Origin of the sequence: Amycolatopsis sp. NPDC051371, assembly GCF_040682155.1 — a bacterium.
GTDB lineage: Bacteria > Actinomycetota > Actinomycetes > Mycobacteriales > Pseudonocardiaceae > Amycolatopsis.
In genome coordinates this window covers 1-92,921 of the sequence record NZ_JBFBAG010000012.1, presented here as the reverse complement: position 1 = coordinate 92,921, position 92,921 = coordinate 1, and the positions used below count along the sequence as shown (strand labels likewise).

The 92,921-nt window shown below is 71.9% G+C and carries 73 protein-coding genes and 1 pseudogene; 52 read left to right on the top strand and 22 right to left on the bottom strand.

What is annotated here, in order from left to right:
• Positions 1-128: 128 nt before the first annotated feature.
• The 11 genes from AB0M59_RS17260 to AB0M59_RS17210 all read left to right on the top strand — a co-directional run bounded on the left by AB0M59_RS17260 (position 129) and on the right by AB0M59_RS17210 (position 16,162).
• Positions 129-1,631, top strand: a complete 1,503-nt coding sequence (locus AB0M59_RS17260; protein ID WP_364615964.1) for a sugar ABC transporter ATP-binding protein — start codon at positions 129-131, stop codon at positions 1,629-1,631.
• Positions 1,628-2,674 (top strand): ABC transporter permease, encoded by a 1,047-nt coding sequence (locus AB0M59_RS17255; protein WP_364615706.1) that lies wholly within the window; start codon positions 1,628-1,630, stop codon positions 2,672-2,674. Before AB0M59_RS17260 ends, AB0M59_RS17255 begins: the two co-directional genes overlap by 4 nt.
• Positions 2,671-3,654 (top strand): galactofuranose ABC transporter, permease protein YjfF, encoded by a 984-nt coding sequence (gene yjfF / locus AB0M59_RS17250; protein ID WP_364615703.1) that lies wholly within the window; start codon positions 2,671-2,673, stop codon positions 3,652-3,654. The genes AB0M59_RS17255 and yjfF overlap by 4 nt, the downstream gene beginning before the upstream one ends.
• A gap of 29 nt (positions 3,655-3,683) precedes the next feature.
• On the top strand, positions 3,684-7,493 hold the full coding sequence (locus AB0M59_RS17245) for a LamG-like jellyroll fold domain-containing protein (protein WP_364615700.1): 3,810 nt from the start codon (positions 3,684-3,686) through the stop codon (positions 7,491-7,493).
• Positions 7,494-7,565: 72 nt separating this feature from the next.
• Positions 7,566-9,194 (top strand): ribulokinase, encoded by a 1,629-nt coding sequence (gene araB, locus AB0M59_RS17240; RefSeq protein ID WP_364615697.1) that lies wholly within the window; start codon positions 7,566-7,568, stop codon positions 9,192-9,194.
• Complete coding sequence (locus AB0M59_RS17235) at positions 9,194-9,955, top strand: L-ribulose-5-phosphate 4-epimerase (RefSeq protein WP_364615694.1); 762 nt, start codon at positions 9,194-9,196, stop codon at positions 9,953-9,955. Before araB ends, AB0M59_RS17235 begins: the two co-directional genes overlap by 1 nt.
• Complete coding sequence (gene araA, locus AB0M59_RS17230) at positions 9,952-11,460, top strand: L-arabinose isomerase (protein WP_364615691.1); 1,509 nt, start codon at positions 9,952-9,954, stop codon at positions 11,458-11,460. The genes AB0M59_RS17235 and araA overlap by 4 nt, the downstream gene beginning before the upstream one ends.
• Positions 11,461-11,491: 31 nt before the next feature.
• Positions 11,492-12,601, top strand: coding sequence for a multiple monosaccharide ABC transporter substrate-binding protein (gene chvE / locus AB0M59_RS17225; RefSeq protein ID WP_364615689.1), 1,110 nt, complete (start codon positions 11,492-11,494; stop codon positions 12,599-12,601).
• The gene (gene mmsA / locus AB0M59_RS17220) at positions 12,598-14,118 is read left to right on the top strand and encodes a multiple monosaccharide ABC transporter ATP-binding protein (RefSeq protein WP_364615687.1); all 1,521 of its coding nucleotides are present in this window, start codon (positions 12,598-12,600) and stop codon (positions 14,116-14,118) included. The genes chvE and mmsA overlap by 4 nt, the downstream gene beginning before the upstream one ends.
• Positions 14,115-15,335: a multiple monosaccharide ABC transporter permease gene (gene mmsB / locus AB0M59_RS17215; RefSeq protein WP_364615684.1), complete on the top strand. Its 1,221-nt coding sequence runs from the start codon at positions 14,115-14,117 to the stop codon at positions 15,333-15,335. Before mmsA ends, mmsB begins: the two co-directional genes overlap by 4 nt.
• A 134-nt stretch (positions 15,336-15,469) precedes the next feature.
• Complete coding sequence (locus AB0M59_RS17210; protein ID WP_364615681.1) at positions 15,470-16,162, top strand: hypothetical protein; 693 nt, start codon at positions 15,470-15,472, stop codon at positions 16,160-16,162.
• 4 nt (positions 16,163-16,166) lie between these two features.
• Here the strand turns inward: AB0M59_RS17210 and AB0M59_RS17205 are convergent, their stop codons facing one another.
• A complete protein-coding gene (locus AB0M59_RS17205; RefSeq protein WP_364615678.1) occupies positions 16,167-17,606 on the bottom strand; it encodes a DUF1996 domain-containing protein in 1,440 nt (479 codons plus the stop codon).
• A gap of 253 nt (positions 17,607-17,859) precedes the next feature.
• Here AB0M59_RS17205 and AB0M59_RS17200 point away from each other — a divergent pair, with 253 nt between their 5' ends.
• Both AB0M59_RS17200 and AB0M59_RS17195 read left to right on the top strand, forming a co-directional pair.
• Positions 17,860-18,675, top strand: a complete 816-nt coding sequence (locus AB0M59_RS17200) for a substrate-binding domain-containing protein (RefSeq protein WP_364615675.1) — start codon at positions 17,860-17,862, stop codon at positions 18,673-18,675.
• A gap of 371 nt (positions 18,676-19,046) precedes the next feature.
• Positions 19,047-20,171: an acyl-CoA dehydrogenase family protein gene (locus tag AB0M59_RS17195; protein ID WP_364615672.1), complete on the top strand. Its 1,125-nt coding sequence runs from the start codon at positions 19,047-19,049 to the stop codon at positions 20,169-20,171.
• Here AB0M59_RS17195 and glpK (AB0M59_RS17190) read toward each other — a convergent pair.
• Both glpK (AB0M59_RS17190) and AB0M59_RS17185 read right to left on the bottom strand, forming a co-directional pair.
• A complete protein-coding gene (glpK, locus tag AB0M59_RS17190) occupies positions 20,168-22,117 on the bottom strand; it encodes a glycerol kinase GlpK (protein WP_364615669.1) in 1,950 nt (649 codons plus the stop codon). The two genes, AB0M59_RS17195 and glpK (AB0M59_RS17190), sit on opposite strands and share 4 nt — an antisense overlap.
• 10 nt (positions 22,118-22,127) lie before the next feature.
• The gene (locus AB0M59_RS17185; RefSeq protein ID WP_364615666.1) at positions 22,128-22,895 is read right to left on the bottom strand and encodes an IclR family transcriptional regulator; all 768 of its coding nucleotides are present in this window, start codon (positions 22,893-22,895) and stop codon (positions 22,128-22,130) included.
• Between the two features lie 154 nt (positions 22,896-23,049).
• Between AB0M59_RS17185 and AB0M59_RS17180 the strand changes: the two genes are divergently transcribed.
• From AB0M59_RS17180 to glpD, 3 genes are read left to right on the top strand one after another with little or no spacing between them, the layout of a single operon-like run.
• Positions 23,050-23,871: an MIP/aquaporin family protein gene (locus AB0M59_RS17180; RefSeq protein ID WP_364615663.1), complete on the top strand. Its 822-nt coding sequence runs from the start codon at positions 23,050-23,052 to the stop codon at positions 23,869-23,871.
• A 14-nt stretch (positions 23,872-23,885) separates the two neighbouring features.
• Entirely contained in the window at positions 23,886-25,403 is a 1,518-nt protein-coding gene (glpK, locus tag AB0M59_RS17175; RefSeq protein WP_364615660.1) for a glycerol kinase GlpK, read from the top strand.
• Between the two features lie 24 nt (positions 25,404-25,427).
• A complete protein-coding gene (glpD, locus tag AB0M59_RS17170) occupies positions 25,428-27,134 on the top strand; it encodes a glycerol-3-phosphate dehydrogenase (RefSeq protein WP_364615657.1) in 1,707 nt (568 codons plus the stop codon).
• Between the two features lie 10 nt (positions 27,135-27,144).
• Here the strand turns inward: glpD and AB0M59_RS17165 are convergent, their stop codons facing one another.
• Positions 27,145-28,023: an aminoglycoside phosphotransferase family protein gene (locus AB0M59_RS17165; RefSeq protein ID WP_364615654.1), complete on the bottom strand. Its 879-nt coding sequence runs from the start codon at positions 28,021-28,023 to the stop codon at positions 27,145-27,147.
• 91 nt (positions 28,024-28,114) lie between these two features.
• On the opposite strand from AB0M59_RS17165, the gene argG reads away from it, so the two are divergent.
• On the top strand, positions 28,115-29,563 hold the full coding sequence (gene argG, locus AB0M59_RS17160; RefSeq protein WP_364615651.1) for an argininosuccinate synthase: 1,449 nt from the start codon (positions 28,115-28,117) through the stop codon (positions 29,561-29,563).
• A 49-nt stretch (positions 29,564-29,612) separates the two neighbouring features.
• Here argG and AB0M59_RS17155 read toward each other — a convergent pair whose 3' ends face one another.
• A complete protein-coding gene (locus AB0M59_RS17155; protein ID WP_364615648.1) occupies positions 29,613-30,623 on the bottom strand; it encodes a medium chain dehydrogenase/reductase family protein in 1,011 nt (336 codons plus the stop codon).
• A 75-nt stretch (positions 30,624-30,698) separates the two neighbouring features.
• Positions 30,699-31,268, bottom strand: a complete 570-nt coding sequence (locus AB0M59_RS17150) for a TetR/AcrR family transcriptional regulator (protein WP_364615645.1) — start codon at positions 31,266-31,268, stop codon at positions 30,699-30,701.
• A gap of 141 nt (positions 31,269-31,409) precedes the next feature.
• Here AB0M59_RS17150 and AB0M59_RS17145 point away from each other — a divergent pair, with 141 nt between their 5' ends.
• Both AB0M59_RS17145 and AB0M59_RS17140 read left to right on the top strand, forming a co-directional pair.
• Positions 31,410-31,571: a hypothetical protein gene (locus tag AB0M59_RS17145; RefSeq protein ID WP_364615642.1), complete on the top strand. Its 162-nt coding sequence runs from the start codon at positions 31,410-31,412 to the stop codon at positions 31,569-31,571.
• Positions 31,568-31,948 (top strand): hypothetical protein, encoded by a 381-nt coding sequence (locus AB0M59_RS17140; RefSeq protein ID WP_364615639.1) that lies wholly within the window; start codon positions 31,568-31,570, stop codon positions 31,946-31,948. The genes AB0M59_RS17145 and AB0M59_RS17140 overlap by 4 nt, the downstream gene beginning before the upstream one ends.
• Before the next feature lie 45 nt (positions 31,949-31,993).
• Here the strand turns inward: AB0M59_RS17140 and AB0M59_RS17135 are convergent, their stop codons facing one another.
• The gene (locus AB0M59_RS17135) at positions 31,994-32,695 is read right to left on the bottom strand and encodes a trypsin-like serine protease (protein WP_364615636.1); all 702 of its coding nucleotides are present in this window, start codon (positions 32,693-32,695) and stop codon (positions 31,994-31,996) included.
• A 272-nt stretch (positions 32,696-32,967) separates the two neighbouring features.
• Here AB0M59_RS17135 and AB0M59_RS17130 point away from each other — a divergent pair, with 272 nt between their 5' ends.
• The gene (locus AB0M59_RS17130) at positions 32,968-35,721 is read left to right on the top strand and encodes a BTAD domain-containing putative transcriptional regulator (RefSeq protein WP_364615633.1); all 2,754 of its coding nucleotides are present in this window, start codon (positions 32,968-32,970) and stop codon (positions 35,719-35,721) included.
• Positions 35,722-35,902: 181 nt separating this feature from the next.
• On the opposite strand, the gene AB0M59_RS17125 is transcribed toward AB0M59_RS17130, so the two are convergent.
• A complete protein-coding gene (locus tag AB0M59_RS17125) occupies positions 35,903-36,409 on the bottom strand; it encodes a hypothetical protein (RefSeq protein WP_364615630.1) in 507 nt (168 codons plus the stop codon).
• Positions 36,410-36,579: 170 nt separating this feature from the next.
• Here AB0M59_RS17125 and AB0M59_RS17120 point away from each other — a divergent pair, with 170 nt between their 5' ends.
• The 5 genes from AB0M59_RS17120 to AB0M59_RS17100 all read left to right on the top strand — a co-directional run bounded on the left by AB0M59_RS17120 (position 36,580) and on the right by AB0M59_RS17100 (position 40,645).
• Entirely contained in the window at positions 36,580-36,702 is a 123-nt protein-coding gene (locus AB0M59_RS17120) for a hypothetical protein (RefSeq protein WP_364615627.1), read from the top strand.
• 199 nt (positions 36,703-36,901) lie between these two features.
• A complete protein-coding gene (locus tag AB0M59_RS17115; RefSeq protein WP_364615624.1) occupies positions 36,902-37,489 on the top strand; it encodes a papain-like cysteine protease family protein in 588 nt (195 codons plus the stop codon).
• Positions 37,486-38,253, top strand: coding sequence for a hypothetical protein (locus AB0M59_RS17110; protein ID WP_364615621.1), 768 nt, complete (start codon positions 37,486-37,488; stop codon positions 38,251-38,253). Before AB0M59_RS17115 ends, AB0M59_RS17110 begins: the two co-directional genes overlap by 4 nt.
• A gap of 67 nt (positions 38,254-38,320) precedes the next feature.
• Complete coding sequence (locus tag AB0M59_RS17105) at positions 38,321-39,352, top strand: Lrp/AsnC family transcriptional regulator (protein WP_364615618.1); 1,032 nt, start codon at positions 38,321-38,323, stop codon at positions 39,350-39,352.
• Between the two features lie 57 nt (positions 39,353-39,409).
• Positions 39,410-40,645 (top strand): FAD-binding protein, encoded by a 1,236-nt coding sequence (locus AB0M59_RS17100; protein WP_364615615.1) that lies wholly within the window; start codon positions 39,410-39,412, stop codon positions 40,643-40,645.
• Positions 40,646-40,788: 143 nt separating this feature from the next.
• Here AB0M59_RS17100 and AB0M59_RS17095 read toward each other — a convergent pair whose 3' ends face one another.
• Positions 40,789-41,766, bottom strand: coding sequence for a LacI family DNA-binding transcriptional regulator (locus AB0M59_RS17095; RefSeq protein ID WP_364615612.1), 978 nt, complete (start codon positions 41,764-41,766; stop codon positions 40,789-40,791).
• Between the two features lie 229 nt (positions 41,767-41,995).
• Between AB0M59_RS17095 and AB0M59_RS17090 the strand changes: the two genes are divergently transcribed.
• The 15 genes from AB0M59_RS17090 to AB0M59_RS17020 all read left to right on the top strand — a co-directional run bounded on the left by AB0M59_RS17090 (position 41,996) and on the right by AB0M59_RS17020 (position 59,641).
• Positions 41,996-42,964 carry a pectate lyase gene (locus AB0M59_RS17090; RefSeq protein WP_364615609.1) on the top strand — a complete coding sequence of 323 codons (969 nt, stop codon included), beginning with the start codon at positions 41,996-41,998 and terminating at the stop codon, positions 42,962-42,964.
• Positions 42,965-43,177: 213 nt separating this feature from the next.
• Positions 43,178-44,365 carry a Gfo/Idh/MocA family oxidoreductase gene (locus AB0M59_RS17085; protein WP_364615606.1) on the top strand — a complete coding sequence of 396 codons (1,188 nt, stop codon included), beginning with the start codon at positions 43,178-43,180 and terminating at the stop codon, positions 44,363-44,365.
• Between the two features lie 211 nt (positions 44,366-44,576).
• Positions 44,577-45,866 (top strand): extracellular solute-binding protein, encoded by a 1,290-nt coding sequence (locus AB0M59_RS17080; protein WP_364615603.1) that lies wholly within the window; start codon positions 44,577-44,579, stop codon positions 45,864-45,866.
• Between the two features lie 3 nt (positions 45,867-45,869).
• Complete coding sequence (locus tag AB0M59_RS17075; RefSeq protein ID WP_364615600.1) at positions 45,870-46,844, top strand: sugar ABC transporter permease; 975 nt, start codon at positions 45,870-45,872, stop codon at positions 46,842-46,844.
• Positions 46,841-47,686 (top strand): carbohydrate ABC transporter permease, encoded by an 846-nt coding sequence (locus tag AB0M59_RS17070; protein WP_364615597.1) that lies wholly within the window; start codon positions 46,841-46,843, stop codon positions 47,684-47,686. The genes AB0M59_RS17075 and AB0M59_RS17070 overlap by 4 nt, the downstream gene beginning before the upstream one ends.
• A 5-nt stretch (positions 47,687-47,691) precedes the next feature.
• Positions 47,692-48,252, top strand: coding sequence for a DUF624 domain-containing protein (locus tag AB0M59_RS17065; RefSeq protein WP_364615595.1), 561 nt, complete (start codon positions 47,692-47,694; stop codon positions 48,250-48,252).
• On the top strand, positions 48,249-49,358 hold the full coding sequence (locus tag AB0M59_RS17060; RefSeq protein WP_364615592.1) for a Gfo/Idh/MocA family oxidoreductase: 1,110 nt from the start codon (positions 48,249-48,251) through the stop codon (positions 49,356-49,358). The genes AB0M59_RS17065 and AB0M59_RS17060 overlap by 4 nt, the downstream gene beginning before the upstream one ends.
• Complete coding sequence (locus AB0M59_RS17055) at positions 49,358-50,575, top strand: Gfo/Idh/MocA family oxidoreductase (protein WP_364615589.1); 1,218 nt, start codon at positions 49,358-49,360, stop codon at positions 50,573-50,575. Before AB0M59_RS17060 ends, AB0M59_RS17055 begins: the two co-directional genes overlap by 1 nt.
• Positions 50,572-51,492: a PmoA family protein gene (locus AB0M59_RS17050; protein WP_364615586.1), complete on the top strand. Its 921-nt coding sequence runs from the start codon at positions 50,572-50,574 to the stop codon at positions 51,490-51,492. Before AB0M59_RS17055 ends, AB0M59_RS17050 begins: the two co-directional genes overlap by 4 nt.
• 10 nt (positions 51,493-51,502) lie before the next feature.
• A complete protein-coding gene (locus AB0M59_RS17045; protein WP_364615583.1) occupies positions 51,503-52,780 on the top strand; it encodes a pectate lyase in 1,278 nt (425 codons plus the stop codon).
• A gap of 183 nt (positions 52,781-52,963) precedes the next feature.
• Positions 52,964-53,734: a pectate lyase gene (locus AB0M59_RS17040; protein WP_364615962.1), complete on the top strand. Its 771-nt coding sequence runs from the start codon at positions 52,964-52,966 to the stop codon at positions 53,732-53,734.
• Between the two features lie 55 nt (positions 53,735-53,789).
• The gene (locus AB0M59_RS17035; protein ID WP_364615580.1) at positions 53,790-54,797 is read left to right on the top strand and encodes a pectinesterase family protein; all 1,008 of its coding nucleotides are present in this window, start codon (positions 53,790-53,792) and stop codon (positions 54,795-54,797) included.
• Positions 54,798-54,946: 149 nt separating this feature from the next.
• Entirely contained in the window at positions 54,947-55,933 is a 987-nt protein-coding gene (locus AB0M59_RS17030; protein WP_364615577.1) for an arabinan endo-1,5-alpha-L-arabinosidase, read from the top strand.
• 17 nt (positions 55,934-55,950) lie between these two features.
• Positions 55,951-56,751 (top strand): family 16 glycosylhydrolase, encoded by an 801-nt coding sequence (locus AB0M59_RS17025; protein ID WP_364615575.1) that lies wholly within the window; start codon positions 55,951-55,953, stop codon positions 56,749-56,751.
• 10 nt (positions 56,752-56,761) lie between these two features.
• A complete protein-coding gene (locus tag AB0M59_RS17020; protein WP_364615572.1) occupies positions 56,762-59,641 on the top strand; it encodes a beta-galactosidase in 2,880 nt (959 codons plus the stop codon).
• Between the two features lie 58 nt (positions 59,642-59,699).
• Here AB0M59_RS17020 and AB0M59_RS17015 read toward each other — a convergent pair whose 3' ends face one another.
• The 3 genes from AB0M59_RS17015 to AB0M59_RS17005 all read right to left on the bottom strand — a co-directional run bounded on the left by AB0M59_RS17015 (position 59,700) and on the right by AB0M59_RS17005 (position 63,677).
• Entirely contained in the window at positions 59,700-60,566 is an 867-nt protein-coding gene (locus AB0M59_RS17015; protein ID WP_364615569.1) for a manganese catalase family protein, read from the bottom strand.
• A gap of 236 nt (positions 60,567-60,802) precedes the next feature.
• The gene (locus AB0M59_RS17010) at positions 60,803-62,890 is read right to left on the bottom strand and encodes an AfsR/SARP family transcriptional regulator (RefSeq protein WP_364615566.1); all 2,088 of its coding nucleotides are present in this window, start codon (positions 62,888-62,890) and stop codon (positions 60,803-60,805) included.
• A gap of 244 nt (positions 62,891-63,134) precedes the next feature.
• Positions 63,135-63,677 (bottom strand): TetR family transcriptional regulator, encoded by a 543-nt coding sequence (locus AB0M59_RS17005; RefSeq protein ID WP_364615563.1) that lies wholly within the window; start codon positions 63,675-63,677, stop codon positions 63,135-63,137.
• Positions 63,678-63,746: 69 nt separating this feature from the next.
• On the opposite strand from AB0M59_RS17005, the gene AB0M59_RS17000 reads away from it, so the two are divergent.
• On the top strand, positions 63,747-64,250 hold the full coding sequence (locus AB0M59_RS17000; protein WP_364615560.1) for a DUF2231 domain-containing protein: 504 nt from the start codon (positions 63,747-63,749) through the stop codon (positions 64,248-64,250).
• 3 nt (positions 64,251-64,253) lie between these two features.
• On the opposite strand, the gene AB0M59_RS16995 is transcribed toward AB0M59_RS17000, so the two are convergent.
• Both AB0M59_RS16995 and AB0M59_RS16990 read right to left on the bottom strand, forming a co-directional pair.
• Positions 64,254-64,658, bottom strand: a complete 405-nt coding sequence (locus AB0M59_RS16995) for a hypothetical protein (RefSeq protein WP_364615557.1) — start codon at positions 64,656-64,658, stop codon at positions 64,254-64,256.
• A gap of 58 nt (positions 64,659-64,716) precedes the next feature.
• Positions 64,717-65,580: a universal stress protein gene (locus AB0M59_RS16990; RefSeq protein ID WP_364615554.1), complete on the bottom strand. Its 864-nt coding sequence runs from the start codon at positions 65,578-65,580 to the stop codon at positions 64,717-64,719.
• 99 nt (positions 65,581-65,679) lie between these two features.
• Between AB0M59_RS16990 and AB0M59_RS16985 the strand changes: the two genes are divergently transcribed.
• On the top strand, positions 65,680-66,648 hold the full coding sequence (locus AB0M59_RS16985) for a DUF1731 domain-containing protein (protein WP_364615551.1): 969 nt from the start codon (positions 65,680-65,682) through the stop codon (positions 66,646-66,648).
• Positions 66,649-66,775: 127 nt separating this feature from the next.
• On the opposite strand, the gene AB0M59_RS16980 is transcribed toward AB0M59_RS16985, so the two are convergent.
• Positions 66,776-67,798, bottom strand: a complete 1,023-nt coding sequence (locus AB0M59_RS16980; protein WP_364615548.1) for a helix-turn-helix domain-containing protein — start codon at positions 67,796-67,798, stop codon at positions 66,776-66,778.
• A 104-nt stretch (positions 67,799-67,902) separates the two neighbouring features.
• Between AB0M59_RS16980 and AB0M59_RS16975 the strand changes: the two genes are divergently transcribed.
• Positions 67,903-68,853, top strand: a complete 951-nt coding sequence (locus tag AB0M59_RS16975; protein WP_364615545.1) for an alpha/beta hydrolase — start codon at positions 67,903-67,905, stop codon at positions 68,851-68,853.
• Positions 68,854-69,020: 167 nt separating this feature from the next.
• Here AB0M59_RS16975 and AB0M59_RS16970 read toward each other — a convergent pair whose 3' ends face one another.
• Together AB0M59_RS16970 and AB0M59_RS16965 are read right to left on the bottom strand one after the other, a co-directional pair.
• Positions 69,021-70,823 (bottom strand): serine/threonine-protein kinase, encoded by a 1,803-nt coding sequence (locus tag AB0M59_RS16970; protein WP_364615542.1) that lies wholly within the window; start codon positions 70,821-70,823, stop codon positions 69,021-69,023.
• Complete coding sequence (locus AB0M59_RS16965; protein ID WP_364615539.1) at positions 70,820-72,685, bottom strand: serine/threonine-protein kinase; 1,866 nt, start codon at positions 72,683-72,685, stop codon at positions 70,820-70,822. Before AB0M59_RS16965 ends, AB0M59_RS16970 begins: the two co-directional genes overlap by 4 nt.
• A 315-nt stretch (positions 72,686-73,000) precedes the next feature.
• Between AB0M59_RS16965 and AB0M59_RS16960 the strand changes: the two genes are divergently transcribed.
• Positions 73,001-73,825 (top strand): DUF1932 domain-containing protein, encoded by an 825-nt coding sequence (locus AB0M59_RS16960; protein WP_364615536.1) that lies wholly within the window; start codon positions 73,001-73,003, stop codon positions 73,823-73,825.
• Here the strand turns inward: AB0M59_RS16960 and AB0M59_RS16955 are convergent.
• A complete protein-coding gene (locus AB0M59_RS16955; RefSeq protein WP_364615533.1) occupies positions 73,809-74,846 on the bottom strand; it encodes an NADPH:quinone reductase in 1,038 nt (345 codons plus the stop codon). The two genes, AB0M59_RS16960 and AB0M59_RS16955, sit on opposite strands and share 17 nt — an antisense overlap.
• 169 nt (positions 74,847-75,015) lie before the next feature.
• On the opposite strand from AB0M59_RS16955, the gene AB0M59_RS16950 reads away from it, so the two are divergent.
• Both AB0M59_RS16950 and AB0M59_RS16945 read left to right on the top strand, forming a co-directional pair.
• The gene (locus tag AB0M59_RS16950; protein WP_364615530.1) at positions 75,016-75,165 is read left to right on the top strand and encodes a hypothetical protein; all 150 of its coding nucleotides are present in this window, start codon (positions 75,016-75,018) and stop codon (positions 75,163-75,165) included.
• 186 nt (positions 75,166-75,351) lie between these two features.
• Positions 75,352-75,483 carry a hypothetical protein gene (locus AB0M59_RS16945; protein ID WP_364615527.1) on the top strand — a complete coding sequence of 44 codons (132 nt, stop codon included), beginning with the start codon at positions 75,352-75,354 and terminating at the stop codon, positions 75,481-75,483.
• Positions 75,484-75,499: 16 nt separating this feature from the next.
• On the opposite strand, the gene glgC is transcribed toward AB0M59_RS16945, so the two are convergent.
• The 3 genes from glgC to AB0M59_RS16930 all read right to left on the bottom strand — a co-directional run bounded on the left by glgC (position 75,500) and on the right by AB0M59_RS16930 (position 79,497).
• The gene (gene glgC / locus AB0M59_RS16940; protein ID WP_364615524.1) at positions 75,500-76,717 is read right to left on the bottom strand and encodes a glucose-1-phosphate adenylyltransferase; all 1,218 of its coding nucleotides are present in this window, start codon (positions 76,715-76,717) and stop codon (positions 75,500-75,502) included.
• Positions 76,714-77,868, bottom strand: a complete 1,155-nt coding sequence (gene glgA, locus AB0M59_RS16935; protein ID WP_364615521.1) for a glycogen synthase — start codon at positions 77,866-77,868, stop codon at positions 76,714-76,716. The genes glgC and glgA overlap by 4 nt, the downstream gene beginning before the upstream one ends.
• 93 nt (positions 77,869-77,961) lie before the next feature.
• Positions 77,962-79,497, bottom strand: a complete 1,536-nt coding sequence (locus AB0M59_RS16930; protein ID WP_364615518.1) for a hypothetical protein — start codon at positions 79,495-79,497, stop codon at positions 77,962-77,964.
• Between the two features lie 752 nt (positions 79,498-80,249).
• Between AB0M59_RS16930 and AB0M59_RS16925 the strand changes: the two genes are divergently transcribed.
• A complete protein-coding gene (locus tag AB0M59_RS16925; protein WP_364615515.1) occupies positions 80,250-81,119 on the top strand; it encodes a MerR family transcriptional regulator in 870 nt (289 codons plus the stop codon).
• Positions 81,120-81,158: 39 nt separating this feature from the next.
• Here AB0M59_RS16925 and AB0M59_RS16920 read toward each other — a convergent pair whose 3' ends face one another.
• The gene (locus AB0M59_RS16920) at positions 81,159-81,593 is read right to left on the bottom strand and encodes an SRPBCC family protein (protein ID WP_364615512.1); all 435 of its coding nucleotides are present in this window, start codon (positions 81,591-81,593) and stop codon (positions 81,159-81,161) included.
• A 230-nt stretch (positions 81,594-81,823) separates the two neighbouring features.
• On the opposite strand from AB0M59_RS16920, the gene AB0M59_RS16915 reads away from it, so the two are divergent.
• The 5 genes and pseudogenes from AB0M59_RS16915 to fusA all read left to right on the top strand — a co-directional run.
• Positions 81,824-85,432, top strand: a complete 3,609-nt coding sequence (locus tag AB0M59_RS16915; protein WP_364615509.1) for a discoidin domain-containing protein — start codon at positions 81,824-81,826, stop codon at positions 85,430-85,432.
• Between the two features lie 218 nt (positions 85,433-85,650).
• Positions 85,651-87,189, top strand: coding sequence for a hypothetical protein (locus tag AB0M59_RS16910; RefSeq protein ID WP_364615506.1), 1,539 nt, complete (start codon positions 85,651-85,653; stop codon positions 87,187-87,189).
• A gap of 52 nt (positions 87,190-87,241) precedes the next feature.
• Positions 87,242-88,882: a helix-turn-helix domain-containing protein gene (locus AB0M59_RS16905; RefSeq protein ID WP_364615503.1), complete on the top strand. Its 1,641-nt coding sequence runs from the start codon at positions 87,242-87,244 to the stop codon at positions 88,880-88,882.
• 304 nt (positions 88,883-89,186) lie between these two features.
• A complete protein-coding gene (locus AB0M59_RS16900) occupies positions 89,187-90,626 on the top strand; it encodes a M4 family metallopeptidase (protein WP_364615500.1) in 1,440 nt (479 codons plus the stop codon).
• A 284-nt stretch (positions 90,627-90,910) separates the two neighbouring features.
• Positions 90,911-92,826: pseudogene (fusA, locus tag AB0M59_RS16895) on the top strand (elongation factor G); the annotation flags it as partial.
• Positions 92,827-92,921: the final 95 nt, after the last annotated feature.

Below are 92,921 nucleotides of genomic sequence, written 5' to 3'. Positions count from 1 at the left end.
GGCACGTGAACCTTCTTCGGCCCCACGATGTCCGTGAGGGCGAACGCCCGGTTGCCCTTTTCCTTGTACTCCTCTCACTCACGACCCCCGCGTCCACCCCGGAGCACGCAATGCCTGAACCGCAGCCCATGGTGCGGATGAGTGGTATCCGCAAGGAGTTCCCCGGCGTCCTCGCCCTCGACGACGTCGCCTTCCGGATGTTCCCCGGCGAGGTCCACGCCCTGATGGGCGAGAACGGCGCCGGGAAGTCCACCCTCATCAAGGTGCTGACCGGCGTGTACGGGGTGGACGCGGGCACGATCGAGCTGAACGGCGAACCTGTCGCCTTCAGCGGGCCCGGCGAGGCCCAGCGGGCCGGCGTCAGCACGGTCTACCAGGAGGTCAACCTCTGCCCGAACCTGTCCGTGGCGGAGAACGTCTGCCTCGGGCGGGAACCCCGCCGCTTCGGCCGCATCCAGTGGGGCCCGATGCGGCGGCGGGCCGAGGAGCTCCTCGCCCGGCTGGACGTCCACGTGGACGTCTCGGCCGAGCTGAGCACCTGCTCGATCGCCGTCCAGCAGCTGGTCGCGATCGCCCGCGCCCTCGACGTCGAGGCGCGGGTCCTCGTGCTCGACGAACCGACGTCCAGTTTGGACGCCGGCGAGGTCGAGCAGCTGCTGAAGGTCGTCCGGTCCCTGCGCGAGCAGGGGCTGGCGATCTTGTTCGTCTCCCACTTCATCGACCAGGTCTTCGCGGTCGCCGACCGGATGACCGTGCTGCGCAACGGAAAGCTGATCGGCGAGTACCGCACGGCGGACATCACGCCCGTCGAGCTGGTCACGAAGATGATCGGCAAGGAGCTCCAGGTCCTCGAGGACCTGGAGGACTCCGGGCCGAGCCGGGCCGAGGTCGCCGGCGCGCCGGTGCTGCTGTCCGCCGAGGACCTCGGCCGCAAGGGCGGTGTCGAACCGTTCAGCCTCGACATCCACGCCGGCGAGGTCGTCGGGCTGGCCGGGCTGCTCGGCTCCGGGCGCACCGAGCTCGCCCGGCTGCTCTTCGGCGCCGACCACGCCGACAGCGGGTCCGTCCGCGTCGACGGGGAGGCCACGAACCTGCGCACCCCACGCGCCGGGCTCGACCACCGGATCGCGTTCCTCTCGGAGAACCGCAAGTCCGAGGGTCTCGTCGAGGAACTGACCGTCCGGGAGAACATCGTCCTCGCGCTCCAGGCCTCCCGCGGCTGGGCGCGGCCGCTGTCGCGCCGCCGTCAGGACGAGATCGCGCAGAAGTACATCAAGACGCTCGACATCCGCCCCGCCGACCCGGAAGCACTGGTCGGCAACCTCTCCGGCGGCAACCAGCAGAAGGTGCTGCTGGCCCGCTGGCTCATCACCGAACCGCGGCTGCTCATCCTCGACGAGCCGACCCGCGGCATCGACATCGGCGCCAAGACCGAGATCCAGCGGCTGGTCACCCAGCTCTCGGCCGACGGGATGGCCGTCGTGTACATCTCCGCCGAGCTGGAGGAAGTGCTCCGGCTGAGCCACCGCGTCGTCGTGCTGCGCGACCGGAAAGTGGTGGCCAAGCGCGAGAACCAGGGACTCACCGCGGACGACGTCATGGCCACGATGGCCGAAGGGGTGCAGGCATGACCGGCTTGACGAAACAGCGGCTCTTCTGGCCCGTGGTGGCGTTGCTGGTGCTGCTGCTGGGCGACCTCATCGCGAGCCCGTCGTTCTTCAAGATCGAACTGCGCGACGGTCACCTCTACGGGAACCTCGTCGACATCCTGAAGAACGGCGCCCCGCTGATCCTCATCGCGATCGGCATGACGCTCGTCATCGCCACCCGCGGCATCGACCTCTCGGTGGGCGCGGTCGTCGCGATCAGCGGTTCGCTCGCCTGCCTGTGGATCGCCGACCACCCCGACGGCGTGGGCGCCACGCTCGTCGCGGTCGGGCTGGCGCTGGGCCTGTCGCTGGTGCTCGGGGTGTGGAACGGCTGGCTCGTCGCCGCACTGGGCATCCAGCCGATCATCGCCACGCTCATCCTCATGGTCGCCGGCCGCGGGATCGCGCAGCTGATCTCCGGCGGCCAGATCATCACGATCAACTCCGCCCCGTACGAATGGATCGGCAGCGGCTTCGTGCTGACGCTGCCGAGCGCGATCCTCATCGCCCTGGCTGTGTTCGTGCTCGCGTCGCTGCTGGTTCGCCGCTCCGCGCTCGGCCTGCTCGTCGAGGCCGTCGGCGGCAACCCGGAGGCCAGCCGGCTGGCCGGCCTCCGTTCGGCCCGGCTGACCTGGCTCGTCTACGTCTTCTGCGCGCTGTGCGCGGGCATCGCCGGGCTGATGATCAGCGCGAACGTGCACAGCGCCGACGCCAACCACGCCGGGCTGTTCATCGAGCTCGACGCGATCCTCGCCGTCGTCGTCGGCGGCACGCAGCTGACGGGCGGCCGGTTCTCCGTGGGCGGCGCGGTGATCGGCGCGCTGCTCATCCAGACGCTGACCACCACCGTCTACGCCCTCGGCATCCCGCCCGAGGCGATCATGCTGTTCAAGGCCGTGGTCGTGCTGGCCGTGTGCCTGCTGCAGTCGCCCGCGTTCCGCCGCAAGCTCCGCCGCCGCCGGACGCCCCGGCCCGGGCAGCCGGCGCCCGCACCCGCTCCGGAGAAGGTGGAGGTCACGGCATGACCACGCTCACCCGCATCAAGGGCTACCGGCCCCAGCAGCGGCACCTCCCGATCCTCGCGACGATGGCGCTGCTCATCGGGGCGTACATCTTCGGCGCGTCCAGCTACGACGCGTTCGGGTCCGGGCAGGTCGTGCTGGACCTGTTCATCAACAACGCCTTCCTGCTCGTGGTCGCGGTCGGGATGACGTTCGTGATCCTCACCGGCGGCATCGATCTGTCCGTCGGATCGGTGGTCGCACTGTCCACGGTGATTTCCGGCGACCTGCTGCAGAAGCACGGCTGGCCCGCGTACGCGGCGATCGCGGTGGTGCTGGTGGTCGGGGCGCTGCTCGGCGCCGGGATGGGCGCGCTCATCCACTTCTTCGAGATCCAGCCGTTCATCGCGACGCTGATCGGGATGTTCTTCGCCCGCGGGCTCTGCTACACGATCAGCACCGAGGCGTACTCGATCGACAACGCGACGATCGCCACGCTCGCCCAGACGCAGATCCCGCTCGGCGGGGAGCTGCACATCTCGATCAGCGTGGTCGCCGCTCTGGTCGTCGTCGCCATCGCGGTGTACGTGCTGGCCTTCACGCGATTCGGGCGCACGGTCTACTCGATCGGCGGCAACGCGCAGTCGGCGATGCTGATGGGCCTCAAGACCGGCCGCACGAAGATCGCGGTGTACACGATCAGCGGGTTCTGCTCGGCCCTCGGTGGACTGCTCCTGGTGCTGTACAAGTCTTCCGGCGACCCGCTCAACGGCGTCGGTCTCGAGCTGACCGCGATCGCCGCGGTGGTCATCGGCGGCACGATCCTCACCGGCGGTTCCGGCTACGTGCTGGGCACCGTGCTCGGGATCATGGTGCTGGGCATCATCCAGACCTTGATCACCTTCGACGGCACCCTCAACTCCTGGTGGACGTCGATCATCACCGGGGCCCTGCTGTTCGTCTTCATCGTCCTGCAACGCCTCGTGACCCGACGGACACGATGACTGTGAGCGCTCACACTCGAAGGAGAGTCATGCTCCGCAGATTCCGGCGCCCCCTCGCCGTCCTCGCGGCTCTCACGCTGTTCTCCGCCATGCCTGTCACGGCCGCCTCGGCCGACCCCGACCCGGGACTGGCCGGGCACTGGACGTTCGACGAAGGCAGCGGCACGACCGCCGCCGACAGCGCGGGCAGCCATCCCGCGACCCTGAACACGGGCGCGGGCTGGGGCCCGGGGATCCGTGGTGGCGCCCTGACCACCGACGGTTCCGGGGGTTTCGCCGACGCCGGCGCGCCTGTGTTGGACACCACCAAGAGCTTCTCCGTCAGCAGCTGGGTCAAGCTCGACAAGACCTCCGGCTTCCAGACGTTCGTGAGCATCGACGGCACCCAGGTCAGCAACTTCTTCCTGCAGTTCCGCGACGACTCCCGCCGGTTCGCCTTCACCCGCCTCGCCGGTGACGCGCCGGCCGACGGCGTCGTCGCGTCGGCGAACTTCGACCCGGTCGTCGGCCAGTGGTACCAGCTCACCGGCGTGTTCGACGCGGCCGCGTCGACGCTGGCCCTCTACGTCGACGGGACCCGCCAGGCCACGGTCGCCGCGCCCGCGGGCTGGGCGGGCACCGGCCACCTGGTGATCGGCCGCGGCAAGTACGGCGGCAACCCGGTGGACTACGTCGACGGCACGATCGACGACGTCCGCGCCTACTCGGGCGCGTTGACCGCGGCCGACGCCGCCCGCCTGGCCATCGCCGGGCACTGGACCCTCGACGAGGGCACCGGCACCACCGCGGCCGACGACTCGCAGGACGCCCGCATCGCGACCCTGACCGGCGGCGCCACCTGGGGTGACGGCGTCGTCGGCCCGCACGGCGTCACGCTCGACGGCACCGACGCCGCGGTCGACGTCCCGGCCCCGGTCGTCGACACCGCGCAGAGCTTCTCGGTGTCCGCGTGGGTCAAGCCGACCGCGGCCACCGGCTTCCGGACCGCGGTCAGCATCGACGGCTCGACGATCAGCGGCTTCTACCTCCAGCGCGCCGCCGACGGCCGGTTCGCCTTCACCCGCCGGGCCGCCGACGGCGACTCGGCGTCGTCCGCGGCCGTCTCGACGCTGCCCGCGCAAGCCGACCAATGGCAGCACGTCGTCGGCGTCTACAACCGCGCGGCCGGCACGCTTTCCCTGTACGTCAACGGAACCCTGCAGCAGAGCGTCCCGTTCACCACGCCGTGGACCGCGGGCGGGCACCTCGTCATCGGGCGCGGCAAGTGGGCCGGCAGCCCGGCCGACTGGTTCGCCGGGGGAGTGGACGACGTCCGCGCGTACCCGACCCCGCTGACCGCGTCGGCCGTCGCCGCGCTGGCCGCGAGCGGGTCGTGGCACTTCGACGAGGGCACCGGGACCGTCGCGCGCGACTCTTCCGCCAACGCCGCCGACGGCACCCTGCGCGGAGCGACGTGGACCGCGGGCGCGGCGGGCAAGGCCGTCCAGCTCGACGGCAAGTCCACTGTGGACATGGGTACCTCGCCCGCGTTCGACACCGGCACCGGCTCGCTCTCCCTGGCCGCCTGGTTCCGCACGACGGCGGACGGCACGCTCGTGGACCACGGCGACGGCTACGCCCTGGGCGTGACCGGCGGCAAGCTCACCGCCCGCGTCGGCACGATCCGGGTGACCACCACCGGGGGCGGGCTCGCCGACGGCAACTGGCACCACGCCGCCGTCGTCCTCGACCGTGCTTCGCAGCGGCTCACCGTCTACGCCGACGGTGACGCGGCCGCGGTCACCAGCACTTGCGGCACGCCGACGGGCACCACGCTGGACGTCTCCGGCTGCCCGGCCTCGGGCACCGCCGCGGCGCCGTTCACCGTCGGCGCCGGGTTCACCGGCGCGGTCGACGAGGTCGAGCTGCGCCGCTTCCCGCTGTCCGCCGCCCAGATCGGCACCCTCGCCGGGGCCAACCAGCTGGCCGTGGACGCCAACGTCGTGCGCGCCAACACCCGGCCGACCACCTACGGCTCGATCCTCGAAGACATCAGCCACTCCGTCGAAGGCGGGCTCTACGCGGAACTCGTCCGCAACCGCACCTTCAAGGAGGCCTACCAGCGCGGCAGCGGCGCGGGCGACACCCCGGTCCCGTACTGGTCGCTGCTCACCTCGGCGGGCGCGACCGGCACGTACGCGATCGACACCGCCACTCCGCTGAACACGGCCCTCGACCGGTCGCTGAAGCTCCACGCCGACGCGGTCCCGGCCGGTGGGCGCGTGGCCGCCGCCAACGTCGGCTACTACGGCATCGCCGCGAAACCGGCCACGAAGTACACCGGCAGCTTCTTCGCCCGCGGAACCTGGACCGGCGCGATCCGCGTCAGCCTGGAGAAGCCGGACGGCACGGTCCTGGCGAGCAAGGACGTCCAGCCCGTCGGCGCGAGCTGGGCGCAGCAGACGTTCAGCTTCACCACGCCATCGACGATCACCGCGTCCACCGACAACCGGATCGTCGTCTCGCTGGTGAACAAGGGGAAGAAGGCCCTCGCCGGGGACGCCTGGTTCCAGCAGGTGTCGCTGTTCCCGCCGACCTTCAAGAACCACGGCGTCCGCCTGGACCTCGGGCAGAAGCTCGCCGCGATGAAGCTCGGCCTGTTCCGCGTCCCGGGCGGCAACTACCTCGAAGGCAACACCCTCGACACGCGCTTCGCGTGGAAGAACACCATCGGCCCCCTCGAACAACGGCCCGGCCACCAGAACACCGCGTGGGGCTACTGGTCCACCGACGGCTTCGGCATCCTCGACTACCTCAAGCTGTCCGAGGACATCGGTGCCCAGCCGCTGCTCGCGCTGTTCGCCGGCTACACGCTCAACGGCCAGCACGTCGACCAGGCCGACTACCCGCAGTACGTCCAGGAGGCCCTCGACGAAATCGAGTACGCCATCGGCGACGCCTCCACGACGTGGGGCGCGAAGCGGGTCGCCGACGGGCACCCGGCGGCGTTCGACCTGCACTACGTCGAGGTCGGCAACGAGGACTGGTTCGACACCTCCGGCAGCTACGCCTGGCGCTTCACCGACATGTACAACGCCATCAAGGCGAAGTACCCGCAGCTGACCGTCATCGCCACGACCGGCGGCCTGCAGGGCGGCGCCGCGTCGAGCACGTCGACCGGGGTGCGCCCGGACGCCGCGGACGACCACTACTACCAGTCGCCGCAGTGGTTCACCGACAACTCGACCCGCTACGACACCGCGGACCGGTCCGGCCCGGAGATCCTCGTCGGCGAGTACGGCGCCCAGGACGGCCGGCCCACCGGCACCCTGGCCGCCGCCATCGGCGAGGCCGCGTTCCTCACCGGGCTCGAACGCAACAGCGACATCGTCATCGGCTCGATGTACGCGCCGGTGCTGGTGCACGAGGGCCAGGCGAACTGGCCGGTCAACCTGATCGGCCTCGACGCCGGGAGCAGCTACGGCTCGCCGTCGTACTGGGTGCAGCAGATGTTCTCCAGCACGCTCGGCAAGCAGATCGTGACCAGCCGCCTCAACCAGGGCAGCCCGCTGCGGCAGGTCGTCAACGTGACCACCAAGGGCGGGAAGAAGACGTTCACGGTCAAGCTCGTCAACCCGACCGGCCAGGTGCAGACCGCGCGGCTGGCGCTCACCGGCGTCACCGCGGTCGACGGCACCGGGACGCTCACCACGCTCACCGGCGACCCGGCGGGACGCAACAGCCTCGCCGCGCCGACCGCCATCGTGCCGCAGACCAGGGAGATCACCGGGCTGGCGGCGACGTCGAAGCTGACGTTGCCCGCGAACTCCGTGACGACGTTGGTCATCACCGGCCGCTAGAACCCCGGGGCGCGGCGCGTCCACCGCCGCCCGCGCCGCGCCCCGGTCACCAACCAGGAGGGAGAGGACACCGTGGCAGAACCACTCACCGTCGGCGTCGACTTCGGCACGCTGTCGGGCCGCGCGGTGGTCGTGCGGGTCCGTGACGGAGCCGAACTCGGCTCCGCTGTTTTCGAGTACCCGCACGGGGTGCTCGACGAGACGCTGCCCGTCACCGGCCGCGCACTGCCGCCCGAATGGGCGCTGCAGGTGCCCGCGGACTACGTCGGAGTCCTTCGCAACGCCGTACCGGCGGCGCTGCGGGACGCGGGCGCCGACCCGGCCGACGTCGTCGGCATCGGCACCGACTTCACCGCGTGCACCATGGTCCCGACGACCGCCGACGGGACGCCGCTGTGCGAGCTGCCCGAGTTCGAAGGCAACCCGCACGCCTACGTCAAGCTGTGGAAGCACCACGCGGCCCAGCCGCAGGCCGTCCGGATCAACGACCTGGCCCGCGCCCGCGGCGAGAAGTGGCTGCCGCGCTACGGCGGGCTGATCTCGTCGGAGTGGGAGTTCGCCAAGGCACTCGAGGTCTTCGAAGAGGCCCCCGACGTCTACGCGGCGATGCGGCACTGGGTCGAGGCGGCCGACTGGATCGTCTGGCAGCTGGCCGGGGTGTACGTCCGCAACGCGTGCACGGCCGGGTACAAGGGCATCCTCCAGGACGGCGAGTACCCGAGCCGCGACTTCCTCCACGAGCTCTCCCCGGGCTTCGAGTCCTTCGTGGCCGACAAGCTGGAACACCCCTTGGGGCAGCTGGGTGCCCGCGCCGGTTCGCTGTCCGCCGAAGCCGCCGCGTGGACCGGGCTGCCCGAGGGCATCGCGGTCGCCGTCGGCAACGTCGACGCGCACGTCACCGCGCCCGCCGCCCAGGCCGTCGAACCCGGCCAGATGGTCGCGATCATGGGCACCTCGACGTGCCACGTCATGAACGGCGCCGAACTGCGCGAGGTCCCCGGCATGTGCGGGGTCGTCGACGGCGGGATCGTGACCGGGCTGTGGGGCTACGAAGCCGGGCAGAGCGGCGTCGGCGACATCTTCGGCTGGTTCGCCGAACACTTCGCCCACGAGGGGCACGACCAGCTGACCCGGCTCGCCGCGCAGCAGGAGATCGGCGAACACGGCCTGGTCGCGCTGGACTGGCACAGCGGCAACCGGTCGGTGCTCGTCGACCACGAGTTGTCCGGCGTCATCGTCGGCCAGACCCTGGCGACCCGCGCCGAGGACGTCTACCGCGCGTTGCTGGAGGCCACGGCGTTCGGGACCCGCAAGATCGTCGAGACGTTCGGCGAGGCCGGGGTCCCGGTCACCGAGCTGATCATCGCGGGCGGCCTGGTCAAGAACGCGCTGCTCATGCAGATCTACGCCGACGTCACGAACCTGCCGCTGTCGGTCATCGGCTCCGACCAAGGGCCCGCGCTCGGCTCGGCCATCCACGCGGCCGTCGCCGCCGGGGCCCACCCGGACATCCGCGTGGCCGCCGCCGCGATGGGCTCGGTCCAGCGCGCGGTCTACCAGCCGGTGCCCGCGCACGTCACCGCCTACGACGAGCTGTACGCCGAGTACACGACGTTGCACGACTACTTCGGCCGTGGCGCCAACGATGTCATGCACCGCCTCGCGGCCCGTCGCCGTGAAGTCGCGAAGGGACGGTCCTGATGTCGCTGACCGGCGAAGTCCTCGACACCGTCGCCGAACTGCGGGAGACCGTGGCGAACCTCCACGGTGAGCTGACCCGCAACGCCCTGGTCATCTGGACCGCGGGCAACGTCTCGGCCCGGGTACCCGGGCGCGAGCTGATGGTCATCAAGCCCTCGGGCGTGTCCTACGACGACCTGTCCGCCGACACCATGGTGATCACCGACCTGCACGGGGAGCTGGTACACGGCGAACTCGCGCCGTCGTCGGACACCGCCGCGCATGCCTACGTCTACCGGCACCTGCCGGAGATCGGCGGCGTCGTCCACACGCACTCGACGTACGCCACGGCGTGGGCCGCGCGCGGCGAGCCGATCCCGTGCGTGCTGACGATGATGGCCGACGAGTTCGGCGGGCCGGTCCCGGTCGGGCCGTTCGCCCTGATCGGCGACGACTCCATCGGCCGGGGCATCGTCGAAACGCTGCGCACCAGCCGCTCCAAGGCCGTGCTGATGCGCAACCACGGCCCGTTCACCGTCGGCCGCACCGCGCGCGACGCGGTCAAGGCCGCGGTGATGGTCGAGGACGTCGCCCGCACCGTGCACAAGGCCTTCGAGCTGGGCACGCCCGAACCCCTCCCACCCGAGGACGTCGACCGGCTCTACGCCCGGTACCAGAACGTCTACGGCCAGCCCACCGTCTTTCGGGGGCCCCGGGTGGCGGAGCCCCCGGCCCGGGGCGGAGACCCGGATGTCACTGAAACGCTTCTAGGAGAACGATGACCCGCGCGTCGAAACCCCAGCTCTGGTTCCTCACCGGCAGCCAGGCCCTCTACGGCGAGGAGACCCTCGAGCAGGTCGCCGGCCAGTCCCTGCGGATCCAGCAGCTCCTGGCCGCCTCCGGCGGGCTGCCGGCCGAGATCGTCGGCAAGCCGGTGCTGACCGAAGCTTCGTCGATCCGGCGGGTCCTGCAGGAGGCCAACGCCGACGCCGCCTGCGTCGGCGTGATCGCGTGGATGCACACCTTCTCGCCCGCGAAGATGTGGATCACCGGGCTGGACGCGCTGCGCAAGCCGCTGCTGCACCTGCACACCCAGCTCAACGAAGCCCTGCCGTGGTCGACCATCGACATGGACTTCATGAACCTCAACCAGGCCGCCCACGGCGACCGCGAGTTCGGGTTCATCCAGACGCGCCTCGGCGTGCCGCGCAAGACCGTCGCCGGGCACGTGTCCGACCCGGTCGTCGTCGGGCGGATCGACGCGTGGGCGCGGGCCGCGATCGGCGCCGACCACCTGCGCAACCTCCGGCTGGCCCGGTTCGGCGACAACATGCGCGACGTCGCCGTCACCGAGGGGGACAAGGTCGAGGCCGAGCTGCGGTTCGGCGTCTCGGTCAACACCTACGGAGTCAACGACCTGGTCGAACTGGTCGATGGGGTGTCCGAAAAGGACACAGTGGACTCCCTGGTGGCGCAATATGCCGAGGATTACGACGTTGTCGCGGAACTGGCCGCCGGGGGAGCGCAGCACGAGTCGCTGCGCTACGCGGCGAAGATCGAAGCCGGGCTGCGGAAGTTCCTGACCGACGGCGGGTTCGGCGCGTTCACCACGAACTTCGAGGACCTCGGCGGCCTGCGTCAGCTGCCCGGCCTCGCCGTGCAGCGGTTGATGGCCGACGGCTACGGCTTCGGCGGCGAGGGCGACTGGAAGACGTCCGCGCTGCTGGCCGCGGTCAAGGCGATGGGCGTCGGGCTGGACCGCGGCACGTCGTTCATGGAGGACTACACCTACCACTTCGGACCGGGCACGCCGAAGATCCTCGGCGCGCACATGCTGGAGGTCTGCCCCAGCATCGCGGCCGCGAAGCCGTCCTGCGAGATCCACCCGCTGGGCATCGGCGGCCGCGAGGACCCGGTCCGGCTGGTGTTCGACGCCGCGCCCGGACCCGGTGTCACGCTCGGCCTGGTCGACCTCGGCGACCGGTTCCGCCTGGTGGCCAACGAGATCGAGGTCGTCGCGCCGGACGAGCCGCTGCCCAACCTGCCCGTGGCGCGGGCGGTGTGGGAGCCGGCGCCGTCGCTGTCGACGTCCGCCGAGTCGTGGATCACCGCGGGCGGCCCGCACCACACCGTGCTCACCCAGGCCGTGGGCACCGAAACCCTTCGCGACTTCGCGAACCTGCTCGGCGTCGAGCTGCTGGTGATCGACAAGGACACCACGCCGCACGGCTTCGCCGACCGCATCCGCTGGAACCAGGCGTACCACCGCCTCGCCCAGGGCTTCTGAGACAGGGCTTCTGAGAAAGGAAGAAAGAACAATGAAGTTCACCAGAACACTCGCGGGGATCGCCGCCGCGGGACTCGTGCTCACGCTGTCGGCGTGCGGTTCGAGCCAGAAGACCGCCGACCAGGCGGCCGCAGCACCCAGCGCCGGCGGCGCGGCCGGCGGACTGGTCGGCGTCACCATGCCGACCAAGTCGTCGGAACGCTGGATCCACGACGGCGACAACATCAAGTCGGCGCTGGAGAAGCTCGGGTACAAGGTCGACCTGCAGTACGCCGAGAACGACATCCCCACCCAGGTGAACCAGATCGAGAACCAGATCACCAAGGGCGCCAAGCTCCTGGTCATCGCCTCGATCGACGGCACCGCCATCACCACCCAGCTGCAGGAGGCCGCGGACAAGAAGATCCCGGTCATCGCCTACGACCGGCTGATCCGCAATTCACCGAACGTCGACTACTACGCCACCTTCGACAACTTCAAGGTCGGCGTCGAGCAGGCGAACTCGCTGGTCAAGGGCCTGGGTGACGGGCCGGGGCCGTTCAACATCGAGCTGTTCGCCGGCTCGCCGGACGACAACAACGCCACCTTCTTCTTCAACGGCGCGATGTCCGTGCTCAAGCCGCTGATGGACAGCGGCAAGCTGGTGGTCAAGAGCGGGCAGACCGACTTCGCCCGCGCGGCCATCCTGCGCTGGGACCCGGCCACCGCGCAGCGGCGCATGGAGGACCTGCTCACCAAGACCTACACCGGTGGCGCCAAGGTCCAGGGCGTGCTTTCGCCGTACGACGGCCTGTCGATCGGCATCCTCTCGGCGCTGAAGAGCAACGGCTACGGCACCGCCGGCCAGCCGTACGCGATCGTCACCGGGCAGGACGCCGAGGTCGCCTCGGTCAAGTCCATCATCGCCGGTGAGCAGTACTCGACGATCTTCAAGGACACCCGCATCCTCGCCGACACCACGGTGAAGATGGCCGACGCGGTGCTCAAGGGCGGCAAGCCCGAGGTCAACAACACCAAGGACTACGACAACGGCAAGAAGGTCGTCCCCTCGTTCCTGCTGCAGCCGGTCACCGTGGACAAGGCCAACTACCAGAAGGAGCTCGTCGACTCCGGCTACTACACGGCAGGTCAGCTGAAATGACCGAACTGCTCGGCATGCGCGGGATCACCAAGACCTTTCCCGGGGTGAAGGCGCTGTCGGACGTCACGCTGTCGGTGAACAGCGGCGAGATCCACGCGATCTGCGGCGAGAACGGCGCCGGGAAGTCCACCTTGATGAAGGTGCTTTCCGGCGTCTACCCGCACGGGACGTACGACGGCGAAATCCACTTCGACGGGCAGCGGTGCGAGTTCGGTTCGGTGCGCGACAGCGAGCGGCGCGGAATCGTGATCATCCACCAGGAGCTCGCGCTGTGCGGGCAGCTCTCGATCGCCGAGAACATCTTTCTCGGCAACGAACGCGACAAGCGGGGCTGGATCGACTGGAACCGGACCAACCACGAGGCCGGCGCGCTGCTGCAGCGCGTCGGCCTCGCCGAAAACCCGACCAGGGCGGTGCAGGAGATCGGGGTCGGCAAGCAGCAGCTCGTCGAGATCGCGAAGGCGTTGTCCAAGGACGTCAAGCTGCTCATCCTCGACGAGCCGACCGCGGCGCTCAACGACGACGACTCGGCGCACCTGCTCGACCTGCTGCGCGGGCTGCGTGACGACGGCGTCACGTGCGTGATCATCTCGCACAAGCTCGGCGAGGTGACCGCGATCGCCGACACCGTCACGATCCTGCGCGACGGCAAGACGATCGAAACGCTCGACGCCGAAGGCCTGACGGAGGAGCGGATCATCACCGGCATGGTGGGGCGCGACCTCGAGCACCGGTTCCCGCCCCGGGAGCCGGACATCGGCGAGGAGGTGCTGCGGATCGAGGACTGGACGGTCTACAGCCCCAACCAGGCCGACTGGCTCGTCGTCGACCGCGCCAACCTCACCCTGCGGCGCGGCGAGATCGTCGGGCTCGCGGGTCTGATGGGCGCGGGCCGCACCGAGCTCGCGATGAGCGTGTTCGGGCGCTCCTACGGCAAGAACATCTCCGGCCGGATCCTCAAGCACGGCAAGGAGATCGACGTCCGGTCGGTGCGCGACGCCGTCCGCCACGGCATCGCGTACGCCACCGAAGACCGCAAGCGCTACGGGCTCAACCTGATCGAGGACATCCAGCGCAACGTGTCCGCGGCCGGGCTGGACAAGCTCGCCAAGCGCGGCTGGGTCGACGAGCACGCCGAGCACGACACCGCGGCCCGGTACCGCCGCGACCTGCGGATCAAGGCGCCGACCGTGCGCAGCGTGACCGGGAAGCTCTCCGGCGGCAACCAGCAGAAGGTCGTGCTGGCCAAGTGGATCTTCACCGACCCCGACGTGCTGATCCTCGACGAGCCGACCCGCGGCATCGACGTCGGCGCGAAGTTCGAGATCTACACGATCATCAACGAGCTGGCCGCGCAGGGGAAGGCCGTGCTGGTCATCTCCTCCGAGCTGCCGGAGCTGCTCGGGCTCTGCGACCGGATCTACGCGCTCTCGGCGGGCCGGATCACCGGCGAGGCGACCCGCGAACAAGCCACCCAGGAACTGCTCATGCAGTACATGACCAAGGAACGGCAATGACCACGACCGAAGCGCGGCCCGCCGCGCCCCCGGCCGAGCGCTCCGCCCGGCGGATCTCGATCAACCCGCGCCAGAGCGGCATCTACGTCGCGTTCGCGCTGATCGTGGTCCTGTTCGAGGTGCTCACCGGCGGCGCGCTGCTGGAACCGCAGAACATCTCCAACATCATCGTGCAGAACAGCTACGTGCTGATCCTCGCGATCGGGATGATCCTGGTGATCATCTCCGGGCACATCGACCTGTCGGCAGGGTCGGTCGTCGCGATGACCGGCGCGGTGTCGGCGGTGCTGATGGTGAACTGGCACCTGCCGTGGTTCTGGGCGGTGCTGGTCACCCTCGTCGTCGGCGCCGTGATCGGCGCGTGGCAGGGCTACTGGGTCGCCTACTTCGGCATCCCGGCGTTCATCGTGACGCTGGCGGGGATGCTGGCGTTCCGGGCGCTGACCCTGACGGTGCTGGGCAACCAGGGCATCGGGCCGTTCCCGGACGCCATCCGCACGCTGTCCAACGGCTTCACCGACGGCTACCTGGGCAACATCGGCCTCGGCCCGCTCGGCGGCGCCGACCTGGTGTCGCTGCTTGCCGGCGTCGTCGCGGTGGCCGGGATCGCGTTCACCCAGTGGCGCAAGCGCTCGGCCCGCCTGGGCTACGGCCAGGACGTCGACCCGATCGGGATCTTCGTGCTGAAGATCGTCGGCGTGGCGGTCGTGGTGCTCGCGCTGGTCGTGCAGCTGGCGCGGTTCAAGAACCTGCCGTGGGTGCTCATCCTGCTGACGGTGCTGGTGCTCGGCTACTCGCTGGTGGCGGGCAAGTCGGTGTTCGGCCGGCACATCTACGCCGTGGGCGGCAACCTGCAGGCCGCGACGCTTTCGGGCGTCAAGGTCAAGTCGGTGACGTTCTGGATCTTCGTCAACATGGGCGTGCTGGCGGCCCTGGCCGGGATCATCTTCGCGGGCCGGCTCAACCAGGCGGGCCCGACGGCCGGCGTGAACTTCGAGCTGGACGCGATCGCGGCGGCGTTCATCGGCGGCGCGGCGGTCCAGGGCGGTGTCGGCAAGGTGGTCGGCGCGATCACCGGCGGCCTGATCATGGCCGTGATCAACAACGGGATGTCGTTGATCGGCGCGCCGAGCGAGCGGGTGATGCTGGTCAAGGGCGTCGTCCTGCTGGCGGCGGTGGCGTACGACATCTGGACGAAACGCCGCGCGGCTTCCTGAGTTCGGTGTCGAAAGGGGCTTTCCCGTTCGACGGGAAAGCCCCTTTCTTTTTCGAAGTTCTCGAATTGCTTGACCGGGCGGTAACGGGACGTTCATAGTGCTGGTGAATCCCTTACCGACGGAGGACCTCGCCCATGCGCAAAGTCGTGCGTTCCCTGGTGGTTTCCCTTGCTGTGGCGGCTTCGGTGGCCACCTCGGCGGGTGTCGCGTCGGCGGCGACGTGGTCGTCTTCGGACAAGTGGGCGACCTGGTCCAACGGCGGCTACACCGTCCGCAACGACGTCTGGGGCGGTGGCGCGGGCCCGCAGACCATCTGGGCGAATTCGTACTCGAATTGGGGCGTCTGGTCGGATCAGCCGAACACGGGCGGCGTGAAGTCGTACCCGCATTCGGCGAAGAACGTCGGCAAGAAGCTGAGTGCGCTCGGGAAGGTCTCGAGCAGCTTCACCGTCACCCGCCCCGGCAGCGGCGCCTACGAGACCGCCTACGACATCTGGGCGGACAACAACGCCTACGAAACCATGCTGTGGATGAACAAGCAGGGCGCGGTGGGCCCGCTCGGGAGCAAGCAGGCCACCGCGACGGTCGGCGGGCACACCTGGGACGTCTACAAGGGATCGAACGGCTCGAACGCGGTGTTCTCGTTCGTGCGCACCTCGAACACGAACGCGGGCACGGTCGACGTGCTGGCGGTGCTGAACTGGATCCGCGCCCGCGGCTGGTTCGGCGACGTGACGCTCGGCGAAGTCCAGTTCGGCTTCGAGATCACCTCGTCCGCCGGTGGACTGGACTTCGCCGCGAACAGCTATTCGGTCACCGCGTCCTGAGCCGTCACTGCTTGCAGTTCCGTCCGGTGTTGATGCAGTTGACCACCTGGTTCATCAACCGCTGGCCCATGACGTTCGCGAAGTCGTCGTGGTCCGAGCGGGGGTTGTGCTTCTCCTGGGGGAAGGCGTCCACTTTGTACTGGCCCTTGACCTGGATGTCGTGCGGGATGTCGTAGACCAGCTTCATCACCAGCTGCGGCACGTTCTTGAACCCCTGCGGGCACTTGCCCTGCTGATCGGCGAAGACGATGTGCGTCCGGTGGTTGGCGCTGTCGATGTTCTTGCCGTCCCAGCAGTTCGGGAAGGCGTGGATGCGCTCGACCTTGCTGTTCGCCGGGCAGATCGGGTAGTGGTCGGTCAGCCGGTCCTCGAACCCGGTGCACGTCCAGCTCGGCCGGGCGTTGGCCGGGCCGTTGGTGCTCTGCTTGGCGTCGCCGTAGAGGATGCGGAGGAACTGCGGCATCGCGACGACCTTGTTCGCGCCGCCGCTGGTGAACGTGATGGTCGCCGAGCGGACGCGCTGGATCTCGCCGTCGTTGTCCGCGACCTCGTTCTGGTCGTTGACGCCGGGCAGTTCGGCGGGCTGGCCGGTGCTGTTCTGACCGCCGTTGTCGAGCCCGCCCTTTCCGTTCTGCTTGAGGACGCAGGGCGCGAGCCCGCCCAGGTTCGTCGGCTTCGCCGCCCGGCGGCCGATGGCGATGGCGATCCGGTCGATCGTCGCGGCGCGCTTGTCCTTCAGCGGGCCGACGACGGCGTTCTGGATGTCCTGCGGGGTCTTCAGGTCGCCGTTCGCGATGCGGGCGTTCGCCTCGTCGATCTGCTTGTCGAGCAGGTCGAGGTTGCGGTTCACCTCGTCCATGGCCTGGTCGGGGACGTCGGGGAGCTTGCTCGCGACGTCCGGGCAGTCGACCTGGCTGCCGGCGTTGTCGGCCGCGCTGCCGGCGCGGTCGGGCTGGGTGGCGGGCGGGTTCTTGTCCTCGTCACCGGTGTCGATCCGGACGACGGGCCAGAAGTAGGCGGACTTGTCGCCGTTCTTGCACGTCGTCCCGGCCTTCGCGAGACTCTTGTTGTTCGAGTCGGCGTTCGTCGAGAGGTTGCCGACGTAGTCGTGCAGGTGCTGGGCACCGTTCTTGATGCCCGGCTGGGCGATGAAGTTGTCGGGGTTGAAGTGCTGGTTCTCGTTGCGCCCGCAGTCCACCGTGAACGTGCCGCGCGCGCCCTTCTGCTGCAGCGCTTTGTTCACGTTAACACCGGAGGGCACCTTCGCGATGTCGAGGAAGAACGACGCGTCGGCGGGATCGGCGCTGGCCTCGCCGGTGCGCCCGGCCGTGGTCGCGACGACGATGCCGCCGACCGCGAGCGCGAGGGCGAGACCGCCGGTCGCGATCTTGGTGCGGCGGGTGATGCGATGTCTGCCCGTGACGGGGGATGTTTTCCGGGGCATGGTCACCTTCTTCGGTTTTCCGGGCACGACGGAATCAATCTGCGTGCCCGGTGGGAGACGCGCGGAACCCGGGGGAGTGCCACCGCGGGGCGCGGAAATCGGGGAACCGCGCCTGGTTTCACTGGTTCCGGCACTGGCTGAAACGGCCGTGGTGCGAGGCCGGTTCAAAGCACCCCTCGCGCGTTACCGTTTCGTTATTTATGGAAGGTGAAGGAAGTTCACGTCCATCGGTGTGATCGTTAACATCGGCTGCATGCCCGTGGACGACGCAGGTCCCCTCCGCACACCGGCTGGGCGGGGCACACTCGGCGTGATCGCCGCGGGAACCGCCGCGTCGGGACCGGTCCTGAACGGCCTGCGCGCGGCCGCGCGGGAGCACGGGTACACCCTCGTCGTCTTCAGCGTGCCGCGGGACGGCGACTCCGCGGTGCCGGCCGCGGTGGCCGGCCTGCGGCTGCAGGGCGTGGCGGGGATTGTCCTGCTCGACCCGCACCTGTCCGCCGAGCTGCCGCCCGTCACCGGCGTCCCGCTCGTCCCGGCCGCGTCCGCCGACCAGTACGAAGGCGCGCGAAGAGCGACCGAACACCTCCTGGAGATCGGCCACTCGACCGTCTGGCACGTCGGCGGCCCCGAGGACGGGCCGATCGCCCGCGCCCGCGAGCGCGGCTGGCGCGAAACCCTCGAACGCAACGGCGCCGACGTGCCCCCGGTGGTCCGCGGCGACTGGTCGGCCCGCTCCGGCTACCGGGCCGGGCAGTCGCTCGCCGTCGAAGCCGGGATGTGCGCGGTGTTCACGGCCAACGACCACATGGCGCTGGGCCTCCTGGCGGCATTCACGGAAGCGGGGATGCGGGTCCCGCGCGACGCCCACGTGGTCGGCTTCGACGACGTCCCCGAGGCGGCGTACTTCGCGCCCCCGCTGACGACGGTCCGCCAGGACTTCGTCGCGGCGGGCCGCCAGACGGTGGCGGTGCTCACCGCCCGGATCGACGGTCTCGCGGCCCCGGGCGGCGGCGCGGTGTTGGCCGAGCTGGTGGTGCGGGAGAGCAGCCGTCCGACCCGGCCGTGAGTGAGAGGTGCGAGGTCGCGCGCGGATCCGTGCCGGAGATCGTCGTGAACGACTCGTCCACCACGCCGGTCGCCGGGGTCTCGGCAAAGTCGTCACGGCTCGGGTGCCCGTGGGTCGCCAAAGGTCTTGAATGAGTCATTCAGGACCTCCCAAGACCTGAATGACTCATTCAGGACGCCACCGCGTCCGCCGATGCCGCCGGATGACCGCCGAGCCAGACCCGGCCACCGACTTTGCCGGCCCCTGACGCCGGTCGCGATGAACGAGTGTTCACCACCTGAAACCCGCGCCGCGCCCACCGCGCGCCACCGCCGGAAGATGACGGTTCACCAGAACACCGTTTCCTGCTCGCAACCCCCTACCCTGGAGACATGGCGCGCACCTGGGGGACCTCGCCGGCTTTCGATGCGGCGCTGGCGGAGGTGGCGCGCCGGGCCGGGGAGTTCACCCGGCTGCGGCACGTGCCGCGGGATGTCGTCGGCAAGTTCCGGCTCGCCGGCTTCTACCGCGCGACCACCCCGAAGCGTTTCGGTGGTGACGCGCTGCCGCCCGCGGAGTTCCTCCGGATGGTCGAGCGGATGTCCGAAGTGGACGGATCCGCCGGGTGGGTCGCGAGCTTCGGCTCGTCGGGCGTCTACCTCGCCGCCTTGCCGCCCGAGACGCAGGCGCTGCTCTACGCCGACGGCCCGGACCTCGTCTTCGCCGGCGCGCTCTTCCCCGTGCAGCCGGCCGAAGAGGTGCCGGGCGGGTTCCGCGTCCGCGGGCGGTGGCGTCTGGCCAGCGGCTGCCTCGTCGCCGACTACCTCGGCGTCGGCATCGGGACGGGCGGCACCGGCCGGCCGCGCACCGCGGTGATGCCGGCGGCGCGCGCCGAGGTCGTCGACACCTGGGACGCGGTCGGCATGCGCGGCACCGGCAGCCACGACCTGCGGGTGGACGACGTCGTCGTGCCGGCGGAGTGGACGTTCGTCCGCGGCGGCGGCGCCACGATCGACGAGCCGCTCTACCGCTACCCGACACTGGCCTACGCCTCCCAGGTGCTCGCGGTGGTCAACCTCGGCATCGCCCGGGCGGCGCTGAACCACGTGACCGGGTTCGGCGCGGGCCGCGCCGGGCTCACCGGCGGTCCCGTGCTCGCCGACCGCGCGTACGCCCGGATCGCGCTCGCGAAGGCCGAGGCGGATCTCCGTTCGGTGCGCGCTTTCTTCTACGAGGCCACGGAAGAAGCCTGGGAAGCGGCGTTGGCGGGCACACCCGGGCCGGACCAGGTGAGCCTGCTCCGGCTGGCGGCGGCGCACGCGGCCCGCGTCGGCTTCGAGGTGGTGCGGGCGGCGTACACGCTGGGCGGCACGTCGGCGATCGAGGCGGACCACCCGCTGCAGCGCCACCTGCGCGACGCGGCGGTGGTGCCCCAGCACGCGTTCCTGACGGAGGGCATGTACGACGCCGCGGGTGCGGTCTTCCTGGGTGCGCAACCCTTTCCGGGGTACCTCTAGAGCGTCAGCCGGTCGCCGAGGTCGCGGATGTGGTCGGCGTTGCCGCAGTCGAGGTCCAGCTGACGGCGGCGCTCCGCCACGAACGCGCGGCCCAGTCCGGTTCGGTCCGATGTGGACATCGTGCGCCGCAGGTCGTTCAGCAGGCCGCGTTCCTCGCCGCGGACGTGGGCGTCCACGACGTTCTCCAAGCGCAGCAACGCCTTTTCGAAGTCGTCGGCTTCGAGGACCGCCAAGAGATCGTCGGCGAAGAACGAGCCCGGGGAGTCCGGCCGGACGATCCGCTCGGTCGCCGTCGCGTGGGCGACCAGCAGAGCCGCCAGCTCCGCGACCAGGGCTGGGCGGTCGGCCTCGGTGTTGCGCAGGTCCCGGAACAGCTGCTCGAACCGGCGGTGGTCGGCCAGCAGCACCTCGACCAGGTCGGACCCAGGCGGGACCGCGGCCGGGCCGGGACGCATCCAGCCGAACGTCAGCTCCACCGCTTGGCGCCAGTGGCCGTACTCGGTGTCCCGGCGGGCCGGGTCCATCGCCGGCAGCCACTGCCCGGCCCGGTGCCAGTTGCGCCGCAGCCCCTCCAGATCCGGCCAGTACCCGACGGACAGCCCCGCTGCGTACGCCGCGCCGAGCGACACCGTCTCGGCCACCATCGGACGGACCACCGGCACGTCGAGGACGTCCGCGACGAACTGCATCAGCAGGTTGTCGGCGGTCATCCCGCCGTCGACCTTGAGCGTCTTCAGGGCCAGGCCGGAGTCGGCGTTCATGGCGTCGACGACCTCGCGGGTCTGCCAGCCGGTCGCCTCGAGGACCGCCCGCGCCAGGTGGCCCTTGGTGATGTACGACGTCAGCCCGGCGATCACGCCGCGGGCCTCGCTGTGCCAGTGCGGTGCGAAGAGCCCGGAGAACGCGGGCACGATGTAGCAGCCGCCGTTGTCGTCGACCGTCCGGGCGAGCGTCTCGATCTCCGGGGCGCTGCCGATCAGCTCCAGGCCGTCGCGGAACCACTGCACCAGCGACCCGGTGACGGCGATCGACCCCTCGAGCGCGTACACCGCGGGTTCGTCGCCGATCTTGAAGCCGACCGTCGTGAGCATTCCGTGGGTCGACAGCACAGGCGTCGAACCGGTGTTGAGCAGCAGGAAGCTTCCGGTGCCGTACGTGCACTTCGCCTCACCGGGCGCGAAGCACGTCTGACCGAACAGCGCCGCCTGCTGGTCACCCAAAGCGGCGGCGATCCGGATCCCCGGGACCACGCGTGACGTCGTGCCGTAGACCTCCGTCGACGACCGGATCTCCGGCAGCATCGCGCGCGGGACGTCGAAGAAGTCGAGGAGCTCGTCGTCCCACGAAAGCGTGCGCAGGTTCATCAGCATGGTGCGCGAGGCGTTGGTGACGTCGGTGATGTGCACGCCGCCCTCGGCACCGCCGGTGAGGTTCCAGATCAGCCAGCTCTCGATGGTGCCGAAGAGGACGTCACCGCGTTCGGCGCGTTCGCGCAGGCCGGGCGTGCGTTCGAGCAGCCAGCGGACGCGCGGCGCGGAGAAGTACGTCGCCAGCGGGAGGCCGCACAGCTGCCGGACGCGGTCGGCGCCCGGCTCGCGGGCGAGCTGTTCGAGCATGGCGTCGGTGCGGGTGTCCTGCCAGACGATCGCGCGCCCGATCGGGTTGCCGGTGTGCCGGTCCCACAGGACGGTGGTCTCGCGCTGGTTGGCGATCCCGAGGCCGACTACCTGCTCGGCGGTGGCCCCGGCGTCGGCCAGGGCTTGGGGGACGATCCGGGAGACGTTCCGCCAGATCTCGGCGGCGTCGTGCTCGACCCAGCCGGGCCGCGGGAAGTGCTGCTGGTGCTCCCGCTGCACGACGGAGACGAGCCGGCCACGCGCGTCGAACAGGATGCACCGGGTGGAGGTGGTGCCCTGGTCGATGGACATCACGTACCGCTGGACCATGGTCCTCCCTTCACCATCGGGACGCGCCCAGGTCGCGGGAGACGGCGCGGGCCGCGTCGCGGACGTGGCCGAGCAGGCGAGGGCTCGGGCCGCCGTCCGGCTCGCAGATGCGCTCCACCGCGCCGAACACGCCGATCGCGCCGACCACGATGCCGCCGTGGCCGCGGATCGGCGCGGCGATCCCCGCCTCGCCGGAGATCATTTCGCCGTTCTCCACCGCCCAGCCGGCCTCGCGCACCTTCCCGCAGGCGCGCTTGATCGCGGTCTGGGTGACCAGGGTCCGGCGCGTGTAGGCCTCCGGCTCGCCGGTGCGCAACGATGCCACGAGAGTCGTGTCGTAGGCCAGCAGCACTTTGCCGAGCGCCGTCGCGTGCAGCGGCAGCAGGGTGCCGACGTCCAGGGTCTGCAGGCTGTCGTCCGGCCGGAACACGTGGTGCACCACCAGCACCCGGCCCTCCAGCGGCGCGCCGATGCGGACGGCCTCGCCGCTGCGCGAGGCCAGCGCGTCGGCCCAGTTGATGGCGCGGGAGCGCAGCTCGTTGACGTCGAGGTAGCTCGTGCCCAGGTGCAGCAGCGCCGCGCCGAGCTGGTACTTGCCCGAATCGCGGTCCTGCTCGACGAACCCGACGCCCTGCAGCGTGCGCAGGATCCCGTGCGCGGTGCCCTTGGCCAGTTCCAGCGAGTCGGCGATCTCCCCGACCCCCAGACGGCCCGAGCCGCGCGCCAGCAAGCGCAGGATCGCGGCGGCGCGCTCGATGGACTGGATCGGACCGGGCACGCCCGCGACCCTAGCCCGACCGGCCCTGATTCGACAATGTCGAACATCCACTCCGGCCGTTCGACAATGCCGACCGCTGTCCGTTGACCCTCCCGGCCAGCGAACTTAGCTTTCATCCACCAGGGGGAAGAACGGTCCTTTGTGGAGGAAAGCAATGGTGCGAAACCTCAAGGCCCGCGGGCTCGCCGGCGAGATGGCCGCCGAGTTCGTGGGGACGATGATCCTCATCCTGTTCGGGTGCGGGGTGGTGGCGCAGGTCGTCGCCGCGGGCATCGGGGACCACGACAGCATCGCCTGGGCCTGGGGCCTCGGCGTCACGCTCGGTGTCTACGTCGCTTCGCGGATCAGCGGCGCGCACCTGAACCCGGCCGTGACCGTCGCCCTCGCGGTGTTCAAGGGCTTCGAGTGGCGCAAGGTCGCCCCTTACGCCCTGGCCCAGACCGCCGGCGCGTTCCTCGCCGCGATGCTCGTGCGCTGGAACTACACCGAGGTGCTCAACGCCAAGGACCCCGGCCTCACGATCAAGACCCAGGGCGTGTTCTCCACCCTTCCGGGTAACGGCACGCTCCCGGTGGGTGACTGGGGCGCCTTCCGCGACCAGATCATCGGCACCGCGATCCTCGTCCTGGTGATCTTCGCCATCACCGATCTCCGCAACACCTCGCCGGGCGCGAACCTGGCCCCGCTCGTCATCGGGTTCCTCGTCGTCGCGATCGGCATGGCCTGGGGCACGAACGCCGGCTACGCGATCAACCCGGCCCGTGACTTCGGCCCGCGGCTGGCGTCCTGGCTGACCGGCTACGACACGGCGTGGTCCGACCAGTACGGCTTCCCCTACTGGTGGATCCCGATCGTGGCACCGGTGCTCGGCGCCGTCGTCGGCGGCGCGATCTACAAGTTCTTCATCGAGCGGTACCTGCCCGCCGGGGAACCGCTGGACGCCATGCCCGCCAAGGACTTCGAGACCGCCGCCTGAGAAGGAGCACCACCATGCCGGACTACGTCGGCGCCGTCGACCAGGGCACCACCAGCACCCGCTTCATGATCTTCGACCACGGCGGCAACGAGATCGCCCGTCACCAGCTCGAGCACGAGCAGATCCTGCCCAAGCCGGGCTGGGTCGAGCACGACGCCACCGAAATCTGGGAACGCACCCGCTCGGTCATCGCCACCGCGCTCAACAAGGCCAACCTGACCGCCGGTGACCTCGCCGCGCTCGGCATCACCAACCAGCGTGAGACCACCGTCGTGTGGAACCGCCGCACCGGACGTCCGTACCACAACGCGATCGTCTGGCAGGACACCCGCACCGACCGGATCGCCTCCGCCCTGGAGCGCGAGGGCAAGGGTGACATCATCCGCCGCAAGGCCGGTCTGCCGCCCGCGACGTACTTCTCCGGCGGCAAGCTGCAGTGGATCCTCGAAAACGTCGACGGCGTGCGCGAGGACGCCGAGAAGGGCGACGCGCTCTTCGGCACCACCGACTCGTGGCTCATCTGGAACCTCACCGGCGGGATCGACGGCGGCGTCCACGTCACCGACCCGACCAACGCGTCCCGCACCATGCTGATGGACCTCGAAACGCTCGACTGGGACGACGAGCTGCTGTCGTTCTTCAACGTTCCGAGGCAGATGCTGCCCGCGATCCGGCCGTCGTCGAACCCCGGCTTCTTCGGGACCACCCGCGCCGACGGCCCGCTCGGCGGCGAGGTCGCGCTCACCGGCGTCCTCGGCGACCAGCAGGCGGCGACCGTCGGGCAAGTCTGCTTCCGGCCCGGCGAAGCCAAGAACACCTACGGCACCGGCAACTTCCTGCTGCTCAACACCGGCCACGAGCTGGTCCGCTCGAAGCACGGCCTGCTGACGACGCTGTGCTACCAGTTCGGCGACGAGAAGCCCGTCTACGCGCTCGAAGGCTCGATCGCCGTCACCGGGTCGGCCGTGCAGTGGCTGCGCGACCAGCTCGGCATCATCAGCGGCGCGTCGCAGAGCGAAAGCCTCGCCCGCCAGGTCGAGGACAACGGCGGCATCTACTTCGTCCCCGCGTTCTCCGGCCTCTTCGCGCCGTACTGGCGTTCGGACGCCCGCGGCGCGATCGTCGGGCTCACCCGCGCCACGACCAACGCTCATCTCGCGCGGGCGACCCTGGAAGCGATCTGCTACCAGACCCGCGACGTCGTCGAGGCCATGCAGAACGACTCCGGCGTGACCCTCGACGTGTTGCGCGTGGACGGTGGCGTCACCGCCAACGAGCTGTGCATGCAGCTGCAGGCGGACATCCTCGGCGTCCCGGTGTCGAAGCCGGTCGTCGCGGAGACCACCGCGCTCGGGGCCGCCTACGCGGCCGGCCTGGCCGTCGGCTTCTGGAAGTCGACCGACGAGCTCGAGCAGAACTGGAACGAGGACAAGCGCTGGCAGCCGTCGGCGACGGAAGAGCAGCGCGCCGAGGGCTACGCGGGCTGGCAGAAGGCCGTCGGCCGCACGCTCGACTGGGTCGACGTGCAGTGAGGCCGTGAGATGACGGGCCCGGAGATGACGAGGAGGAACACCGTGACAGCACTTTCGCCGCAGTACCGTGCGGAGACACTGCGGAAGCTGGTGCGCGAAGAGGTCGACGTCCTGGTCGTCGGCGGGGGAGTGACCGGCGCCGGCGTCGCGCTCGACGCGGCGTCGCGCGGGTTGTCCGTCGCGCTGGTCGAGGCCCGCGACTTCGCCGCCGGCACGTCCAGCCGGTCGTCCAAGCTGATCCACGGTGGCTTGCGCTACCTGGAGCAGCTGGACTTCAAGCTGGTGCGCGAAGCGCTCAGGGAACGCGGGCTGCTGCTGCAGAAGCTGGCCCCGCACCTGGTGCGGCCGGTCAAGTTCCTGGTGCCGCTGAAGCACCGGGTGTGGGAGCGCGGCTACATCGGCGCCGGCGTCACGTTGTACGACACGCTCGGCGGTGCCCGGGCGCTGCCGCGGCACCGGCACCTGTCCAAGCGCGGCGCCGCCAAGGTGGCGCCCGGCCTGGCCGACGACGCGCTGATCGGCGCGATCCAGTACTACGACGCCCAGGTCGACGACGCCCGCCACACGATGACGATCGCGCGGACGGCCGCCGAACAGGGCGCTTCGGTGCTGACGCGGGCTCGGGTGACGTCGCTGCTTCGCGACGGTGAGCGGGTGGTCGGCGCGAAGGTCGTCGACCGCGAGAGCGGCGCCGAGATCGAGGTGCGGGCTCGCATCGTGGTCGCGGCGACGGGTGTGTGGAGCGACGACATGGCGGAGGCGGCCGGGATCCCGGCGCCGTTCACCGTGCGCGCGTCGAAGGGCATTCACCTCGTGGTGCCGCGGGAGAAGATCGACCTCGACACCGGGCTGATCCTGCGCACCGAGAAGAGCGTGCTCTTCGTGATCCCGTGGGGCCGGCACTGGATCGTCGGCACCACCGACACCGAGTGGGACCTCGACCGCGAGCACCCGGCGGCGAGCCGCGCGGACGTCGACTACGTGCTGGAGCACCTCAACGCCGTCCTGCGCACCCCCGTGACGCACGACGACATCGAGGGCGTCTACGCGGGTCTGCGTCCGCTGCTCGCGGCGAAGGCGGCCGCGACGACGAAGCTGTCGCGGGAGCACGCGGTGGCACACCCGGTGCCGGGACTGGTGATCGTGGCCGGCGGCAAGTACACGACGTACCGGGTGATGGCCGCGGACGCGGTCGACGTCGTGGTCGAGGAGCTCGGCCGCCCCGCCCCGCCGTCGTGGACCGACGGGCTGCCGATCGTCGGCGCCGAGGGGTACCACGAGCTGTGGGCCGACCGTTTTTCGGTGGCTGCGAAGACGGGGCTGCCCCTGCCGCGCGTCGAGCACCTGCTGCAGCGGTACGGCACGCGGATCTGGAACCTGGTCGAGCTGATCAAGGAGCAGCCCTCGCTCGGTGAACCGATCACGGAGACCTCGGAGTACCTCCGCGTGGAGGCGGTGTACGCGGTTTCGCACGAGGGCGCACTGCACCTGGAGGACGTCCTGACCCGGCGGACGCGGATCTCGATCGAGGAACGCGACCGCGGTGTGGCGGCGGCCCCGGTGGTCGCCGGGCTGATCGCCCCGCTGCTGGGCTGGGATGCGTACCGGACCGATCGCGAGGTGGCGAACTACCTCGCGCGGGTGGAAGCGGAGCGCTCGGCACAGGAAGCCCCGGACGACGCGGCGGCGAACGCCACCCGCCTCGCGGCCCCGGCGCTCCTGCCGAGCTGATCCGGCGTGCTCACGGAGCCGGGACGCACTCCAGCTCCGTGAGCACGTAACGGGCGTTGGCCGAGATGACCGGGTTCGTGTGCCGGTAGTACGGCAGCTGGATCACCGCCATCGACAGCGCACGGCCGCGGCCGCGCGCCCACGTCGCGTCGTCGGCACCGACGTGGTCGCGGAACACCTCTCGCGCGGTCCCGGACAGCAGGTTCCACGCGGGGATCAGGTCGCACGCCGGATCGCCGACTCCGGCGGTGGCCCAGTCGAGGACACCGCTCAGGCGGCCATCGCGCAGCAGGAGGTTGCTCGGCATCAGGTCCGCGTGCACCCAGCTCGGCGGCCCGGTCCATTGTGGAGCATCGAGCGCCACCGCCCAGCAGGCGAGGGCCGCCGCCGCGTCGAACGGCTCGTCGGTGCGGCTCAGCTCCTCGATCGCCCGGCGGGTGGCCGTGTCCATCGTGGACAGCGGCTGTCCGCGGAAGGCCGGCGGACCGTCCGCCGGGCGCGCCCGCAGTGCGCGCACGAACTCCGCCAGGTCGCGGGCCGGTGCGTCCCGGCCTTCGAGCGCCGGTTCGCCGTCGAGCCAGCCGTGCACCGCCCACGGCCACGGATACCCCTCGGCCGGTTCGCCCACGGCGACGACGGCCGGGACCGCCGCCGGCAGCCCGGCGAGCGAGGTGAGGGCCCGCGCTTCCTTCGTGATGTCACCGGCGCCGCCCGCGGTCAGCGGGAGCCGGACCGTCAGGTCGTCACCCAGGCGGTACACGGCGTTGACCGTGCCGCCGGAGGCCAGGGGAGTGACCGGCAGGCCGGCCCACGCCGGGAACTGCCCGCGCACCAGCCGCCCGACGAGGTCGGTGTCGATGGCGTGCTCGTCGGCGTGCATCCGGCCCATGTGATCACCGAACCACGCACGTCAACGCGTTTTCGTGAGCCCGGGCACCCCCGGATTGCACGACGATGCATGGGCGTGCATAATCATTCGCATGTCCAAGGTGCTCACTTCCCTGCCCGTCGGCGAGCGTGTCGGTATCGCCTTCTCCGGTGGCCTCGACACTTCCGTAGCGGTCGCGTGGATGCGCGACAAAGGCGCGGTCCCCTGCACCTACACCGCCGACATCGGCCAGTACGACGAACCCGACATCGAGTCGGTGCCCGGGCGGGCCGGGCAGTACGGCGCCGAGCTCGCGCGGCTGGTCGACTGCAAGGAAGCCCTTGTCGAGGAGGGGCTCGCGGCGCTGACCTGCGGGGCTTTCCACATCCGCACCGGCGGCCGCAGCTACTTCAACACCACCCCGCTCGGCCGCGCGGTCACCGGCACGCTGCTGGTGCGCGCCATGCTCGAGGACGACGTCCAGATCTGGGGCGACGGCTCCACCTACAAGGGCAACGACATCGAGCGGTTCTACCGCTACGGCCTGCTGGCCAACCCCTCCCTGCGCGTCTACAAGCCGTGGCTCGACGCGGACTTCGTCACCGAGCTCGGCGGCCGCAAGGAGATGTCGGAGTGGCTGCTGGCCCACGACCTGCCCTACCGCGACAGCACCGAGAAGGCCTACTCGACCGACGCCAACATCTGGGGCGCCACGCACGAGGCGAAGTCCTTGGAGCACCTGGACACCGGCATCGAGATCGTCAAGCCCATCATGGGCGTGGCGTTCTGGGACGCTGACGTGGAGATCGCCCCCGAGGACGTCACGATCGGCTTCGAGCAGGGCCGGCCGGTGACGATCAACGGCAAGGAGTTCGCCTCCGCCGTCGACCTGGTGCTGGAGGCCAACGCCATCGGCGGCCGCCACGGCCTGGGCATGTCCGACCAGATCGAGAACCGGATCATCGAGGCCAAGAGCCGCGGCATCTACGAGGCGCCCGGCATGGCCCTGCTGCACGCGGCCTACGAACGGCTCGTCAACGCCATCCACAACGAGGACACCCTCGCCAGCTACCACAACCACGGGCGGCAGCTCGGCAGGCTGATGTACGAAGGCCGCTGGCTGGACCCGCAGGCGATGATGCTGCGCGAGTCGCTGCAGCGCTGGGTCGGCACCGCGATCACCGGCGAGGTCACGCTGCGGCTGCGCCGCGGCGAGGACTACTCCATCATGGACACGACCGGGCCGGCGTTCAGCTACCACCCGGACAAGCTGTCGATGGAGCGGACCGAGGACTCGGCGTTCGGCCCGGTCGACCGGATCGGCCAGCTGACCATGCGCAACCTCGACATCGCGGACTCGCGGGCCAAACTCGAGCAGTACGCGAGCATCGGCATGGTCGGCGGCAACTCGCACCCGAAGCTGATCGGCGCGGCCCAGGCGGCGTCGACCGGCCTCATCGGCGCGATGCCCGAGGGCGGCGCCCAGGTGATCGCCTCGCGCGGCAAGACCGACGACGTCGAGCTGCTCGACAGCGCCGCGATGGAGTTCGGCACGGACTGACACCCACGCCCGAAGGCCACCACGTTCGCCGTGGTGGCCTTCGGTGCGTTCAGGGGACGAGCACGACCTTGCCGGTGACGGTCCCGGATTCGGCCAGCGTCAAGGCTTTCGCGGCTTCGGTCAGCGGGATCCGCGCCGCCACCTGCGCCTTGAGCTGTCCCTTCGCCGCCAGGTCGAAGACGGCCGTCAGGTCCTCGGCGAGGCGCGCGCGGAACCGGGTGAGGTTCCGCTTGCCGCCCCAGACGTTGTAGAAGTGCGTGCGGCGCCGGTTGGGCAGCGCGTTCCACCACAGCAGCCGGGCGACCAGCTTCAGCACGGCGGGCTTCGGGTTGCCGCCGGTGTCCTTCGTGGACGCGCTGCCGTAGGCGACCAGCGTCCCGCCGGGCGCGAGCAGCCGGAACGAGTCGACGATGCCGGGGCCGCCGACGTGGTCGAAGACGGCGTCGACCCCGCCGGGTGCCAGCGCCCGGACCTGGGCCGGCACGTCGCCGCGGTAGTCGAGGGCGGTCGCGCCGAGCGCGGTGACGGCGTCCAGGTTCCGCGCCGAGGCGGTCCCGATCACCTTGATCCCGGCGGCCAGGGCGAGCTGCACGAGCGTGGTGCCGACGCCGCCGCTCGCGCCGTGGACGAGGATCGTGCCGCCGGCCTTGACGCGCGCTTTCCGGTGCAGCATCTGGTACGCCGTGATGCCGTTGACCACGAACGTCTCGGCGTCGGCCGCGTCCAGCGCGTCGGGTACCGGGACGAGGTCGGCGGCGGGGACGACGAGGTGGCTGCTCCAGCCGCCGATCTTGGTCATGGCGGCCACGCGACGCCCGACCAGGGTGGGGTCCGCGGCTTCGAGGACCGTGCCGACGATGTCGTAGCCGGGCACGAAGGGGAACGGCGGCTGGTCGTAGTACTTCCCGCGGCGCATCTGCTGCTCGGCGAACGAGATCCCGCTCGCCTCGACGCGGACCAGTGCTTCGCCGGCGCCGGGTCGGGGCAGCTCGCGGTGCTCGACGCGCAGGCCGTCCGGCTCGACGAGACCGGGCAGGACGATTTCGGTGGTGGTGGTCATGGTGCGTTCCTTCCAGAGTGTGAGTGACTGGTCAATCACTCGACGGGCATCAAAAAGAGACTTCGGGGGGCGGGTTCAGTTCTTGCCGGGGTGGCGGATGCCGGCGGTGAGCACGGCGGCCCAGTCGCCGGCGTCCTCGTCGAGGTCGAGGGTGGCGATGAGGTGGCAGAGCTGGCCGTAGGCGATGAAGCGCTGGACCTGCTCGCCGCCGGCGCCGGACCGCTCGAGGGCGAGTTCAGTGACTTTCGCCAGGCCGCGCCGCACGGCGTCGGCGATCTCGGGGGTGTCGGCGGCCGACTGGGCGTGCACCTGCAGCATGAGCAGGTTCCGGTCGGCGATGAGCTCGGCGTACGCGCCGCCCATCTCGTCGAGGATCTTCTCCGGGTCGGTGCTTTCGGTGCGGGCAGCCCCGTTCGACAGCGCGTGCGCGACGAGTTCGAAGCACCGGTCGAGCGCGGCGACGAAGAGGGAAACCTTGCCGGGGAACAACTTGAAGACGTAGGCGGGGGAGATGTCGGCCTTCGCGGCCACGGCACTGATCGGCGTGCTGTGGTACCCGCCCCGGGCGAACTCGGCGATGGCGGCGTCGACGACGACGTCCCGCCGGGCGTCGGAGGTGGAGAGGGTGGCACCGCGTTTCGTCATGTGAGTGACTGTACACTCACTCGTCGGGCGATGTCCAGCACCGGGCGCTGTCCGGCACCGGACAGAACCGCCCGCGGGACACCGTGGCTCGGTATACCTGCCGCGTGGGCACCAGGCTCACGTCGGCTCGGGAGGGTACCGATGAAGTTCTCGAAGAGACTCATGGCCGGATTCTTCGCCTTGACGGCAGCGGCGGGGATCGTGCTCGCCGGGGCGCCGGCGGCGTCGGCCGCGAAGCCGTTCTGCGACGTCGACCTGGCCGGCGGCGCGGAACGTGCTTCGCCACCGCGCACGGGCTCATGAGCTACGAAGCCGCGGCGGCGCTCGCTCCGGTGGTCACCGTGTTCAAGAGTGTCAGCTACTTGGGAGATCAGGGGTTCCGGAACTACACCAATGTCTACGGCCGCACCACGTGTACCGCCGCGGACAGTCCGCACGAAGCCTCCGACGGTGACCTGCGGGACGCCTTCTACCAGAACAACGGCGCGTTGATGGACCGGACGATCAGCTCGATCTACATCCGCCCGGGCTCGGGCTGCCGCGTGCGGGTGTTCGACGGCATCGGCTTCACCGGCTCGTCGAAGCTCGTCACCGACAACGCGGTCCACGGCTGTGACGACATTCGGTACTGCTTCCCCGAGGACTGGGACGGCCGCATCCGCTCGTTCTGGGTCAGCTGAACGTCCGCCCCCGCCGCTCCGGCGCGGCGGGGGCGGCCGGAAGGCTCAGACGCCCGCGGTGGCGGAGATCCAGTCGCGGTACTTGGTGATGTTGATGTAGGCCGTGTAGGACTGGCGGTCGCTCGTCGAGGCCACGCCGACCTGCTTGCCGTTGGCGTACATCGGACCGCCGGAGTCGCCGCCCGCCGTGATGCCGTCGCCGCGGTTCGCGCACACCGAGACGCCGGCCGCGCCGTCCGGGCAGTCGATCGAGCTGACGCTGACCTTCGCGACCTTCAGCAGCTGCGACTGGCACTCGATCTCGGGCTTGTCGGTGCAGGTCGCGCCCCAGCCGTAGACCTCGGCCTGGTCGCCCACCTTGACGTCGCCTTCGCTGCCCAGCGGCGCGTACTCGGTCTGCACCTGCTGGTCGATCTGCACCAGCGAGAGGTCCGAGTCCGGCGCCTCGTGCACGGAGGTGGCGTTGACCGTGGTGCCCTTCGTCTGGTCCAGGTCGCCGACGTGGAAGCTGATCGGCTGGCCGTCGGCGCCCTGCGTGCAGTGGCGGGCGGTGAGGATCCAGTCGGGCGCGATGATCGTCGCCGAGCAGATCTCCTGGCCACCGGCGAACATCCGGGCCGCCGAGTGGAGCGAGCCGGCATTGCTGCCGTCGATGATGGCCGGCTGGGCGGCCAGGGACGGCGCCGCGGCCGCGAGTGCCGAGAGCAAAACACCGGAGACGACTACGCCGGTTCGCGCGATACGCACTTTACGATCAACCTCCCGCCGCGGACCGAAGTCTCGCGGTGACGTGTAGTGAAGGACGTGCCTACCGTCACTGCTGTGGGTGAATCTCCGTAACCCGCCGATAGTCGGTTGATCCAAAACGCGACTTTCGTCGTGGGCCGTCCGGCCCATCCGGTGACATGTTCTGGCGCCCTGTCTCGAATGTGCGCGATTCCGTCACGGGTCGCGGTGTCGTCCGGCTACAGTCCCGCTGCTTGTTCCGCCTGGGGGCGGTCGCGGGAACGGGGTGCTCGATGGGTCCTGAAGTGCGGTTCCACCTGCTCGGACCGCTGGTCGTGACGGCAGACGGCCGGCCGGTGCCGCTCGGCGGGGCGAAGCAGCGGGTCCTGCTGGCGCACCTGCTGCTCAACGCGAACCGGACGGTCACGCCCGGCCAGCTCGTCGACACGATCTGGCCCGGCGACCCGCCGACGTCCGCCGCCGCCAACCTGCAGACCTACGTGTGGCGGCTGCGCCGGCTGCTGCCGGAGGGGCCCGTCCTGCGCACGCACGGCCCGGGCTACTCGCTGGTCGTCGACACCGAAACGGTCGACGCGCGGCGGTTCACCCGGCTCGTCGCCGACGCGACGCGGGCGGGCGCGCCCGAATCGGCACTGGAGTTGCTCGCCGAGGCGGAGTCGCTGTGGCGCGGCGATCCCCTCGAGGACCTGCCGACCGCGCCGGCGTGGGACGCCGAGCTCGGGCGGCTCGTCGAGAACCGGCTGGCCGCCGTCGAGGAGCGGCTTTCGCTGCAGGTGCGGCTGGGAAGGCACGACGCGGCGATCGCCGAGCTCACCGTGCTGCTGGCCGAACACCCCTACCGGGAACGGCTCTGGCAGCAGTACCTGCTCGCGCTCACCGGCGCCGGCCGGCGGGCGGAAGCGCTGCAGGCGTACTCGACGGCGCGGGAGCGGCTGGTCACCGAGCTGGGCGTCGAACCCGGGCCGGAGCTGCGGGCGGTCCAGGCCGCGATCCTCGCGGGCGAACCGGTCGCGGCGCCGCCGGGGGTTCCGCCGCCGCTGCGCCAGCTTCCCGCGGACCTGCCCGACTTCACCGGCCGCTCGGAGTACGTCCGGGACCTGGAAAGGGCTTTGGGCCCGGCGGCGGTCGTGCTGACCGGGGCGCCCGGGACCGGCAAGACGGCGCTGGCCATGCACGTCGCCCACCGCGTCGCGGACCGGTTTCCCGACGGGCAGCTGTACGTCGACCTCGCCGGCACCGGCATTCCGCGCGACCCGGCCGAGGTGCTCGCCGACTTCCTGCACGCCCTGGGCGTCACCGGGAACACCGTCCCCGCGGGGCTCGGCCAGCGGGCCGCGCTGTTCCGCTCGCGGCTGGCCGGGCGGCGGGTGCTGCTGGTGCTCGACGACGCCGCGACCGCCGCGCAGGTCCGCCCGCTGCTGCCCGGGGACGCGGGGTGCGCGGTGCTGGTGACGACCCGCGGGCGGCTGCCGGAACTGGCGGGCGCGAAGCACGTCGAGCTGACGGTGTTCGGCGAAGACGAGGCTTCGCGGCTGCTGGCCGGGGTCGCGGGCGTCGACCGGGTCGTCGGCGAGCCGGCCGAGGCGGCGGCGATTGTCCGCTGCTGCGGCTACTTGCCGTTGGCCATCAGGATCGCGGGCGCGCGGCTTGCCGGGCGGCAGGCGTGGAGCCTGCGGACGCTGCACGACCGGCTCGCCGACGAGTCGAGCCGGCTGAGCGAACTGCGCGTCGGCGATCTCGGGGTCCGGCCGAGCTTCGAGCTGAGCCTGCGGCAGCTGCCGGCGGACGCGCGGACGGCGTTCTGCCGCTCGGCGGTGCTGGGCGCGCAGGACTTCCCGAGCTGGGTGGTCGACGCGCTGCTGGACCGCGACGGCGCGCACGAGGTGCTCGACGTGCTCGTCGACGCGAACCTCGTTTCCTTGGCCGGGCGGGATTCCGGCGGGAATCCTCGCTACCGGCTGCACGATCTGCTGCGGTGCTACGCGGCGGAGCTCCTGGCGGCGGATCCTTCGCAGCCCGAAACCCTCGCCCGGGTGCTCACGGTGTTGCTGGCCTTGGCGAAGACGGCCGCGGCGGGCCTGCCCCCGGCGTTCGGCGCGATGACCGGGCCGTCCGTCGGGGCGCCGGTGGCCACGGCCGGGCTGGTGCCCGACCCGCTGGGCTGGTTCACCGCGGAACGCAAGCTGCTGGCGGCCGCGGTCCAGCTGGCCGCGGACGCGGGCCTGCATGAGCTGGCCTGGCAGCTGACGGCGACGGCGGTCCCGTTCTACGACCTGCGCGGCGCGTACGACGACTGGCGCCGCAGCCACCTGACGGCCCTGGCGGCGGTCGAGGCGGCGGGAAACGGTGCGGGAGCGGCGGTCCTGTACCGAGGCCTCGGCCAAGTCCGTCTCTACCACGACGAGTACGCGGCGGCCGTGAGTGACATGGAGCGGTCGGCTTCGCTGTTCTCCTCGCTCGGGGACGTCCGCGGTGAGGCGCTCGCGGTGGCGGGACTCGGGACGGTGGCGCGGGTCCGCGACCGGCCCCGGGAGGCACTCGGGTTCTACCGCCGGGCCCTGGCGGGTCTGGAGCGAGCCGGGGATCGCCGAGGTGTCGCGCAGGTGCGGAATTCCTTGGGCACCACGTATGCGTCGATGGGTTCGTTCGCGGAGGCGGATTCCTGGCTGCGCCAGGCGCGTGAGCTGGCGCGCGAGATCGAGGATCCGCACCGCGAGGCGAAGGTCCTCACGGAGCTGGGCACGCTGCACCGGGACAAGGGAGCGTTGCCGGAGTCGTTGGCGTGCTTGCGGTTGGCGTTGAGCATCCTCGAGGAACTCGCCGACGAGCGGTGCAGCGCGTACGCGCTGCTGGGAATCGGACAAACGCTGCTTGCGGCGGGCGAGCGGACGCAGGCGCGCGGGGTGTGCGATCGCGCGTTGCGGGTTTTCCGGGAGACCGGGAACCGGCAGGGGGAAACGACGGGGCTGGAGTTGCTGGAGCAGGCGCAGCGAAGAAGGATTCCTTCGGCGGCCGCGCGAAATTGAATGACGTTCGCGTGATCGGAGCCGGGACTCGCGTGATCGAGGCCGGGACTTGCGTGATCGGAGCCGGAAGTCGCGTGATCGAGGCCGGAACTCGTGTGATCGAGCGCGGATCTCATTCCCTGGAACTGGGGGTGGCCGGCCGGGCGCACTGCCCGCCCCGGCCGGCCCACCCCACGCCGGATCAGTTGCTGTTGCCCGGCTTCCAGCCCAGGTAGCTGCCGAAGTAGCCCTGCCGCGCGTGGCCGATCGCGCCGTTCACGCTCGTCGCCCAGACGCCGCCGCTGCCGTCCGCGATGCCCACGTGGCCGTACGCCGAGATGTTCCAGAACACGAACGCGCCCCGCGGCGGGGTGCCCGTCGTGTGGCGGGCGCCGTCCGAGGACCGCCAGTGCTCGATCGCGCTCGCGTGGTGGGTCGTGCGGTTCCACGACAGGCGGGCCGCCTTCTCGCAGTAGCCCTGGTACGCCGTGCTGCCGTTGCGGCTCGAGTACCAGGCGATCGCCTGCGCCGCGGTGCGGGCGGCGGCCAGTTCGGCGGGCGAGTCGACGATCACCGCGCCCGGGTCGGCGATGTCGGCGGCCGTCACCTCCGCGTAGACGTCGGCGGGCGCGGGGGCGGCCGTGGCGACGGTCGCGCCGCCGAAGAGCAGGGCGGTCGCGATCGCCGCCGCCGGGTAGATGCTGCGCATGGGTGTCTCCCTCAGTGGACGGGTTCCGATGGGGGACGACCCTGCGCGCGGCCCCTACACAGCCACTACACCCGCGCTCTCGCGGTGCTGATGCGGATGAGTGCCCGCGAGCCGGAAATTGGCACGTCCGACTGTGCGCGTCACAAAAAAATGCCGTCACGCACCGGCGCGTGACAAATTCCGGGCCCAGGGAAAGCGCGACCACCCCCGTCGCCACGGACAGCAGCCTCGGCGAGTTCGACGTCGACCCGCCGGACCAGGACGCCACCCTCGGCACGGCGACGGTCGGCTGACCCACTCGCGCCCCGGCCCGCCGGAATCCGTCCGGCGGGCCGGAGCCGATGCCGGAATCCGGCACCCGGGAAATGCCGGGATCCGCCGAGAACCGTTTCCTCCCAACGTGATCCTCCCTTAGTAGGTACCGGGCCGACGGTGGTGCGCGGAGTATTCCGTGCCACCACGTCGAATCGTCACCGGCTGGAGGACAATTTCGTGAAAACCACTTCAGGAGTCCTACGTGGACTCGCGGCGGTTTCGGCCGCCGCGGCCGCCGTCGTCGCGCTGCAGGCGCCCGCCGCCGCGGCCGCCGCGCGGAGCGACCTCGGCATCAGCATGCAGGCCCAGCAGAAGGACCAGTGGTGCTGGGACGCGAGCGGCAACACGATCGCCGACTTCTGGGGATACTCGCTTTCCCAGACGCGGTTCTGCCAGATCGCCCACAACGAATCCGGCAGCGACTGCGCGAACAACCAGGGCTACCTGTCCGACCAGCAGCGGGTGTTCCGGTGGCTCGGCTTCTCGAACGTCGGGTCCTACAACTCGAACGGGCAGGTCCTTTCCTTCACCACCATCGAGAACCAGATCGACGCGGGCCGGCCGATCGGCACCCGCATCGGCTGGCGTTCGGGCGGCGGCCACATGCACGTCCTCTACGGCTACGACAACTCGAGCGGCGCGACCCGCGTGGAATACGGCGATCCGTGGCCGGACAACAGCCGCTACAACTCGATGAACTACGACACCTACCGCTCGAACAACCAGTTCCAGTGGACGCACACGCTGTACGGGATCGAGGGATGAGCGTGCTGAAGAAGGCGATGGGCGCGGCCGTGCTGGCCGGCGCCGCGATGCTCGCCACCACCGGCGCCGCGGGCGCGGCCACCGGGCCCGCCGGCACCCCGACCGCGGCCGACACCGCCGCGATCGGCCAGGTCACCGGCGGCCGGGCCACCCTCGACCGGCTCGCGGCGACGAAGTTCCCGGGTGCCCACGCGGCGGCCGCGGCGCAGACGGCGAACGCCGACCCGCGCACCCAGGTCGCGGTCTACGAGCCGACGGCGGGATTCGTCGCCGGGACTTCGGACGTCCCGGCCGCGCTCGCCTACGTCGCGGTGCCGGCGCGGACCGGCGACGGCACCACGGCGACGGTCTGGGCCGAGCGGCAGGGCGCGGCCTGGACCGTCGTCAACGTCGCGTCCGGTGACTACGAGCGGAAGTACGCCGAGGCCGCGGCCGGCGGTTACCTCCTGCACGAACCGCAGGTCAACGCGTGGTACGCCGTGCACGGCGACGACGTGACCGTGCTGGACGGCTCGGTCACCGGCCTGGCCGCGGGCACGAAGCTGAGCGTGCGCGACTACCGCGCGGCGCTGCACCAGCGGTACGCGGACAAGCTGCCGGGCTCGGCCTACGACCGCGACGGCGCGGGCGGCGGCTACGGCGGCCGCGAGCGCGCCGTTCCCGCCGCGGACCCCGGCGACGTCCCGGTAGTGCCGTTCGTGCTCGGCGGCGCTCTCGTGCTGATGGCCGGCGCGGTCGTGGCACCGCGGCTGCGGCGGCGGTGAACGGCCGGGGCCGCCGGCGCGCCCGGCGGCCCCTTGGCAGGTGATCATGATCAGGTCAGAATGCGCCATGCCCGTTTCCCCGGCGGCCTCGCCGGAACCGGCGCGGCCGAGCGGCCCGGACCTCGCGCTGGTCGAGGCGCTGCAGCGCGACCCGCGGGCGCCGTGGACGCGGATCGCGACGGCCGTCGGCACCGACGCGACGACGGCCGCGCGCCGCTGGGACCGCCTGCAGGCGGCCGGGCTGGCCTGGCTGACCGCGTACGCCACGGCCCCGACGACCACGGTCGGCTACGTCGACCTGGCCTGCCGCCCGGACGCGCTGACCGACCTGACCCGGGAGCTGTGCGGCTGGCCGTCGGTGTTCAGCGTCGAGCGGACGACCAGCCGGTTCTCCCTGTTCCTGTCGCTGGCCGCCCGGGATCTCGACGCGCTGGACGCGCTGGTCACCGGCCGCCTCGGCGCCCTGCCCGGGGTGCGCGAAGTCCGGTTCGCCGTGGCCACGCGCGTCTACCGCGAAGGCAGCGGCTGGCTGGTGAACGCGCTGGCCCCGGAGCAGCGCGCGGCGCTCGACGAGACCGCCGTGCAGGCCCGGCTGGTCGTCCCGCAGCAGTGGGACGACCGGGACCTGCGCGCGCTGGTCGAGTCCCTCGGCGAGGACGGCCGGCGCAGCTACGCCGAGCTGGCCCGCGACTGCCGGATGAGCGAGTCGGCGGTGCGCCGCACACTCGCGCGCATGCTGCGCAACCACGAGCTCGACTTCCGCTGCGACCTCGCGCACGTCCCGGCGGGCTGGCCGGTGATCGCGGGCTACCGCCTCGCCATTGCCGCCGGCGACCTGGACCGCGCGGGCACGGCGATCGCGCAGCTGCCGGAGACGCGGCTCTCGGCCGCGGTGGTGGGGGAGGGCAACCTGGTGGTGTCGGGGTGGCTGCGGGAACCGGCCGGCTGCACGGGCTACGAGACGCGGCTGGCGGCCGCGGCGCCGGGTGCCCGCGTCCTCGACCGCGCGATCACGCTGCGGATGCCGAAGCGGATGGGCCGGCTGCTCAGCCCGCACGGCCTCGGGGGCGCCCACCAGGCGATCATCCCGGCCCGCTGACCGGCGCCGGGCCCGCGTAGGGTCGGAGGCGGGGATTCCGGCATTGTGGAGGGGACGTTGGGCGAGTCGAACTGGGCCGGGAACCACGCCTACAGCGCGGACTCGGTGGTGACTCCGCACACGGTCGACGAGGTGCGAGAGACCGTCGCGGCCGCGACGCGGGTCAAGGCCCTGGGCAGCCGCCACTGCTTCAACGACATCGCGGACGCACCCGGCGGCGTCCTGCTGGACCTGCGCGCGCTCGACGTTCCGGTGGAGATCGGCGACGGCACGGTGACCGTCGGCGGGTCCGCCCGCTACGGCGACTTCGCCGCGCAGCTGCACGCCGCGGGGTTCGCGCTGCCGAACCTCGCGTCGCTCCCGCACATCACGGTGGCCGGCAGCGTCGCGACCGGCACCCACGGCTCCGGACGACGGCAGCCGGGACTCGCCTCGGCCGTGTCGGCGATCGAGCTGGTCACCGCGAACGGTGAGCTGCGGACGTTCACCCGCGCCCACGCCGAGTTCCCCGGACTGGTCGTCGGCCTCGGCGCGACCGGCGTCGTCACGCGGATCACCCTGGACGTCGAGCCCGCGTTCGACGTCCGCCAAGACGTCTTCGACGGCCTGCCGTGGGAGGCCGCGTACCGGCACTTCGACGAGATCGAAGACGCCGGCTACAGCGTCAGCCTGTTCACGAACTGGGCGAACGACACGATCGACCAGGTGTGGGTCAAGAGCCGGGTGGACGCGTTCACCCCGCGGACGGACCTGTTCGGCGCGGTCCCGGCCGACGGGCCCCGCCACCCGGCGCACGCGGCGGGCATCCCGGCCGACAACTGCACGCCGCAGCAGGGCGTCGGAGGCCCGTGGCACGAGCGGCTGCCGCACTTCGCGCTCGCGTTCACCCCGAGTGTGGGGGACGAGCTGCAGTCCGAGTACTTCGTGCCTTATCGCGACGCGGTGGCCGCGATGCGGGCGGTCCGGGAGATCGGCGACCTGCTGGCGCCGGTGCTGCTGGTGTCGGAGATCCGCGCGATCGCCGGGGACGAGTTGTGGCTGAGCCCGTGTCACGGGGGTGATCGGGTCGCGTTGCACTTCACGTGGCAGCCGCGCCAGCCCGAGGTCGAGGCGGTGCTCCCGGTGCTGGAGGAGCGGCTGGCGCCCTTCCGCGCGCGGCCGCACTGGGGAAAGCTGTTCCACACCGCCGGGGCGTATCCGCGAATCGACGATTTCCGGACCCTGGCGGCGGAACTCGACCCGGCCGGCAAGTTCCGCAACCCCTTCCTGGAACGCCACGTGCTGGGCGGCTAGCTCACCGCCGGAATCGGTGAACGACTCGTTCCTGGCGTAGGACGGCAGGGTCCCCGGCGGGACTTTGCCGGAGCACTGGCGCCGGATGTCATGAACGACTCGTTCATGACATCAGGACCCGGACCCCGGACCCGGCGCGGCGGCTAGCTCGCCGGTGGGGCCGTGGTGGCGCGGACGATCAAGTACGTGTCGAGCACCTGAGTCGTCTGCTCGTCGGCGGCACCGTCGAGCAGGTCCAGCATGATCGTCACCGCCGCCCGGCCCGCCGCCTCCGTCGGCATCGCGATCGTCGTCAACGGCGGTGCCGAGATCGCCGCGAAGACCAGGTCGTCGAAGCCGACCAGGCTGATCTCGTCCGGCACCGGCACGCCGCGGGCGTTGAGCCGCGCCAGCGCTCCGAACGCCACGAGGTCGTTGTACGCCACGATCGCCGTCACGTCCGCGGCCAGTGCCAGGTCCGCGCCCTGCAGTCCGCCTTCGAAGACCGGCGGGAACGGGCCGAACTCGACGACCTCCGTGCCGTGCCGCTCGGCCGCCTCCGCCAGACCCTGCCGGCGGGCGCGGTTCGCCCACGACATGCGAGGGCCGCCGAGGTAGGCGCAGCGGCGGTGGCCGAGCGCGGCCAGGTGCTCGATCGCCTGCCGCATCCCGTCGGCCGCGTTCATCACGATCGACGGGATCCCTGGCACCTCGCGGTTGAGCAGCACCAGCGTCGTCTGCGTGGCGAGCGCGCGCAGCTGGTCGTCGGTCATGCTCGGGCTGCCCAGCACCACGCCGTCGACCTGCCGGGCCATCCGGCGGACCAGGTTCTGCTCGGTGGCCGGGTCCTGGTCGCTGCTCGCGAACAACACGGCGACGTCGTCCTGGCGCGCGCGAGCCTGGACGCCGTCGAGCACGCCGGTGAAGAACGGGTTGCCGAGGTCCGACACCACGATGCCGATGTGCCCGGTGCGGGCGGTGGACTGCGGGGCGCCGACCGCGTGGTAGCCGAGTTCGCTCGCCGCCGCCAGCACCCGGCTGCGGGTCTGGTGCCGGACCAGGTCGGGCGAGGTGAACGCGCGCGACACGGTCGAGATCGACACGTTGGCCCGGCGGGCGACGTCGTGAATGGTCACGCTCACGGCTACTCCTCGGCAGGCTCTGAGCAACATCATGGAAACGCCCGGCAGCGTTGTCAACAACGGATCGCCTTGCGGCAGCGGGAATCCGGCCGCCGCAGGGCCATTCGGCTGGGCTTCGGATGAAAACCCTGCAAATCGTTGACCGGGTTTTGCTGCAAATCGTAGAACGGAGTCTCCGCCGTGTTCCCCGTTCCCGGGGCGCGGGTCCCCACCCCCTTCGAGGTGCCTGATGACCAGGAAAGCCCAGTTCTGCCTGCGCGTTTTCGCGACGGCCGCGTTCGCCGCGGCGATGGTCCCCACCGGAGTCGCGCACGCCGCCTACGAAAGTTCCCCCGTCGGTTTCGGCGCCGGCACGACCGGCGGCGCGGGCGGCGAGACCGTCACCGTGACGACGGCGTCGGCGTTCACCAGCGCGGTGGCGGACGCCACCGCCCGGACGGTCCGGGTGAGCGGCAAGATCACCCTGGCGAACAAGACGCTGGTGAAGATCGGGTCGAACAAGACGGTCCTCGGCGTCGGGTCCGGCTCCGGCTTCACCGGCGGCGGCCTCGCCGTGGACAAGTCGTCGAACGTGATCATCCGCAACCTGGCCATCTCCAAGGCGGTCGGCACCGACGCGATCCAGATCCAGCGCGGCGCCACCCGCGTGTGGGTCGACCACAACGACCTGTCCTCCGACCTCGACCACGGCAAGGACTACTACGACGGCCTGCTCGACATCAGCCACGCCGCCGACGGGATCACCGTCTCCTGGAACAAGTTCCACGACCACTACAAGGTCTCCCTCGTCGGGCACAGCGACAACAACGCTTCCGAGGACACCGGCAAGCTGCACGTCACCTACAGCCACAACTGGTTCGAGAACGTCAACTCGCGGCTGCCCAGCCTGCGGTTCGGCACCGGGCACGCCTACGACAACTATTTCCACGCGGTCGCCGATTCCGCCGTGCATTCGCGGATGAACGCGCAGTTCCTCGCCCAGAACAACGTCTTCGAATCCACGAAGGTGTGTCTCGAAACCACCGGAGACAGCGACGTCGACGGCTACCTCAACGAGTCGGGCAACTCCTTCGGCGGCTGCACGAACAAGATCACCCGCACCGGGAGCATGTCGAAGGCGCCGTATTCCTTCACGCTGGAACCGGTTTCGACGGTCAAGGCCACCGTGACCGCGGGGGCCGGAGTCGGCCGGATCTGATCGGCGGCGGAGCGCACGGCCGGTTCGAGTAAGCGCTATCTCGAACCGGCCACCGCCGTTCGGAGTATCCCGTCTTCGATGAATTCGAAGACGGGACGGCGGATATTGACACGCTTGTCGCGAACGCCCTACCGTGACCACCGGAAGTTTCTCCCGAACTGCCCATTCGTCAGTTCCCGCGCGGCCGCACCCGGTCGCGCCGATCGGAGACCCATGTCGGGGAGCAGGCGCCGCACCGTCGCGGACCCGCCGCGGCTGGCCGTGGTCGGCACGTCCGGCTACGCGTTCAGCTACCTGCACCGCGCCCGCATCCTGCACGACGAAGGCCTGGTGCGGTTCGCCGGCATGGCCGACGTCCGGGTCCCGTCGGCCGCCGCGATCGCGCTGCTGCCCGAGGGCGGCACCGCGCACGTCGGGGTCGACGACCTGCTCCGCCGCTGCCGTCCCGACCTCACCGTGGTCGCGACCCCGCCGCACGCGCACGTCCGGGTCGGCGGCGCGGTGCTGCGAGCGGGCGGCGACCTGCTGCTGGAAACCCCGCCGGTGCTCGACCTCGCGGGGTTCCGGACGCTGTCCCGGCTGGCCGCGGAGAACGGCTCGGCGTGCCAGACCGGCTTCCAGAGCTTCGGCTCCCCGGCGCTGCCGGTGCTGCGGGCGGCGATCGCGGCCGGGAAGCTCGGCGAGGTGGTGGGCGTCGGCGCGGCCGGTGCGTGGATCCGCACCGACGCCTACTACCGCCGCAACCCCTGGGCGGGCCGCCGGTGGCTGGATGGCGAGGCCGTCGTCGACGGCGCCCTGACCAACCCGTTCTCCCACGCGGTGGCCACCGCGCTGCTCGTGGGCGGGGTCGGCGGGCGCGATCCGGCGGCGATCGCCCTGGAGCTGTACGGCACGCGCGACATCGAAGCCGACGACACGGCGTGCCTGCGCATCCGCTTCGAGCGCGGTCCCGAGATCGTCGTCGCCGCGTCGCTGTGCGCCGAGCAGGACCACGAGCCGTACGTGGTGGTGCACGGCTCGAAGGGGCGCGCGAAGTTCTGGTACAAGAGCCACCGGCTGGAGCTCGACGACGAACGCGTCCACCTCGGCGAACCGGTGGACCTGCTGCGGAACCTGGTCGCCCACCACCTCGACCCGGCGGGAGTCCCGCTGCTCGCGCCGTTGCCGGCCACCCGCGCGTTCGCGTCGGTGGTCGAGGCGGTGCGGGACGCGCCGTCGCCGGCCCGCATCCCGGCGGGCTGGATCCGCACGGCCGGCGAAGGGGCGAGCCGGCACCCCGTGGTCCGGGGGATCGGCGAGGAGGTGGCCGTGGCCGCGGACCGGCTGGCGCTGTTCTCCGAGATCGGTGTCCCGTGGGCGAGTGCCCGCCGGAGCGGCCCGGCCGCGGAACGCACCGGGTAGCGCGTCTCCCGGTGCCCCTCGCGCTGACAGCCCGCCTCGATCCGGGTGCGCTGTAAGCGCTTTCTCAAGCTGCCTATCTTTCGGTCAACCCGTTGCTGCACAATGGGTATTGCCTCGATGAGCCCGTTGACACGAGTCCAGCGCACTGCCTACCGTGAACGCGCTGACAGCGTTTTCAGAAAGTGCTGACCGGCTGAGAACGGAGAGCTCGATGCGTCGGACAAGAGAGCGGCGAACGCTCGTCGCGCTGGCCGCGGTGGTCCCGCTGCTGCTGACCGGGGTCGCCGCGTGCGGCTCGGACCCGGGCGGCGAGGGCGGGGAGGTGACCATCACGTTCGTCTGGTGGGGCAGCGACGGCCGGGCGAACCTGACCAAGAAGGCCGTCGAGCTGTTCCAGCAGAAGAACCCGAAGATCAAGGTCCAGACGTCGTTCTCGGCGTACGCGGCCTACTGGGAGAAGCTGGCGACGCAGACGGCGGGCGGGAAGCCGCCGGACGTGCTCAACGTCGACACGCGCTACCTGGCCGAGTACGGCGGCCGGGGCGTCCTGGCCGACCTGAACCAGAGCACGGGCAAGGCGATCTCGCTGACCGACATCAACCCCGAGCTGGCGGCGACCGGCGTGTACCAGGGCAAGCGCTACGCCGTGCCGTGGGCGCAGAACACGCCGGCGATGCTCTACGACCCGGCCGCGTTCACCGCGGCGGGCGCGGACCCGGCGAAGGGCCTGACCTGGGACCAGTACGCCGACGCGACCCGGAAGGTCAGCGCGGCGAGCGGGTTCGCCGCGCGTGGGGCGACCGACTTCGGGATTCTCGACACGACGCTGGAGATCTGGCTGCGCCAGCAGGACAAGCAGTTCTACACGCCGGAGGGCAAGCTCGGCTTCACCGCCGACGACCTGCGCCGGTACTGGCAGCTCGCGGGCCGGTTCCGGGACGCGAAGGGCGCGTCCCCGGCCGACGTCACGGCGTCCTACAACACCTCGCCCGAGCAGTCGCCGCTCGGCAAGAAGCTGACCAGCTCCGAGTTCGCCTACGACAACCTCCTGCCCGCGTACCAGAAGGCGAACGGCAAGCCGCTCAACGTGGCGCCGTACCCGACGGACGGAGGTGGGAACACCGGGCAGTACCGGCGGCCGTCGATGTTCCTCTCGGTCTCCGCGCGCAGCCAGCAGCAGGAGGCGGCGGCGAAGCTCGTCGACTTCCTCGTCAACGACCCCGAGGTGGGCAAGATCGTCGGCACCGACCGCGGGCTCGCGCCGAACCTCAAGGTCCGCGCCCAGCTCGCGGGGTCCGCGAAGGGCGCCGACAAGACACTCTACGACTACGAAGCCGCCCTCGAACCGAAGCTCGGTGCCGCGCCGCCGGTGCCGCCCAAGGGCGCCGGTGCGATCCAGAAGCTCCTCCAGCGCACCTACGAGGAGGTCGCGTTCGGGCGGATGAGCATCGACGACGCCGTCAGCCGGTTCATGTCCGAAGCCGAGAAGGGACTCAAGTAACCGATGACGACCGTGCGCACCCCGGACCCGCCGGTCGCCCCGGAGGCGACCGCGCGGGTCCGGAGGCGGGACCGGCCGCCCGGGCGCCGCCGCAAGAGCCAGCCGGAGGCCTTCGCGTTCCTGACGCCCTGGCTGCTCGGCGCGGTGGCGCTGACCGTCGGCCCGATGGTCGTCTCGCTCTACCTGTCCTTCACCGACTACGACCTCTTCACCTCGCCGAAGTGGGTCGGCTTCGGCAACTTCGCGCACATGTTCACCGACGACGACCGCTACCTGCAGTCGGTCAAGGTCACGCTGATCTACGTCCTGGTCTCGGTGCCGCTGAAGCTCGCGGTGTCGCTGATGGTGGCCATGCTGCTCAACACCCGTCGCGGCGCCAACGGCTTCTACCGCGCCGCGTTCTACGCGCCTTCGCTGCTCGGCGCGAGTGTCGCGGCGGCGCTGGTGTGGCGGGCGCTGTTCATGGGCGGCGGCCCGGTCAACGAGGTGCTGGCCTTCTTCGGCTGGCACACGCCGAGCTGGGTCGACGACCCGCAGTTCAGCCTCGCCTCGATCGTGCTGCTCGGGGTCTGGCAGTTCGGCGCGCCGATGGTGATCTTCCTGGCCGGGCTCAAGCAGATCCCGGCCGAGCTGCACGAAGCGGCCGCGATCGACGGCGCCGGCGCGTTCCGCCGGTTCCGGCACATCACGCTGCCGATGCTCTCGCCGGTGATCTTCTTCAACCTGGTGATGGAGGCCATCCACGCGTTCCAGGCCTTCACCCCGGCGTTCGTCATCGGCGGCGGGCGCGGCGGGCCGGCCGACGCGGACCTGTTTTACACGCTCTACCTGTTCGAGGTCGGCTTCCAGGACTTCCGGATGGGCTACGCGTCCGCGATGGCCTGGGTGCTGCTGGCGGTGATCGCGATCGTCACGGCGATCGTGTTCCGCACCGCGAAGCTCTGGGTGTTCTACGACGATGCCGAGGAGCGCACATGACCGTGGTGCCCCGCTCCGCGCGTTCGGCGGGCTGGCACGTGCTGTGCCTGGTGATCGTCGCCGTGGTGCTGTACCCGCTGGTGTGGCTGGCGTTCGCGTCGGTCAAGCCGCCGGACGAGATCCTGTCGCGGCTGGCACTACTGCCGACGCGATTCGTCTTCGACGGCTACACGAAGGGCTGGGAAGGCGCGGCGGACGTCGGGTTCGGCCGCTTCTTCCTCAACTCGTTCCTCGTCGCCGGGCTGTCGGTGGTCGCGAACGTGCTGTCCTGCTCGCTGGCCGCGTTCGCGTTCGCCCGGCTGAAGTTCCGGTTCCGCGGCGCGTTGTTCGCGTTCATGATCACCACACTGATGCTGCCCTACCACGTCACGCTCATCCCGCAGTACGTGATCTTCCAGCAGGCCGGGCTGGTCAACACGTTCGTCCCGCTGATCCTGCCGAAGCTGCTGGCCACCGAGGCGTTCTTCGTGTTCCTGATCGTCCAGTTCATGCGCGGGATCCCGCGTGAGCTCGACGAGGCCGCGACGATCGACGGCTGCTCGGTCTACCGGACGTTCTGGCACGTCGTGCTGCCGCTATCGAAACCGGCGCTGGTCACGACGTCGATCTTCACGTTCATCTGGACGTGGAACGACTTCTTCACGCAGATGGTGTACCTGAACGACACGGAGAAGTTCACCGTGCCGCTCGGCCTGCGGCTGTTCGTCGACACCAGCAGCGAGTCGAACTTCGGCGCGATGTTCGCCATGTCGGCGCTCGCGCTCGTCCCGATCGTGCTCTTCTTCCTCGCCTTCCAGCGCCTGCTGGTCGAAGGCGTCAGCACCAGCGGCCTGAAGGGGTGACGACCATGCGAACCACCCAGTGGCGAACCGGGCTCGGCGACTTCTCGGACTGCCTGCTGACGGGCCTGCTCGTCGCGCTCGCGTCGGTGCCGGTGGTGACGGCGGCCCCGGCGTTCGCGGCGGGCTGCCGGGCCTTGGACCGGACGCGGCACGGCATCGGAAGTCCACTGTGGACGACGTTCTGGGTGGACTTCCGCCAAGCCGCCCGGGGTGGGTTGCTCTTCGCCCTCGGATGGCTCGCCGCGGTGGTGCTCTTCGCGGTCGACCTGCAGGTCGTCGGCTCGATGCCAGGCGCGGGCGTGCTGCAGCCCGCCTTGTGGTCGCTGGCCGCCGCGGGCGTCGTCGTCGCGGTGCGGACGTGCGAAGTCGTCGCGACCGGGGAACCGTCCTGGCGCCGGGCGGCCGTGGCCGCCGCGCGGGAGACCGCGGCGGCGCCGGGGAACGCTCTGCTCCTGGCCGGGGCGGCCGGTCTCGCGGTGGTGCTCGTGTGGATGCTGCCGATCCTGGCCCTGCTGGTGGCCGGGCCGCTGGCCCTGGCCGCCGTCGCGACCGGCGGGCCCCGATGACTCCTGCGGTGGTCGTGTTCGGCACGGCCGGCTACGCGCGCACGCACCTGCGCCGGGCCCGGGCGCTGCACGACCGGGGCGAGATCGTCCTGGCCGGCGCGTGCGACGTCCGCGAGCCGCCGGACGAGGCCGGCGAGCTGGTGCCGGTCTTCACCCGCGACCCGGCCGAGCTGCTGGCCCGCGTGCCGGCGGACATCGCCGTGGTGGCCACCCCGCCGCACACGCATCTGCCCCTGGCTCGCCTCGCGCTCGCGGCGGGCTGCCACGTGCTCGTGGAGAAGCCGCCGGTGCTCGACCTGACGGCGTTCGACGAGCTGACCGAGCGGGCTCGTGGCCGGGCCTGTCAGGTCGGGTTCCAGAGTTTCGGCTCGCCCGCGGTACCGGTGATCCGGGCCGCGCTCGCCCGGGGCGCGATCGGGACCGTCACCGGGATCGCCGCCGCCGGCGCGTGGATCCGGCGTGACCGCTACTTCGCGCGCACCGCCTGGGCGGGCCGTCGCCGGCTCGACGGACGAGCGGTCGTGGACGGCGCCCTGACGAACCCGTTCGCCCACGCCGTCGCGACCGCCCTGCTGCTCAACGGCACGGCCGGGGCCCTGCCCGAGCGCGTGACCATCGAGCTGTACCGCGCCCGCGACATCGAGTCGGACGACACGGCGTGCGCCCGCCTGTGCTTCGCCGGCGCACCGGACGTCGTCGTCGCCGCGACGCTCGCCGCCGAAGCCGACCACGAGCCCTACGTGCTGATCCACGGCACCGAAGGCCGGATCCGGTGGCACTACAAGACCGACGTCGTCCTCATCGGTGGTGAGCCGGTGCCGGTCGGCCCGCCGAAGGACTTGCTGACGAACCTCGTCGACCACGTCCGCGACGGCGTGCCCCTGCTCGCTCCGCTGGCCGAAACCCGCGCCTTCACCGCACTGGTCGAGGCGGTCCGCGACGCGCCCGAGCCGAGGCGGCTGCCCCGGGCGCGGGCCGTCGGCACCGGGCCGGAACGCCGGTTCGTCGTGCCGGGCGTCGATGGGGCCGTCGATGCCGCGGCCGAGCGGCTCGCGCTCTTCTCCGAACTCGCCCTGCCCTGGACCCTCGCCCGAGAGGAGACGTGATGGTGACGCGTCGCTACGCGATCGTCGGCCTGGGCTCCCGGGCCCAGCTGTTCGCCCGCGCGCTGGCCGGCTCGCCGCAGGCGGAGCTCGCGGCCTTCTGCGACCACAACGAAACCCGCATGCGGGTCCACAACGGATGGCTCGGCGCCTCGGTGCCGGGCTACCGGCCGGCGGACTTCTCCGCGATGCTGGCGAAGGAACGCATCGACGTCGTCGTGGTGTGCACCCCCGACCACACGCACGCGGACTACGTCGTCGCCGCGCTGCACGCCGGCTGCGACGTCGTCACCGAGAAGCCCATGACGACCGACATCGAGGGCGCGCGGCGCATCCTGGCCGCCCGCCGCGAGACGGGGCGTTCGGTGCGGGTCGCCTTCAACTACCGGTACAACCCGGTGCACCGGCGCGTGCGCGAGCTGCTCGCCGCGGGCGCGATCGGGGAGATCGGCTCGGTCGAGTTCAGCTGGCTGCTCGACACCGCGCACGGCGCCGACTACTTCCGGCGCTGGCACCGCGAGAAGGCGAACTCCGGCGGCCTGCTCGTGCACAAGTCCGGCCACCACTTCGACCTGGTCAACTGGTGGCTCGACCGCGGGCCGGAGACGGTGTTCGCGTTCGGCCGGCTGTTCTTCTACGGCGACGAGAACGGCCGCCGGCACGCCGATGGCCGGTTCGCTCTGGACCTCGAGGCCTCGCCTCGGCTGCGCGCGCTCTACCGCGACGCGGAGCAGGAAGACGGCTACGTCAGGAACCAGAACGTGTTCGCGCCCGGCGTCACGATCGAGGACGAGATGTCGGTTCTCGTCCGCCACCGCGGCGGGGTGGTCCTGAACTACCACCTGCACGCGTATTCGCCGCGGGAGGGCTACCGCGTCGCGTTCTCCGGCAGCGAAGGGCGGCTCGAGCTGGATGTCCGGGAAAACGAGTACGCCACGGACTCCGGCGGAACCGGCCGGGCCCGGCTGACCCTGCAACGCCACTGGGGGCCACCGGAGGTCGTGCTGGACGAGGTCCTCGGCGAAGGGCACGGCGGCGGGGACGAGCGGATGCTCGCCGAGCTGCTCGGCGACGCCGAACCGGACCCGCTGGGCTGCGCCGCCGATCACGATTCCGGTCTGCAGGCGCTGCTCACCGGGCTGGCGGCCAACCGGTCCCTGGCCACCGGTGCGCCGGTGTCCGTCGACGACCTGCTCGGCGAAATCGGGGAACCGGCGTGAGCCGGGCGGCCGTGGGCGACGGGACGCTGGAGCTGGCCGAGGACGACGACGGCCGGATGCGCGTCCACGTCGGCGACCTCGTCCTGGCGGAGTACGTCGTGGCGCCGCCGACGCCGGCCGGGGACTCGCCGAAGCCGTACCTGCACCCGCTGCGCACCACCGCGGGCGAGGTCGTGACCGCGGTCCGGCCGCACGACCACACCTGGCACAACGGCCTGCAGTTCACCATGGCCCACCTGTCGGGCGAGAACTTCTGGGGCGGCCGGACGTACGTGCGCGGCCGCGGGTACACGCCGCTCGACAACAACGGCAGCGTCGGCCACGTCCGGTGGGAGAGCCTCGTGAGCGCGGCGGGGTCCTGCGAGCTGCGGCACGAGCTGGCCTGGCGGACCGCGGCGGGCCGGCGGTGGCTGACCGAGCACCGCACGCTGCGCTTCGGCGACGTCTCCGCGGACAGCTGGACCCTCACGTGGTCGAGCCGGCTGCGCAACACGAGCGGCCGTGAGCTGCGGTGGGGGAGCCCGGTGACCGAAGGGCGTGAGACGGCCGGGTACGGCGGCCTGTTCTGGCGCGGGCCGCGCTCGTTCGTCGGCGGGACGGTCCGGACGTCCGACGGCCGGCCGGCGGACGAGGCGATGGGGCACCGCGCGCCGTGGCTCGCGTTCACCGGGCACCACGACGAGAGCCTGCGGACGTCGACGCTGCTGTTCGCCGACAACCCGGCCAACCGCGGCTTCCCCACGGCCTGGTACGTGCGCGCGGAGCCGTTCCCGGTGGTCAGCTTCGCCGCGACGTACCACCGGCCGTGGCTGCTCGAACCGGGGGACGAACTGATGCTGACCCACCACGTCGTCGTCCTCGACGGCGATCCGGACCCCGCCCGGCTGGCCGAGCTCGCGGCCCGGGCGGCCGACTGAAGGAGCCGACATGCGCTGGAAGGTCTTCGCGGGGTGCCTCGCCCTGCTCGGACTCACCGTCACCGCCGGACCGGCGGAAGCCCACGGCCACGACCCGGGCCGCGTCGTGCTCGGCGCGCACGACGGCTGGGGCGCCGGGACGACCGGGGGAGCGGCCGCCGCACGCGGTGACGTCCACACGGTGTCGAAGCGTTCGGAGCTGGTCGCGGCGCTGGCATCGCATCCCGGCGCGCCGAAGATCGTCTACGTCCGCGGCACGATCGAGGGCAACGTGGACGCCCGCGACCGGCCGATGAGCTGCGACGACTTCGCCGACCCGGGCTACACCCGGCCCGCGTACCTGGCGGCGTACGACCCGGCGACCTGGGGAAAGGTCGAGCCCTCGGGTCCCCTGGAAGAGGCGCGGGCCCGGTCGCAGGCGAACCAGGCGGCGCAGGTGGTGGTCGACGTCGGCCCGAACACGACGATCTACGGGCTGGACGGCGCGACCCTGCACGGGCTGACGCTGCGTGTCACGGGCGACAACGTGATCCTGCGGAACCTGCGGTTCTCCGACGCGCACGACTGCTTCCCCCAGTGGGACCCGCTCGACGGCGCGGACGGGAACTGGAACTCCGAGTACGACAACGTCGACCTGGTCGGGGCGACGCACGTGTGGGTCGACCACAACGAGTTCAGCGACGGCGGGAACAACACCCAGCCGACGTACTTCGGGCGCAAGTACGAAGTCCACGACGGACTGCTGGACATCGTGAACGGCTCGGACCTCGTGACGGTGTCGGACAACCGGCTGCACGACCACGACAAGACGATGCTGATCGGCAACACCGACAAGCCGACGTACGACGTCGGGAAGCTGCGCGTCACCGTGCATCACAACCTCTTCTCGGAGATCGGGCAGCGCGCGCCGCGGGTGCGCTACGGGCAGGTGCACGTCTACGACAACCTGTACCTGGTGCGGGATCCGGCCGCCTATACGTATTCGCTGGGGGTGGGGGTCGAGTCGCGGATCTACGCGGAGAACAACTTCTTCCGGATCCCGGCTTCGGTGCCGCTGGGTGCGTTGGTCGAGTACTGGAAGGGGACGGTGCTGCACGCGACGGGGACGCTGGTCTCGGTGGGGTGGGCGCCTCCGCGGCCGGTGGACCTGCTGGCCGAGTACAACGCGGCGAACGACCCGGACCTGGGGGCGGACGTCGGCTGGACGCCGACACTGGTGGACCGCATGGATCCGGCGTGGGCGGTGCCGGCGCGCGTGCTCGCCGGTGCGGGTCCCGAAGGTCGCTGAGCCGGCGGTTCTCGTTTTCTGAAAACTCCCGTCCACGACAGCCATCCGGGCGACACCGACGTCCCTTCGCCCGGCGGCATTGACACGCCGAACCCGGGAACCCGAGACTGAGAAAGCGCTTTCAGCACTCGCTAGGACCATTTCCCGAGCAGGGAAGACCAAGGAGTGATGAGCATGTCTTCGATTTCCCGGGTGGCCCGGGCCGCGGCCGTCGCCGCCCTCGCGGTGTCCACCGTGATCGTGGCCGACCACCCCGCGAGCGCCGCCTCGTGGCCCAACCCGAGCGTCAGCCAGGCCGTCGGCGCGACCATCAAGGTCACCAGCGGTACCTACGACGGCGGCCTGAAGCGGTTCTACGGCACCGGCGACCTCGGCACCGGCGGCCAGGACGAGGACCAGGGCCCGATCTTCGAACTGTCGAACGGCACTACCCTGAAGAACGTCGTCCTCGGCAACCCGGCCGCCGACGGTGTGCACTGCCTCGGCACGTGCACGCTGCTGAACGTCTGGTGGGAGGACGTCGGCGAGGATGCCGCGACCTTCAAGGGCACGTCCGCCTCGCAGACCATGACCATCGACGGCGGTGGCGCGCGCAAGGCGTCGGACAAGGTCTTCCAGCACAACGGCCCCGGCACCATGTACATCCGCAACTTCCAGGTCAACGACTTCGGCAAGCTGTACCGCTCCTGCGGCAACTGCAAGACGCAGTACAAGCGCAACGTCGTCGTCGACAACGTCACCGCGACCGTGCCCGGCAAGGCGCTCGTCGGCATCAACACCAACTACGGCGACACCGCGAAGCTGACGCGGATCACCATCGTCGGCGACTCGAGCCGCAAGATCGAGCCCTGCCAGAAGTACAAGGGCGTCACCAGCGGCGAGCCGACGAAGATCGGCAGCGGGCCCGACTCGACGAACTGCCTCTACACCACGGCCAACATCACCTACCAGTAACCGTCCGGGGGTGCCGGCCGCCGTCCGGTACCCCCGGCGTCCCCGTGGAGGTGCCATGTTCAAGACCCTGCTCCTCGCCTCGCTCCTCATCGGGGCGTCGCCGGTCGCACCCGCCGCGGCGAACGTCGTCGTGGCCAAGGACGGCACCGGGAACTACACGACCGTGCAGGCCGGGATCAACGCCGTCTCGGCCGGCGGCACCGTGTCGGTCAAGCCCGGGACGTACCGCGAGGTGATCACCGTGCCCGCGGCCAAGACCGGGATCACCCTGCGCGGCAGCACCGGCAAGGCGTCCGACGTCGTGGTCGACTACGACAACGCCAGCGGGACGACGAAACCCGACGGCACGACGTACGGCACCACCGGCAGCGCGACCGCGACGATCGCCGCGAACGGCTTCACGGCGAGCGCGCTGACCTTCCGCAACTCCTTCGACCGCAAGGCCCACCCGGAGATCACCGCCACCCAGGCGGTCGCGGTCAAGACCAGCGGCGACCGGATGGTCTTCGACAACGTCACGTTCCTCGGCCACCAGGACACGCTCTACGCCGACACCGCGGCGGTCGGCACGATCGGCCGTCAGTACTACCGCAACTGCGCGATCAGCGGTGACGTCGACTTCCTCTTCGGCCGCGCCACCGCCGTGTTCGACCGGGCGATGATCACCGCGCTCGACCGCGGCTCGAATCCGAACGGCTACCTGACGGCGGCGAGCACGCGTCGGAGCACCGCCTACGGCTTCCTGGTCGTGGGCAGCAAGGTGGTCAGCCCGGCCGCGAACGCCAGCTTCTACCTGGGCCGGCCGTGGCACCCCGGCGGGGACGTCGACGCGATCGCGCAGGTCGTCATCCGCGAAACCGCCTTACCCGCGGCGATCAAGGCGACTCCGTGGACGGACATGTCCGGGTTCTCGTGGAAGGACGCCCGGTTCTTCGAGTACCGCAACACCGGGCCGGGTGCGGGCACCGGCGCCGACCGGCCGCAGCTGACCGCCGCGCAGGCCGCGACCTTCACCCCGCAGCGGTACCTCGCGGGCGGCGACGGGTGGAACCCCGTGCACTGACGGTCGGGAAAAACCTCCCGTCGGCCCTTGACGGAGTCCGGGTGAGCGTCGACCATCTCACCGTCACCTCACCCGGATTCCGCCGAGGGACACCAGCTCTGAGTGTTAACGCTAACAGTCCAGGATCATCGTCGAACCGAGGACCAGCCATGAGACTGCGCCGCCTCCCGGCCGTCATCGCCGTGGCCGCCGCCCTGCTGGGCGTGCCCGCCGCGCAGGCCGCGGACTACCCGAACCCGGGGTTGGTGACCGGGGACATCACCGCGGTGCACGACCCGTCGATGATCCGGGCGGCGGACGGCAGCTACCTGCTGTACTCCACCGACCAGTACCTGCAGGTCCGCCGCTCGACCGACCGGATCCACTTCACGAAGCTCGGGTCCGTCTGGCCGAACGGCGCGCCGTGGACCGCGCCCTTCACCGACCCGGCGAATCCAGGGTACCTGTGGGCGCCGGACATCTCGTTCCACAACGGCAAGTACTACCTGTACTACGCCGCCTCGACGCTCGGTTCGCGCAACTCGGCGATCTTCCTGGCCACCAGCACGACCGGCCTGCCCGGCAGCTGGACCAACCAGGGCCTGGTCGTGCAGACGAGCAACGCCAGCGACTACAACGCGATCGATCCGAACCTGTTCGTCGACTCCGCGGGCCGGTGGTGGCTGAGCTTCGGCTCGTGGTGGACGGGCATCAAGATGTACCGGCTCGACCCGGCGACCGGCAAGCGCAGCACCAGCGACACCGCGCTGCGCGGCATCGCCCAGCGCACCGGTGGCACGACGGCCGAGGAAGCGCCGTACATCGTCCAGCACGGCAGCTACTTCTACCTGTTCGTCTCGTGGGACCTGTGCTGCCAGGGCACGAAGAGCACCTACCGCGTGATGGTCGGGCGCTCGACGTCGATCACCGGGCCGTACACCGACCGCAACGGCGTCCGCATGACGGCGGGCGGCGGCACGCAGATCCTGGCGAGCCACGGCGTCGTCCACGGTCCGGGCCACGTCGCGGTCCTGCACGACTCCGACGCCGACGTGCTCGTCTACCACTATTACTACTCCGACGCGACGCCGCTGACCGGCAAGCTCGGCATCAACCTCATCGGCTACGACAGCGCCGGCTGGCCCTACGTCTACTGAGCCTCGGGAGGTCCACCATGCCGCACACCCGCAGGAACTTCCTCGCCGCAAGCGCCGTCGGGCTGGCCGGTGCCGCACTCGGCGGCCGCGCCGCGGCGGCCACCTGGGAAACCGTGCTGGACGGCAGCTTCGCGAGCTACAGCGCGCTGCAGGCCGCGTGGAACTACCGCTACCCGTGGGGTTCCGACCACAACGGCACGGCCCGGATGTACGCGAGCGCGTCCGACCACAGCCAGGTGTACCTCGAATCCGGCGGGGTCCTGGTCCTGAAGGCCACGCACATCACCGCGAACGAAGGCACCAGCAGCAGCGACCCCCACCTGCCGATCCACTACCACTCCGGTGCGGTGCACGCGAAGCAGCAGATCACGGTGTCCGACCAGTTCCCGCAGTGGGAGGTCAAGGGCGAGTTCCAGGCGCCGTCGGCCCGCGGCACCTGGCCGGCGTTCTGGCTGACCGGTGCCACCAGCTGGCCGCCGGAAAGCGACATCCTCGAGTTCAAGGGTGACGCGCGGAACTGGTTCAACACCTACAAGAACGCCAATGGCGCCTGGTCGAACACGATCGTCGGTGTGACCGACCCCGGCGCCTGGCACGGCTACCGCGCGTGGATCGCCAAGGTGAACGCGTCCGATGTGGACATCCACTACTACCTCGACGGCACCTGGGTGGGGCAGCACCGCGGGGCGAACTTCGCCGGCAAGCCGCTGTGGCTGATCCTCAACCTGCAGATGGAGGGCTCGGCCGGCTCGCCGGGGCCGACATCGGCCACGTACTACCGCGCCCGCAACGTCTACGTCGGCCGCAGCCGCGCCTGAAGGGTCTTTCATGCACCGCTTCACGACCTTCGTCCTCGCCCTGCTCGTCACGGCCGGGCTGTGCGCCGCGCCCGCGTCGGCGGTCTCGCCGGCGAAGCACCACGTCACGTTCGACAAGTACTCGCTGATGCTCGACGGCCGCCGCCAGGTCGTCTGGTCCGGTGAGTTCCACCCGTTCCGGCTGCCCAGCCCGGACCTGTGGCGGGACGTGCTGCAGAAGATGAAGGCCACCGGCTACACGGCGGTGTCGATCTACTTCGACTGGAACTACCACTCGCCGGCGCCCGGGGTCTACGACTTCAGCGGCGTCCGCGACATGGACCGCGTGCTCGACCTGGCCGCCGAGGCGGGGCTGTACGTCATCGCCCGGCCGGGCCCGTACATCAACGCCGAGGTCACCGGCGGCGGGTTCCCGGCGTGGCTGAGCACCCAGGCCGGCCGGGCCCGCAGCGACGCGCCCGACTACCTCGCCGCGGCCGACGAATGGCTGTCGCAGATCGACCGGATCATCGCGCGCCACCAGTACACCGACGGCCGGGGTTCGGTGATCCTGTACCAGATCGAGAACGAGCTCGCGGCCACCGGGACCGCGCAGCAGAACTACGTGGCGCACCTGTACGACAAGGTGCGCTCCGACGGCATCACCGTCCCGGTCTTCCACAACGACAAGGGCCGCAACGGGATCTGGGTGCCCGCGGACTCCGGGGTCCCCGGCACCGTGCCGGGCAAGGTCGACCTCTACGCCTTCGACGGCTACCCCGGCGGCACGTGCCGGACCGACGCGACGCCCGGCAGCCCCAGCGTCGCGCCGGACTGGGGTACCTACGGCCCGGGCGGGGCGAAGGGCGGCGCGAGCGCGTCGCCGAACACGCCGGGGTTCGTCGCCGAGTTCGGCGGCGGCTGGTTCGACTACTGGGGCAGCAACGGGACCTACCCGTGCACCGCCGTCCGGCAGGGACCGGGCTACGAGCGCGTGTTCTACGGCACCAACCTGGCCAACGGCCTGACGCTGCAGAACTTCTACATGACGTTCGGCGGCACGTCGTGGGGCTGGCTGCCGGCCCCGGTCGTCTATTCGTCGTACGACTACGGTGCGGCGATCGACGAAGGGCGTCAGCTGCGGCCGAAGGCGCTGACGATGAAGGAGCTGGGCTACTTCCTCGCCACGGTCCCCGACGTGACCAAAATGGACCGTGGGGATCCGGTGACGCCGTCGTCGGCCGCGGTGAAGGTCTACCACAACGTCAACCCGGACACCGGCGTCCAGCTGTACGTGCCGATGCATTCACCGTCCAACGTGACCACGGACGACAGCTTCACCTTCCCGCTGTCCACACCGGACGGTTCCTACACCGTTCCGCTGCGGCTCAACGGCCAGGACGCCAAGCAGCTCGTCGCGAACTTCGACGTCGCGGGCCAGCACCTGGTGTACTCGACGTCGGAGCTGATGGCCCAGGCCGCCGGAACGGTGCTGCTGCACGGCCGGCCGGGCGAGGACGGCGAAACAGTGCTGCGGTACGCGTCCCGGCCGCGGGTGGACGTCCTCGCCGGTGCGGTGACGACGACCTGGACCGGCAACGACCTGCGCTTGAACTACCGGCACGACGGTCTCGCCCGGGTCCGGATCAGCGGCGGCGGCCGCCCGGCCGTGACGCTGCTGCTCGCCGACGACGCCACGGCCGACACGTTCTGGCTGGCTTCGGGCCTGCTCGTCCGCGGACCGGACCTGGTGCGGACCGCCACGGCCGGGTCCGCGCTGACCGGCGACACGAAGGGTCCGCGCGACCTCGAAGTCTGGGGCGCTCGCGGCCCGGTGGTGCGGTGGAACGGCGCGATCGTGCCGACGCGGCCGACGGCGTCGGGCAGCCTGGTTGCGGTCCGGCCGCTGCCGGGACCCGCCGACCCGCGGCTGCCCGAACTGACCGGCTGGCGGTCCGCGCCCGGCTCCCCGGAATCTTCGCCGGGCTACGACGACTCGGCGTGGCCGGCGGCGGACCGCACCACGACGAACAGCACGACGCCGCCGCCCGTGGGACAGCCGGTGCTGACCGCGGACGACTACGGCTTCGGCGTCGGCGACGTCTGGTACCGCGGCCGGGTCACGGGTTCACCGGGGGAGCAGATCAGCCTGCGCTACGGCGGAGGCGGCGCCGGGATGCTCCAGGCGTGGCTGGACGGGCAGTACCTCGGGGAGAACGTCCTGCCGTCGGCACTGGCGTCGCCGCCGACGACCGGCACCGCGACGTTCACCGTGCCTCCGGAGTTGCGCGGCGACGGCCCGCACGTGGTGTCGGTGATGGTGCGGAACAACGGCCACAACGAGGACGGCGGCGTGAACGACGCGCACAAGGAGGGACGCGGGCTGATCTCGTCGTCGCTGACCGGATCGACGTGGAAGATCCATGGCGGGACAGCGGACCCGGTGCGCGGGCCGCTCAACAACGGCGGTCTCGCGGGCGAGCGCGCGGGGTGGTCGCTGCCGGGCTTCCCGGACCGCTCCTGGGCGCGGGCCGCGGTCCCGGCGGCTTCGGCTGCGCCGGGGACCACGTGGTACCGCACGACGTTCGACCTGCGCGTGCCGCCGGGCCAGGACACGTCGGTCGGGCTGACTCTGGGCGACCCGTCCCGGCCGCGCTCCGGCGGGCGGTACCGGGTGCTGATCTTCCTCAACGGCTGGAACGTCGGGCAGTACGTCGCGGACGTCGGACCCCAGCACACTTTCGCGCTGCCGACCGGAATCCTGGACCCGCACGGCCGCAACACCCTGGCCTTGGCGGTGACCAGCGACGGCGGCGAGGGAAACGGCCTGGAGCGGACAGCGCTTACCGACTTGGGCTCGGCGCGGGGTGGGGTGCCCGTCCGGCCGGTGTATTCCCCAGGCTGGTCGTGAGTGGGAAACAGGGGCTGACGCTGTTTCCCACTCACGACCGCACCGGCGTTCATTGCGGTCAGGCGAGCTTGTTCTTGACCGCCTTGGCCTTGCCCTTCATGGTGCCCTTGGCGTCCTGCAGCGGGGCGTAGGTGCCGTAGAGCGCGGGGTCGGGCTTCGGGGCGGTGCCCGGTCCGCCGAGCGGTTCCGGGTCCATCAGGTACTCGATGCCCGCGTCGGTGGTCCAGCTGGCGCCCTTGGCGCCGTCGGGGCCGTCGGAAAGGTGCCAGATCGTGTGGTTGTGGGTCTGGTCTTCTTCGTCGAGGAGGGCGTTGGGCACGATTTCCTCTTCGAGACCGTCGGCCTTCAGCTCTTCGATCGCGGCGAGCCACTGCTTCTGGTGGACGGTGTCGCGGGCGAGGTTGAACTGCAGCATCGCCTTGACGCCGGGGTCGTCGGTCATGTTGTAGAGCCGGGCGGTCTGCAGCCGGCCCTGCGCTTCGGCCGCGACGTTCGCGCGGAAGTCCGCCAGCAGGTTCCCGGAGGCGACGATGTACCGCCCGTTCCAGGGGTAGCCGTTGCTGTCGGCCGGGAGCGCGCCACCACCGGCGACGATGGCCTGCTGGACGTCCATGCCACCGAGCGTGGCCGCCATGACCGGGTCTTTCACAGCTTCGGCGGTCATGGTGGCGGGGGCGCCTTCGAGGAGGCGCGCGACCATGGTGGCGAGCATTTCGACGTGCCCGATCTCCTCGGTCGCGGTGTCCATGAGGAGGTCCTTGTACTTGCCTTCGATGCGGCAGTTCCAGCCCTGGAACAGGTACTGCATCGTCACGCTCATCTCACCGAACGCGCCGCCGATCAGTTCTTGGAGCTTGTGGGCGTAGACGGGGTCGGGCTTTTCGGGCTTGGCTTCGAACTGAAGCAGTTTGGTGTGACGGAACACGCGTGGGTCCCTTTCGTCGGCGCCGGTGGTTCCCGGGGCGGAACCGGTGGCCGGAAGCCAGCGCATTCCCGGACGCCGCGACGATAACCACGAAAATCGCGATTTCCGCGCGAGGTTTGCCCGGTCGGGTACCGGGTAGGAGTTGCGAGAAAGGGCTCTCACCGCGCCGCTACGGATTCCGATCGCAACGGCCCGGTGCCGCCGCGCACCTCGTCATCGGGCCGGTTCGCTCGTCGTCATCGGGCCGGTTCGCCGAACGTCCGAGCTTCCTCCTCGGCCGCGGCCAGTTCACTCGCCGCGGCCACCACATCCCCGGACGCGCCACGCCGGGCCAGTGCTTCGGCGTGGCGACGGCGCGAGAACACCACCGCCGGCCAGTGGGCCAGCGCCAGGTTGTGCTGGACCGCCGCCCGCAGGTGGGCGACCGCCCGGTCCAGCTCGCCGGTCGTCAGGGCCGCCGTGCCCAGCGGGTAGTGGACCGAGCCGAAGCACGCGATGGCCAGGCTCGCCATCGCCGGCAGGTGGCCGAACGGCCGCAGCAGCTCGGAAACCCGCGCGGCCGTCTCCGCGTCGTCCAGCAGGTAAGCGGTTTCCGCCGCGCCGCACAGGGAGATCAGCCACGTGCTCGACCGCGGCAGCGCGCCGAGGTCGTCGCCGCACAGGCGGGCGAGGGCACCCGCGGCCGTGCGGCGGTCGCCGGACGAGGCCGCCGCCACCGCCAGCGCCGCGTAGTACGAATTGTCGATCGGGCTGAGCGTGGGGGAGTGCATCAGACCGTTCAGCACCGGCACCAGCTCGCCGAGCCGGCCCTGGAACCACCGGATCGCGACGAGCTGCGCGCCGTACCAGCCGAGCGCGTCCAGGTCGCCGGCCGCCTGGCCGAGCTCCGCGCAGGCCTGGGCGCCCTGCTCGGCCTCGCGGAACCGGCCGGCGCGAATGGCGAGCATGACCTTCACCGCGTCGGCGACGAACCCCGCGGCCCGGTGCTCGCGCGCCGCCAGGAGGTCGTCGAGCTCGCCGAGCCGGCGCTGCGCGTGCGGGTCGCCGGCCAGGAACAGGTCGACGGTGTCCCACAGCACGCCCATCACGAGGTCGGTGCGCCGCCCGGACCGCCCGCTGACCCCGACCAGCTCGGTGGCCAGCGCGTGCCGCCGGGCCGTGTGGTCCGGGCCGAGCAGGCAGTGGTGGGCGAGGCTCAGCGCCTCGGCGTGCGCGACCGGGTCGCCGGCTTCCCGGGTTTCGCCGACGGCGGCCAGGATCCGGTCGTGCGTCACGGCCTGGTAGTCCTCCTCGCCCGCCAGCCGCGTCCGCAGCCTCCGGGCGAGCGCCGACGCCGGGTCGACCTCCGCCAGCGCGTGCCGCAAGCGCGTCAGCAGCAGCTCCGACGCGGCGGCCGTCCGGTGCTCGTGCACCCACACCCCGCCCAGCCCGAGCGCCGCGCGGGCCAGCGCGTCGGCGTCCCCGGCCTGCTCGGCGCGGCGGTAGGCGGTCTCGAAGTGCCCGCGGCTGGTCCGCAGGTCGCCGTCCTCCAGCAGAGCGTGCTCGCCGGCGGCCAGCGCGTCGTCCGGGGCGGTCACCGCGGAGCCGGGCCGGGCCGGGAGCAGGCCCGGGTCGTGGGCGAGGACCTGCCGGTGCACCTGGGCCAGCACCGGCGACGGCTCCACGCCGGACGCGGTGATCAGCCCGTGCCGGGCCCGGCGGAACGCTTCCAGCGCGTCGCCCTGGCGCCCGGCGCGGTAGAGCGCCGTCATCAGCTGCGCCCACAGCCGTTCGTGGCCCGGGAAAGCGGCGGTCAGCGCCTCCAGCTCGGCGATCAGCCCGGTGTCTTCGCCGGTCGCCAGGTCGGCGTCGATCCGGTCCTGGACGGCGTCGTGCCGCAACCGTTCCAGCCGCATCCCTTCGGCCTGCAGGGTTTCGACGCCGTCGAACTCCTCGTACGCGTTCCCCCGCCACAGCGCCAAAGCGGCGGCCAGGTGTTCGCGGGCGGCCTCGGGCTCGCCGGCGGCGAGCGCACGACGTCCCTCCCCGGCGAGCTGTTCGAACCGCGCCGCGTCGAGGGCCTCCGGTGCCACGCGCAGCACGTACCCCGGCGAGCGGGTCAGGATCAAGCGGGAGTCCACGGAGCCGCGCAGCCGGGAAAGGTACGTCCGCACGGTCCGGTCCGCGTGCTCGGGCAGCCGCTCACCCCACAGCGCGCGGCCGAGCGTGGGGACGCTCACGACGCGTCCCGCCTCCACCGCCAGCACGGCGAGCAGGGTCCGCAGGCGCGGACCGCCGACGTCCCGCGGCGCTCCGCCGATCCGGACCTCGAAGGGTCCCAGCACTCCGACGTCCACTCCACCAGCTGTGTTCCCGGCCATTCCCGCCCCCCGCCGCGGACACGTCCGCGCTCAGGCCTACAGGAGCGGGGCGGACCGTGCGAGATACCTCGACAGGAAGGAAAAGCGGCGTCGGCGAAGTGTCGAGCGACGGCGGCCGTCGGTTGTCCGGGAGGACGTCCGGGAAACGCACGATTCGGGGCCCCGCACCGGCTTCCGTCGGCAGCGCGCGGCTCCGTAAAAGAGCGAGTCAGCCCAGCGCCGCCCGGACGACGAGCTCGAACGCCGGACGGGGATCGGTCTCGTCGCCGCGGGCGATGCGGTGCAGCACCAGGCCTTCGAAACAGGCCGCCAGGGCCGCGGTGGCGCCCTGCGGGTCGGCGGCGCCGAGCCGGGCCAGTGCCACGACCCCGACCGCTTCCAGCGCCGCCCGCCCACGGGTCAGCGCGGCTCCGAGCTCCGGCACGTGCCCGGCCTCCAGGAACAACACCAGCCGCGCGCTCGTGCGGGTCCTCGCTTCCTTGGTCATGTAGTCGAACTGGGCGCAGAGCGCGTCGACGAGCGCTTCCGGGGTCGCCGGCGCGAAAGCGGCATCGACCTCCGGCAGCTCGAGCTCCGCGAGCCGGGCGACGACCCCCTCCAGCAGGGCCTGTCGCGTGCGGAAGTAGTTCGACGCCGAGCCCTGGGCGAGGCCGGCGTGCCGGTCGATCCGGGCGTGGGTGAGGGCGCGCAGGCCCTGGGTACCGGCGAGGTCGATCGCGGCGTCGAGAACTCGCTGCCTGTTCGGCGTCACCGGTCAACTATAAACATAGTGACCACGCACTACGAACGTAGTACCGTCATCGGGACCGCGAGAAGGGACGTGAGGACCGTGACGAACCCGTACCTCCGGCTGCTCGACCGGGCCGGGCGCTCGCCCGCGCTGGACCGCGTCGTGCGAGCCGCCGACCGCCCGGCTCGGAGGCTCGTGGCCCGGGAGCCGCTCCGCCGGCTCTTCGGCGGTGCCGCGACCGGCATCCCGCTGCACGTGATCGCCAAGGACCTGCCGTTCGGGGCCTGGTTCATGGCCCAGTTCCTCGACCTCCACCCCGACTCGCGGCGCGCCGCCCGGCGCCTGGTCGGGCTCGGCCTGCTCGGCGCCGCCCCGGCCGCGGTCAGCGGCTGGGCCGAGTGGGCAGGCTGCGCCGAGGATCGCCGCCGCGTCGGCGTGCTCCACGCGGCGGCGACCGGCACGGCCACGGTCGTCTTCTTCGGTTCCTGGGCCGCTCGCGCGCGGGGCCGGGAGCGGGCCGGCATCCGGTTGAGCCGGTGCGGCGCCGCGATCCTGGTCGTGGGCGGGTTCCTCGGCGGCCACGTCGGCCGGTGACGGCTACGTGATCGGCACCGTGGCGACGCAGGACGTCGTGCCGTTGTCGAACGTCGTGGCCGCCGTACCCCGCGCGGTGGCCGGGATCGCGAGCCCCGCCGGCAGCGAAGCGGTGCCGTTGGTGGCCGGGCCGACCCGGGTGTAGACCGTGTGCGTGCCCAGCCCGTCCAGGTAGGAGATCCGCAGCGACTGGGTGCCCGAGTCGCCGATGTACGGGCCCGACGTGGTGATCGAGCCGATCGGGTGGTGGTAGCCGCCGGAGGTCTCGTACCGCAGGGTGAACGTCCCGCCGAACGCTCCGGCGTGGCAGGTGCTCGTGACCTGCTTGACGGTCGCGGCCCCGGCCGGGGCCGCCAGGGCCGCCGTGGCCAGCATCGCGACGAGCCCGGCTCGCACCACAGTCTTCATCTGTCCCTCGCTCTCGGTCCCCGCCATCCTGCCCGAACCGGCTTCCGTCCCGCTTCCCTCAAGCGGCGGTGCGGACGAGCAGGACCGGGCACGCCGCGTGGTGCAGCAGCGCCTGGCCGGTGGACCCGAGCAGGAGCCCGGGGAAGCCGCCGCGGCCGCGGTCGCCGAGGACGACCAGCTGGGCGGCCCCGCTGCGCTCGATCAGCTCGCGCCGCGGGTGGGCGTGGACGACGACCTGGTCGACCGCGACGTCGCCGAGGTCGTGGCCGTGGAGCCGTTCGCCGAGCAGCCGGCGCCCGGCCTCGGTGACGCACCGCGGGTCCTGCCGCGGCGGCGGGGCGTCGGTCCAGGCGTGCAGCACGACGAGGGGAGCGCGGCGGACGCGGGCTTCGGCGAGCGCCGCCGTGAGCACGCGGGTGCCGGCCTCGCTGCCGTCGATGCCGGTGACGACCGGGCGGTCCCCGGCGCCGGGCTCGTCCCAGCTGTCCCCGCGGACGACGACGGTGTCGCAGTGCGCGTGCGTCCCGATCGCCGCGGCGACCGAGCCCGCGAGCAGGCTGGTGAGCCTGCCGTGCCCGGCGGAGCCGACGACGAGCAGCGCGGCCGCCCTCGACGCCTCGATCAGCGCCTGGGCGGCGCGGTCGGTGTCGAGCCGCGTCGCCGCGCCGGGGACGCCTTGCGCGGCGGCCAGTTCCCGCGCGGTCCGCAGCGCCCGCCGGCCGCGGGCGCGCAGCGCGTCGACCATCTCCTCCGGCGGCGGCACGACCCCGCCCGCGAGCAGGGCCGGGACGTCCAGGGCGTGCACGATCTCCAGGGGCGCGTCCCGCAGGCAGGCGGTCCGCGCGGCCCAGCGGACGGCGTCCAGGGACTCGGCCGACCCGTCCACCCCGGTGACGATCGGCGGCGCGGCTGCAGCGGTCATCCGCCGACTCTATGCCCGCCCGGCTGGCGCCCCCGGTATTTGAACACGTTCAACTCTTTCGGTACGGTGGGTCTCGGGCGGACCGTAAAGGGGGATTTCATGAAGGTCGTGATACCCGGTGGCACCGGGCACCTGGGGCGGGTGCTGAGCCGGCGGCTGGTCGGCCGCGGGGACGAGGTCGTCGTGCTCACCCGGCGGGACGCCCCGCCGGAACCGGGCGTGCGCCACGTCCGCTGGGACGGGCGCGCCGCGGGGCCGTGGACGGCGGAGATCGACGGCAGCGACGTCGTGCTCAACCTGGCCGGCCGGTCGGTGAACTGCCGCTACACCCGGGCGAACCTGCGGGAGATGTGGAACTCGCGCGTGGACTCGGCGCGCGTCGTCGGCGGCGCGATCGAGCGTGCCGCGCGGCCGCCGCGGGTCTGGCTGCAGATGAGCACGGCGACGATCTACGCGCACCGGTACGACGCCCCGAACGACGAAACCACCGGCGTGCTCGGCGGCGATGAACCCGGGGTGCCCGCGTACTGGGCCTACAGCGTCGACCTCGCCCGGGCGTGGGAGCGCGAGCAGGAGGTGGCGAACACCCCGCGCACCCGCAAGGTCGCGCTGCGCACGGCGATGGTGATGAGCCCGGAGCCCGGCGGTGCCTTCGAGATGCTGCTGCGGCTCACCCGGCTGGGCCTGGGCGGCCCCGTCGCGGGCGGGGCGCAGTACCTGTCGTGGATCCACGAGGACGACCTGCTCCGGGCGATCGATTTCCTCGTCGGGCGGGACGACCTGAGCGGGCCGGTGAACCTGGCGGCCCCGGAACCGTTGCCGTACCGGGACTTCCTGCGTTCACTTCGCGCGGCGGCGGGAGTCCCGTTCGGACTGCCGGCGACGAAGTGGATGGCGGAAATCGGGGCGTTGGCCCTGCGTACCGACACGGAATTGCTGCTGAAGAGCCGGCTGGTGGTGCCGGGCCGGTTGCTGGAGGCCGGGTTCGTCTTCGGCCACCCCCTCTGGCAGGCGGCGGCGCAGGACCTGGTGCGGCGGACGCGGAGTCCACTGAGGATGGTCGGCTGAGGTCGCTCGGCGTGAGTAGCGCCCCAAGGTGGCCTTCGGTGCGTTGAACGCACCGAAGGGCCCCTTGGGTGCGTTCACCGCAACCAAGGCCACCTTGGGGCGCTGGGTCGACGTCCACCGTGGACGGTCAGCTGAGGTCGCTGTTGTCGCGCAGCCTTCTCAGCATGAGGGCGAGGTGCAGCCGGAACCGGCCCGCGGGGGAGTCGACCTCGAAACCGAGGACGGCTTCGGCGCGGGCCAGGCGAGCGGGCATGGTGCTGTGGTGGCGGTGCAGCACCGCCGCGGCCTTGCGGGCCGAGCCGGTCGCGCACAGCGCGTCGAGCGCCGCCAGGGTGTCCTCGCCGTGGGCTTCGGCGGCGAGCCGGTCGAGCGCGCGGACGTCCGGCAGCTCGGCGAGCTCCGGCCCCTCGAGCCTGCCCGCGAACGCGGCGAGGCTGCCGAGCCGTTCCCACCACACCACCGGCTCGGTGTCCGAGGTGAACCGCAGTGCCGTCCGGGCGGCGGCCCAGGAGCGGGCCGCGTCGATGGCCGGCAGCTCCGGGCCGATGCCCGCGCGGCCACCGTCCGGGAGCGGGCCGGGCACCGTGTCCGCCAGGATCGCGCGCACCCCGCCCAGCTGGGCCGAGCGCCCGGTGAGCCCGTCGACGCCGGTGCCCGCCAGCACGCGCAGCCGGGCCGCCGGGGAAATCCCCAGCAGGTGCAGAGCACGCGAACGTTCGGCCGTGCCGGCGTCCCCGGACAGCACCAGCTCGACCAGCGCGGGGTCACCGAGCTCCGGCCGGGGCACGCCGCTCTGCTCCAGCAGGATCGCGGTGGCGATCGCGAACCTCTCCAGCAGCATGTCGTCGAGGGGGAGCGGCGCGCCGCCGCGGGCGACCCACACCTCGACGCCGCCCTCGAGCCGGCGGACGGCGGCTCCCGCGGGCGCCGTCCCGGGCGTTTCGACGTCCTCGCCCGGTTCCGCGCGCAGCGACAGCCCCTGGCCGGGCGCGTGCACGCCGACCCGGCAGCCGGCGAGCTCGGCCGTGCTGCGCACCAGCGCGTCCAGGCCGGCGCGGCCGGTGATCAGGCGGTCGAAGAACCCGATCACCCGCACGGCGTTCTCGGCGTCGGCGTCGAGCCCGGACAGCCGCAGCAGCAGCCCCTTCATGCCGTCACGATAGGCGCGCCCGCCGCCGGATGGCGAGCGCCGGCGCGGCAACGCCCGCCGCGTGGCGGTGGCCCGGGGTGCCTCCCGCGGCCCAAGATCTGGTCATGACCTACGCGATCGATCCCGAGCTGCTGCCCTGGCTGGACATGCTCCCGGCCGTGACCCTGACCGACTACGAGGCCCTGGTCGCCGCGCGCACCTCGATGGGGCAGCTGGGCGAGGTCCTGCCGGCCTACGAGCCGGTGAACCCCGTCGACGTCCGCGACACGACCGTGCCCGGGCCGTCGGACGCCCCGGAGGTCCCGGTCCGCGTCTACTCCCCGGCGAACCGCGCCGGTGCGGTGCCCGGCCTGCTCTACATCCACGGTGGCGGGTTCGTCCTCGGCGACCTGGACATGTTCCACGCGTCGCTGCTGCGGCTGGTCGACGAGCTCGGCATCGTGATCGTGTCGGTGGACTACCGGCTGGCGCCCGAGCACCCGTTCCCGGCGCCCGTCGAGGACTGCTACGCGGCCCTGCAGTGGGTCGAGGCCAAGGCGGCCGAGCTCGGCATCGACCCGGCGCGCCTCGCGGTGGGCGGCGAAAGCGCGGGCGGTGGCCTCTCGGCGGCGGTGGCGCTGCTGGCCCGCGACCGCGGCGGCCCGGCGCTGTGCTTCCAGTACCTCGGCATCCCGGAGCTGGACGACCGCCTGGACACGCCGTCGATGCGCGCGTACACCGACACACCACTGTGGAACCAGCCGAACGCGGTGTACAGCTGGACCAGCTACCTCGGCGCGGAACCCGGCGGCGACGACGTTTCGCCGTACGCCGCGCCGGCCCGGGCGGCGGACCTGGCCGGCCTGCCGCCGGCGTTCGTCACGACGTGTCAGTTCGACCCGCTGCGGGACGAAGGAATCTCCTACGCGCAACGCCTCGCGCACGCGGGCGTGGCGACCGAGCTGCGGCATTACCCGGGTACGTTCCACGGCTCGGGGATGGTGGAGACGGCAGCGATCTCCCGCCGGATGTTCGCCGACGAGGTCGACGCGCTGCGCCGCGGGCTGCGCCTCTGAGCTGGTGTCGCGCGGGCCGAGTGGTTCGGGCCGTTGGAGCCAGGGGGCTCGCCGAACCCGGGCCAAACGTCTTGAATGAGTCATTCAGGACCGCCGAAGACCTGAATGACTCATTCAAGACGTTCGCACTCGCCGCCGTGCTGTCGCCGAACCTCGGACGCGCGACACTAACCGCGGGGAAGCCCGCTCACCAGGGCTTTCCCGAACGCGACGGCGGCGTCGCAGGCACCGCCGCCCGTCTTCGAGGCGAAGATCCGGACGTGTTCGGTGCGCGTCGCGTCGAGCCGGCGGTGGTCCCACGTCAGTGCGCAACTGTCGCCGGTCTCGTGACGCGTGGCCGTGACACCGCCGATGTCGACCGGGTTCCCGGTGTCCGGCACCCCGGAGTACCCCTTCTCGAAGGTCAGCTGCAGCGACGCCGTCGCCGTCCAGTCGCACTCGCGCAGGCGGCTCAGCTTGGTCTCGCGGACCGGCCCGAGGGCCTGGGCGACGACGGTCTTGCCGAGCACCGCGCACGGGTCCAGCGCGAGAAGCGTGCCGGGCGGCAGGGGGTAACCGTTGCCGCCGCCGTGGAGCCGGTCGAGGACCTTGCCGAGGGTGGCCTTCGCCAGGGCGCACGTGTCGGCGAGCGCGGTCACGCCGAGTTCCGGCTGCGCGGGCACCTGGACGCTCGCGTCACAGGTACCGCCGCTGATCTCGGTGAACAGCACCTGCCTGCCGTCCAGGTCTTCGGTGGGGCGGCCGCCTTCGACGTAGATCTGGTCACCGAGCTTGACCGAGATCTTCCCGCCCGAGCGGGACTGGTAGGTACAGCGGTCGAGGTGACCGGTGTCCGGCTCGGCCCGGAGCTTGCCCGCGTCCGGGACCGTGACGTCGTCGAGCACCCGGCACGGATCGGCGCGGCGCAGGGTGTCCAGGCTCGTCGGGTCCAGGTTGGCGCCCGGCGACTCCGGGTCCGCGCCCGCGTTGAACGCCGCCAGGGCGATCAGGCTGCCCGCGGCGAGCGCGCAGACGGCGGCCAGCGCGGTGACGACCGGCAGCCAGCGACGGCGTTTCGGCGGTGCCGGCGCCGGGGGAGGAGTGGGCCAGGACAGCGCGGTGCGGACGGCGGCGTCCTGGGCCTCGATCAGTGCGTGCACCGGCGGCGGCCACGGCCGGGTCCCGGGTGGGACCGGGCCGAGGAAGTCGAGGATCCGTTGCGGTGTCGGCCGCCGGGCCGGGTCCTTGGCGAGGCACGGCTCGACGAGCGCGCGGATCTCGGGCGGCACGGCCGTCAGGTCGGGGCCGGCGTGGACGACGTTGTAGAGCAGCTGCGCCGTCGTCGAGCCGGGGAACGGGCCTTGCCCGGTCGCCGCCATCACCAGCAGGCCACCGAGGGAGAAGACGTCGCTCGCCGGGGTCAGCGGGCGGCTTTCGGCCTGCTCGGGCGACATGAACGCGGGCGAGCCGATGATGCCGCCGGTGCCGGTGAGGTCGGAGCCGCCCTCGGTGGCCCGCGCGATGCCGAAGTCGATCACGCGCGGGCCGTCGCCGGTCAGCAGCACGTTGCCGGGCTTGAGGTCGCGGTGGATCAGGCCGACGCGGTGGATCTCGATCAACGCGGTCGCGAGCCCGACGGCGAGCCGGCGCACCGCGTCGACCGGTAGCGGCCCGGTAGCTTCGACGGCCTCCTTCAGCGACGGACCGGTGACGAACACCGAAGCCAGCCACGGGGTCTCGGCGTCCGCGTCGGCGTCCATGACCGCCGCGGTGAAGGCGCCGGAAACCCGTTGCGACGCCTGGACTTCCTGCTTGAACCGGCTGCGGAAGCGGGCGTTGTGGGCGAACTCCGGGTGCACCTGCTTGAGTGCGACGAGCCGGCCGTCCGGCGCGACGCCGAGCAGGACTCGGCCCATCCCGCCTTCACCGAGCGCGGCGACCAGCCGGTACTTCCCGGCCTGCCGGGCGTCCCCCGGCTCCAGCGGCTTCACGGCTTCGGCAATCCGGGCCGGACCGCCTTGGCGATGTCGTGCGCCCCACGGCAGGTCTCGTCGTCGGTGAGCTTGCTGGCGGACGTGCGGTAGGTGACGACGACGTTCTCCGAGTAGTCGTTTTCGAGCGGGTGGTGCTGCCAGGTCACGTCGCAGAACCCGGACGCGGGGTTGGCCCGCTTCCGGGTGTAGTACGCGGTGACCCCGCCGAGGTCGACGGTCCCGGTCGAGTCGTAGTACGAGTCCTTGGACTGCGTCGGCGGGGTGCCGCGTTCGAGCGACACGACGATCTCGCCACCGACCTGCCAGTGGCATTCGTGCAGCCCGGTGGGTTCGACCTTGGTGACCGGGCCGGCGATCCGCTGCACGGTGGCGGTGTCGACCAGTCCGCACGGGTCCACCGGCGCGAGCACCGCCCGCGCGGCGGGCGAACCCGCGCGGAGGCGTTTCACGGTTTCGGTGAGCGCGGCCTTCGCCGAGTCGCACGGCTTCGCGAACGGCTTCGCGGCGCTGCTGGCCTCGACCCCGATCGTGGTGTCCGGCCGGTCGACGACGGGTACCGAGGCGGTGCAGCCGCCCGCTTTGTCGTCGATGCTCAGCGGGAGGCCGTCGAGCTCCCCGGAGGCCGTGCCGCCGGCGGTCACCGGGCCGCCGACGGCCAGCTCCAGCCACTGGCCCTGCGGTGTCTCGTAGATGCATTCGAAGAAGTGCACGCCGATCTCCGGGGTGAGCTTCCCGGTCCCGGGCACCGACGGCAGCACCTGGCACAGGTCGACGCCGCGCAGCTTGTCCGGGCCGAGCGGGTCCGGGTTCGGCGCGGATGTGGCTGTGACCGGAGGCGGGGCGGTGGTGGTCGCCGGGGCCGCGGTCGCGCCGTCGTCGCCGCTGGTCAGGCTGACCGCGGTGATCGTGCCGGCGGCTACGACGGCGGCCGCCGCGGCGGCGAGCGCGATCCGGGGGCCCTTGCGCGTGGGCTTCTTCGCGACGACGCCTGCCACTTCGGCTTGGCGCCGGGCGATCAGCGCGTGCACGGCCGGCGGCCACGGGCGCTGGACCGGCGGCAGGGGACCGAGCAGCTGCAGGATCTGGGCGGGCGTCGGCCGGCGGGCCGGGTCCTTGGCGAGGCAGGGCTCGGCGACGGCGCGGACCTCGGGCGGCAGGAAGCGCAGGTCCGGGTGCGTGTGGACGACGTTGTAGAGCGACTGCGGGCCCGACGCCCCGGCGAAGGGGCTGTACCCGGTGGCGGCCAGCACCAGGAGGGCGCCGAGGGAGAAGACGTCGCTCGCCGGGGTCAGCGGCCGCCCGTCGGCCTGCTCCGGCGACATGAAGGCCGGCGAGCCGAGGATGATGCCGGTGTGGGTGAGGTCGGTGCTGCCCTCGACGGCGTGGGCGATGCCGAAGTCGATGACGCGGGGGCCGTCGTCGGCGAGCAGGACGTTGCCGGGCTTGAGGTCCCGGTGCACCAGCCCGGCCCGGTGGATGCCGATGAGTGCCGACGCGAGCCCGGCGGCGAGGTGTCGCACGGCGGCCCCCGGCAGCGGCCCGGTGGCGTCGACGGTTTCCTGCAGCGAGGGCCCGGCGACGAACACCGAAGCGAGCCACGGCGTCGGCGCGTGCGCGTCGGCGTCCATCACCGCGGCGGTGTAGGCGCCGGAGACGAGCCGCGAGACCTCGACCTCGCGCCGGAACCGTTCGCGGAAGCCGGGATCGTGCGCGAACCCGCGGTGCACCTGCTTGACGGCGGCGAGCCGCCCGTCGGGAGCGACCCCGAGCAGCACGCGGCCCATCCCGCCCTCGCCGACCGCGGCGAGCAGCCGGTACCGCCCGACCTGCGCCGGCTCACCCCGCCCCAACGGCTCCACACCCACCTCCGCGGGTGATCGTAGAGCGTGCGGAGGTGGTGGGTGCGGCGAACGCCCGAGCCGGCGGCGGTGATCAGCGACACCGGCTCGGGTCGCGTCGGGGAGCGGGAAGTCGGTGGCCGGGTCCGGGCTCGGGGAGATCTGCGGCGGAGGCGGTGGGGTCGGCGTGCGGGCCCGCCCTCGGGAGCTGCAGCGGGTTCGCCGAGCGAGATCCGGCCGGCGTTTCGCGGAGCCGGACCTCGCCCCGGGCACAGCCGGGTGCGCATCCCCCGCCGTCTCGCGCGATCATGGCGGTCTCCCGCGAAAGGAGCCACCGTGACCACGACCGTCGGTCTCCTGCATCCCGGCGCCATGGGCGCCGCCGTCGGGGCCGCCCTCACCGCCCGCGGCACCCCGGTCCGCTGGCTTCCCGCCGGCCGCGGGCCGGCGACGCGACGCCGTGCCGACGACGCCGGACTCACCGAAGCCGAAGACCTCGCCGGGTGCGACGTGATCCTCAGCGTCTGCCCGCCCGCGGCCGCGCTCGACGTCGCCCGGAGCGTCGCCGGGTTCACCGGTGTCTACCTCGACGCGAACGCCATCAGTCCCCGGCACGCCACCGAAGTCGCGCGGGTCCTGGACAAGGCGACCGTCGCCGACGGCGGGATCGTCGGCCCGCCACCGCGGAAGGCCGGGACCACCCGGCTCTACCTGTCCGGGCCCGCGGCGGCCGTCGCGCGGCTGGAGGATCTGTTCGCGGGCACCGATCTGAAGCCCGTGGTGCTGGACGGTCCAGTGGGCAAGGCCTCGGCGCTCAAGCTCGCCTTCGCCTCCTACAACAAGCTCACCTTCGCGCTGGCCGCGCAGTCCCACGCCCTCGCGGAACGCCACGGCGTCGGCGGCGAGCTGCGCGAACTCGCCGCCGAGGTCCTGCCGCACACCCCGCTGGGCGCGCCCGGCGGGATCGCCTCCGCCGGGCAGCGGGCGTGGCGGTGGGAAGGCGAGATGGCCGAGATCGCCGAGGCGAGCGCCGACGCCGGGCTGTCACCGGCCCTCGTAGCGGCCGCCGGGGAGCTGTTCGCCCGCTGGCGCGAGCACCGCGACGACGACGGCGTCACCCTCGACGACCTCCTTCAGGCGCTGGTCACCCGGCCGGGGTGACGTCGATCAGCACCTTCCCGGTCGCGCCCTCCTCGGACGCGATGTGGGCCTTCGCGGTGTCCTCGAGCGGGAAGCGGTGGACCGGCACCCCGCGGTCCTCGCCGAGCCGCAGCGCGCCGTCGGCCAGCGCCGCCGTGACGTCTTCGGCGCCGGCGCGGAGCTTGTCCGACCCCACCGTGTAGAGCACCAGGAACTGGTACCGCGTGTTCAGCCACAGGTTCGCACCGAACTCGAGGCTGACGGTCCCCGTCCCGCGGTCGTCGCCGTAGACCGCGACCGTGCCGCGCGGGCGCAGGACCTCGGTGTGCAGCCCGGCGTTGACCCCGGCCGCGACCTCGACGACCAGGTCGACGCCGTCCGGGGCGACCTCGCGGATCCGGGTGGCGAGCTCGGGGTCGGGGTAGCGCAGCACGTGCTGGGCGCCGGCCGCGCGGGCGAGCGCCGCCTTCTCGTCGCTGCTGACCGTGGCGATCACCGTCGCCCCGGCCCAGCGGCCGAGCTGGATCGTGGCGTTGCCGACCGCGCCGGCGCCGCCGCTGACCAGCACCGTCCGGCCCTCGAGCGCGCCGGGGGAGAGCCGGGTGGGCCCGTCTTCGGCGACCGTCAGCGCCCGGTGCGCGGTCAGCCCCGGAACGCCGAACCCGGCGCCCTCGTCGAAGCCGGCGCCGTCGGGCAGGCGGACGACCTTCTCCGCCGGGAGCACGGTGTACTCCTGCGCGGTGCCGGCCGCGGGGCCGTGGGTGCCCGCGAGGATCAGCCACACGCGGTCGCCGGGGGCGAACCCGGTGACGTCCGGGCCGACCGCGTCGACGACCCCGGCGCCGTCCTGGTTGGGGACGGTGTCGGGCGTTTCGGTCCCGGCCTCCGCGCCGCGGCCGAGCCGGGCCTTCCAGTCGGTCGGGTTGACCGCGGACACGACGATCCGGACGCGGACCTCGCCGGGCCCCGGGTCCGCGACGGCCCGCTCCGACAGCGACAACACCTCGGGGCCGCCGTGGCGGCGGTAGACGACTGCTTTCATGCCGGGTGCAATCCCGCGGCACCCCCGGGTTATTCCCGGTGCCCGGAAATGAATCCACGGTGCTATTTCCGCCGGTAACCGGAAAAATGCGCCACGCGGGTGATCCCCCGGGCGGGCGATTTTCGGTGCTGCCCGAGCGAAATCGGCCACCGTCGCAGAAAATGAGCGCGTGGGAGAGGAAAAGCGCAGTCCGGGGGACGAGCGGCCGAAGCGCGACGACGGGGAACCGACGCCGATCTTCGACGCGGTGTTCAGCGCCACGCGCGCGCGGGCCACTACCAAGAATCCGCCGGGGGAGCCGGAGAAAACGGGGCGCTGAATCACTTTCGGCGGTGTGGGGAGGAGCCCGGTGCGCGAGGAGTGGGGTGTGGCGCGGCCCGGCCGTGACGGTACGCGGTGGTCTCGTGCGGGCTCGCCGCCCGCTGACCTGAGGCAGTTTGTTCGACGTCCGCAGTGAACATGTAGCATCTCGCCTGCACGTGCATCTGCGGCTGAGGAGTGGAACGTGGCGGGCGTGGTGAACAGCATGATCGCCGCCGAGTACGCGGCGGGCGCCACGATCTCGGAGCTGGCCGAGCGCTGGGGCATCGACCCCCGCCAGGTGGTCGAGCGCCTGGCGGCGACCGGCGGTTCCTGACCGGTCGCCGCGGCGCTCAGATCGCCCGTTCCCCCTTGCCGAGCACGACGATCCCGCCTTCGCTGACGTGGTAGTGCCCCCGGTCCCGGGCCAGGTCGACCCCGATGTGCGCTCCCGGCGGCACCACGACGTTCTTGTCGAGGATCGCCCGCCGCACCACCGCGCCGCGGCCGACGCGGGCGCCGTCCAGCAGCACCGAGCCCTGGACGACCGCACCCTGCTCCACGATCACGTCGGGGGAGAGCACCGAGTCGACGACCTGCGCGCCCGAGATGATGCAGCCGTTGCTGACGATCGACTGGTTCGCCGAGCCGCCCTCGACGAACTTCGCCGCCGCGCGCTGGCCCGGGTGGGCCAGGATCGGCCACTTCCGGTTGTAGAGGTTGAAGATCGGGTGCGTCGAGATCAGGTCGGTGTGCGCCTCGTAGTAGCTGTCGATCGTCCCGACGTCGCGCCAGTAGCCGTGGTCGCGTTCGGTCTCGCCGGGCACGACGTTGCCGCTGAAGTCGTAGACCGCCGCCTCGCCGGACTTCACCAGCGCCGGGATGATGTCACGGCCCATGTCGTGGTGCGACGCCGCGTTCTCGGAGTCCGCGTGCAGCGCCTCCAGCATCACCTTCGTCGTGAAGATGTAGTTGCCCATCGACACGAACGACTCTTCGGGGGAGTCCGGCAGGCCCGGCGGGTCGGCGGGCTTCTCCATGAACGCGTCGATCATCAGGCCGTCGGTGGTCCGGATGACACCGAACGAGCTCGCCTCGGCGCGGGGCACCCGGATGCCGGCGACCGTGACGCCGGCGCCCGAGGAGATGTGGGTCTCCAGCATCTGCCGGGGGTCCATCCGGTAGATGTTGTCCGCGCCGAACACCGCGATGTACTCGGGGTCCTCGTCGTAGACCAGGTTGAGGCTCTGGTGGATGGCGTCGGCGCTGCCCTGGTACCAGCGCGGGCCGAGCCGCTGCTGCGCCGGCACCGGCGTGACGTACTCGCCGGTGAGCGCCGAGAGGCGCCACGTCGTCGAGATGTGCCGGTCGAGCGAGTGCGACTTGTACTGCGTCAGCACGCACAGCCGCCGGATCCCGCCGTGCACCAGGTTCGACAGCACGAAGTCGACCAGCCGGTGCACACCCCCGAAGGGCACGGCGGGTTTGGCGCGGTCGGCGGTCAGCGGCATCAGCCGTTTGCCCTCGCCGCCCGCGAGCACGATGCCCAGCACGTCGGCTCCAGTGTTCACGACGACCTCCCGCACGCCTCGTAGAGGGCGACCGTCCGCTCGGCGATCGCCTTCCAGCCGAACTCGCCGACCGCGCGCTCGCGGCCGGCGGTACCCATCGCGGCGGCCCGGTCCGGGGACCCGACCACCTCGTTCAGCGCGGCGGCCAAGCCCGCCTCGAACCCATGCGTGTCCTGTTCGTCGTAGTGCACCAGCAGCCCGGTCCGGCCGTCGTCGACGACCTCCGGGATGCCGCCGACGTCACTGGCCACCACCGGCGTGCCGCACGCCATCGCCTCCAGGTTCACGATGCCCAGCGGCTCGTAGACCGACGGGCAGGCGAACACCGTGGCGTGGGTGAGCAACTGCACGACCTCGGGGCGCGGCAGCATCTCCGGGATCCAGCGGACGCCGGTGCGCGTCTTCTCCAGCTCGGCGACCAGCCCGCGGAACTCCGCGTCGAGCTCGGGGGTGTCGGCGCCGCCCGCGCACAGCACCAGCTGGGTGCCGGGATCGAGCGACGCGGCCGCACGGACCAGGTGCGGGACGCCCTTCTGCCGGGTGATCCGGCCGACGAACAGCACGTACGGCCGGCCGGGGTCGACGCCGTGCTTCGCCAGCGCTTCGGTGCCGGGGTCGGGGCGGTACAGGGTGGTGTCGATACCGTTGTGGATCACGTGCACCCGCTCGGGCGGCACCGCCGGGTACGCGGCGAGGACGTCGCGGCGCATGCCGCCGCTGACCGCGACGATCGCGTCCGCGGCTTCGTAGGCCTCGCGCTCGATCCACGACGAGACGCGGTAGCCGCCGCCGAGCTGTTCGGCCTTCCATGGCCGCAGCGGCTCCAGCGAGTGCGCTGTGACGACGTGCGGGATGCCGTGCGTCATCTTCGCCAGGTGCCCGGCCAGGTTCGCGTACCAGGTGTGGCTGTGCGCGAGGTCGTGGCCTTCGAGGGCGTTCGCCATCGACACGGCGATGTCCATGGTCGTGAACGCGGGCTGGCCGTAGCCGTGCGGATCCGTGTGCCCGGTGGCGTCGGGCCGGTCCGCGCCCCAGCAGTGCACGTCGAGATCGACCAGCGGCCGCAACTCCCGGGCGAGGAACTCCACGTGAACTCCGGCGCCGCCGTAGACCTCCGGCGGGTATTCCCGGGTGAGCAGGCCGACCTTCATGCCGAAACCCTATGGCCTCCCCGGCCTCCGGCGCAGTCTGGCGTCCAGGGGAATCTTCGGAGTTTTCGGTCACTGCTCAGATGAGCGCGAAGATCACGGCTCGCGGGTGAGGGTGAAGTGGCCGACGCCCTTGGCCGCGGACCGGACCTGCCAGCTGTCCGGTCCGGTCGCCGGGCCCGGGGCGTACCGCAGCCGGTAGTCCGGCTTGCGCGGCGCGACCGAGGTGTCCAGCCAGTGGTAGTTGATCCGCAGCGCGAGGCTCATCAGCGGGTTCGCCTTGGCGATCCGCTGCTCGACGAGCGAGACGGCCTGGCCGCGGTCGGAGAACTCGTCGAGGATCGCGCACTCGCAGTAGTAGGCCAGGGTGCCGATCTCGCCGGGACTGGCGACGCTGGCCCCGGCGAGGCGGGCGCCGAGTTCCGTCCCGACGCGGGCGTAGTCGGTGGAGCTGGCCCAGTTCCCGAAGATCACCGGCGACTTCCACGGCAGGCCCTGCGCGGCGTCGACAGCGGCACCGGCCAGCACCAGGACGCCGGTGAGGCCGAGCGCGAGGGCCGGGGGCGCGCCGCGCAGCGCCGGGCGTTCGCGGGCCTGCGCGGACCAGGCGCCGAACGCGGCGACGGCGAAAGCGCTCGTCGCGGTCATCGGGGCCACGTAGTACCAGTGGAACGGCCCGACCCCGAGGAACGAATACGCGACGTAGTAGAGGATCCCGCCGCCGGCCAGCGCGGCGAGGGGGCCGAGCGCGGGGAACTCCGGCCACCGGACCCCGAACCGCGCGGCGGCCCACCCGGCCAGCGCGACGACGCCGAGCAGCGCCGGGAGGAACGACACGAGCACGGTGACCGGCCAGCCGACGTAGTACATGACCGGCCCGGTGCTGTAGGTCCACGGCGCGAACAGCCCGGCCTGCGTCTGCTTGATCACCAGCGTGTCCGGCACGAACGACCCGAAGGCGACCCAGCTGACGACGAACCACGGCGCCGCCGTCAGCACCGCCCACCCGGCGGCGGGCAGCAGCCGGCGGCGGATCGCGGGCGCGCTCACCGCGATCACCACGACGAAGACCACGAGGTCCAGCCGGGTGAGGATCGTGAGGCCGGCGGTCACGCCGAACAGCAGCGGCCGGCCTTCGAGCGCGAAGACCGTGAGCACCAGCAGCACGGCCGGGATCAACAGGACTTCCAGGCCGATCGCGGACAGCACGAACGGGTTGAGCAGCACGAGCGTGACGCCGAGGACCCCGGCGGCGAGCGGCAGGGCCAGCGCGCGGCCCAGGCGCTGCCACGCCCAGCCGAGCGCGCCGCCGCACAGCACCGTGAGGACGCCGAGCGCGATGACCGGGTGCGGGCCGCCGGAGATCCGCGTCACCAGGGTCAGCGCGGCGAGGAGCAGGACGTTCAGCGGGGAGGTCGCGGAGTTCGCCGGCGAGCCCGGGATCAGGCCCCACTCGCCGTGCACGGCGAGGTTCTTCGCGTAGGCGAGGGTGATGTAGCCGTCGTCGGTCAGGCTGCCGCGCACCACGAGGAAGACGGCGGCGCCCAGCACCGCCCCGAAGACCGGCAGCCACCGGTGCGTCGTGTTCGTGTGGTCCGCGGTCGTCCGTTCCGCGTCCGTCTCCGCAAGCATTCGCCCACCTCGCGGAACCACCGCCCGCTGTCCGACTGCCATGGCCCGGCACCGTAGCGACGGCGCATTACCGGGGTGCTACACCCGGGTCACGGCCGCCGTCCCCGCCGGGGTTCACCCGATGGTGGCATGGCCCGGCCGGGCTCGCAGCGTGGCTCCACTGTGGACGGGCGGACCGGTCGGCGGGTCGTGACCAGGGCCGGCGCGCTGCGGCCGGTCAGGAGCAGGGCGCCGAGCCCGAGGAGCGGACCGAGGTCCAGGCCGGTGTCCGGCGGGTGGTGGCGGTGGTCGTCGGAGTCGCCCGGACCGCGCCGCGACCCGGGTCCACTCGACCAGGTGGGGTGGATCGCTGCGGCATCCGAGGGATAGCGATGCGCAAGCGTTGCGCCCGGGTATAGCTTGGGGAGCAGCGCCCCTACCGCCCACGACTGGGCCGGCCGTGGCGGGTTGCCACACCCCGCGGCCGTCCGGATCCGGTCGACGCGGGCCGGATCCCCGGCGCCGGGCGGCGCCGAGGGGGACGCGGCAGGCCGACGCCCCGCCGCCGCGTCCCCCGTGGCGCGCCGCCGGGTGTTTCGGTTGCGCAGCGCCCGTTCCCCGGTTCGGCTTCGTCGCGTGACGGCGGCGCTCGCCGCGTTCCGCCGGCCGTCGCCACCCCCGCTGATCGCCGGCGGCGGTCCGGACCACCGTGTCCCCGCCGGTCAGGCGGCCTGGCCGTCGCTAAGCTGCGACGAGCGAGGCGAAGGGGAACGGTGGAACCGAAGAACGTCGAGACGGGTGCTTGGGCGCCGGGCAAGGTCGCCGAGCTGCTCGGCGTCTCGCCGGTGACGCTGCGCAGCTGGAGCGCGCGGTACGGGATCGGCCCGTCGGCCGCGGCCACCGGGCGCCACCGCCGCTACTCCGACGCCGACGTCCGGCGGCTGCAGCACATGCAACGGCTGGTCGCGCGGGGGATGCCCGTCCGCGAAGCCGCCGCTACGGCCTTCGGGGCCTCACCGGCCGGCTCGCCGGAAGTGCCCGCGGCCCGCCGGGTGCGCGAGCTCGAGGACGCCGCCGAGGAGCTGCGCTCGGCGTCGGTCGCGGGGTTGCTCGACGAAACCCTCGGCACGCTCGGCCCGGCCGCCGCCTGGACCGACGTCCTGGCCCCGGTCCTGCGCGGCCTGGGTGACCGCTGGCAGCGCGGCGACGTCTGCTTCGCGTCGGAATGGGCCCTGACGTCCGAAATCTCGCTGGCGTACGAGCGGTTCAGCCGCGGCTTCCCGGCGGCCGTCCCGGGCCGGCCGGTGCTGCTGGCCTGCTGCCCGAACGAGCGGCACTCCCTGCCGATGGAGGCCCTCCGCGCGACCCTGGCCGAGGCCGGGATCCCGGTCGCCTACCTCGGCCAGCTCGTCCCGGCCGAGACGGTCGCCGACCTGGCGGCGCGCCTCGACCCGGTACTGGTGCTGCTGTGGTCCCTGGCTGCCCCGACGGCCGACGACCTGCTCGCCGCCCGCGTGCGCGACCTCGGCCGCGCGGTGGGCACGGCCGGGCCGGGCTGGCAGCACCTGGGCGACCGCGGCTTCGCCCGGGTGAACGACCTGGCGTCGGCGGTGGAGCTGGCCGTCGAGCACGCCGAGGCGTAGGTCCGTCGGACCCGCGCTCGACGGGGTGCTCGCGTCCGCTCAGTCCAGCTCCTCGAGGGCCCGCTTCAACTCCGGCACCACCGCGTCCCCGAGCCGCTCGAACTCGCGCTTCACCAGCGGGCTCGCCAGCTTCGCCCACCCGTGGAACACGATCGTCGCGCGGTAGCGGACCGTCGTGCCGTCCGGGCCCGCCGACAGGCCGAAGTCGTCCGTCGAGGTCGCCGTCTTGTTCTCGCCCACGAACGTCACGCGGCCGGTGTCGCGACGGGTCAGGTGGTAGTCCAGCTCCGTCCGGCGGCCGCGGAACTCCGACACGTTGTGCCACTCGGCGCCCACCGCGATCGGGCCGGAGTCCGTGCGGGTGCACGACACCGTGCCCGGGTCCCACTCCTCGGTGTGCGCGAAGTCCGCGAGGTACGCCGCGACGCGCGCGACCGGCGTGCGCACGGTGACAGTGCGTTCGACCTGGACCATCGGACCTCCGGAGCGGTTCGTTGCGCAGCCGTTGCAACCGTAATGGGCACCGCTCAGCGGGGCACGCCGAACCGCTCGCCGACATCGATGTCATGTTTTCCGAATTCTTGTCTGCCTTGTCTTCTTGACGCTTCCGGCGCGCGCGGCGGAAGCTTCCTGGCAACGTTGTCACCCCCTCTTCACGGCGCCACCCCGCCAGGTCCGGCCGCCGCTTTCAGATCGGAGTTCGCATGGCGGAGGAGTACGGCACCGTCCCGGATGTCGAGCCCGCGGAGGTGGCCGCCGTGTCGCGGCGGCACGTCCTGGCCGCCGGGACCGGGCTGCTGGCCGGCTTCGGTCTCGCGGCCGTCCTGCCCGGGGTCGCGTCCGCGGCGCCCGCCGTCGCCGACGGCCGGGCGGAGAAGACCGACCTGGCCCTGTTCCGGCCGGTGCAGGTGTCCTCGACCGACTACGCCGCCACGCCGGGCGAGTTCGCCGTCGACGGCCTCGCCCAGGTCGGTGTGAAGGGCTCCGGCTGGCGTGCCACCCCGGGCGACGGCCAGTGGATCGTCGTCGACCTCCAGGGGTCGTGCCGGATCGACTCGGTCGTGCTGACCTTCGAGGCGCGGCCCGGCGACCCGGCCTTCGACGGCGCGGCGTCCCGCAGTCACACCAGCGGTTTCGAGATCCAGTCCAGCTACGCGACGGCGTTCGACCTCGACGTCTCGGGCGACGGCCGGGCCTGGCGCACCGTCCACCACACCGACGCCGGCACCGGCGGCGTCGTGACGATCCCGCTGCCGGCCGTCACCGCGCGCTGGGTCCGGTTCACCGCGTCGAGCCGCTCGACGACCAACCCGCTGGGCCTCAACGGCTTCCAGGTCTTCGGGACCGGCCCCCGGAACCGCCCGGCGGTGCACGGATGGACCAGCTTCCCGGTCCGCCCGCACGACGACCCGCCCGCGCTCGCCGTCGCGCCCGACGGGACCGTCCCGCTCGAGTCCGGCTGGGTCCTCACCATGGACGACTGGGCGCCCACCGGCGACGGCAAGGCGCTGTCCGGTTCCACTGTGGACACCCGCGGTTGGCTCCCGGCGACCGTTCCGGGCACGGTCCTGGCCTCGCTGGTCGAGCAGGGCCAGCTGCCCGACCCGGTGTCGGGGATGAACACCCTGCACGTCCCGGAAGCGCTGTCGCGCCACGCCTGGTGGTACCGCCGCCGCTTCTCGCTCCCGCGCGGCCTCGACACGTCGGCGGGCCGGCACGTCTGGCTCGAGTTCGACGGCGTCAACCACGAAGCGCAGATCTGGCTCAACGGCGCCGAAATCGGCACCCAGAGCAACCCGTTCGGCCGCGGCGCCTACGACGTCACCGCCGCCCTGCGCCGCACCGGGGACCAGGCCCTCGCCGTGAAGATCTCGCCGATGCCGCGGCCGGGCAGTCCCAGCGACAAGGGTGCGAACGGCAGCTCCTGGGTCGACGCCGGCAGCACGATGTTCGACAATTCGCCGACCTACCTCGCGGTGTCGGGCTGGGACTGGATGCCCGCGGTCCGCGACCGCGCGTCCGGCATCTGGGACCACGTGCGCCTGCGCTCGACCGGCGCCGCCGTCCTCGGTGACGTCCGTGTCGACACGAAGGTGCCCGACGCCGGCACCGCCGTCGTGACGCTCACCGTGCCGGTGCGCAATGCAGCTCCGACGGCCCAGCGCGTCAAGGTCACCGCCGCCTTCGGCCCGGTGAACGTCGCCAGCACGGTCACCGTCCCGGCCGGGCAGACCACCGACGTCGCGTTCCCCGCCCAGCAGGTCAAGAACCCGAAGCTGTGGTGGCCCAACGGCTACGGCGACCCGAACCTCTACGACCTGACACTCATCGCCGCGATCGGCGCGTCCACCAGTGACCGGCGGACGACGAAGATCGGCCTGCGCCAGATCGGCTACCAGTACGACCTGCCGATCGTCATCGCCGACGGCCGGGCCACGCAGTCCGTCGACCTCGCGCCGCAAACCGCCCGGTTCGTCCGGATGCAGGGCCTCAAGCGCGCCACGGGCTGGGGCTTCTCGCTCTGGACGATGTCCGTGGTCGCCAGCTTGGCGCCGGACACGGACCTGGCGCGGGGCAAGACCGCGACTTCGTTGTCGGTGGCCGACGGCAACCCGCCCGAGCGGGCCTTCGACGGCGACCCGAACACCCGCTGGACGTCGGCCTACGACGACAACCAGTGGCTGCAGGTCGACCTCGGCGCCGCGACGGCGTTCGACCGCGTCGTCCTGACCTGGGAGACCGCCTACGCGGCGACCTTCAAGATCCAGGTGTCGCAGGACGGCGACACCTGGACCGACGCCGCGTCGGTGGACAACAGCCCGAAGCCGCTGACCTTCCTCGTCAACGGCGTCAAGGTGTTCGCCCGCGGCGGCAGCTGGGGCTGGGACGAGCTGCTGCGCCGGATGCCGGAGGAGCGGACCGACGCCGTCGTCGCGATGCACCGCGACATGAACTTCACCCTGATCCGCAACTGGGTGGGCTCGTCCTATCGGCAGGAGCTGTTCGACGCCTGCGACAAGTACGGCATCCTGCTGTGGAACGAGTTCTGGGACGGCTGGTCGACCGACCCGGCCAACCACGACATCTTCCTCGCGCAGGCGAAGGACACGGTGCTGCGCTACCGCCACCACGCGTGCGCGACGGTCTGGTTCGGCTGCAACGAAGGCACGCCGCCGCCGGTGATCGACAACGCGCTGCGCGACATCGTCCACGACAACACCGACCTGCTCTACCAGGGCAACTCGGCGGGCGGCGTGATCACCGGCGACGGGCCCTACTACTGGCAGGACCCGAAGCGGTACTTCACGGGCGAGGCGACCGGCGGCAAGTACGGGTTCTGGAGCGAGATCGGGCTGCCGACCGTGTCGGTCGTGGAGAGCATGCGCAACCTCGTCGGCCAGGACGACCCGGGCTGGCCGATCGGCGCGCCGTGGTTCCTGCACGACTGGTCCACGAACGGCAACCAGTCGCCGCAGAGCTACCTCGCGGCGATCGACGCGCGGCTCGCGCCGTCGACGAGCCTGGCCGAGTTCAGCCGCAAGGCGCAGTTCGTCAACTACGAGAGCATGCGCGCGATCTTCGAGGCCTGGAACACGAGGCTGTGGGCCGACGCCACCGGCGTGCTGCTGTGGATGTCGCACCCCGCGTGGCACAGCACGGTCTGGCAGACCTACGACTACGACCTCGACGTCAACGGCAGCTACTACGGCGCGCGCAAGGGCTGCGAGGCCCAGCACGTGCAGGCCGACCTGACGACGTGGCAGGTCCGGGTCGTCAACCACACACCGGCCGCGCTGAGCGGGGTGACGGTCACCGCACGGCTGTTCTCTTTGGACGGTGCCTCGCTCGGTGCTCCCGCGCAGCAGAGGCTGGACGTCGCCGCGAACATGGGCGCGACGGCGTTCACGGTGCCGTTCGACGCCGCGCACCCGGACCTGCACCTGCTGCGGCTGACCCTGACCGACGCGCGCGGCGCGGTGCTGTCGGAGAACACGTACTGGCGTTACCGCAGCGACACGGCCATGCGGGCGCTCAACCAGCTCCCGGGCGCGCGGCTGACGTCGTCGTTGAAGGCGGATGGTGACGCGTACACGGCGACGATCCGCAACGACGGCAAGACGGTCGCGGCGATGATCCGGCTGTCGCTGCGGGAGCGCAACGGCACCGACCGCGTCCTGCCGACCCGCTACGGCGACAACTACTTCTGGCTGCTGCCGGGGGAGAGCCGCACGGTCCGCGTCGAGCCACGGCGGCGCGTGCCGAACGCCCGGCTGCAGGTGGAGGCCTACAACGTGGCGGCCAAATTGATCTAGGCGCTTTTCTGTCGGACCCCGCCGCTAGGCTCGCGGGGTCCGCGAGCGAGGAGTTCCGGTGCGTGGCTGTGGGTCGCGATCCGGAGCGTGTGGAGGGGTGCCGCGAGTACCCCTCACCCTCCGCCGACGACCAGCCCGGAGCCGATCCGGGTCTCGGTTCTCCTCGCTCGCGGGCCTGACGTGGGGGAGGGGCGGTCATCGAAGAGCTGTACCGGCTGGTGCTGGCCAGGGCGGCGTACCAGGACGCCTTCTTCGCCTGGCCACAGCCGGCCCGGGAGCGCTACGTGTCGCTGCTGCGGGCGGCGGATCCGTTGTGGGCGCAGGGTTTCCTGCGCTGGCTGCGCTTCGCGACCCCGATGCGCTACCCCGCCCTGGTCGGCGCGGCGGCGTTCGTGGCCGGGCGGCTGGAGCGGGGCGAGCACGGGGTGTCGCGGCAGGTGATCGCGTCGGTGCTGCGCCGCGCCGACGACCCGGGACACCTGCTGGCCTACTGGGCGGCGGCGTACGGGCCATCGCTGCCGAAGCCGGTGAAACGCGGGGTGGCCGACGCGGTGACCCGCCTGTACGACGAGCCGGCGCTCCTGGCGTACGACGACGGTGGTCACCACTTCGAGCTGGGCTTCGTGCGCGGTGACCTGCCCCGGCACGGCGGGATCGGGACACCGCGGCCGGCGCGGTTCGGTGAGGTGATCAGGCTGGTGCACCCGCGGGCTCGCGATCGGGCGCAGGGCGATTTGTTCCGGTACGCGCTGGCCCGGCGGTTCGGGAGGGTGCGGACGGTCCCGGCGACGTTGCCGTTGGTGCGGAGCTGGGCCGGGTCGCCGGTCTCGCCGGTTTCGCAGCTGCGCGCGCCGGAAGATCTGCGGGGCGCCAGTGCGGGGCTTTCGGTGCTGTCCGCCGAGCGTGCGGTGCCGGCCGGGCCGATGCACGCCATCGCCGGAGTCCGGTCGGGCACCGGCAACCCGCCGTCCGGGCAGTTCCTTGCCCAGTTGCGGCACGCCGGAACTTCGCCGCACGCCGAAACAGTCCTAGCGGCCCTCCCCATCGTCGACCTGCTGGCCCAGCCGGGCGGCCTCGCCCGCCTCGAACCGCTCATCCCGCACCTGCCCCTCTCCGCGCTGCTCGCCCACCTGCGCCGGTTCGACGCCGCCGGGATCGGGTTCGAGACCGCCATGGCCGTCGCCGCGCGGATCGCCGATCCCGCCGAAGTCCGCGCGTCCGGGCTGGGGCCGCTGCGGTTCGCCTTGGCCTGGGGCGCGGTGGACAGCCGGCGGTGGGAACCCGCGCTGGCCGCCGGGGCCCGGCACAGCCTCGGCGCCGTCCCGCGGCTGCGCGGGCGCACCCTCGTCCTCGTCGAACCGCGCAGCGACACCCGGATCGTCTTCGGGCTCGCCCTCGCCCAGCGGTGCGAGGCCGCCGACCTCGCCGTCCTCGGTGGCGGGCGGTTCCCGCTCGACCCCGACGAGTCGCCGCTGCACGCCCTGATCCGCTGGCATTCGACGGACCTGGGAGCCCCCACCGCCCCGGCCGGGTACGACCGCGTCGTCCTCGTCACCGAGCAGCTCGGCGAGGAGCCGGACGTGCCCGCCGATGTCCCGCTCTACGTCTGGGAGACCCGCCGGCACAGCGGGCACGAACACGAGCCGCAGTTCGCGACCGGTTCGCGGCGCGGGTTCTTCCGCGGGCTCGGCGACGCGTCCTTCCTGATCATCCCCTGGTGGGGGGAGTTCGTCGCCCACAACAGAATACAAAGCTGATTTCGTAGCCGGAGACGAACTAGGCTGGTGATGTCGCGCCTAGCTTCGGGAGGTGCTCGTTTCGGTGAACCTGCGCCCGCACGCCAGCCTCGGCCGTGTCCTCGACGACCTGGGCGGCACCCTCCTGGACCTCGTGCTCGGGGACGGCGACCGCCCCGGCGGCATCGGTGGCGTCGCCATCCACGACCCCCTCGACGAACCCGCCCTGCCCCAGCACGCCCTGATGCTGGGCGTCGGCCTCGCCGAACCGGACGAGGTGGTGCGCCAGCTGCGGACCCTGGCCCGCCACGACGCCGCCGGCCTCGTGGTGCGCGCCCCCGTCACGGTCACCGCGGCGATCACCGCCGCCGTCGAGGAGACCGGCGTCGCGCTGCTGAGCCTGGCGCGCGGCGCGTCGTGGGCCCAGCTCGCCGCGATGCTGCGGTCGCTGCTGGCCGAGGGCGACGTCGGCGACGCCGAACCCGAGATGCTGGCCGGGCTGCCCTCGGGTGACCTGTTCGCCGTGGCCAACGCGATCGGGGCGCTCATCGACGCCCCGGTCACCATCGAGGACCGCCGTTCGCGCGTGCTCGCGTTCTCGGGCCGCCAGGACGAAGCCGACCCGTCGCGGGTCGAGACCATCCTGGGGCGCCAGGTGCCCGAGCGGTTCTCCCGGATGCTGGCCGACCGCGGCGTGTTCCGCGAGCTCTACCGCAGCGACCGGCCGGTGTACGTCGACCGGCCGCCGGAAAGCCCCGACGGCTTCAAGATCCCCCGCGTGGCCGTCGCGGTCCGGGCGGGCGACGAAATCCTCGGCTCCATCTGGGCCGCGGTGCGCGAGCCGCTGACCCCCGATCGCACGCAGGCCCTCTGCGACGCGGCCCGCCTGGTGGCGCTGCACCTGCTGCGCGTCCGGGCGGGTGCCGACGTCGAACGCCGGCTGCGCGCGGACCTGGTGAGCACGGCGCTCGAAGGCGGGGCCGCCGCGCGGGAGGCGCTGAGCCGGCTGGGGCTGGCCGACCAGCCGGTCGTCGTCCTGGCGCTGGCGGTGCTCGAGAACGGTGCGGAGGACCCCGAGATCGCCACCGAACGCCAGCGCCTGGCCGACGGCTTGGCGATGCACCTGAGCGCGGTCCACCCGCGCTGCGCGGCGGCGCTCGTGGGCGACATCGCGTACGGGCTGGTGCCGGTGACCCGTGACGCGGACGGGGAGCGGCGCGCCCTGCGGATCGCGAACGACTTCCTGGACCGGGTGGGTGATCGCGTCCGGGCGGTGGTCGGGATCGGGCCGGTGGCGCGCAGCGCGGCCGAGTTGCCGGAAGCCCGCGACAGCGCGGACCGGGCGTTGCGGGTCCTGCGGTCGGGCAGCGGCCCGGGGCGCCGGGTGGCGTCGCTGGCCGACGTGCACGTCGAGGCGCTGCTATTGGAGCTGCAGGACCTGGTCGCCGCCCGCGGCGACCGCCCGACCGGCCCGGTCGCGCGCCTGCTGGACTACGACGAGCAGCACCACGCCCACCTGGTCGAGACGTTGCGGGCCTGGCTCGACGCCTTCGGCGACGTCATCGCCGCGTCGGCCGCGGTCCACGTGCACCCCAACACGTTCCGGTACCGCCTGCGCCGCCTCGCCGAGGTCGGCGGCTTCGACATGACGGACCCGGAGGCGCGCTTCGCGGCGATGCTCCAGCTCCGGGTGGTGGCCCCACCGGCCTCCTGACGACTGTGCGGAAAGGGGCATCACGCGTGATCAGCGGGGTATCACGCGTGATTCCAGAGGCATCGGCGCGATGCCTGCCCCATCACGCGCGATGCCCCTCCCATCACGGGAGATGCCCCTCGGGACACGCGTGATGCCTCTTCGCGCACGCGATGCCGGCGTCCGAAATGTCGGTGATTAACCGCCGGTTGATCACCGCTACTTGGTGAGTTACCTACTTTCGACCGGTGTGCGACACCTTCGGGGCATGTGAACCTGCACGGACTTCACGTCAGGTGATCAAGTTTCCACGGAGGTGTACCGGGTGTCACGCAAACGGGTCATCGCAGGGACGGCGGCGGTGAGCGCGGCCGTTGTCGCGGTGTCGCTGGCCACGACCGGCTCGCCGGCCTACGCGACCATCGCGCAGCCGTCGATGCACGCGCTGAATTCCCTCGCGATGCCGTTCGGCAGCGTCGTGCGGTCGCAGCAGGAGATCGGCGGTGTGCCGGTGTTCGGCGGCCAGTTGATCCAGGTCCGCGACAAGGCCGACGCGGTCCTCGCGACCCACGGCCGCACCACGAAGAAGACGACGGGCGCGTTCCCGGCGAGCGCCACGGGCGCCTCGGACGCCGCCATCGCGGACGTCGCGAAGCGCACCGGCCTGCCCGCGAACACGCTGAAGGCCGACGCGCCCCGCGCGTATTGGTACGACGCGACTCTCGGCGGCGCGAAGGGCGACGGCGTCGCGGTGCCGACCTACCAGGTCACCGTGCACGGCAAGAAGCTGAAGGACAAGTGGACCGAGGTCGTCAAGGCCGGCACCGCGGACGTCCTGACGTCGTGGTCCGAGGTCCGCGAGGCCAACCGCGACGTCTGCGACGCCGACCACAAGGTGGTCAGCGGCAGCACCGAGTCGGTCCGCTGCGGCACCTCCTTCGACGTCACCCGCAAGGAGGGCGGCGCCGAGTCGAGCGTCGCCGACGTCAACAACGTCTACACCTTCTTCGGCCAGGCCTCGGACTTCTACCAGAAGTACGTCGGCACCGATCTCACGAACCTGATCGGCGCCGACTACTCCGACGGCACCGGCAAGGCGCTGCGCGGCACGGTCCGGATCTGCGTCGACGGCGAATGCCCGTTCGCGAACGCCTTCTGGGACGGCGAGCAGATGGCCTTCGGCGAGGGCGTCACCACCGACGACATCACCGGCCACGAGCTCACCCACGGCGTCACCCAGCACACCTCCGGGCTGAGCGGCGGCCAGGCCGACTCGATCAACGAAGGCCTGTCGGACGTCTTCGGCAAGTTCATCGGCATCACCTCGAACGACCCCAACGACACCGGCGACAACCGCTGGCTGCTCGGCGCCGGCTCGTCGCTGGGCGCGATCCGGAACATGAAGGACCCGCGCTCGTCGCTGTCCCCGCAGCCGGACATGGTCAACGGCCCGGGCTGGCAGACGAACAACCCGGACGAGCACATCAACGACGGCGTCGTCAACAAGGCCGACTACCTGATCACCGACGGCGACACGTTCAACAACCAGACCGTGCGCGGCCTCGGCCTCGAGAAGTCCGTCCAGATCTGGTGGGGCGTCGAGAACACGCTCACCCAGAGCGCGACCTTCAAGGACGTCGGCGAGGCGCTCGACTCGTCGTGCGCCGCGCTCGCCAAGGCGGGCACCGCGGGCATCACCGACGACGACTGCACCCAGGTCGGCAACGCGGTGAAGGCCACGCAGCTCGACCAGGACCCCAGCTGAGCGAACCCCGACGTCGAAGGCCGCTCCGGGAAACCGGGGAGGCCTTCGACGTAAATCCGGTTGGTGGCGAGGAAGACCGCCGTTACGCTGTGCGCCAGTCCAAGATCGCGTCGCAGGAAGGGAGCCGGCCGTGCCCGTCGCCGTCGTCTCCCGTCCGCGGTCCGAGGTGATCCTCGTGTCTTCGCAGCTCCGGTGTCCGCCGCGCGGCTGACACCGCTTCCGTGACGCGTTCCGTCGCGGCGAATCGCGCTGCCCTGACCGGATCGTCCACAAAGGACCGCGCCGTGCGCACCCACGACCTGACCACCGTCCGCAACCTGGGCATCCTCGCCCACGTCGACGCGGGCAAGACCACCCTCACCGAACGGATCCTGCACCGGACCGGAGCCACCCACAAAACGGGCGAGGTCCACGACGGCACCACCGTCACCGACTTCGACCCGCAGGAACGCGACCGCGGCATCACGATCTTCTCCGCGGCCGTCACCTGTGCGTGGCGGGGCCACCGGGTCACCCTCATCGACACGCCGGGCCACGTCGACTTCACCGCCGAGGTCGAGCGGGCGCTGCGCGTCCTGGACGGCGCGATCGCCGTGTTCGACGCCGTCGCGGGCGTCGAGCCGCAGAGCGAAACCGTGTGGCGCCAAGCCGATCGCCACGGCGTGCCGCGGATCGCCTTCGTCAACAAGATGGACCGCGCGGGCGCCGACCTCGACACGGCCGTCGCGTCGATCCGGGCGCGGCTGCACCCGGCGCCGCTGGTGGTGCAGCTGCCGATCGGGCGCGAGGACGGCTTCACCGGCGTCGTCGACCTGGTGCGCCTGCCGGTGGACGCCTCGGCCGAGGCCCGGCGACGTCGCCGGGTGCTCGAGGAGGCCGTCGCCGAGCTGCACCCCTTGGCGCTGGACGAGTTCTGCGCCACGGGGACCATCTCGGCGGAGACGTTGGACAAGGCCCTGCGGGAGCTGACCCTCAGCGGCGACGGGCTCGTCGTGCTGTGCGGCGCGGCCTACCGCGACCTCGGGATCGAGCCGCTGCTCGACGCCGTCGTCGCCTACCTGCCGTCACCGGCGGACGTCCCGCCGGTGCGCGGTGACCGGCCCGCCGACCCGGCGGCGCCGCTGGCCGCGCTGGTGTTCAAGGTCGTCGCGACGACCACGGGACGGCTGACGTACCTGCGGGTGTACTCGGGAACGCTGCGGAAGGGGGACCAGGTTCGGGACGCGGGGCGCACCGAGCGGATCGCGCGCGTCCTGCGCGTGCAGGCCGACCGGCACGCGCAAGTGGACAGTGCGGTGGCCGGCGACATCGTGGCGGTGGCCGGGCCCAAGGCGGCGCGCGTCGGCGCCACGCTCTGCGCGCCGGACGCCCCGGTGCTGCTGGAGCCGCCGCCGACGGCGGACCCGGTGGTCTCGGTGGCGATCGAGCCGCGCCGGGCGGGCGACGGCGAGAGGCTGACGTCGGCGTTGGCGCGGCTGGCGGAGGAGGACCCGTCGCTGGTCGTGCGGACCGACCCGGAGACCGGGCAGACGCTGCTGTCCGGGCTGGGCGAGCTGCACCTGGAGGTGGCGGTCGAGAAGCTGCGTCGCGACCGCGGGCTGGAGGCAGCGGTCGGGCGGCCGTCGGTGGCGCACCGCGAAACCGTGGTCCGCGGGGTGACGGGGCTGCTGTACCGGCACGTCAAGCAGGACGGCGGGGCGGGCCAGTTCGCTCACGTGGTCCTGGACGTCGTGCCGGCCGCCGAGGGGTTCGAGTTCGCCTCGGCGGTCGTCGGCGGCCGGGTACCGCGCGAGTACGTCCGCGCGGTCGAGGCCGGCTGCCGGGACGCGCTGGCCGACGGACCGCTGGGCGGGCACCCGGTGACGGGCCTGCGGGTGGTGCTGACCGACGGCACGACGCACCCGAAGGACTCGTCGGACCTGGCGTTCCGGACGGCGGGACGGCTCGGCCTGCGGGAAGCGTTGCGGGCCTGCGCCATGCAGTTGCTCGAACCGGTCGCCGAGGTGGTCGTGACGGTCCCGGCCGACGCGGTCGGCGGGGTGCTCGGTGACCTGGCCGCCCGCCGCGGCCGGGTGGCGGGCTCGGAGGTCCGCGGCGGCACGGCGGTGGTGACGGCGACGGTCCCGGTGGCGGAGCTGTTCGGCTGCGCGGCCGGACGCAGGGCCGGGGCACGTTCACCGCCCGGCCGTCAGGCTACGCACACCGGCGTGGAGTCCGACGCGCCCATCGTCGTCCGCGACGAGGACGACCCCGGCTGGGCCTCCCGCGGCGCGCACAAACTGCTGGGCGCCCTCG

Excerpts from the sequence above, each read along its gene's own strand:
- AB0M59_RS17260 (WP_364615964.1), top strand. The coding sequence starts at position 129 with ATGGTGCGGATGAGTGGTATCCGCAAGGAGTTCCCCGGCGTCCTCGCC.
- AB0M59_RS17255 (WP_364615706.1), top strand. The coding sequence starts at position 1,628 with ATGACCGGCTTGACGAAACAGCGGCTCTTCTGGCCCGTGGTGGCGTTG.
- yjfF (WP_364615703.1), top strand. The coding sequence starts at position 2,671 with ATGACCACGCTCACCCGCATCAAGGGCTACCGGCCCCAGCAGCGGCAC.
- AB0M59_RS17245 (WP_364615700.1), top strand. The coding sequence starts at position 3,684 with ATGCTCCGCAGATTCCGGCGCCCCCTCGCCGTCCTCGCGGCTCTCACG.
- AB0M59_RS17235 (WP_364615694.1), top strand. The coding sequence starts at position 9,194 with ATGTCGCTGACCGGCGAAGTCCTCGACACCGTCGCCGAACTGCGGGAG.
- araA (WP_364615691.1), top strand. The coding sequence starts at position 9,952 with ATGACCCGCGCGTCGAAACCCCAGCTCTGGTTCCTCACCGGCAGCCAG.
- chvE (WP_364615689.1), top strand. The coding sequence starts at position 11,492 with ATGAAGTTCACCAGAACACTCGCGGGGATCGCCGCCGCGGGACTCGTG.
- mmsA (WP_364615687.1), top strand. The coding sequence starts at position 12,598 with ATGACCGAACTGCTCGGCATGCGCGGGATCACCAAGACCTTTCCCGGG.
- mmsB (WP_364615684.1), top strand. The coding sequence starts at position 14,115 with ATGACCACGACCGAAGCGCGGCCCGCCGCGCCCCCGGCCGAGCGCTCC.
- AB0M59_RS17210 (WP_364615681.1), top strand. The coding sequence starts at position 15,470 with ATGCGCAAAGTCGTGCGTTCCCTGGTGGTTTCCCTTGCTGTGGCGGCT.
- AB0M59_RS17205 (WP_364615678.1), bottom strand. The coding sequence starts at position 17,606 with ATGCCCCGGAAAACATCCCCCGTCACGGGCAGACATCGCATCACCCGC.
- AB0M59_RS17200 (WP_364615675.1), top strand. The coding sequence starts at position 17,860 with ATGCCCGTGGACGACGCAGGTCCCCTCCGCACACCGGCTGGGCGGGGC.
- AB0M59_RS17195 (WP_364615672.1), top strand. The coding sequence starts at position 19,047 with ATGGCGCGCACCTGGGGGACCTCGCCGGCTTTCGATGCGGCGCTGGCG.
- glpK (WP_364615669.1), bottom strand. The coding sequence starts at position 22,117 with ATGGTCCAGCGGTACGTGATGTCCATCGACCAGGGCACCACCTCCACC.
- AB0M59_RS17180 (WP_364615663.1), top strand. The coding sequence starts at position 23,050 with ATGGTGCGAAACCTCAAGGCCCGCGGGCTCGCCGGCGAGATGGCCGCC.
- glpK (WP_364615660.1), top strand. The coding sequence starts at position 23,886 with ATGCCGGACTACGTCGGCGCCGTCGACCAGGGCACCACCAGCACCCGC.
- glpD (WP_364615657.1), top strand. The coding sequence starts at position 25,428 with ATGACGAGGAGGAACACCGTGACAGCACTTTCGCCGCAGTACCGTGCG.
- AB0M59_RS17165 (WP_364615654.1), bottom strand. The coding sequence starts at position 28,023 with ATGGGCCGGATGCACGCCGACGAGCACGCCATCGACACCGACCTCGTC.
- argG (WP_364615651.1), top strand. The coding sequence starts at position 28,115 with ATGTCCAAGGTGCTCACTTCCCTGCCCGTCGGCGAGCGTGTCGGTATC.
- AB0M59_RS17155 (WP_364615648.1), bottom strand. The coding sequence starts at position 30,623 with ATGACCACCACCACCGAAATCGTCCTGCCCGGTCTCGTCGAGCCGGAC.
- AB0M59_RS17150 (WP_364615645.1), bottom strand. The coding sequence starts at position 31,268 with ATGACGAAACGCGGTGCCACCCTCTCCACCTCCGACGCCCGGCGGGAC.
- AB0M59_RS17145 (WP_364615642.1), top strand. The coding sequence starts at position 31,410 with ATGAAGTTCTCGAAGAGACTCATGGCCGGATTCTTCGCCTTGACGGCA.
- AB0M59_RS17140 (WP_364615639.1), top strand. The coding sequence starts at position 31,568 with ATGAGCTACGAAGCCGCGGCGGCGCTCGCTCCGGTGGTCACCGTGTTC.
- AB0M59_RS17130 (WP_364615633.1), top strand. The coding sequence starts at position 32,968 with ATGGGTCCTGAAGTGCGGTTCCACCTGCTCGGACCGCTGGTCGTGACG.
- AB0M59_RS17125 (WP_364615630.1), bottom strand. The coding sequence starts at position 36,409 with ATGCGCAGCATCTACCCGGCGGCGGCGATCGCGACCGCCCTGCTCTTC.
- AB0M59_RS17110 (WP_364615621.1), top strand. The coding sequence starts at position 37,486 with ATGAGCGTGCTGAAGAAGGCGATGGGCGCGGCCGTGCTGGCCGGCGCC.
- AB0M59_RS17105 (WP_364615618.1), top strand. The coding sequence starts at position 38,321 with ATGCCCGTTTCCCCGGCGGCCTCGCCGGAACCGGCGCGGCCGAGCGGC.
- AB0M59_RS17090 (WP_364615609.1), top strand. The coding sequence starts at position 41,996 with ATGACCAGGAAAGCCCAGTTCTGCCTGCGCGTTTTCGCGACGGCCGCG.
- AB0M59_RS17085 (WP_364615606.1), top strand. The coding sequence starts at position 43,178 with ATGTCGGGGAGCAGGCGCCGCACCGTCGCGGACCCGCCGCGGCTGGCC.
- AB0M59_RS17080 (WP_364615603.1), top strand. The coding sequence starts at position 44,577 with ATGCGTCGGACAAGAGAGCGGCGAACGCTCGTCGCGCTGGCCGCGGTG.
- AB0M59_RS17075 (WP_364615600.1), top strand. The coding sequence starts at position 45,870 with ATGACGACCGTGCGCACCCCGGACCCGCCGGTCGCCCCGGAGGCGACC.
- AB0M59_RS17070 (WP_364615597.1), top strand. The coding sequence starts at position 46,841 with ATGACCGTGGTGCCCCGCTCCGCGCGTTCGGCGGGCTGGCACGTGCTG.
- AB0M59_RS17065 (WP_364615595.1), top strand. The coding sequence starts at position 47,692 with ATGCGAACCACCCAGTGGCGAACCGGGCTCGGCGACTTCTCGGACTGC.
- AB0M59_RS17060 (WP_364615592.1), top strand. The coding sequence starts at position 48,249 with ATGACTCCTGCGGTGGTCGTGTTCGGCACGGCCGGCTACGCGCGCACG.
- AB0M59_RS17055 (WP_364615589.1), top strand. The coding sequence starts at position 49,358 with ATGGTGACGCGTCGCTACGCGATCGTCGGCCTGGGCTCCCGGGCCCAG.
- AB0M59_RS17045 (WP_364615583.1), top strand. The coding sequence starts at position 51,503 with ATGCGCTGGAAGGTCTTCGCGGGGTGCCTCGCCCTGCTCGGACTCACC.
- AB0M59_RS17035 (WP_364615580.1), top strand. The coding sequence starts at position 53,790 with ATGTTCAAGACCCTGCTCCTCGCCTCGCTCCTCATCGGGGCGTCGCCG.
- AB0M59_RS17030 (WP_364615577.1), top strand. The coding sequence starts at position 54,947 with ATGAGACTGCGCCGCCTCCCGGCCGTCATCGCCGTGGCCGCCGCCCTG.
- AB0M59_RS17025 (WP_364615575.1), top strand. The coding sequence starts at position 55,951 with ATGCCGCACACCCGCAGGAACTTCCTCGCCGCAAGCGCCGTCGGGCTG.
- AB0M59_RS17020 (WP_364615572.1), top strand. The coding sequence starts at position 56,762 with ATGCACCGCTTCACGACCTTCGTCCTCGCCCTGCTCGTCACGGCCGGG.
- AB0M59_RS16995 (WP_364615557.1), bottom strand. The coding sequence starts at position 64,658 with ATGAAGACTGTGGTGCGAGCCGGGCTCGTCGCGATGCTGGCCACGGCG.
- AB0M59_RS16990 (WP_364615554.1), bottom strand. The coding sequence starts at position 65,580 with ATGACCGCTGCAGCCGCGCCGCCGATCGTCACCGGGGTGGACGGGTCG.
- AB0M59_RS16985 (WP_364615551.1), top strand. The coding sequence starts at position 65,680 with ATGAAGGTCGTGATACCCGGTGGCACCGGGCACCTGGGGCGGGTGCTG.
- AB0M59_RS16980 (WP_364615548.1), bottom strand. The coding sequence starts at position 67,798 with ATGAAGGGGCTGCTGCTGCGGCTGTCCGGGCTCGACGCCGACGCCGAG.
- AB0M59_RS16975 (WP_364615545.1), top strand. The coding sequence starts at position 67,903 with ATGACCTACGCGATCGATCCCGAGCTGCTGCCCTGGCTGGACATGCTC.
- AB0M59_RS16955 (WP_364615533.1), bottom strand. The coding sequence starts at position 74,846 with ATGAAAGCAGTCGTCTACCGCCGCCACGGCGGCCCCGAGGTGTTGTCG.
- glgA (WP_364615521.1), bottom strand. The coding sequence starts at position 77,868 with ATGAAGGTCGGCCTGCTCACCCGGGAATACCCGCCGGAGGTCTACGGC.
- AB0M59_RS16930 (WP_364615518.1), bottom strand. The coding sequence starts at position 79,497 with ATGCTTGCGGAGACGGACGCGGAACGGACGACCGCGGACCACACGAAC.
- AB0M59_RS16920 (WP_364615512.1), bottom strand. The coding sequence starts at position 81,593 with ATGGTCCAGGTCGAACGCACTGTCACCGTGCGCACGCCGGTCGCGCGC.
- AB0M59_RS16915 (WP_364615509.1), top strand. The coding sequence starts at position 81,824 with ATGGCGGAGGAGTACGGCACCGTCCCGGATGTCGAGCCCGCGGAGGTG.